The 115,343-nt window shown below is 30.0% G+C and carries 110 protein-coding genes, 1 tRNA gene and 3 pseudogenes (2 of these 114 only partly in view); 83 read left to right on the plus strand and 31 right to left on the minus strand.

The genetic code is table 11. The features are described from left to right. Positions 1–386: the final stretch of a bifunctional diaminohydroxyphosphoribosylaminopyrimidine deaminase/5-amino-6-(5-phosphoribosylamino)uracil reductase RibD gene (gene ribD, locus L8X30_RS00320; protein ID WP_263678422.1), read on the plus strand. 607 nt of this gene lie to the left of the window's left edge; 386 of the gene's 993 nt are visible here — the last part of the coding sequence; the start codon falls outside the window, past its left edge; its stop codon occupies positions 384–386. Here the strand turns inward: ribD and sppA are convergent. Together sppA and L8X30_RS00330 are read right to left on the minus strand one after the other, a co-directional pair. Beyond that, on the minus strand, positions 383–1,276 hold the full coding sequence (gene sppA / locus L8X30_RS00325; protein ID WP_263678424.1) for a signal peptide peptidase SppA: 894 nt from the start codon (positions 1,274–1,276) through the stop codon (positions 383–385). The genes ribD and sppA overlap by 4 nt on opposite strands. Next, positions 1,264–2,487, minus strand: coding sequence for a metal-dependent hydrolase (locus L8X30_RS00330; RefSeq protein WP_263678425.1), 1,224 nt, complete (start codon positions 2,485–2,487; stop codon positions 1,264–1,266). The genes sppA and L8X30_RS00330 overlap by 13 nt, the downstream gene beginning before the upstream one ends. A gap of 88 nt (positions 2,488–2,575) precedes the next feature. Between L8X30_RS00330 and aroQ the strand changes: the two genes are divergently transcribed. Genes aroQ through mnmA form a run of 11 tightly spaced genes read left to right on the plus strand, consistent with a single transcriptional unit; the run spans position 2,576 to position 11,377 of the window. Further along, positions 2,576–3,058, plus strand: a complete 483-nt coding sequence (gene aroQ, locus L8X30_RS00335) for a type II 3-dehydroquinate dehydratase (protein WP_039625266.1) — start codon at positions 2,576–2,578, stop codon at positions 3,056–3,058. Continuing rightward, entirely contained in the window at positions 3,055–4,080 is a 1,026-nt protein-coding gene (locus L8X30_RS00340) for a M24 family metallopeptidase (protein WP_263678426.1), read from the plus strand. The genes aroQ and L8X30_RS00340 overlap by 4 nt, the downstream gene beginning before the upstream one ends. Position 4,081: 1 nt before the next feature. Next, the gene (gene folK / locus L8X30_RS00345) at positions 4,082–4,555 is read left to right on the plus strand and encodes a 2-amino-4-hydroxy-6-hydroxymethyldihydropteridine diphosphokinase (protein WP_257941879.1); all 474 of its coding nucleotides are present in this window, start codon (positions 4,082–4,084) and stop codon (positions 4,553–4,555) included. 8 nt (positions 4,556–4,563) lie between these two features. Then, complete coding sequence (flhF, locus tag L8X30_RS00350) at positions 4,564–5,946, plus strand: flagellar biosynthesis protein FlhF (RefSeq protein ID WP_263678427.1); 1,383 nt, start codon at positions 4,564–4,566, stop codon at positions 5,944–5,946. Continuing rightward, positions 5,939–6,802, plus strand: coding sequence for a flagella biosynthesis ATPase FlhG (flhG, locus tag L8X30_RS00355; RefSeq protein ID WP_133319628.1), 864 nt, complete (start codon positions 5,939–5,941; stop codon positions 6,800–6,802). Before flhF ends, flhG begins: the two co-directional genes overlap by 8 nt. A gap of 14 nt (positions 6,803–6,816) precedes the next feature. Further along, the gene (locus tag L8X30_RS00360; protein WP_039617428.1) at positions 6,817–7,173 is read left to right on the plus strand and encodes a hypothetical protein; all 357 of its coding nucleotides are present in this window, start codon (positions 6,817–6,819) and stop codon (positions 7,171–7,173) included. Continuing rightward, complete coding sequence (locus L8X30_RS00365) at positions 7,160–7,846, plus strand: RNA polymerase sigma factor FliA (RefSeq protein WP_039627867.1); 687 nt, start codon at positions 7,160–7,162, stop codon at positions 7,844–7,846. The genes L8X30_RS00360 and L8X30_RS00365 overlap by 14 nt, the downstream gene beginning before the upstream one ends. Next, positions 7,846–8,937 (plus strand): flagellar motor switch protein FliM, encoded by a 1,092-nt coding sequence (gene fliM, locus L8X30_RS00370; RefSeq protein WP_263678428.1) that lies wholly within the window; start codon positions 7,846–7,848, stop codon positions 8,935–8,937. Before L8X30_RS00365 ends, fliM begins: the two co-directional genes overlap by 1 nt. Continuing rightward, entirely contained in the window at positions 8,927–9,766 is an 840-nt protein-coding gene (gene fliY, locus L8X30_RS00375) for a flagellar motor switch protein FliY (RefSeq protein ID WP_039617433.1), read from the plus strand. The genes fliM and fliY overlap by 11 nt, the downstream gene beginning before the upstream one ends. Then, positions 9,763–10,398 carry a TIGR00730 family Rossman fold protein gene (locus L8X30_RS00380; protein ID WP_263678429.1) on the plus strand — a complete coding sequence of 212 codons (636 nt, stop codon included), beginning with the start codon at positions 9,763–9,765 and terminating at the stop codon, positions 10,396–10,398. Before fliY ends, L8X30_RS00380 begins: the two co-directional genes overlap by 4 nt. Beyond that, on the plus strand, positions 10,361–11,377 hold the full coding sequence (mnmA, locus tag L8X30_RS00385) for a tRNA 2-thiouridine(34) synthase MnmA (RefSeq protein ID WP_263678430.1): 1,017 nt from the start codon (positions 10,361–10,363) through the stop codon (positions 11,375–11,377). Before L8X30_RS00380 ends, mnmA begins: the two co-directional genes overlap by 38 nt. A gap of 165 nt (positions 11,378–11,542) precedes the next feature. Here mnmA and L8X30_RS00390 read toward each other — a convergent pair whose 3' ends face one another. From L8X30_RS00390 to L8X30_RS00410, 5 genes are all read right to left on the minus strand, one after another. After that, a complete protein-coding gene (locus L8X30_RS00390; RefSeq protein WP_263678431.1) occupies positions 11,543–11,965 on the minus strand; it encodes a hypothetical protein in 423 nt (140 codons plus the stop codon). A gap of 66 nt (positions 11,966–12,031) precedes the next feature. Beyond that, positions 12,032–12,523 (minus strand): phosphatidylglycerophosphatase A, encoded by a 492-nt coding sequence (locus tag L8X30_RS00395; protein WP_133319620.1) that lies wholly within the window; start codon positions 12,521–12,523, stop codon positions 12,032–12,034. Positions 12,524–12,525: 2 nt separating this feature from the next. Continuing rightward, entirely contained in the window at positions 12,526–13,686 is a 1,161-nt protein-coding gene (locus L8X30_RS00400) for a sulfate adenylyltransferase (RefSeq protein ID WP_263678432.1), read from the minus strand. Then, on the minus strand, positions 13,664–14,539 hold the full coding sequence (locus L8X30_RS00405; protein ID WP_039667971.1) for a response regulator transcription factor: 876 nt from the start codon (positions 14,537–14,539) through the stop codon (positions 13,664–13,666). The genes L8X30_RS00400 and L8X30_RS00405 overlap by 23 nt, the downstream gene beginning before the upstream one ends. Further along, positions 14,536–15,651 carry a bifunctional 2-C-methyl-D-erythritol 4-phosphate cytidylyltransferase/2-C-methyl-D-erythritol 2,4-cyclodiphosphate synthase gene (locus L8X30_RS00410; protein WP_263678433.1) on the minus strand — a complete coding sequence of 372 codons (1,116 nt, stop codon included), beginning with the start codon at positions 15,649–15,651 and terminating at the stop codon, positions 14,536–14,538. Before L8X30_RS00410 ends, L8X30_RS00405 begins: the two co-directional genes overlap by 4 nt. Before the next feature lie 107 nt (positions 15,652–15,758). Here L8X30_RS00410 and L8X30_RS00415 point away from each other — a divergent pair, with 107 nt between their 5' ends. Beyond that, a complete protein-coding gene (locus tag L8X30_RS00415) occupies positions 15,759–16,862 on the plus strand; it encodes an Mrp/NBP35 family ATP-binding protein (protein ID WP_039627878.1) in 1,104 nt (367 codons plus the stop codon). Between the two features lie 9 nt (positions 16,863–16,871). Continuing rightward, on the plus strand, positions 16,872–18,035 hold the full coding sequence (locus L8X30_RS00420) for a 2,3,4,5-tetrahydropyridine-2,6-carboxylate N-succinyltransferase (RefSeq protein WP_257910393.1): 1,164 nt from the start codon (positions 16,872–16,874) through the stop codon (positions 18,033–18,035). A gap of 3 nt (positions 18,036–18,038) precedes the next feature. Here the strand turns inward: L8X30_RS00420 and L8X30_RS00425 are convergent, their stop codons facing one another. The 4 genes from L8X30_RS00425 to galU all read right to left on the minus strand — a co-directional run bounded on the left by L8X30_RS00425 (position 18,039) and on the right by galU (position 21,558). Further along, positions 18,039–18,926, minus strand: a complete 888-nt coding sequence (locus L8X30_RS00425) for an alpha/beta fold hydrolase (RefSeq protein WP_263678434.1) — start codon at positions 18,924–18,926, stop codon at positions 18,039–18,041. 9 nt (positions 18,927–18,935) lie between these two features. Then, positions 18,936–19,385, minus strand: a complete 450-nt coding sequence (locus L8X30_RS00430) for a Dps family protein (RefSeq protein ID WP_039667974.1) — start codon at positions 19,383–19,385, stop codon at positions 18,936–18,938. 129 nt (positions 19,386–19,514) lie between these two features. Beyond that, positions 19,515–20,738, minus strand: a complete 1,224-nt coding sequence (locus tag L8X30_RS00435; protein WP_263678435.1) for a glucose-6-phosphate isomerase — start codon at positions 20,736–20,738, stop codon at positions 19,515–19,517. Next, positions 20,728–21,558 carry a UTP--glucose-1-phosphate uridylyltransferase GalU gene (gene galU, locus L8X30_RS00440; protein ID WP_039667975.1) on the minus strand — a complete coding sequence of 277 codons (831 nt, stop codon included), beginning with the start codon at positions 21,556–21,558 and terminating at the stop codon, positions 20,728–20,730. The genes L8X30_RS00435 and galU overlap by 11 nt, the downstream gene beginning before the upstream one ends. Before the next feature lie 74 nt (positions 21,559–21,632). On the opposite strand from galU, the gene L8X30_RS00445 reads away from it, so the two are divergent. Further along, entirely contained in the window at positions 21,633–22,214 is a 582-nt protein-coding gene (locus tag L8X30_RS00445; protein ID WP_263678436.1) for an IMPACT family protein, read from the plus strand. A 19-nt stretch (positions 22,215–22,233) separates the two neighbouring features. On the opposite strand, the gene L8X30_RS00450 is transcribed toward L8X30_RS00445, so the two are convergent. The 3 genes from L8X30_RS00450 to L8X30_RS00460 are packed head-to-tail and all read right to left on the minus strand — an operon-like array spanning position 22,234 to position 24,520. Next, positions 22,234–22,566 carry a hypothetical protein gene (locus L8X30_RS00450; RefSeq protein WP_214099013.1) on the minus strand — a complete coding sequence of 111 codons (333 nt, stop codon included), beginning with the start codon at positions 22,564–22,566 and terminating at the stop codon, positions 22,234–22,236. Between the two features lie 50 nt (positions 22,567–22,616). Next, entirely contained in the window at positions 22,617–22,949 is a 333-nt protein-coding gene (locus tag L8X30_RS00455) for a hypothetical protein (RefSeq protein WP_257936421.1), read from the minus strand. After that, positions 22,946–24,520 carry an ABC-F family ATP-binding cassette domain-containing protein gene (locus L8X30_RS00460; RefSeq protein ID WP_047207957.1) on the minus strand — a complete coding sequence of 525 codons (1,575 nt, stop codon included), beginning with the start codon at positions 24,518–24,520 and terminating at the stop codon, positions 22,946–22,948. Before L8X30_RS00460 ends, L8X30_RS00455 begins: the two co-directional genes overlap by 4 nt. 53 nt (positions 24,521–24,573) lie before the next feature. Between L8X30_RS00460 and L8X30_RS00465 the strand changes: the two genes are divergently transcribed. After that, on the plus strand, positions 24,574–25,578 hold the full coding sequence (locus tag L8X30_RS00465; RefSeq protein WP_257904646.1) for a GGDEF domain-containing protein: 1,005 nt from the start codon (positions 24,574–24,576) through the stop codon (positions 25,576–25,578). A gap of 1 nt (position 25,579) precedes the next feature. Continuing rightward, complete coding sequence (locus L8X30_RS00470; RefSeq protein ID WP_263678437.1) at positions 25,580–26,947, plus strand: phosphomannomutase/phosphoglucomutase; 1,368 nt, start codon at positions 25,580–25,582, stop codon at positions 26,945–26,947. On the opposite strand, the gene tilS is transcribed toward L8X30_RS00470, so the two are convergent. Together tilS and rimO are read right to left on the minus strand one after the other, a co-directional pair. Beyond that, positions 26,928–27,890: a tRNA lysidine(34) synthetase TilS gene (gene tilS, locus L8X30_RS00475; protein WP_263678438.1), complete on the minus strand. Its 963-nt coding sequence runs from the start codon at positions 27,888–27,890 to the stop codon at positions 26,928–26,930. The genes L8X30_RS00470 and tilS overlap by 20 nt on opposite strands. After that, positions 27,880–29,196: a 30S ribosomal protein S12 methylthiotransferase RimO gene (gene rimO / locus L8X30_RS00480; protein WP_263678439.1), complete on the minus strand. Its 1,317-nt coding sequence runs from the start codon at positions 29,194–29,196 to the stop codon at positions 27,880–27,882. Before rimO ends, tilS begins: the two co-directional genes overlap by 11 nt. Positions 29,197–29,274: 78 nt before the next feature. On the opposite strand from rimO, the gene prfB reads away from it, so the two are divergent. From prfB to L8X30_RS00495, 3 genes are read left to right on the plus strand one after another with little or no spacing between them, the layout of a single operon-like run. Next, positions 29,275–30,375: a peptide chain release factor 2 gene (prfB, locus tag L8X30_RS00485; RefSeq protein WP_263678440.1), complete on the plus strand. Its 1,101-nt coding sequence runs from the start codon at positions 29,275–29,277 to the stop codon at positions 30,373–30,375. 19 nt (positions 30,376–30,394) lie between these two features. Further along, positions 30,395–31,231, plus strand: a complete 837-nt coding sequence (locus L8X30_RS00490; RefSeq protein WP_263678442.1) for a universal stress protein — start codon at positions 30,395–30,397, stop codon at positions 31,229–31,231. After that, entirely contained in the window at positions 31,231–31,920 is a 690-nt protein-coding gene (locus tag L8X30_RS00495) for an ion channel (protein ID WP_263678444.1), read from the plus strand. The genes L8X30_RS00490 and L8X30_RS00495 overlap by 1 nt, the downstream gene beginning before the upstream one ends. A 12-nt stretch (positions 31,921–31,932) precedes the next feature. Here the strand turns inward: L8X30_RS00495 and L8X30_RS00500 are convergent, their stop codons facing one another. Both L8X30_RS00500 and L8X30_RS00505 read right to left on the minus strand, forming a co-directional pair. Next, the gene (locus tag L8X30_RS00500) at positions 31,933–32,535 is read right to left on the minus strand and encodes a BspA family leucine-rich repeat surface protein (protein WP_263678446.1); all 603 of its coding nucleotides are present in this window, start codon (positions 32,533–32,535) and stop codon (positions 31,933–31,935) included. Positions 32,536–32,661: 126 nt separating this feature from the next. Then, positions 32,662–33,699 (minus strand): YeiH family protein, encoded by a 1,038-nt coding sequence (locus L8X30_RS00505; RefSeq protein ID WP_263663615.1) that lies wholly within the window; start codon positions 33,697–33,699, stop codon positions 32,662–32,664. A 106-nt stretch (positions 33,700–33,805) separates the two neighbouring features. Here L8X30_RS00505 and L8X30_RS00510 point away from each other — a divergent pair, with 106 nt between their 5' ends. Beyond that, complete coding sequence (locus tag L8X30_RS00510; RefSeq protein WP_263678447.1) at positions 33,806–34,669, plus strand: LysR family transcriptional regulator; 864 nt, start codon at positions 33,806–33,808, stop codon at positions 34,667–34,669. Here the strand turns inward: L8X30_RS00510 and murD are convergent. Further along, complete coding sequence (murD, locus tag L8X30_RS00515) at positions 34,661–35,860, minus strand: UDP-N-acetylmuramoyl-L-alanine--D-glutamate ligase (RefSeq protein ID WP_263678449.1); 1,200 nt, start codon at positions 35,858–35,860, stop codon at positions 34,661–34,663. The genes L8X30_RS00510 and murD overlap by 9 nt on opposite strands. Then, the gene (gene mraY / locus L8X30_RS00520; RefSeq protein ID WP_412175491.1) at positions 35,860–36,951 is read right to left on the minus strand and encodes a phospho-N-acetylmuramoyl-pentapeptide-transferase; all 1,092 of its coding nucleotides are present in this window, start codon (positions 36,949–36,951) and stop codon (positions 35,860–35,862) included. The genes murD and mraY overlap by 1 nt, the downstream gene beginning before the upstream one ends. A gap of 45 nt (positions 36,952–36,996) precedes the next feature. On the opposite strand from mraY, the gene gpmI reads away from it, so the two are divergent. Both gpmI and fabG read left to right on the plus strand, forming a co-directional pair. After that, on the plus strand, positions 36,997–38,475 hold the full coding sequence (gene gpmI, locus L8X30_RS00525; RefSeq protein WP_263678453.1) for a 2,3-bisphosphoglycerate-independent phosphoglycerate mutase: 1,479 nt from the start codon (positions 36,997–36,999) through the stop codon (positions 38,473–38,475). Positions 38,476–38,489: 14 nt separating this feature from the next. After that, positions 38,490–39,233, plus strand: a complete 744-nt coding sequence (gene fabG / locus L8X30_RS00530; RefSeq protein ID WP_263678455.1) for a 3-oxoacyl-ACP reductase FabG — start codon at positions 38,490–38,492, stop codon at positions 39,231–39,233. Positions 39,234–39,243: 10 nt separating this feature from the next. Here fabG and acpS read toward each other — a convergent pair whose 3' ends face one another. The 3 genes from acpS to L8X30_RS00545 form a co-directional block, all read right to left on the minus strand. Then, positions 39,244–39,600, minus strand: a complete 357-nt coding sequence (gene acpS, locus L8X30_RS00535) for a holo-ACP synthase (protein ID WP_214099858.1) — start codon at positions 39,598–39,600, stop codon at positions 39,244–39,246. Then, positions 39,600–40,145 (minus strand): flagellar basal body-associated protein FliL, encoded by a 546-nt coding sequence (gene fliL, locus L8X30_RS00540; protein WP_404842191.1) that lies wholly within the window; start codon positions 40,143–40,145, stop codon positions 39,600–39,602. The genes acpS and fliL overlap by 1 nt, the downstream gene beginning before the upstream one ends. A gap of 64 nt (positions 40,146–40,209) precedes the next feature. Then, entirely contained in the window at positions 40,210–40,848 is a 639-nt protein-coding gene (locus tag L8X30_RS00545; RefSeq protein ID WP_257403836.1) for a transcriptional regulator, read from the minus strand. Between the two features lie 244 nt (positions 40,849–41,092). On the opposite strand from L8X30_RS00545, the gene L8X30_RS00550 reads away from it, so the two are divergent. Genes L8X30_RS00550 through L8X30_RS00565 form a run of 4 tightly spaced genes read left to right on the plus strand, consistent with a single transcriptional unit; the run spans position 41,093 to position 45,835 of the window. Continuing rightward, the gene (locus L8X30_RS00550; protein ID WP_263678456.1) at positions 41,093–42,517 is read left to right on the plus strand and encodes a catalase; all 1,425 of its coding nucleotides are present in this window, start codon (positions 41,093–41,095) and stop codon (positions 42,515–42,517) included. A 52-nt stretch (positions 42,518–42,569) separates the two neighbouring features. Beyond that, positions 42,570–43,040: an ankyrin repeat domain-containing protein gene (locus L8X30_RS00555; RefSeq protein WP_263678457.1), complete on the plus strand. Its 471-nt coding sequence runs from the start codon at positions 42,570–42,572 to the stop codon at positions 43,038–43,040. A gap of 60 nt (positions 43,041–43,100) precedes the next feature. Continuing rightward, positions 43,101–44,504, plus strand: coding sequence for an argininosuccinate lyase (argH, locus tag L8X30_RS00560; RefSeq protein ID WP_263678458.1), 1,404 nt, complete (start codon positions 43,101–43,103; stop codon positions 44,502–44,504). Beyond that, on the plus strand, positions 44,504–45,835 hold the full coding sequence (locus tag L8X30_RS00565; RefSeq protein ID WP_263678460.1) for an anaerobic C4-dicarboxylate transporter family protein: 1,332 nt from the start codon (positions 44,504–44,506) through the stop codon (positions 45,833–45,835). The genes argH and L8X30_RS00565 overlap by 1 nt, the downstream gene beginning before the upstream one ends. 1 nt (position 45,836) lies before the next feature. Here L8X30_RS00565 and L8X30_RS00570 read toward each other — a convergent pair whose 3' ends face one another. Then, positions 45,837–46,511, minus strand: a complete 675-nt coding sequence (locus L8X30_RS00570; protein ID WP_263678461.1) for a transcriptional regulator — start codon at positions 46,509–46,511, stop codon at positions 45,837–45,839. 167 nt (positions 46,512–46,678) lie between these two features. On the opposite strand from L8X30_RS00570, the gene L8X30_RS00575 reads away from it, so the two are divergent. The 7 genes from L8X30_RS00575 to feoB all read left to right on the plus strand — a co-directional run bounded on the left by L8X30_RS00575 (position 46,679) and on the right by feoB (position 54,726). Beyond that, positions 46,679–47,041, plus strand: coding sequence for a Rid family detoxifying hydrolase (locus L8X30_RS00575; RefSeq protein ID WP_263678463.1), 363 nt, complete (start codon positions 46,679–46,681; stop codon positions 47,039–47,041). A 3-nt stretch (positions 47,042–47,044) separates the two neighbouring features. Further along, positions 47,045–48,484, plus strand: coding sequence for a C4-dicarboxylate transporter DcuC (gene dcuC, locus L8X30_RS00580; protein WP_263678464.1), 1,440 nt, complete (start codon positions 47,045–47,047; stop codon positions 48,482–48,484). A 13-nt stretch (positions 48,485–48,497) separates the two neighbouring features. Continuing rightward, entirely contained in the window at positions 48,498–49,667 is a 1,170-nt protein-coding gene (locus L8X30_RS00585; RefSeq protein ID WP_263678465.1) for a trans-sulfuration enzyme family protein, read from the plus strand. 3 nt (positions 49,668–49,670) lie between these two features. Then, positions 49,671–51,035, plus strand: coding sequence for an adenylosuccinate lyase (gene purB, locus L8X30_RS00590; RefSeq protein WP_263678466.1), 1,365 nt, complete (start codon positions 49,671–49,673; stop codon positions 51,033–51,035). A 6-nt stretch (positions 51,036–51,041) separates the two neighbouring features. Continuing rightward, positions 51,042–52,382, plus strand: coding sequence for an MmgE/PrpD family protein (locus tag L8X30_RS00595; protein WP_263678468.1), 1,341 nt, complete (start codon positions 51,042–51,044; stop codon positions 52,380–52,382). 92 nt (positions 52,383–52,474) lie between these two features. Next, positions 52,475–52,702 carry a FeoA family protein gene (locus tag L8X30_RS00600; protein ID WP_240379420.1) on the plus strand — a complete coding sequence of 76 codons (228 nt, stop codon included), beginning with the start codon at positions 52,475–52,477 and terminating at the stop codon, positions 52,700–52,702. Beyond that, positions 52,702–54,726, plus strand: coding sequence for a ferrous iron transport protein B (gene feoB / locus L8X30_RS00605; protein WP_263678470.1), 2,025 nt, complete (start codon positions 52,702–52,704; stop codon positions 54,724–54,726). The genes L8X30_RS00600 and feoB overlap by 1 nt, the downstream gene beginning before the upstream one ends. A gap of 15 nt (positions 54,727–54,741) precedes the next feature. Here feoB and tenA read toward each other — a convergent pair whose 3' ends face one another. Then, entirely contained in the window at positions 54,742–55,407 is a 666-nt protein-coding gene (gene tenA, locus L8X30_RS00610; RefSeq protein WP_263678471.1) for a thiaminase II, read from the minus strand. 146 nt (positions 55,408–55,553) lie between these two features. On the opposite strand from tenA, the gene acpP reads away from it, so the two are divergent. The 4 genes from acpP (at position 55,554) to L8X30_RS00630 (ending at position 58,109) form a co-directional block, all read left to right on the plus strand. Beyond that, a complete protein-coding gene (acpP, locus tag L8X30_RS00615; RefSeq protein WP_039617517.1) occupies positions 55,554–55,787 on the plus strand; it encodes an acyl carrier protein in 234 nt (77 codons plus the stop codon). Positions 55,788–55,813: 26 nt separating this feature from the next. Beyond that, on the plus strand, positions 55,814–57,028 hold the full coding sequence (locus L8X30_RS00620) for a beta-ketoacyl-ACP synthase II (protein WP_263678472.1): 1,215 nt from the start codon (positions 55,814–55,816) through the stop codon (positions 57,026–57,028). Position 57,029: 1 nt separating this feature from the next. Beyond that, positions 57,030–57,965, plus strand: a complete 936-nt coding sequence (locus L8X30_RS00625) for an acetyl-CoA carboxylase carboxyltransferase subunit alpha (RefSeq protein ID WP_039617520.1) — start codon at positions 57,030–57,032, stop codon at positions 57,963–57,965. A 68-nt stretch (positions 57,966–58,033) separates the two neighbouring features. Then, a tRNA-Phe gene (locus L8X30_RS00630) sits at positions 58,034–58,109 on the plus strand. A gap of 1 nt (position 58,110) precedes the next feature. Here L8X30_RS00630 and L8X30_RS00635 read toward each other — a convergent pair. After that, positions 58,111–58,908 carry a ferritin-like domain-containing protein gene (locus L8X30_RS00635; RefSeq protein WP_263678473.1) on the minus strand — a complete coding sequence of 266 codons (798 nt, stop codon included), beginning with the start codon at positions 58,906–58,908 and terminating at the stop codon, positions 58,111–58,113. Positions 58,909–58,989: 81 nt separating this feature from the next. Here L8X30_RS00635 and L8X30_RS00640 point away from each other — a divergent pair, with 81 nt between their 5' ends. From L8X30_RS00640 to L8X30_RS00755, 24 genes and pseudogenes are all read left to right on the plus strand, one after another. Then, complete coding sequence (locus L8X30_RS00640) at positions 58,990–59,766, plus strand: ABC transporter permease (protein ID WP_263678475.1); 777 nt, start codon at positions 58,990–58,992, stop codon at positions 59,764–59,766. Continuing rightward, on the plus strand, positions 59,763–60,434 hold the full coding sequence (locus tag L8X30_RS00645) for a capsular polysaccharide export system, ATP-binding protein (RefSeq protein WP_039617525.1): 672 nt from the start codon (positions 59,763–59,765) through the stop codon (positions 60,432–60,434). Before L8X30_RS00640 ends, L8X30_RS00645 begins: the two co-directional genes overlap by 4 nt. Beyond that, positions 60,424–61,539 carry a capsule biosynthesis protein gene (locus L8X30_RS00650; protein WP_263678477.1) on the plus strand — a complete coding sequence of 372 codons (1,116 nt, stop codon included), beginning with the start codon at positions 60,424–60,426 and terminating at the stop codon, positions 61,537–61,539. Before L8X30_RS00645 ends, L8X30_RS00650 begins: the two co-directional genes overlap by 11 nt. Then, positions 61,539–63,197, plus strand: a complete 1,659-nt coding sequence (locus L8X30_RS00655; protein WP_263678479.1) for a polysaccharide biosynthesis/export family protein — start codon at positions 61,539–61,541, stop codon at positions 63,195–63,197. Before L8X30_RS00650 ends, L8X30_RS00655 begins: the two co-directional genes overlap by 1 nt. 8 nt (positions 63,198–63,205) lie before the next feature. Beyond that, complete coding sequence (locus L8X30_RS00660; protein WP_412175492.1) at positions 63,206–64,162, plus strand: KpsF/GutQ family sugar-phosphate isomerase; 957 nt, start codon at positions 63,206–63,208, stop codon at positions 64,160–64,162. Then, positions 64,159–65,041, plus strand: a pseudogene (locus L8X30_RS00665) (galactosyltransferase-related protein); the annotation flags it as partial. The gene L8X30_RS00660 and the pseudogene L8X30_RS00665, both read left to right, overlap by 4 nt. A 177-nt stretch (positions 65,042–65,218) precedes the next feature. Beyond that, positions 65,219–66,247, plus strand: coding sequence for a glycosyltransferase family 2 protein (locus L8X30_RS00670; RefSeq protein ID WP_263678480.1), 1,029 nt, complete (start codon positions 65,219–65,221; stop codon positions 66,245–66,247). Next, a complete protein-coding gene (locus L8X30_RS00675) occupies positions 66,223–67,644 on the plus strand; it encodes a glycosyltransferase family 2 protein (protein ID WP_263678481.1) in 1,422 nt (473 codons plus the stop codon). The genes L8X30_RS00670 and L8X30_RS00675 overlap by 25 nt, the downstream gene beginning before the upstream one ends. Before the next feature lie 38 nt (positions 67,645–67,682). Then, complete coding sequence (locus L8X30_RS00680; protein ID WP_263678482.1) at positions 67,683–68,636, plus strand: UDP-glucuronic acid decarboxylase family protein; 954 nt, start codon at positions 67,683–67,685, stop codon at positions 68,634–68,636. A gap of 3 nt (positions 68,637–68,639) precedes the next feature. After that, positions 68,640–69,938, plus strand: a complete 1,299-nt coding sequence (locus L8X30_RS00685; RefSeq protein WP_263678483.1) for a UDP-glucose dehydrogenase family protein — start codon at positions 68,640–68,642, stop codon at positions 69,936–69,938. Continuing rightward, positions 69,935–70,903: a UDP-glucose 4-epimerase GalE gene (gene galE / locus L8X30_RS00690; RefSeq protein WP_263678485.1), complete on the plus strand. Its 969-nt coding sequence runs from the start codon at positions 69,935–69,937 to the stop codon at positions 70,901–70,903. Before L8X30_RS00685 ends, galE begins: the two co-directional genes overlap by 4 nt. Further along, positions 70,903–72,021: a UDP-galactopyranose mutase gene (gene glf / locus L8X30_RS00695; protein ID WP_263678486.1), complete on the plus strand. Its 1,119-nt coding sequence runs from the start codon at positions 70,903–70,905 to the stop codon at positions 72,019–72,021. The genes galE and glf overlap by 1 nt, the downstream gene beginning before the upstream one ends. Continuing rightward, complete coding sequence (locus L8X30_RS00700) at positions 72,018–73,256, plus strand: glycosyltransferase family 2 protein (protein ID WP_263678487.1); 1,239 nt, start codon at positions 72,018–72,020, stop codon at positions 73,254–73,256. Before glf ends, L8X30_RS00700 begins: the two co-directional genes overlap by 4 nt. Beyond that, entirely contained in the window at positions 73,253–74,542 is a 1,290-nt protein-coding gene (locus L8X30_RS00705) for a glycosyltransferase family 2 protein (RefSeq protein ID WP_263678488.1), read from the plus strand. Before L8X30_RS00700 ends, L8X30_RS00705 begins: the two co-directional genes overlap by 4 nt. A 2-nt stretch (positions 74,543–74,544) precedes the next feature. Beyond that, positions 74,545–76,458 carry a hypothetical protein gene (locus L8X30_RS00710; protein ID WP_263678490.1) on the plus strand — a complete coding sequence of 638 codons (1,914 nt, stop codon included), beginning with the start codon at positions 74,545–74,547 and terminating at the stop codon, positions 76,456–76,458. Next, a complete protein-coding gene (locus L8X30_RS00715) occupies positions 76,455–77,711 on the plus strand; it encodes a protoporphyrinogen/coproporphyrinogen oxidase (RefSeq protein ID WP_263678492.1) in 1,257 nt (418 codons plus the stop codon). The genes L8X30_RS00710 and L8X30_RS00715 overlap by 4 nt, the downstream gene beginning before the upstream one ends. After that, the gene (locus L8X30_RS00720) at positions 77,708–78,874 is read left to right on the plus strand and encodes a DegT/DnrJ/EryC1/StrS family aminotransferase (protein WP_263678494.1); all 1,167 of its coding nucleotides are present in this window, start codon (positions 77,708–77,710) and stop codon (positions 78,872–78,874) included. Before L8X30_RS00715 ends, L8X30_RS00720 begins: the two co-directional genes overlap by 4 nt. Next, on the plus strand, positions 78,871–79,902 hold the full coding sequence (locus L8X30_RS00725) for a GDP-mannose 4,6-dehydratase (RefSeq protein WP_263678496.1): 1,032 nt from the start codon (positions 78,871–78,873) through the stop codon (positions 79,900–79,902). Before L8X30_RS00720 ends, L8X30_RS00725 begins: the two co-directional genes overlap by 4 nt. 5 nt (positions 79,903–79,907) lie before the next feature. Then, a complete protein-coding gene (locus tag L8X30_RS00730) occupies positions 79,908–80,924 on the plus strand; it encodes a dehydrogenase (RefSeq protein ID WP_263678497.1) in 1,017 nt (338 codons plus the stop codon). Further along, positions 80,912–81,517 (plus strand): D-sedoheptulose 7-phosphate isomerase, encoded by a 606-nt coding sequence (locus L8X30_RS00735; protein WP_263678499.1) that lies wholly within the window; start codon positions 80,912–80,914, stop codon positions 81,515–81,517. The genes L8X30_RS00730 and L8X30_RS00735 overlap by 13 nt, the downstream gene beginning before the upstream one ends. Then, positions 81,505–82,215: a nucleotidyltransferase family protein gene (locus L8X30_RS00740; protein ID WP_263678500.1), complete on the plus strand. Its 711-nt coding sequence runs from the start codon at positions 81,505–81,507 to the stop codon at positions 82,213–82,215. The genes L8X30_RS00735 and L8X30_RS00740 overlap by 13 nt, the downstream gene beginning before the upstream one ends. 605 nt (positions 82,216–82,820) lie before the next feature. After that, on the plus strand, positions 82,821–85,295 hold the full coding sequence (locus L8X30_RS00745) for an SIR2 family protein (RefSeq protein ID WP_263678502.1): 2,475 nt from the start codon (positions 82,821–82,823) through the stop codon (positions 85,293–85,295). A 208-nt stretch (positions 85,296–85,503) separates the two neighbouring features. After that, entirely contained in the window at positions 85,504–87,489 is a 1,986-nt protein-coding gene (locus tag L8X30_RS00750) for a capsular polysaccharide biosynthesis protein (RefSeq protein WP_263678504.1), read from the plus strand. Next, positions 87,486–88,664: a capsule biosynthesis protein gene (locus tag L8X30_RS00755; protein WP_263678506.1), complete on the plus strand. Its 1,179-nt coding sequence runs from the start codon at positions 87,486–87,488 to the stop codon at positions 88,662–88,664. Before L8X30_RS00750 ends, L8X30_RS00755 begins: the two co-directional genes overlap by 4 nt. On the opposite strand, the gene L8X30_RS00760 is transcribed toward L8X30_RS00755, so the two are convergent. Then, positions 88,661–90,166, minus strand: coding sequence for an SGNH/GDSL hydrolase family protein (locus L8X30_RS00760; protein ID WP_263678508.1), 1,506 nt, complete (start codon positions 90,164–90,166; stop codon positions 88,661–88,663). The two genes, L8X30_RS00755 and L8X30_RS00760, sit on opposite strands and share 4 nt — an antisense overlap. A gap of 163 nt (positions 90,167–90,329) precedes the next feature. On the opposite strand from L8X30_RS00760, the gene L8X30_RS00765 reads away from it, so the two are divergent. Genes L8X30_RS00765 through L8X30_RS00775 form a run of 3 tightly spaced genes read left to right on the plus strand, consistent with a single transcriptional unit; the run spans position 90,330 to position 93,193 of the window. Further along, the gene (locus L8X30_RS00765; RefSeq protein ID WP_263678509.1) at positions 90,330–91,460 is read left to right on the plus strand and encodes a DUF829 domain-containing protein; all 1,131 of its coding nucleotides are present in this window, start codon (positions 90,330–90,332) and stop codon (positions 91,458–91,460) included. A 9-nt stretch (positions 91,461–91,469) separates the two neighbouring features. Then, the gene (locus L8X30_RS00770) at positions 91,470–92,843 is read left to right on the plus strand and encodes a cytochrome P450 (protein ID WP_263678510.1); all 1,374 of its coding nucleotides are present in this window, start codon (positions 91,470–91,472) and stop codon (positions 92,841–92,843) included. Further along, positions 92,840–93,193, plus strand: a complete 354-nt coding sequence (locus tag L8X30_RS00775) for a succinylglutamate desuccinylase (protein ID WP_147576140.1) — start codon at positions 92,840–92,842, stop codon at positions 93,191–93,193. The genes L8X30_RS00770 and L8X30_RS00775 overlap by 4 nt, the downstream gene beginning before the upstream one ends. Here L8X30_RS00775 and nusA read toward each other — a convergent pair. Continuing rightward, entirely contained in the window at positions 93,190–94,281 is a 1,092-nt protein-coding gene (gene nusA, locus L8X30_RS00780; protein ID WP_039617565.1) for a transcription termination factor NusA, read from the minus strand. The genes L8X30_RS00775 and nusA overlap by 4 nt on opposite strands. Before the next feature lie 123 nt (positions 94,282–94,404). Between nusA and L8X30_RS00785 the strand changes: the two genes are divergently transcribed. From L8X30_RS00785 to L8X30_RS00810, 6 genes are read left to right on the plus strand one after another with little or no spacing between them, the layout of a single operon-like run. Continuing rightward, the gene (locus tag L8X30_RS00785) at positions 94,405–94,647 is read left to right on the plus strand and encodes an HP0268 family nuclease (protein WP_039617566.1); all 243 of its coding nucleotides are present in this window, start codon (positions 94,405–94,407) and stop codon (positions 94,645–94,647) included. Next, entirely contained in the window at positions 94,644–95,942 is a 1,299-nt protein-coding gene (miaB, locus tag L8X30_RS00790) for a tRNA (N6-isopentenyl adenosine(37)-C2)-methylthiotransferase MiaB (RefSeq protein ID WP_263678511.1), read from the plus strand. The genes L8X30_RS00785 and miaB overlap by 4 nt, the downstream gene beginning before the upstream one ends. Further along, positions 95,926–96,549 carry a lysophospholipid acyltransferase family protein gene (locus L8X30_RS00795; protein ID WP_039617569.1) on the plus strand — a complete coding sequence of 208 codons (624 nt, stop codon included), beginning with the start codon at positions 95,926–95,928 and terminating at the stop codon, positions 96,547–96,549. Before miaB ends, L8X30_RS00795 begins: the two co-directional genes overlap by 17 nt. Positions 96,550–96,554: 5 nt before the next feature. Continuing rightward, the gene (locus L8X30_RS00800; RefSeq protein WP_263678512.1) at positions 96,555–97,520 is read left to right on the plus strand and encodes a hypothetical protein; all 966 of its coding nucleotides are present in this window, start codon (positions 96,555–96,557) and stop codon (positions 97,518–97,520) included. After that, complete coding sequence (locus L8X30_RS00805) at positions 97,517–98,071, plus strand: hypothetical protein (RefSeq protein ID WP_263678513.1); 555 nt, start codon at positions 97,517–97,519, stop codon at positions 98,069–98,071. The genes L8X30_RS00800 and L8X30_RS00805 overlap by 4 nt, the downstream gene beginning before the upstream one ends. Next, on the plus strand, positions 98,055–98,594 hold the full coding sequence (locus tag L8X30_RS00810; protein WP_263678514.1) for a hypothetical protein: 540 nt from the start codon (positions 98,055–98,057) through the stop codon (positions 98,592–98,594). Before L8X30_RS00805 ends, L8X30_RS00810 begins: the two co-directional genes overlap by 17 nt. Here L8X30_RS00810 and L8X30_RS00815 read toward each other — a convergent pair. After that, positions 98,581–99,378 carry a membrane lipoprotein lipid attachment site-containing protein gene (locus L8X30_RS00815; protein WP_263678515.1) on the minus strand — a complete coding sequence of 266 codons (798 nt, stop codon included), beginning with the start codon at positions 99,376–99,378 and terminating at the stop codon, positions 98,581–98,583. The genes L8X30_RS00810 and L8X30_RS00815 overlap by 14 nt on opposite strands. A 72-nt stretch (positions 99,379–99,450) precedes the next feature. On the opposite strand from L8X30_RS00815, the gene lgt reads away from it, so the two are divergent. The 6 genes from lgt (at position 99,451) to L8X30_RS00845 (ending at position 107,826) form a co-directional block, all read left to right on the plus strand. Next, positions 99,451–100,266 (plus strand): prolipoprotein diacylglyceryl transferase, encoded by an 816-nt coding sequence (lgt, locus tag L8X30_RS00820; RefSeq protein ID WP_263678516.1) that lies wholly within the window; start codon positions 99,451–99,453, stop codon positions 100,264–100,266. Between the two features lie 77 nt (positions 100,267–100,343). Next, positions 100,344–101,123: a fumarate reductase cytochrome b subunit gene (locus L8X30_RS00825; RefSeq protein WP_263678517.1), complete on the plus strand. Its 780-nt coding sequence runs from the start codon at positions 100,344–100,346 to the stop codon at positions 101,121–101,123. After that, positions 101,107–103,098, plus strand: coding sequence for a fumarate reductase flavoprotein subunit (locus L8X30_RS00830; protein ID WP_066007209.1), 1,992 nt, complete (start codon positions 101,107–101,109; stop codon positions 103,096–103,098). Before L8X30_RS00825 ends, L8X30_RS00830 begins: the two co-directional genes overlap by 17 nt. Further along, positions 103,091–103,816 carry a fumarate reductase iron-sulfur subunit gene (locus L8X30_RS00835; RefSeq protein WP_012661078.1) on the plus strand — a complete coding sequence of 242 codons (726 nt, stop codon included), beginning with the start codon at positions 103,091–103,093 and terminating at the stop codon, positions 103,814–103,816. Before L8X30_RS00830 ends, L8X30_RS00835 begins: the two co-directional genes overlap by 8 nt. Further along, positions 103,794–106,019, plus strand: a complete 2,226-nt coding sequence (locus L8X30_RS00840) for a dynamin family protein (protein WP_263678519.1) — start codon at positions 103,794–103,796, stop codon at positions 106,017–106,019. The genes L8X30_RS00835 and L8X30_RS00840 overlap by 23 nt, the downstream gene beginning before the upstream one ends. Further along, positions 106,009–107,826: a dynamin family protein gene (locus L8X30_RS00845; protein WP_263678521.1), complete on the plus strand. Its 1,818-nt coding sequence runs from the start codon at positions 106,009–106,011 to the stop codon at positions 107,824–107,826. Before L8X30_RS00840 ends, L8X30_RS00845 begins: the two co-directional genes overlap by 11 nt. Here L8X30_RS00845 and L8X30_RS00850 read toward each other — a convergent pair. Beyond that, complete coding sequence (locus tag L8X30_RS00850; RefSeq protein WP_263678523.1) at positions 107,816–108,400, minus strand: NAD(P)H-dependent oxidoreductase; 585 nt, start codon at positions 108,398–108,400, stop codon at positions 107,816–107,818. The genes L8X30_RS00845 and L8X30_RS00850 overlap by 11 nt on opposite strands. 418 nt (positions 108,401–108,818) lie before the next feature. Between L8X30_RS00850 and rrpA the strand changes: the two genes are divergently transcribed. Both rrpA and L8X30_RS00860 read left to right on the plus strand, forming a co-directional pair. Beyond that, positions 108,819–109,148: a MarR family transcription factor RrpA gene (gene rrpA / locus L8X30_RS00855; protein ID WP_263678524.1), complete on the plus strand. Its 330-nt coding sequence runs from the start codon at positions 108,819–108,821 to the stop codon at positions 109,146–109,148. Next, positions 109,145–109,597 (plus strand): lipocalin family protein, encoded by a 453-nt coding sequence (locus tag L8X30_RS00860; protein WP_263678526.1) that lies wholly within the window; start codon positions 109,145–109,147, stop codon positions 109,595–109,597. The genes rrpA and L8X30_RS00860 overlap by 4 nt, the downstream gene beginning before the upstream one ends. Here L8X30_RS00860 and L8X30_RS00865 read toward each other — a convergent pair. Next, positions 109,594–110,676, minus strand: coding sequence for an NAD(P)-dependent alcohol dehydrogenase (locus tag L8X30_RS00865; protein ID WP_263678527.1), 1,083 nt, complete (start codon positions 110,674–110,676; stop codon positions 109,594–109,596). The two genes, L8X30_RS00860 and L8X30_RS00865, sit on opposite strands and share 4 nt — an antisense overlap. Before the next feature lie 152 nt (positions 110,677–110,828). Here L8X30_RS00865 and hsdR point away from each other — a divergent pair. From hsdR to L8X30_RS07905, 4 genes and pseudogenes are all read left to right on the plus strand, one after another. Continuing rightward, positions 110,829–113,140, plus strand: a pseudogene (hsdR, locus tag L8X30_RS00870) (EcoAI/FtnUII family type I restriction enzme subunit R). Positions 113,141–113,150: 10 nt separating this feature from the next. Next, complete coding sequence (locus L8X30_RS00875) at positions 113,151–113,747, plus strand: hypothetical protein (RefSeq protein WP_263678528.1); 597 nt, start codon at positions 113,151–113,153, stop codon at positions 113,745–113,747. A 13-nt stretch (positions 113,748–113,760) separates the two neighbouring features. Further along, complete coding sequence (locus L8X30_RS00880; protein ID WP_214098601.1) at positions 113,761–114,405, plus strand: hypothetical protein; 645 nt, start codon at positions 113,761–113,763, stop codon at positions 114,403–114,405. Next, a pseudogene (locus L8X30_RS07905) lies at positions 114,402–115,343 on the plus strand (restriction endonuclease subunit S); it runs 217 nt beyond the window's last position. Before L8X30_RS00880 ends, L8X30_RS07905 begins: the two are co-directional and overlap by 4 nt.

Below are 115,343 nucleotides of genomic sequence, written 5' to 3' on the forward strand. Positions count from 1 at the left end.
CAAAGCTTGATTTGCTTGTAGTGGGCGGAGAAACTATAAGGCATGATAGGCCTATTTTAGATGCAAGATTAGTTCAAGCTAAAGCACCAAATTTATGCATACTAAGCCATCAAAATTTAGAAAGTTTTGATCCAAACATTCCTTTATTTAGCGTGCCCAAAAGAGAAATTTTTACAAGTATTCCTAGTGAAGCCAAGTTTATCATGTATGAGGGTGGGGAGAACTTTTTAAAAGCCTTTAAAGATGAGTTAGATATGCTTTTGATTTTTTCAAGCTCAAATTTAAATACCTTTGAAAATGTTAAGTTAGATTTAAAGCTAAAGCCTTTATACAAAGGCTTTTTAGAAAATGATACTTATGGATTTTATGAGATTATTAAATCTTAATAAATTTTTTGTGAGCTTACTTGTGTGAAAAATCGTGCTAAAGTGTTAGCAAAAAAGCCAGCACTTTGCTCTTCTAATCGTTTTAAAAACTTATCTATGGCATCTTCTTTTTGCCAGATAGGGTTTTGTACTTTAGCTAGTTTTTCTAGCTCTTTTTTGGCTTGCTCATAATTGCCTATTTTATCAATGAGTTTTAATTTTAAAGCCTCATTAGCTAAAAACACTTTTGCATCAGCCCATGAGTTTGTTTGATTTAAGTCTAATTTGCGATTTTTAGCGACAAATTGCGTGAAAAGTTCATAGCTTTGATTAGCTAAATTTTGTAAAAAGTCTTTTTCATCTTCACTCCATTTACGCATAAAAGTTCCTGCTTCTTTATAGCTTCCTGCTTTGATAGTTTGCTCATTTATACCAAGTTTTTGTGCAAGCTCACTTACTTCAAAGCCTTGCATGATTACCCCAATAGATCCTACAAAGCTAGCAGGATTAGCGATGATCATATCAGCTCCCACTGCACTTAAGTAGCTTCCACTTGCTATAGTTCCACCTGCATAGACTATCACAGGCTTTTTAGCTTTAAGATCTTGTATGGCTAAGGCTATTTCCATACTTGGCGCAAAAGCTCCACCAGGGCTATCTATAAAAAGCAAAACCCCTTTTATAGCTTTATCATCTTTGACTTTGTAAATTTGTTCTAAAAGATTGCTCGCATCGCTAATTTCACCTTTAAGATTAATTTGCGCTAAGTTTGCATTAGAAAGCTTGGCATTATCCCCGCTTGGAGTAAGGATCAAAAATACGATAAACAAAAACACAAAGGTTTTAAAATAAGTGTTGATATAAGAGATGATTTTTCCAATTCCTTTAAAAAATGATTTTATAATTTGCATTCTTTCCCTTCTATAAAAAGTTTTAACACTTCTTTGCTTTGTAAGATAAACTGCAAAGGAAGTTGCTTTAAATTTGTGCTATATGGCAAAGCAAAAAGACTAAAATCAGCTATTTTACCTTTTTGAATTTGGCCTAGGTTTAAATTTAAAGCTTTTGCGGCTTTGTTTGTTGCCATTAAAAGCAATATTTTAGCAAAATTTTCTAACTCTAAATCATCATGTATAAGTAAATTTGCTCTCATTTCATCAAGCATACTTAAAGAGGTATTTGAACTTAAACCATCAGTTCCTAGGTGGATATTAACACCATTTTTTAAAGCAGATTTTAATTTAAAAGTGTTTTTACTCAAAAGTCTGTTTGAAAAAGCACAATGCGTGATCGAGTGTAAATTTTTATCTAGTAAATTCCATTCTTTAAAATACACACAATGTGTAAATAAAGTTCTTTGGTCTTTAAAAAGCTCTAAAAAGCTTTGTGGGGTGTAAAATGGCATAGGATTTTTGCTAAATTTAGCCAAGCTCTTTTTAAATCCACCTTTTTTTAACCTTAGCCAGTTGTTTTCATGATTGCTTTCAAGAAAATGCGTACTTAGTAAATGATTATTTTCTCTAGCAAGTTTTATAGCAAATTTGGCAAGTTCTGGGTGGGTTGAGTAGGGCGCATGCACTGAAATAGCAGGGATAAATTTAGAAGTTTTAAAACGCATGCTTTTTTCATAACGAGTTAAAAATTCCTCTTTTTTAGCTTGGATAAAATTTGCATTTGAACCTAAAATTTCATTAAAAAATACCACTCTAGCTTGTGAATTGACACAAGGGCTTAAATCACTCCCAAAGCTTGAAATTTCTCCTATGGTAGCAGTGCCACTTTTTAGCATTTTATGGATATTTTGTGAGATTAATTTTTCTTTGGCTTTTTCGTTTAATTGCTCGCGGTTATTAAAAACGCTATCAAGCCATTTTAAAAAGTCTCCAAAGACTAAATTTCCATTATTTGCACTAAATTCTAAATGCGTGTGTGGATTGATAAAAGCAGGTAAAAGTAAGGTATCTTTTGGAGTTGGTATAAGCTTAGCTTGTGGATGGGATTTTTGTAAATTTTCTAAGCTATCAATTTCTAAAATATTATCATCAAAAAGAACTGCTTTGTCTTCTAAAATATTAAAATTATCATCGCAAGTTAAGATGATTTTAGGTGCTATTATAAACATTTTACCTCCTTTAAAAAGGGAAATTGTAGCTAAAATTTAGCTTTAAAATGCTATAATATAGTAAATTTTACTAAATAAAGGTTAGATTATGAAAGTTATGGTGATACAAGGACCAAACATCAATATGCTTGGTGTGAGAGAAACTCATATTTATGGCAATATGAAAATGGAAGATATCCATGAGCAAATGAAACAAGCTGCAAAACAAGCTAATGTAGAGATTGAATTTTTTCAAAGTAATTTTGAAGGTGAGTTAGTTGATAAAATTCAAGAATGCTTAGGTAGTGTAGATGGAGTGATTATTAACGCAGCTGCTTATGCACACACTTCTATAGCAATCCGCGATGCGATTGCAGCGATTAATATGCCTGTGATTGAAGTGCATATTAGCAATACTTATAGAAGAGAAGAATTCAGACAAAAAAGCATGATAGCACCAGTTTGTGCAGGTAGTGTGGTAGGTTTTGGTCCTTTTGGTTATCATATGGCTTTAATGGGACTTTTCCAAATTTTTGATCAAATCAATGCATATAAAGCAGCTCAAGCAAAAGCACAACAAGCAAATCAATGAATTTTATCTTAAAAAACGAAAATGCACTTTTTTATGAGTGTGGCTATTCTTGCGATAATGCTTTGTTTTTAAAACTTGAAGATGAAGCATTTTTCATCACTGATGCAAGATATAGCTTTGAAGCTAGCGAAATGATAAAAAATGCTAAGGTAGTTTTAGCACAAGATCTTTTTGCTAGTGCTAGAGAGCTTTTAGAAAAAGCAGAAATTGATAGGGTGAGTTTTGACCCAAAAGACTTTAGCTATTTTGAATTTAAAGAACTTAGTAAAAGTGCAAATATCGTTTTTGAAGAGAAATTAGACTTGAGTAAAAACAAACGCATTATAAAAAACGCTAAAGAATTGCAACTTTTGCAAAAGGCTGTAAATTTTGGTAAAGAATGTTTTGAAGAATTTGCTAATTTTATCAGCCAAGAAGGTTATGGAAAAAGTGAAAAAGAATTGCATTTTAAAGCATGTGAAATTTTTCAAAAAAAAGGTGCTTTAGGACTTTCTTTTTCACCTATTGTAGCTATTAATGAAAATGCGGCTAAAGCACACGCTTTACCTAGTGATAAATGTTTAGAATATGGAGATTTGTTATTAGTTGATGCGGGTGTAGTTTATCAAAGGTATTGTTCTGATCGCACAAGAACGGCTTGTTTTGATGAAAATGGCATAGTTTTTGATAAAAATAAGCCAAATTTTAAAGACAAAGAAATTATGCAAATTTATGAAGTGGTTAAACAAGCTCAGCTTCAAGCCATAGAAAAAGCACGCGTTGGTATGAGATCAAGTGAGCTTGATTTTATCGCAAGAGAAGTGATTAAAAACGCAGGTTTTGAAAAAGAATTTATTCATAGTTTAGGACATGGAGTGGGGCTTGATATACATGAGTTGCCAAATATTAGTCCAAGAAGTGATTATGAGCTAAAAGAAGGTATGGTATTTACCATTGAACCTGGAATTTATATCAAAGATAAACTTGGTATTAGAATAGAAGACATGGTCTATCTTGATAAAGAAAAGGCAGTGGTGTTATAATTTGCTGATTAAAGGAGCTAGAAGGTTAGAAAAAATTCGTTTTTTTCCTTTTTATTCAAAGGCAGTTAAAAAAGGAAAATACATAGCCATTATAGGACTTGGAAGCAATATAGAAGATGAAAAAAAACGCTTTCGGAGTTTATTTAGGCTTTTAATGCAAGATAAACGTTTGCAAGTATTGCAAACATCGCCATTTTTGATTAATAAAGCTTTTGGATTTGAAGAGCAAAAAGACTTTACTAATGCAGTGATGGTTGTAAGTACAAGTTTGCACGCAAGAGCACTTTTAAAAGTTTTGTTTTTTTATGAGTTTAAATTCAAAAGAAAAAGAACTTTTAAAAATGCTCCTAGAACGCTTGATTTGGATTTGTTGTATTTTTCAAAAAAAGCGCGTAAAGATGAGTATTGCACAGTGCCTCATGTGGGGGTAAATGATAGAATTAGCGTAACTTTGCCTTTGGGCTTGTTAAGATAAGGAAAAATATGGGACAATTGATTCATACTTTTACAGTTGAAAGCACAGATGAGATTATACCTAAGGTTAAGCAAGATTATGGCGATAAAGCTTTGATAGTAACTAATAAGCAAATTCGTCCAAAAACCATCAATCAAAAGCCTTTGTATGAGGTTATAGTAGCGATTGAAGAAGCTGATTATGAAGAGCATTTAAAACAAAATAATTTACCTATGCCACCAAAGAAAAAACCAAATACAGCAAGTTTTCCTGAGGCTAAAATTCAAGCTCCAAAACTTGAAGATGAAAAAAAAGAAGAAGATGTAGTGCTTGATTTTTCTTCAAAAGTTAAGCAAAAACCTATTAATCCTTATTTAAATACAAGCAAAAAAGATGATAATTTTTTAAATTTAAAAAATAAACTTTCTCAGGTTAGTTCAGAAATTAGCAAGGTTTCAAACTATCAAGATTTTTCTATGCCAAATCCAAATTATGATAAAAAAATTGAAGCCTTTGAAAAGCAAATGAATAAGCTTAATGATAAAATGAATTTGCTTGTGGATATGATGTGGGATGATAAGGCAGATTTACGCAAAGAATTAGCTATACCACCTGAGTTTGCAAGTATTTATAAGCAAGCTAAGGCAAGTGGCATGCAAGAAGCGCATTTAGAAGCGATTATGAAAGCGACTATTGAAAATATGCCAAGCACTATGAAAGCAAATCAAGAAGCAGTGCAAAGATATTTTTACTCACTTTTGCGTAATATGCTTCCATGTCGTTTAGAAAGTGAAATTAAAAAACAAAAAATCATGATGTTAGTAGGCCCAACAGGAGTGGGTAAAACTACTACTTTAGCTAAACTTGCTTTTCGCTATGCTTATGGAGATAGACGCTATAAAACCGGTATTATAACTCTTGATACTTATAGAATAGGCGCAGTAGAGCAACTTTTCCAATATGCTAAGATGATGAAACTTCCTATTATTGATAGTATAGAGCCAAATGACTTAGATGATGCGATTAGAAGTTTAAATACTTGTGAGGTTATTTTAGTAGATACAACCGGAAATTCACAGTATGATAAAGCAAAACTTGAAAAAACAAAAGAATTTTTATCGCATTCTAATGCGCAAATTGATGTAAATTTGGTACTTTCAGCAAATACAAAATATGAAGATTTATTAGAAACTTATAATAATTTTTCATTTTTAAATATAGACACTTTAATCATTACCAAATTTGATGAAACAAAAGTATTTGGAAATGTATTTTCTTTACTTTATGAAACTAGCACTCCGATGAGCTTTTTTTCCATAGGTCAAGAAGTGCCTGATGATATAGAAGTGGCTAATAGTGACTTTTTAGTGCGTTGTGTGTTAGAAGGTTTTAGAAGGGATAAAAATGAGTAATCAAGCAGAAAAATTAAAAGATCTAGTAAAAAATGAAAACTCAAATGTAAAACATACTCATTTTATCGCAGTTACTAGCGGTAAAGGTGGGGTTGGAAAAAGTACTTTTAGTGCAAATTTGGGCAACATCCTAGCTAAAAATGGTTATAAAGTAGGGCTTTTTGATGCAGATATTGGGCTTGCAAATTTAGATGTGATTTTAAATGTGCGTGTGGAAAAAAACCTTTTACATGTTTTAAAGGGTGAATGCTCGCTAGAAGATATTTTAATAGAAGTAAAACCAAATTTATGGCTTATCCCGGGTGAAAGTGGCGATGAAATTTTAAAATATAATGATAAAAATATTTACGAGAGATTTTTAAATCAAACAAGCATTTTAGATGATTTAGACTTTTTAATCATTGATACAGGAGCAGGTATAGGTGGCAATATAGGAAATTTCTTAGAAATGTCTGATGAGGTTATTGTCATCACTGTGCCTGATCCTGCTGCGATTACCGATGCTTATGCTACTATAAAAACCACTTCAAAAACTAAAGAAAATTTATTAATGGTATTTAATGTAGTTAGGAATGAAAATGAGGCTTTGAGAATTTTTGATAATATTAAAAAAGTAGCAGATATTAACATTAAGCATAATTTAAATTTAGAATTTTTAGGATTTTTAGGTCAAAGTAAAGATATTAGTTCTAGTATTAAAAAAAGAACTTTATTTAGTGATGATGACACTAATGCAAGTGATGAGCTCAAAGCCATAGCTTCTAAGCTTTTGTATAGGTTGGAACAAAAAGTGCTTAATAATGTGGGAGATAAAAGCATTATGAGTTTTTTCAAAAAGCTTTTGGATCGTTTTTAGATTGAGGGAAAAAGATGAGACCAGAGAATTTTGTTGCTTTTTTTACTGTTTGTGGTTTTTTTATAGGATTAATGTTTACCATAGTTAATATAGAAGATGCAGTAGAGATAGTTGTATATACTTGTTTGATTACTTTTGTATTTTATGTGTTAATCCATATAGTAATTATGATTTTTGTAGATGTTAATAAAATTAGCGGTAGAAGCTTTAATAAAGAAAAATACGAAAATGAAAATAATAGTTTTATAGCAGAATTAGCCGCAAGAGAAAAGAAAATGGATTACTTGCTTGAAAAACTTCAAGAAGAGCGTGAAGACCTTAAAAAGCTTGAAAGCTCTTCAAAAAGAAAAGTAAAACATGCAGCCGCATAATGCCTATGCTTCTACGCTAAAAAAAGAGCAAGATGACTTAGTTATCTCTTATATGCCAGCATTAAGAGCTATGGCTTTTAGACTTAAAGAGCGTTTGCCTGCTAGCATTGATGTAAATGATTTAATCAGTATCGGTGTAGAGGAAATGATCAAACTCTCACGCCGTTATGATAAAGAACAAAATGATAATTTCTGGGGCTTTGCAAGAAAAAGAGTGAATGGAGCTATGCTTGATTATCTAAGAAGCCTTGATGTAATGAGTAGAAGCAATAGAAAAATTATCAAAGATATTGATGCTATTATAGATGAGTTTTATCAAGAAAATGAAAAAGAACCCGATGATGAGTATTTAGCACAAAGACTAAATTTAGAAGTAGAAAAGGTAAAAGAAGCAAGAGCAGCTCATGCTATATCGCTTGTTATGCCTTTGGATGAACAGCTAAATTGCTTTAATGATAGCAATATCATAGAACAAATAGAAAAAGAAGAATTAATCGAAAAAATCAATGCAGTTTTGGAAGAATTTAAAGAAAGAGAAAAGCTTGTAATACAGCTTTATTATTATGAAGAATTAAATTTAAAAGAAATTGCAGAGATTTTAGAGATTAGCGAGTCAAGAATTTCACAAATTCATAAGCGTTTGCTTAAGAAGATTAGAGAAAGGCTAGTTTAATGGCTGAGATACTTTCCCAAGAAGAAATTGATGCTCTTTTAGAAGTTGTTGATGATGATAGCGATGAGAGTACAGCTTCTTCGAAATTAGAAGAGCTAGAAGATAAAAGAGATATAGTAGTATATGATTTTAAGCGTCCAAATAGGGTTTCTAAAGAACAACTTCGTTCTATTAAAGGGATTCATGATAAATTAGCAAGAAATCTTGCTTCACAAATTTCATCTATGATGAGAAGTATAGTTGAGATTAAATTACATTCAGTGGATCAAATGACTTATGGTGAGTTTTTGATGTCTTTGCCTTCGCCAACAAGCTTTAACGTTTTTTCGATTAAGCCTTTAGATGGAAACTGCGTTTTAGAGATTAATCCAAGCATTGCTTTTCCTATGATAGATAGACTTTTAGGTGGTCAAGGAGAGAGTTTTGACACCTTAAGAGAGCTTACAGAAATCGAGCTCAATTTGCTTGATTCTATTTTGCGTATTATTATGCAAAGACTAAAAGAAAGCTGGATGAATGTTACTGAAATTTATCCAAGTGTTGAAGCAAAAGAATCAAGTCCAAATGTTGTGCAAATAGTTTCTCAAAATGAAATTGTTATTATGGTGGTAATGGAGATTATCATCGGAAATTCAAGCGGTATGGTAAATATTTGCTATCCGGTTGTGCATTTGGAAAGTATTTTGAGTCGTTTGGCAAATCGTGATATTATGATGGGTGAAACTTCGGCTAAAAAATCAAGAAATAAAGAACTTAAAACCTTGATCGGTCGTGCTGAGGTAATTTATGAAGCTATGCTTGGTAAGACTTTTATCAATGTAAATGAATTTTTAGATTTAAAACAAGGAGATATTTTAAAGCTTGATAGAAGTGCAGATGATAAAGCTATAGTAGCTATTGATAAAAAAGAAGTATTTTTAGCTCAAGTGGGGCTTCATAGATTTAGAAAGTCAATTAAAATCTTAGAACTTATCAAAACTGATAAAGATGAGATTAAAGAAATGCTTGAAAAATATGAAGATGAAAGAAGAGCAAAAGCAAATTCGTATGATGATAATGAAGAACTAGAAGAGGAAGACGATGATCAATGATTTTTTAGGCATATTCGTCAATGAATGTGTAAGTACAATAGAAGGTTTAACAGGAAAAAGTGCTGAATTTAGTGAGTATTATGAGTATGATGTAAATTCTCAAGATTCTATGACTCCACCACTAGTTAGTGCTACTTTTAGCGTTAATAATGAAATGAAAATTAAAATCCTAGCCAGTGCAGTTTTAATGAGTGCAATTGGTGAGTGGATGATGGGAGAAGAAGAAATCTCCAAAAACAGTGAGCTTAATGAAGATGAAATGGATGCTGCTAAAGAAGCTATACAAAATATCATCTCAGCATTTTCTACAACCTTAGGCGCGCAAAAAGAAATTCCAAAAATGGAGTTTAGCCTAGAAAATTGTGAATTTGTTGCAGATAGTTTAGAACTTGGTGGTTTTCATAAACTATATTTATATAATGTAAAAATAGCTGATTTAGAAGAAAAAATTTCTTTGGTTTTTGATGAAAAAATTTATAAGATTTTAACCAAAACTGACTTAGAAGAAATTGTAGCAACAAATGAAGATCATACGCAAGATCATAAGGCCTTGGCTAATGTAGAAGAGCTAAGAAATATCGGTTTGATCATGGATGTGCGTTTACCTATAAGAGTGCGTATAGGTAGTAAAAAAATGCTTTTAAAAGATGTTTTAACTATGGATATAGGTTCGGTTATCGAGCTTGATCAATTAGCAAATGATCCTTTAGAAATTTTAATAGGTGATAAAAAAATCGCTTATGGGGAAGTGGTTATCGTAGATGGAAACTTTGGAGTGCAAATTACTGAGATAGGCTCTAAAAAAGAAAGATTAGAACAACTAAGATGAAAGAATGTATTATTGAGGACGTTGCTCATCTTAAAGAATTAGAAAAAATTCAAAAAGGCATAACTTTTTTTGGTTCTGCACGCTTAAAAGAAGATAATGAGTATTGTATTTTGGCTTCAAAATTAGCCCAAAAGTTAGCAGATCTTGGTTATAGTATCATCAGTGGTGGTGGCGGTGGTATTATGCAAGCTGCAAATTATGGGGCTATGCAAAGTCAAGCTTCACATTTAAAATCTTTTGGATTTAATATACATTTACCATTTGAGCAAAAAGCAAATGACTTTTTAGAGTATAATATCACTTTTAAGAGCTTAGCCATTCGCAAAATGGCTCTTATTCAAAAGAGTCTAGCTTTTGTGATTTTCCCAGGCGGCTTTGGAACATTAGATGAATTTTTTGAAATTCTTACTCTTAAACAACTTAGTTTTAAAAAGGATGTTCCTATTATTTTAGTTGGGCAAAAATTTTGGCAACCTCTTGATGAATTTATCAAAACTTCTTTGCTAGAACTTGGAACTATATCTAAAAATGATGAGTTAAAGTATAGTATAAGTGATGATTTGGATGAAATTATAAGAATGATAAAGGAAAAAGATGAAAATTCTTGTTGCGATGAGTGGGGGTGTAGATAGTACTGTAACTGCTTATAAATTAAAACAAGCAGGACATGAGATCATAGGTTGTTATATGAAGCTTCATGGAAAAGCTAATTATCATGAAGAAAATATACAAAAAGTTGAAAAAGTTGCTAAATTTTTAGACATTAAATATCATATTTTAGACTTACAAGAAGACTTTAAAAATCAAGTTTATATGCCTTTTGTTAATACTTACAAAGAAGGAAAGACGCCAAATCCTTGTGCTTTGTGTAATCGTTTTATCAAGCTTGGCAAGCTTTTAGAATTTGCTAAGAGTTTGGGTTGTGAAAAATTAGCCACAGGTCATTATGCAAGGATAGAAAATGGTTTGATTAAAACTGCAGTTGATGAGAGTAAGGATCAAAGCTATTTTTTAGCAAATGCAGAGAAAGAGGCTTTAGGGTATTTGATTTTTCCTCTTGGAGAGATGAAAAAAGAAGATGTGAAAAAATTTGCTTCTACAATCGATGTTTTAAAATCTTTTGCAACACAAAAGGAAAGTTCTGAGATTTGTTTTGTGGAAGATACTTATGTGCAAGTTTTAGATCAGTTTATGGATACTAAAATTCCAGGTATTGTAAGAGATAGTAGTGGAAAAGAAGTAGGAAAACACGAAGGTTATATGCACTATACCATAGGTAAAAGAAGAGGTTTTGAAGTGCGTGGGGCTCATGAGCCACATTTTGTATTAAAAATTGATCCTAAGAAAAATGAAATCATAGTGGGTAAAAAAGAAGAGCTTAAGATAAGTGAATTTAAACTTGATAATATTAATTTATTTATCGATGCTAAAGAGTTAGATTGTGAAGTAAAAATACGCTATAGATCAAGATCAACCCCATGTAAAGTTTTGATTAATGAAGATAAAAGTGCAAAAATCATCTTACAAGAGTCTGTTTATGGGCTTGCTAGCGGACAAATGGCAGTATTTTACGATAAAGATTTAGTGCTTGCAAGTGGATTTATAAATTAATGCTAAAGGTTTTTCCTTTGGCGTTCACCCTTTATACTAACTTTTTTTAAAAATTAAAATTATTTTATTGTAATAGAAGATAAGAAAATTGTAGTTGAGGTTTTTCTAAGATAGATTAAGTAAATCTTATCTTAGAAAAATTATATTGCATTTGATAGGTTGATTTTATTCAGTCATATCAACAATTGCTCCACGATCTTCACATCTTTCTTTATTCCATTTTCTTGTATCACACATGCCATAAACTATTTCATGTTTATTCAAATCGCCATTTTTATAGTTGATATAAACAACATCGCCATATTGTATTTGTCCATTTGCAACTTCTTTAGCTAATTCATCTTGAGTCGGTTTTATCTCTTCAAAATCTTCAGCTACTTCAGGGTGTTTTTCTTTTAAAGCATTTAAATCAACATCTTTAAGGCTTTTTATCACAACATTAGAGCCATAATCTTTTTTTAAAGTTTTAATGAATAAATCATAACCACCTTTAGAACCTCTACTTGAATCATATTTATAATCTACTCCATTAGCACATGCTATAAAAGAAATTAATGCTAAAGCGCCAAACATTGTTTTTTTAATCATTTTTTATCCTTTTTGTTTTAGTTTGTGAAGTTTATCATAAATGAAGTTAAATCAAAAAATTACGAATTAAAATATCTCCATAATACTTATATCAAACCATAAAAGATCAAATTTAAGTAAAATTCCATAAATCACAGCACTAAATAATCCTGCGAAAATTCCTGCTAAAACATCATCTAGCATTACACCTAAACCGCCTTTGGTTTTTTTGTCAATTTTACCTATGATAGAAGGTTTTGTAATATCAAAAAATCTAAACAAAACAAAAGAAAGCAAAAAAGTAAAAACACTTTGTCCACAAATTGCCAAAGCTAAAAACACTCCTACAACTTCATCTATTACAATATGCTTATCATCATGTATACCTGTTTGTTTTTCGTATTGATCGATGATTTTTATAGAGATTAAAAAAAGCAAAATTGCAAGTAAGATCAAGGTTCCTATACCCAAATACCTTAAAATAAAAAAAGCAGGAATTAACGCTGCTATTGTGCCAAAAGTTCCTGGGGCTTTATTGACACTACCTGAATAAAAAAAAGTTAAAAATAATTTTTGCATGATTACACCATATATGACATTTGATGGAGTTTTATAAGTTGCTCATAAAATTCTTTATCGCCTCTATATTCTAAAATACCATGCGTAGGGAAAAGATTGCTATAGATATTTTGTTTATTATGGAAACGATTTGGAAAAAGCTCTGATAAAATCAAAGCAGAAATTTCTCTTCTTATAAAAACTGCTGGTGGAATGATACCAAGTCTGAGTAAATTTTTTAAAGAATCGCCATGATATTTCATATGATGATGAGCTCCATGTGGGCATGATTTGGTACTTACTATCATTTTACACTCATCACAAAATACAAATTCAGGAAGTATAGTTACTTCTATATTGTAATCTTTTGCAAAATCATCAAGTACAGTAAAGGCTCTGTTTTGATTAAAATACATTCCAAGCCCTGCGTGATTTTGTCCTACAAAAAGTTTATTACAATCAAAACTTTTAGCCAAAGCACACTCAAGCACCGGATTTAAATGCGAGGCAAAAATTTTGATATTATGTAAAGGTATGAGTAAAACTCTAGAGGATGGTAAATAATTTTGCGCAAAAACATCAAAGCAACGCTTTTTAAGTTTTAGATTTAAACCATTACTTTCATAAGATTCTATAAGGAAAATAATTACTAGATCAGATTGCTCTATAGCCCATCTTAAAATTCTTTCATGCGCTCTATGAAAAGGATCAAAGCTTGAAACAATAGCAGTGATATTAGAAGGGTTTAATCTTTTTTTGATTTTTTCAAAATCTTCTTTTATAGCCTTGATACGATTGTGATAAATTTCAAATTCACCACTAATGCAAATTTCTCCAAAATCATCAATCAAGCATGTATTAGGTGTAAAAATATCATTAATATTTTTATCGTTTTTAAATTTACTTTCTAAGATGATGTGGCCTACTATTTGATCATTGCATACAAAATCTATTTTGTCTTTAACTTTGGCATTTTCTATGATTTTTTTGTTTTCATTGTGTGGAGCAAAAGTTAAGGCATAGGGAAATTTATATCCGTTTATTGCTTCATTTTTTAAAAATTCATCTCTTTCTTGTTCGTTCATCAATTTTGTAAAAGAACCAAAAATTCCTTCTTTAATGAAACATAAAACTTCGTATTCTTCTTCTGAGATTATAATGCTATTTTTTCTTTGTAATGCCATATTTTTTCCTTTTTTCCCATAAAGATTTTCTTGAAATTCCTAATTTTTTGGATAAATCCGTATCAGGAAAGATATTTTGATAACTAATGATAATATGCTTAACATAATCATCAATGGTTAAAATTCCATTACTTTCAAAACTTTTTTCATCTTCACCTAGCTCTAAAATTTGAAAATTGCTATGCTCAATATTCGTACTTGTATGTATAATAACAGCCTTTTTTAAAGCAAGGTTTAACACCTTTTCTTTTTCTAAAGGCTTTAGGGTCTGAAAATTAACCAAATAATACAAAGAATTGTCTTTGAAAATTTTATCTAAATTTTGCTGGTGTGAAAGATCTATATAAACATTTGCGATGTTGTGCTCATTAGTATAATTAAATACAAAATGATCAGCAAAAATTTGATTATTAGTTTTTAAAATCAAAGGTAATTTGAATTTTTTATAATCAAAAGTTGGTAGTTTTGCTGTTTCAAATTTATGTTTTAAATATGCTTGATAGGTGCTATTTAGCATAGTGATTTTTTTAAATTCTTGAAAATGCTTAATCTTGCGCATTAATTCTTCTATCATGAAAGGTTTTTGTATGTAATCACTAGCACCAGATTTTAAAGGAGCTAAAACAGTATCTGAACTTATGTAAGATATGAGTAAAATAATGATTTTATGCTTAAAAATTTCTATAATATGTTCAAAATTAGCCATACTAGTAGAAAGCAAAATGATTTCATAATCATGATGAGTCAGCTCATTAACATTTGCGATAATATCACAATCATAACCTATAGAATTAAGCTTTGATCCTATGCTTTGGGCTAAATAAAATTCATTTTCTACTATTAAAACTTTCATAATTTCATCCAATCAAAATATTTTAAATTTACACTTGCTAAAACAGCAATCCCTTCTTTCCTTCCTACAAAACCTAGATGTTCTGTAGTGGTAGCTTTGATATTGATTTTATTTGGTGTGGTTTTTAATGTTTTAGCGATATTAAAAGCAATAGCTTCTTTAAAATCTTTCATTTTAGGTGTTTGGGCTATGATGGTAATATCAGCATTTACAAGCTCAAAACCATAATTTTGCACTAAAATATAAGCACTTTGTAATAAAAGCATAGAATCAGCGTTTTTATACTGCATATCATTATCTGGGAAAAGTTCACCAATATCTCCAAGACCTGCTGCACCCAAAAGCGCATCAATTAGCGCATGAGCTAGCACATCTCCATCAGAATGAGCTTTTAAACCCATATTTTCATGCACTTTTACTCCACCTAAAAGTAAGGCTCTTTGCTCTCCAAATTCATGCACATCAAAGCCATTTCCATTAAAAATATCCCAAGATGGTTTTGGTAAATTTAAGCTTTTCAAATCTTCTTTAAAGGTGATTTTTTTAGCTAACTCATCACCTTGCACATACCAAATTTTACCACCAATAGCTTGTATAGCTGTGCTATCATCAGTGAAGTTTGAGCTTTGTTCTAAAGCTTTTTTTAACATACTTGTGCGCGAAAGTTGAGGGGTTTGTATGAGTTTGATTTTATCTCTATCAATAGCTTCTTGAGCATAAATTGTAGTATCGCTTACTTTTAAAACAGGTGTAATACAATCAGCTTTGTCATGATTTTCTATGATATTGTTAAAAAGATTTTTAGAAATCAAAACCCTTGCAACATCACTAACTAAAACATATTCACTCTCAATCATACTTAAAGCATTGAGTAAAGATTGTGCTCTAGTTACACCACCTTGGACAAATTTATATTCAGGGGCAAATTTTTTCATATAAGAAATATTACCAGAAGTAACAACTATTTGTTTAAAAGGATAAAAAGAACTTAAATTTTTAGTAGCATAAAGCCATAAAGGTTGTTCGCCTAGTCGTAAAAACTGCTTTTTTACCGGAGCATTAAATCTTGATGATTCTCCAGCAGATAGCATAATCAAGGAAATATCTAACATTTGTTACACCCTAATTTCTTATTAATGTTACGATATTATACACCATAAAAGCCAAAATTTATATTTATGTTAGTAGAATTAATCATTTTAAATAATAAGGAGAAAAATTGAAGGAAAAAATCGAAGAAAGACTAAAACAAGTTATATATCCAGGCTTTAAAAAAGATATAGTTAGTTTTGGTTTTGTAAAAAAAATTGAATCAAACGAAAATCAAGCTCATATAGTAGTTGAAATTGTTTCAGCTAATGCTCAAATCGCACAAGAGCTTAGACTAAACATCGCAAATGCTTTAAAAGATTTAAATTTAGAGCTTAATTTAGAAATCATTCAACCAAAAATTCCTGAAGAAAAAAGCAATTCAAGAAGTGGTAAAAATATCGCTCCACAAATTAAAAATTTCCTTATGATTTCAAGCGGTAAAGGTGGGGTAGGTAAAAGTACTACAACTTTAAATTTAGCGATTTCTTTAGCTAAAATGGGCAAAAGAGTAGGGCTTTTGGACGCAGATATTTATGGGCCAAATATACCAAGAATGCTAGGTGAGAGTAAAAGCAAGCCTGAAATTGTAGGTCAAAAAATTCGTCCTATTTTATCTCATGGGGTTTATATGATGAGTATGGGTGTGCTAATAGAAGAAGGTAAAGGTTTGATGTGGCGTGGTTCTATGATTATGAAAGCAATTGAGCAACTTTTAGCTGATGTGCTTTGGCCTGAACTTGATGTATTATTGCTTGATATGCCTCCAGGAACTGGTGATGCACAAATTACCCTAGCTCAAAGTGTGCCAGTGAGTGCAGGTGTGTGTGTAAGTACTCCTCAAGTAGTGTCTTTAGATGATAGCAAAAGAGCGCTAGATATGTTTGAAAAATTACACATTCCTGTTGCGGGTATTATAGAAAATATGAGTGGCTTTTTATGTCCTGATAATGGCAAAGAATATGATATCTTTGGTAAAGGCACCACAGAAGAAATGGCAAAAGCTTATAAATGTGAAGTTTTGGCTCAAATTCCTATCGAAATGAGTGTAAGAGAAGGTGGAGATAGTGGTAAGCCTGTAAGTTTTTATATGCCTGAGAGTGTAAGTTCAAAAAGATATTTGCAAGCTGCTGAAAAAATTTGGGAATTTATAGAAAAAGTTAATCAAGAAGGTAAAGTAGATAATTCAGCTATTCAACCTGTAATGAATGGCAAAAGTGCGTGCTCGCAATAAGGAGAAAATATGCCAATAGAAAGTAAAGAAGAATTTTTAAATTTAATCAAGCAAATCGAACAAAGGATTAATTATAAAAAGCCTAAAGCTTTTGCTATAGCAAGGCTTGATCTAAGTCAAGTTGATCCTAGTAAAAAACTTCAAGCCAATTTTGGTGTGATTAATTTTGAGCAAAATTATGCTGCTGCAGCTGTTATGTTCGAAGCTTTTTTTAGAAGAGGGGTTGATGTTGACTTTAACGAAAGTGAGTTTGTGGCTACTTTGATTAAAGAAGATTTGGATTTTGCACTTGAATGTTTTGCGCCATTTTTGCAAGAGCAAGGCCATAAAAATATAGAAGCAATCAAAGCAGCAAAGGAAAATTTTAGAGAAAATGCTTTTTCTTTTGTTTGTATTTTTGAAGATGAGGCACCAAAAAGTTTAGAAAGTGTGTATTTAAAACTTTATTTGCTTTCCAATAAAAAAGTACCTTTAAGAAGTTTAAATTTAACAGGCGCTTTTGGGATTTTACCAAATGTTGCATGGAGCGATAATAAGCCTATTGATTTAGACTTTTTAAGAGAAAATGAGATTGATTTAAAAATGAGTGGAAGGTATCCAAGGATTGATTATGTAGATAAATTTCCAAGATTTTTAGCTCATGTTATTCCTGAGGATAATACTAGAATTTTAGAAAGCTCTAAAGTAAGAATGGGTGCGGTTTTAGCTGCAGGCACTACTATAATGCCAGGGGCTGCTTATGTGAATTTTAATGCAGGTACAACTGGAGCTTGTATGGTAGAAGGACGTATTAGTTCTTCAGCTGTTGTTGGCGAAGGTAGTGATGTAGGAGGCGGTGCTTCTATACTTGGTGTTTTAAGTGGTACAAGTGGTAATGCTATTAGCATCGGTAAAGCTTGTCTTTTGGGTGCAAATTCGGTTACTGGAATTCCTTTAGGGGATAATTGTATCGTTGATGCGGGTATTGCTGTTTTAGAAGGGACTAAATTTGCTTTAAAAAATAAAGAAGAACTTCAAAAAATCAATCCTGATTTTAAATTTGATAAAGATATATACAAAGGTTTAGAATTAGCAGGATTAAATGGTTTACATTTTAGACAAGATTCTCAAAGTGGAGTGATGATAGTAGCTTTTAATAAAAAGGCTGTAAAACTTAATGAAGATTTGCATTAATTCTTAGCCCTTGTGGGTTAAGAATTTTAATAATTCATGTAGTTTATAAATACACATGCTGGGATGATGTTTAATGCTTCCTGTGTGTAGTAAAATCTCCTTGCTATCTTTTTTATAAAGCTTTTGCACAAAATTAAAATTCCACCATTTGTAAGTTTTGAAATTTAAATTATGGGTGGTATTTATATGAAAATTTATATAAGAAAGATTTTGAAAGTTTTGGTTTAAACCAGGTGCTTGAAAGGCATAGACTTCTTTTACCACGCTAGGAAAGGTTCTTGCAAAAGCTTGAGCTAGATATCCTCCTAAAGAATGTCCTATAATGATGAGATTTTTATCAATGGTATATTTTTGTTTGAGTTGATTATAAAAATACTGCATGGATTGAATTTGGCCTTTTGGAGTTTTGTTAAGTAAAATCAAAAAATCACTATAAAGATCTTTAAAATCAAAACACAAAGGATTTAAATCACTCCCTGCAAAGGCTAAAATATAGTTTTTTCTTTTTTTATCATAAATAAAACTAGCCCTAAAACCTATTTTAGATTGAGGGTGTGTTTCGTTGATGTGTTCAAGTATTTCATAATTTTTTACAAATTTTAAAGCTAAAAATGCATTGTTTAAACCACCTACGGGGATTTTTTCTTTTTTATAAAAAGGATTAGTTAAAGCTTTTATAATGGCTTTGTGTTTTTGCAAGCCTTCTTTTTTTAAGCTTTGATTTAAATATGCATTAGCACAATAAGCTACCAAACTATAATCATATAATTTTTGCAATAAATCGATATTTTTTTCAAAATGAGTACGAAGTTTTAATAAGAGTAGTTTTTCTTGGGAAGTTAAATTTGTTTTTTGACTTAAAGCAATAAAGCTTTGCAAGTCAAAAAACATTATAAATTCTTACATAGAGCAAGTATTTTGGATAGTTGAGTTAAGCATCCAAAGAACTTTTTCATATTTTGCAATATTCTCTTGAGCAAATGCTGCTGTTGTAGTATCACTTGCTTTTTCAGCTTCTTCATTTAGCTTTTTAAATTCAGCCAAAAGATACTTATAATCTTCTCTAATAAGTTCTAAAACTTCTACTGGAGTAAAGCAATCTTTTTGAGCCTTAGGTGCTTTTGCATTTTCTAGTAATGTTTTTGAGCAAACGATAGCTTTTTCTCCTAGTTGTAAAGCTCTCTCAGCGCAATCATCAAAAAGCTCTGCCATTTCTTCATAAGCTTTTTCTGTATATTCGTGAATTGAGAAAAATTGTAAACCTTTTACATTCCAGTGATAATTATGAAATTTAATCCATAAACTATGAGCATCCGCTTGTAATTGTAATAATTGTTTTGTTACTGACATGTTATCTCCTTTTTTTATTTTTAAAATTATAACATAAAATTCTTAAATAATAATAATTATTATCTAATAAATTTTAATGTTAGTAATTATTATATTTTCATTATACTCTTTTTTTACAATAAAGCAAATTTATTTACTTAACATATTTTTGAGTATTAATTTTCCTACCTCTACACCAGGTTGATCATAAGTATTAATTCCAAGCATAATGCCACATGCAGAAGTAAATAACTCATAATAATACATCAAATACCCACAATGATAAGCATCTAATTTTTCAAGTTCTATGATATCAACGCTTAAATTTTCAGCAATTAATGCATGCATGGTTGCATCACATTGCGCGTTTAAAAGATCATGCAAATTAACCTCATTAGTAAAATCACAATTTTGCAAATGATTAAAGCTTATGTTTGGGATACTAGGAGATTTTTGACTATCTTTGATTTTTAAAAAAGTAACAGTTTTATCTTTAGGTCCATCCATGATAAGTTGTAAAAAGCTATGCTGATCTCTAGCGCCAATTAAAGCAATAGGAGTTAAACCTATGCGTTTAAAGCCTTGTTTTTTACCTAGACTTTCAGCAATTAGTTGAATATACCATTCATTAAAACCTTTAAAAGCATCTCCATAAGAAAAAAGCACATTAATATGCGCACTTTTATGCGTGCAATAATGATAAGCCTTTTGCAAAATTTGATCACATTTTTTTTCAAAAAAATCCACATAACAAGCTTTTGCACCTTCTAATAAGGCTTTAGTATCATACCCACAAAAGCTCAAGGGAACAATACCAATAGCAGATAAAACACTAAATCTACCACCGACATTTTTAGGTATAAAAAAGCATTTTATGTTTAATTCTTCACCTAGTTTATGAAGTTTTGATTCAAAATCAGTAATAAACACAAAGTTTTCGTGTAAATTTTCATTTTTAAAATCAAAATGAGCAATGATGAGTTTAAATAAAGAAATCACCTCTATGGTTGTACCTGATTTGCTTGCTATAATGAAAAGTGTTTTTTGGGGATTTATTTTTTGCATAGTTTGGGTAAAAGTATGCGAGGAAGTATTGTCAATAATAAAAAGTTTTTTTTCTTCTATTTGATCAAATAAAAGCTCTTTTAAAGCTTTAACTCCACAACTTGATCCACCCATACCTACTAAAACGATATTTTCTATATGTGTTTTAGTAGCGATAAATTCTTTACTTTCTTTGATTAAATCAAAGCTCGTATCTACTAAGTGATAATACCCTATATCGCCACTTTCTAACTCATCATTCATTCTATTTGCATAAGCGGTGATTTTTTTAAAATCTTGGGTTTTAAAAAATAAAGTATTATTTAGCATTTTTACTTTTCTCATAAAAATAATTTGTCGCTTCCACAAAGCCTTCTACGCTTCCACAATCAAATCTTTTTCCTTTAAATTTATAAGCTAAAACCATATTATTAGTTGCTTGTGAAAGTAAGGCATCAGTTAGTTGAATTTCTCCATTTTTACCTGCTTTGGTATTTTCTAAAATGCCAAAAATATCAGGCGTTAAAATGTATCTTCCTATGATAGCTAAGTTACTTGGAGCATCTTTTGGATCGGGTTTTTCTACCATAGAATTTACCATGATTAAATCCTCCTCCACAGCATTTCCTGCTATAACCCCATAGTTTGAAACTTGATCAGCTTCAACTTCCATCACAGCTATAACAGAGCAGCGGTATTTTTCATAAATTTTTACCATTTGAGCTAGGACATTTACCCCATCTTCATTTACGCATAAATCATCTGCTAAAATTACCCCAAAAGCTTCATCTTGCACTAAAGGCTTTGCTTTTAAAACCGCATCTCCTAAGCCTTTCATTTCATTTTGTCTTGTAAAAGTAAAGGTACAACGATCTATGAGTGTTCTTATTTCACTTAAAAGATATTCTTTTTTAGTGCCTGCAATTTGGTGTTCAAGTTCATAAGAAATATCAAAATAATCTTCCAAAGCTCTTTTTCCACGCCCTGTAACAAAACCCATAGTTTCCATACCAGCTTCTAAAGCTTCATCCACACCATAGTGAATTAAAGGTTTTGTCAAAATTGGTAGCATTTCTTTAGGTAGGGTTTTTGTAGCAGGTAAAAATCTAGTACCATAACCTGCTGCAGGAAAAATACAAGTTTGAAGCATAGTTTATCCTTAAATTTTTATAAGTTGTTTTGATTATAATTTTATTTAAATATTATAACTAATTTAAGGAAAAAATGAAAACCATTGATCAAATTTATCAAGCAAAAATAGAAATCAAAAAATCAACTTTTTTGTCTTTTTTATGTCCTTTTGAAGATTTTCAAACTTTAATGCAAAAGCTAAGAAATGAGCATTTAAAAGCCGTGCATTTTGTATATGCTTATCGGTATTTAAATGAATTTGATCAAATCATAGAAGATAAAAGCGATGATGGTGAGCCAAAAGGAACTTCTGCAATGCCTTGTTTGAATGTCTTAAGAGGGGCTTTGCTTGTTAATTGCGCGGTGATTGTGGTGCGTTATTTTGGAGGGATTAAACTTGGTACAGGTGGTCTTGTAAGAGCTTATAGTGAAGCTACAAATGAAGCTATTTTAAATGCAACGCTTTTAGAATTTGAAGCTAAAAATATTTTAAATTTAAACATTCCTTTTCATCTTTATGCAAGATTTGAGCATTTTTTAAATAAAAATAACATTTCTTATGAAAAAAAATTTCAAGAAAATGTTGAACTGGTTTTAAGCGTTAATGCAAAAGAAGAGGAGGAATTTAAAAAATTTGCAAAAGAGTTTGAATTTAGCGGACTTGTTTGGAAGTAAGCGTTTGCTTACTTCATTTTTATAAAGAACTTAAAAGATCTTTTACCATATCTTTTTGTGGTTCTTGTTTGTCTTCTATATTAGCTTGCATAGGAGTTTCGTTTTGTCCTCTAAAACGATAATTATAAATATTTGACATATTTGAGCTAAAAATTCCTGTGCTAAATTGATCTTGACTCATAGCTTTTGAAAAAAGCTCATCAAGTTTTATACTTTGCTCGTTTAAATTTTCACTATTGTTTTGACTAAGTAAAGACATAAAGTCTTCATTAGCTCCTTGAGTGCTTTTATAAGCACTACTTTGACCATATCCATACTCTTTAACCGATAAATTATCATGGTTAACTTGCATGCTTTCTCCTTTCAAAATATTACAAGGAAAAAACAAGCAAAAATCATTCCTTAATCGCCATGAGTTGGGTAGTATTCAGCTTCTATTTCATTGTTTTTAATAAACTCTTCTCTAGCTTTATTACAGCGTTCATCTCTTAGTTTTCTATAAGCATTTCTACTTTCTAATTCTTTAGAAGTTAAAGGGCGATCTTCTAAAAATGAAATGTGAAAATAAGTATCATCTTCTTTGCTGAATTTTTCATAAAATTCAACATAGTCAAAATAATCTTTTTCACTTTGAAAATCAATACTTTCTTCTACATAAATAGTTGGACCAAAACCTCTGTGATTTTGAGTAAAATGTCCAAAACCAGCTGCATATTTTATCTTAAACGAATTCATTCTAAACCTCCTAAAAATTCGTCATAACTTCCTTTAAAGTCTGTTAGTTTTCCATCTTCTAAAAACCATATACGATTAGCAAAAGCACTAATTAGTTCTCTATCGTGGCTTATGCATATCACACAACCTTTGAAATTATACAAGGCTTCGCCTAATGCAATGATACTTTCAAGATCTAAATGATTATCCGGTTCATCTAAAAGCAAGAAATTTCCGCGTTCTAACATTAATTTTGAAAGCATTAAGCGGTGTTTTTCACCCCCGCTTAAACTAGAAGCCATTTTTTCTTGATCGCTTCCGCTAAAGAGCATTCTACCAAGACATTTGCGAATTTCATCCAAATCTTTGAATTTTTCACTCATTAGCCATTCATAAAGTTTCAAATCTTCATTAATTAAATTCGTTGTATCTTGTGAAAAATATCCCATTTCTATGGTGGCACCAAGGTGAATATGACCACTATCAGGTTCTAATTTTGATGCGATGATTTTAGCTAAAGTGCTTTTTCCAACACCATTTGCGCCAATTAAGGCTATTTTATCACCTTTTTCTAATTTTAATTCTAAATTTTCAAATAAAGTTTTATCATAAGCCTTGCTAATACCTTTTAATTCTAAAACTTCATTTCCTATTTCTCTATTTGTTCTAAAAACTATACTAGGATCACGTCTACTTGAAGTTTTAATCTCTTCAAGTTCAAGTTTTTCTAAAGCTTTAGCTCTGCTTGTAGCTTGTTTGGCTTTTGAAGCATTAGCGCTAAAACGGCGTATGAAATTTTCTAATTCTTCTCTTTCTTTTAAAGTTTTATCGCGTTTGAGTTCAGCTTGTTTAGCAAGTAAGGTTGAAGCCATATACCAATCATCATAATTTCCAGCAAAATCACGTATTTGTTTAAAATCTACATCTAAAATTCTTGTACAAACTTTATTTAAAAAATGTCTATCATGGCTAATTACTACTAAAGTTCCCTCATGTCTTAAAAGCTCATTTTCAAGCCAAGAAATAGCTTCTAAATCAAGGTTGTTTGTAGGCTCATCTAAAAATAATACATCAGCACCTAAAAATAATACTTGAGCTAATAAAACTTTAAATTTATCCGCACTTTGTAAAGTACTCATGAGAGCATTAAAATCTTTTATATTTAAAGAACTAAGAATTTTTTCACATCTAAGCTCGCAATCATAGTTTGGATCTTCTTCTGCTGTTATGATTTCAAGCTCGCTTAATCTATCATTGATTTCATCGGTAAATTCTTCACTCATATAAAGTTTTTCTTTTTCTTTTAGTGCATCGTATAATCTTTTATTTGCACACATTACCGCATCTTTGATAGTGTAATTTTCAAAAGCAAATTGATCTTGTCCTAACACTGCGATTTTTAAATTTGGATCTATACAAATTTCTCCACTGCTTGATTCTATTTCACCTGAGAGAATTTTTAAAAAGGTTGATTTTCCTGCGCCATTTGCGCCTATAAGTCCATATCTTTCACCACGGTTTAATTTTAAATTTACATCTTCAAATAAAAGCTGGTTCGCAAAACGCATAGTGAGATTTTTTACTTCTACCATTAATATCCTTAAAATATTTTTGCTATAATTTTAACAAAAAAAGGTTTATTATTTTGGATTTTTCGTATTTATTGTTAAAAACATTGCCTAGTATGACTTTGGTTTTTAATATCTTAGCTTTATTTTTAGCTTATTTTTTTAAGCAAAATAAGATTTTTTTCTTACTTTTGTTGATTTTATGTGCTAGAGCTTTATCTTTAGTAGCAAGTGAGTATCAAGCGCATTTGTTTATCTCGGTATTTTTGCCTTTTTCTTTTGTACTTTTTGTATTTTTACAAGATAGCAAACTTGTTTTTGAAAGAATTAATCTCATTAAATTTGCATATTTAGCCTTTATGGGTTTTGTAGCGTTAATACTTAGTACAAGTACTAATTTTAATGCAAGCATTACAAGCGAAATTTTTGGTCTTTCGACACAATTTTTTAAGCCTATTAGTGAGTTAAGTTTTTGTGTGTTTTGGGCGGGAATGATATTTTTATTATTTTCGTATTTTAAAAACAATGATTTTCATTTCTTACTTGCTTATATGGGCTTGAGTGTGCAGTTTTTATTTTACAATAGTGTTGATTTGGGTTATTATGAATTTGCTTCTTTAGTGTTGATAGGATTTTTAGCATATAAAGCTTATAAAATAGCCTTTTTTGACACTTTAACCAATTTGCCAAATTTAAAAGCCTTAAGAAGATATGCCCAAGGGCTTGAAAATTTTCATTTAGCCTTGATTGAAGTAAAAAATATCAATGAAATTTATCATCAAAAAGGCTCAAAAATGGGCGAGTTTGTAATGTATGAGTTTGCTAGGATTTTAAAAAAAGCTTTACACGCTAGGGTTTTTAAAGATGATAAGGATTATTTTATCATTGTATTTGAAAATGAAAATATAGCTTTTGTTCAAAGTAAGCTTCAAATGCTTGAAAATTTTATGCAAAAATATAGTTTTGAATTGAAAGAGCAAAATGCAAAATTAGAAATTAAACTTTGTTTATCAAGCAAAAATGAAAACATAGAAGAAAGTTTAAAACAAGCAAAATTAGAACTTAGAAGGCAAAAGGATTAAAATGTTAGATTTGATTTTTAGAGAGTATGATATAAGAGGGCTTTACCCAAGTGAGTTGAATGAAAAAAGTGTAAAAGCTATAGGTTATGCCTTGGGTTTAGAAATGAAAGCAAGAGGTTGTGAGAAAGTAAGCGTAGGTTATGATGCAAGATATAGTGCAAATGAACTTTTTAACTATTTAATCAGTGGTTTAAATAAAGCTAATATGCAAGTTTTCAATATAGGCTTAGCACCAACTCCTATGGGTTATTTTAGCTTGTTTTTCGATGAAATTTTTGATGCAAACATCATGATAACAGGCTCGCACAACCCAAAAGAATACAATGGCTTTAAAATCACGATTAACAAAGAAAGTTTTTTTGGTGCTGATTTGAAAAAACTTTCTTTAAAAGTGCAAGAGTATTTAGAACTTGAAATCAATGATGATTTAAGATATGAAAATTATGATGTTAAAAGCTTATATATAGACTTTTTAGCTAAGCATTTTTCACATCTTAAGGGCTATAAAGAAAAAATCATTATTGATTGTGCAAATGGAGCCACTGGAGTGATTATAAAGCCTTTGGTGGAAAAATTAAATCTTAATGCACAAATTTTATTTGAAAATCCTGATGGAAATTTCCCAAATCATGCACCTGATCCAACAGAGCTTGAAAATTTACACGCATTGCAAGTTGCGCTAAAAGAAAATGAAAATGCAAAAATGGGCTTTGCTTTTGACGGAGATGGAGATCGTTTAGTAGTAGCAAGTAAAGACTATGTGTTTAAGGGCGATGAACTTTGTTATTTATTTGCTAAAAATATAAAAAATCCTAGAGTTTTAGGTGAAGTAAAATGTTCTAAAAACCTTTTTGATGAGGTAGCTAAATTTGGTTTTATCATGATGGGTAAGACCGGGCATTCTAACATTAAAAAAATGATGAAAGAGCAAAATATCGACATAGCAGCAGAGCTTAGTGGGCATATTTTCTTTAAAGATAGATATTTTGGTTATGATGATGGAATTTATGCATTTTTAAGAACCTTAGAGCTTTTAGTAAATGGTTTTGATATAGAAAAATTGGTTAAAGAATTACCAAAACTTTATGCAAGTGAAGAGATTAAGCTTAAAGTTAGTGAGGAAAATAAATTTCAAATCATAGAAAAATTTAAAGAAAAAGTAAAAGCAAACGCTTTTGAAAATGTGCTTGATTGTAATGAAATTGACGGAGTTAGAATCACCTTTAAAGAAGGGTGGGCGCTTTTGCGTGCTTCTAATACAAGCCCGTATCTTATCATGCGCACTGAAGCTACAAGTGCTGAATTTAAAGACTTTTTAGAAGCAAGAGTAAAAGAACTTTTCGAAGAAATCATAAAAGAGCTTGCATAAGTTCTTTTACATCAATATTTTTTGTATATAAATATGCTCTTAAGAGTTTAGGAATTTTTGCTTTTCTATAAATTTCTTTAAATTCTTTTGGTATTTTCTCACAACTTACAAAAGGAAAAATCAAAACTTTTTCTTGTATATAAACAATGCCTATTTTATGTGAAATCACTCCATCGCCTTTTAGTGCTTCTTGTCTTTGTTTGGCGCTTAAAAGCACTCCAAGCTTTTTAAAACATTTTGCGATTAAACTTTCATCTTTATGAGTGATGTAAATATTTTTAAATTCATAAATATTTTCTTCTTTTAAATCTTTTTCTAAGTATTTAAAGCTCTTTTTTACTCCATTTGGATAAAGCTTTAAAAACTCATTGGCAAAATTCTTGCGTATAAAATTTCTAAAATATTTTTCATCATCATTACTCTCATCATGAAAATAAGTGATATTGTTTTCTTTTAGATAGTTTGAAATTTCTTCTTTTGGAATTTCAAGCAAGGGTCTTATGATGGTAAAATATTTTCTTTTTTCAATATCTTTAAAACCAAGTAATTCTCTAAGCCCTGCACCTTTGGAAAATTGCATTAAAAACCATTCTAGTTTATCATTTAAATGATGAGCTAGTAAAAGATTATCATAAGAGTGATTTTTGCAAAGCTCTTCAAAAAACTCATAACGCAAAGCTCTTGCATGGGCTTCGAAATTTTTTGTTATCTTGGGTGCAGTTTTGATGTAAATTTTTTTATGAAAACGCTTGGCTAATTCTTTGGCACTTTGTTCTTCTTTATCACTATTTTTACGAGTTTTATAGTTTATAAAAGCAAGATCAAAATCTATATTTTTTTCGAAAAGCATGAAAAATAAAGCACTAGAATCACTCCCATGAGAAAATGCTAAAAGATTTTTCCCTTGCTTTAAATGATTTAAATATTTGCTATCAATCATCAAACTTTCTTAAAGCTTTTGCAATGAGTTTTTTATCTAAGCTCTGCGTGATTTCACACTCATAAAGTTTGCCCATTTCTAAATCTCCACAATCACTTTCATTGATGAGAATTTCTCCATCTATATTTCTATCCCAACGCAAATCTTTTGCACCGATGAAAAATTCTCCTTCAGAGCTTTGACCTTCACAAAATGCTAAAGTTTTTTTACTAACTTGTTGATTAAAACTTTTTTCTATACATTCATCGACGATTTTTTCTATCACTTTTAATCTTGCATTAATGATTTTACTAGGAATTTGTTCCATGTCAAAAGCTGCGGTATCTTCTTCTTTAGAATAAGCAAAAACACTAATTCTATCAAAACCAAATTCTTTTATAAAAGTACATAATTCTTCAAAGTCCTCATCACTCTCTCCAGGGTGACCTACTATAAAACCTGTGCGTAAAAACGAATTTGGAGCTTGTTTCATTAAATTTAAAAGCTCGATTAATTTAGCTTTATTAGCTCCGCGTTTCATGATTTTAAGCATATTATCACTGATGTGTTGCAAAGGCATATCAAAATAATTTACAAAAACTTTTGATTGAATAATTTTTTTTATCACTTCTTTACTAATGCTTGTTGGATATAGATATAAAATTCTAGCAGCCTTTACACCTTGGATATTTTCTATAGCCTCAATAAGCTTTAAAAGTCCATCTTTTTGACCTTGATCAAACAAATACGAACTTGTATCTTGAGCGATAAAAGAAAAGTCTTTATAGCCTTTTTTAACAAGTTCTTTTACTTCATTTACAATGCTTTCTAAGCTTCTTGATTTGAGTTTGCCTTTAAAACTTGGTATAGCGCAAAATGAACATTTTTGATTACATCCTTCAGCTATTTTGATAAAAGCATGATAGTTTGATCCTGTGATTACGCGATTGGTGTTTTTATCTTGCAAGTAAGTAGAATTGGAAAAAAGATTAGTTTTTTTAAGTATCATTTCATCAATTTTTTCATAATCTCCCACACCGGTAAAAAGATCAACTTCAGGTAGTTCTTTCATTAATTCCTCGCGGTAGCGTTGCATTAAACATCCTGTTACAACTAACAATGAATCTTTTTTTCTTTGCTCGTGTAAGTCTAAAATCGCATTTATGCTTTCTTTTTTAGCACTATCTATAAAGCCACAGGTATTTACAATCAAAACATCAGCTATGCTTGGCTCATCGCAAATTTCATAATCACTTAATCTTCCAAGCATGATTTCACTATCAACTAAATTTTTATTACAACCTAAAGACATTAAAAAAAGTTTTGGCATATTTCTCACTTTAAATGTTTTATTTTTTTGCTAAAATTATAAGATTAAATTATATCAAAAATTAGAAAGAAAATTTTTATGGATAATTACGAATACAGCGAACTTTTAAAAAAATTAAAAAACAAAGTTGGAAATATCGCTTCTATCATTAAGCCTGAAGAGATAAAAGCAAGATTAAAAGAAATAGAAAATTTAGAAAATTCTCCTTCTTTTTGGAGTGATGTAAAACAAGCAGGAGTGATAGGTAAAGAAAAAACTAAAATTTCAAATTTACTTAAAAATTATGAAAATGCAAATAATGCTTTAAATGATGCAAGTGAGCTTTTTGATCTTGCTAATAGTGAAAATGACTTAGATACTATAGAAGCTTTATTTGAAGATGCAAACAAGCTAGAAGATCTTATTGTAAATCTTGAAATTTCTATGCTTTTAAGTGGGGAAAATGATGGTAAAAACGCCATAGTTTCCATTCATCCAGGAGCGGGAGGAACGGAGAGTAATGACTGGGCTAGTATGCTTTATAGGATGTATTTGAGATTTTGTGAAAGAGAAGGTTTTAAAGTGGAAACACTTGACTTTCAAGAAGGCGAAGAAGCAGGGCTTAAAGATGTTAGCTTTTTAGTAAAAGGTGAAAATGCTTATGGGTATTTAAAAGCTGAAAATGGCATTCATCGTTTAGTAAGAACTTCTCCATTTGATAGTGCAGGACGCCGTCATACGAGTTTTTCTAGTGTGATGGTTTCGCCTGAACTTGATGATGATATAGAAATAGAAATTGAAGAAAAAGATATAAGGATTGATTATTATAGAGCAAGCGGAGCAGGTGGACAGCATGTTAATAAAACTGAATCAGCAGTGCGCATAACTCATATGCCAAGTGGTATAGTAGTGCAATGTCAAAACGATAGAAGCCAACACAAAAACAAAGCAACTGCTTTTAAAATGCTAAAATCACGCCTTTATGAGCTTGAGCTTATGAAACAACAAGATGAAGCAAATTCAAGCGAAAAAAGTGAGATAGGCTGGGGGTATCAAATCCGCTCTTATGTGCTTTTTCCTTATCAACAAGTCAAAGACACACGCTCAAATGAAGCTTTTTCGCAGGTTGATAATATCTTAGATGGGGATATTAAAAAAATCATAGAAGGTGTTTTAATAGCGCAAAAAGCACAAGATTAATACTACAAAAGGATATTAAATGGAAAAAATTCTAGTTTGTGTGGATGTTTTAGAGCCTTGTAGGGAAAGTTTGCATTATGGAGTGTATTTAGCTAAAAAGCTAGATCTACCTTTAATGTTTTTATATACCATAGAACCAAATTTTACTAATGCTGAATTAGCTTGTAGTTTTGGCATAGGTGCTAGTGGGTGTGTGATTGAAGATTTAGTAGAAGAGCAAAGCCAAAAAAATGAAAATCTTTGCAAAAAAGGGCAAAGAATTTTAGAAGAATTTTGTGCTTATGCAAAAGAACAAGGCGTAAAAGAATGTTTTAGCGTGCAAAGAGATGGAGACTTAGAAGAAGTTTTAAAAGAATATAATGATCAAATAAGATTAGCTATAGCAGGTTTAAAAGGCGGTGGTAAGAAAAATAAAATAGGCATTCATACAGAAGAATTAGTAAGAGCTTTAAATGTGCCTATTTTGCTTGTAAATTCTGCTTTTAAAGAGATTAAAAGTGTGATGATGGCTTATGATGGGAGTAATTTGGCTAAAAAAGCCATAGAGCAAGCCATTAAAAGACCTATTTTCAAAGAAGCAAAACGTTATGTAGTAAATGTATCTAAAGATGAAAAAGCTTCTTATGAGTTATTAACTCAAGTAAGTCAAATTTTTAAAGAAGCAAATTTAAATGTGCAAACTCAGCATTTAAATGGAGAGATTACTCAGGCTTTATTTGATTTTGGTGAGCAAAATGATATAGATTTATTGATTATGGGAGCTTATTCACATCACTGGTTAAAAAGTATTTTATTTGGTAGTTTGACAAATGATATTTTAACTAAGGCTAAAAAACCTTTATTGCTGATTCGCTAATGTTGCACCATAGACTTTTAAATCATTATATTAGCATTTATCACAAAAGTACCAAACAATTTCTTTTTGTTTGGACTTTGCTTGCTATGGTGCCTTTGTTTTGTAGTTTTTTATTTGATGAACTTGCTATTTATGCAACAGGTAAAATTACTTCTGAAATTTTATTTTTAATTTTAAATATTATTCCTATTATGGTGGCTGTGGCATTGATGGTTTTTTTGCTTATTAGTATTTGGGCTGCTTTTAGTGGAAAGATTAATATTAAAGAAAAATTTTTTATTATTTTATATGCATATGTTTTGATATGGTTTGCGTATGGAAATTTGTATTATTTTTCTTGTGATGTAGATAATTACAATAGAATGTTAATTGCTACTCAAAAAAATGAAAATCTAGATATTGTAGATTTACAAGAAAAAGTTATAGAAGTGCAGTTTCAAACACCTATAAGAGGAATTCATAATTTTTGGTCTTTAAATGATGAGTTAAAACCTCAAATTCAAAATAGAATAAAAGGTTTGGTTGATTGTTATTATTTTAGTGGAGTTACTATGCTAACGATAGGCTTTGGTGATGTAACGCCGGTTAGTTCTTTGCTAAGATTATTTAGCGTATTTCAAGGATTTTTAGGGCAGGTTATTGTTGTGATTGCTATGGGGCTTTGGATTAACCAAGTAGGTAAGCAATAGTTTACCTTATAATTAATATTTTATAGCGTATTGATTTTGTATTTCTTCATGTCCTAGTATTTTTTGGATATTGCAATTTTTATTAATATCTAATTTTTTAACATCATAGTGAAAATTAGTACAATTATGCAATAAAAATGCCATTGTTTTAGCATTATGTACATCCCATCTTGACAAATCTTGATCAAATTGTTTGCAATTTTCAAACATATGTGCCATTGTAATGGCATTATGCACATCCCAATTTTCTACTTTATGGTTGAATTTAAGACAATTACAAAACATATATTTAGTATCTTTTACATTTGACATATTCCAAGAAGATAAGTCTTGATCAAAAGATTCACAATCAAAAAACATTCCTTCCATGTTTTCAACATTTTTAACATTCCATTTAGAAATATCATGATTAAAGCTTTTGCAGCAATAAAACATATAAGACATATCTTTAACATTTGACACATCCCATTTTTCTATACCATCAAAGTTGGTTCTGGTAGAATAGTAGAATAAATAAGACATATCCGTAATTAAGCTTACATCGATTTCATCTAAGGCAATAAGCTCTTCTCTAACAAGAGCAACTAATTCACATTTAGTTTTAGGCGTAAACATGTTAGCTCCTTTTTGGATGTTTATTACAATATAATTATAATATTATTTAAATATAAAGTAGAAAAAATAAATATTAAATTAATAAAAAAGTATAAAATACTATAATATGTTTCATTATGAAACATATTATAAATTTAATAGGAAAATTAAGCTAATTGATATAAAGATTAACCATATAAAAAGCAACAATGCCATTAAAAATGGTTTAAAACCTGCATTTTTTAAAACATTTTTATGGATATTAACTCCCAAAGCTACCATGGCCATAGAAAGTAAAAGCGTGTCTATAGTTTGTATGCTTGGTTTTATATAATTAAGCGCAAAATCTGTATTTAATATTTCAAGTGAGCTAATACCACAAGCAAGTAAAAACCACAAAGCAAAATAAGGAATATTTGCTTTAATGGAAATTTTTTCATTATTTTTGTTTAGAAATTTCAATGAAAAAAGACCTAAGAAAATCAAAAAAGGCACTAGCATTAAAACACGCATCATTTTTTCTATGACAGCACCATCTCCTGCTTGCACAGCTTCACCTGCTGCAACAGCATGTGCAACTTCATGCAAGCTTGCTCCCATGAAATACCCCATTTGCTTTAAACTAAAAAAATCAAACCAGCCTAAATTCCAAGCCAAAGGATATAAAAACATCCCCAAAGTTCCAAACACAACCACAGTGCAAACTGCCACGCCAACTTTAGCAGAGCCACCTTTAACAATGCTTTCACTAGCCATCACAGCAGCTGCTCCACAAATGCTTGAGCCACTACTTATAAGTATGCTTTCTTTAAGATCAAGTTTAAATAATTTTCCCAGTAAAAGTCCCATAAAAAAGGTAGAAAACACTACTAAAAATGCTAATAAAATTCCATTTAATCCAACTTTTTCTAAATCATTAAAAGTAATTCTAAAGCCATAAAGTATAATCCCAAGTCTTAAAATTTCTTTTGTTGCTATGCCTAAAACTCCTGATTTTTTGAGTAAATTTGCATTTTGATGTGCTAAATTTCCTATTAAAGCTCCCAAAATCACAGCTACGATTAAAGCTGAAATTCCAAGATTTTTAAAAAAATTAAGCTCAGAAATAGCAAAAGCACAAAAAGCAAGAGTAAAAAGCAGTAAAAAAGCTTCAAATTTTCTATGTTTATATATATTTTTATGCATGAGTTTTCCTTTTTTTGTTTTTTTGTAATCTTAATGATTTTTTTGTGATAAGTAAAATTAATTTTATTTGATATAATGATTAAAAATATTTATCAAAAGAGTACTTATGACTTTTAAACAAATAAAATATTTTCAAGCCTTGTGTAGAAATTTAAACTTAAGAGCTTGTGCTAAAGAATTAAATATAACCCAATCTGCTTTGTCTTTAGCTATATTTGAACTTGAAAAAAGTTTAAAAACCAAGCTTTTTGATAGAAATGCTAAATTTTTAAGCTTAAATGAAAAAGGAAAGGTTTTTTTAAAACAAATCACTCCTTTAATTTTAGAATTTGAGCGCATAGAAAAAGCAATGCAAGATGATCAAAGCTATGAAATAAGTATGAAAGTGAGTCAAAATGTAGGCACTTATTTACTAGGATCTTTTTTAGATCAAAAGGCAGAAAATATCAAGTTAAATTTGTCCTTGGATAATAGCCAAAATATCATCAAAGATATTTTAGATAAAGAAATCGATATAGGTTTGATTGAAGGGATTTGCAAAGATAAGGATATAAAAAAGATTAAAATTTGTGATGATGAGCTTATTGTGGTGAGTAAAAATGACTTTAAAAAAGAATTTTTCATAGATGAATTAAAGGATTTTAAATGGCTAAGTCGTGAGCAAGGTTCAGGTGCAAAAGAAGTATTTTTAAGTGCTTTACCTAAAGATGTAAAGCTTAATTTAGTTTATGAGCTAAACTCAACTGCTATGATAAAAGAGTTAGTTAAAAAAGGTGATTTTTTAGCAGTTTTACCTAAATTTAGCGTTAAAGAAGAGCTTGAAGCTAAAAGCTTATTTGAAGTGAGATTAAAAAATTTTAAAATTTCAAGAGAGCTTTGTTTGATTTATCATAAAAATAAAGAGCCAAGCAAGAAATTTATAAATTTATGTGAGTTTTTAAAACTTTGCATTCAAAAAGATTTAGTTTAGTTCTTGAATGCATTTTTTAAAAAGCTCCCCTCTTTCTTCATAAGACTTAAACTGATCTAAGCTTGCACAAGCAGGGCTTAGCAGGGCTACTTCATCATTAGTTAAGTTTTGATTGATTTTTTCTATTGCTTTAGGTAAAAACTCACAAAAATGTGCTTTTAAATTAGCATTTTTAGCGTATTCAAGCATTTTATTAGTGCTTTTTCCTATGGCATAAAGCTCTATATTAAGCTCTTTCATAAAAGTAAATAAAGCACTTAAATCCACTCCCTTATCATCCCCACCTATGATAAGATGAATTTTTTTATCCTTATAGCGTTTAAGAGCAGCTAAACTAGCATCCAGATTAGTCGCTTTAGTATCATTTACCCAAAGTCTATTTTTATGATCAAATATTTCTTCAAGTTTATTTTTTTCTATTTTAAACTCGTTTAAAAGCTCATAAGAACAACGATCTAGTATGATTTTTTCTATACTTAAGGCAATAAGTGCATCAAGTAAAAATGGAGTTTTAAAATGAATTTTTTCTAAGTCAATTTGCATTTTTTTAGCTAAATCTTGCTCATCTTCATAGCTTATAACATAAGCATGGGTTGGATAAGCCTCATATTTTTTAGGTAAAATTACCACATCATTTTCATTCATTCTTTCAAGCACGCTAAGCTTTGCTCGCTCATAATTTTCAAAGCTTTTATGCCAAGAAAGATGATCAGGTGTGATAGGTAAAAGCGCATAAATTTCAGGTTTAGCTATTTTGGTGTAAAAAAGTGAAAAAGATGAGCTTTCTAAAATCCATAATTTAGCACTAATATCCATTTGCGCTAAAGGAGTTCCTATGTTTGCTCCCATTTGTGCATTGATGTGTTTTAAAAGATGGTGTGTCATTTGAGTGGTGGTGGTTTTGCCATTTGTTCCACTTATCCAAACGCTTTTTGGCATGCCATCATAAAAAAAATCATACTCGCTACTTAAATTTTTTGCTTGCTGTATGAGATGATGATCGCTTGGAAAACCAGGGCTTGGAATTTCTAAGTCACTTTTTAAAGGATCAAATTCACAAGGTGGTAAAAGTGTATTGTTAAATTCATCCTTACTTATACTTGTAAAATGATCATCATAAATATCGCAATTTCCAAAACGCTGTGCAAAAGCTTTAGTTGTTTTTCCGTATCCAAAAAGTGAAATTTTCATTATCTTAACTTTATACTAATTAATGCAATGATATTTGCAAGTAAGGCTATCATCCAAAAACGCACGATGATTTTATTTTCCACCCAACCTATTTTTTCAAAATGATGATGAATGGGTGCCATTTTAAAAACTCTTTTATTAAAGATTTTAAAACTTCCTACTTGTAAAATCACTGAAATAGTTTCTAAAACAAATACAAAACCTATAAGCAAAAGTAAAATTTCATTTTTACTTACTATACCAAGATAACCTAAAAAAGCTCCTATACTTAAACTCCCACTATCTCCCATAAAAACTTGCGCAGGATAGCAGTTATACCACAAAAATCCCATAAGCGCACCAACTAAAGCCGCGCTTATTACCACAAGTTCTCCTAGGCCTTGAATTTTAGGTAAAAATAAATAAGAGCTATAAATAGCATTTCCGCTTAAATACAAAAAAGCACCAAGGCTTAAAAGAGAAAATATAGAAGGCACAGTTGCAAGCCCATCAAGTCCATCGGTTAAATTCACAGCATTAGAGCTTGATACAATGACTAAAATCCATAAAAACAACATAAACATACCACCATCAAAAATAGCATGCTTGTAAAAAGGTAAATAAAATTCAGTATTTATATCAAATAAAGATAATAATCCAATACAAATAAAAGCAGCACTAAATTGTCCTAGAAGTTTCATTTTTGGGCTTAGCCCTGCATGATTGTCTTTTTTTAAAATTTTCCCTAAATCATCCACTAAACCTATAGTGCAAAATAATACCAAACATAATAATCCAACAATTACAAAACTATTATTTAAATCAGCACTTAAAACACTTGCTATGATAGTAGCAAAGATAAAAACAAGCCCACCCATAGTAGGGGTGTGAGATTTAGCTTGGTGTGATTGTGGAGCGTATTCATAAATAGGTTGATTTGCTTTTTTATTTTGAGCCCATTTGATAAATTTTGGCATTAAATACAAACTCAAAAATAAAGCGATAAAAAATGCAAAACCAGCACGCACGCTAATATAAGAAAAAAACATATAATTTGTATATTCTGTAAGATAAAGCAAAATTTTAACCTTGTATTTGTTTTTTAAAAGCATAATTTTAGTAAAATCACATAAATAAATTATAAAAAAGAGTAAAAAATGAGTCAAAAATGTATTTTGATAATCACAGATGGTATAGGACATAATACAAATTTAAACTATAATGCTTTTTTTCATGCTAAAAAGCCAACTTATGATAAGCTTTTTGAAAATACCCCTAATGTTTTGATAAAAACAAGCGGTTTAGCAGTTGGCCTACCTGAAGGTCAAATGGGTAATAGCGAAGTAGGGCATATGTGTATAGGTAGTGGACGCATAATCTATCAAAATTTAGTTAAGATAAATAAAGCCATAGAAAATGATACTTTAAAAGATAATAAGGCTTTAAAAGAGTTATTACAAAAATGCAAAAGAGTGCATATTATAGGGCTTTATAGTGATGGTGGGGTGCATTCTATGCATACACATTTTAATGCGCTTTTAAAAATTTGTAAGCAAGAAAATAAAGAAGTTTTTGCGCATGCAATTAGTGATGGTAGGGATTGTCCTCCAAATTCAGGTTTAGAATTTATAAAATCTTTACAGGAATTTTGCGAAAAAGAAGGGATTAATTTTGCTTCTTTATCGGGAAGATTTTATGCTATGGATAGAGATAAGCGCTATGATAGGGTTAAGTCTTATTATGATGCTTTATTTGCTAAGGCACAAAAGTGTGATGATTTTGTGCAATTTATACAAAAAAGCTATGATGAAAATATTACAGATGAGTTTTTAACCCCAGTTATTAGTCAAAACTTTGATGGGATTAAGGCTGAAGATGGTGTGATTTTTATCAATTTTAGAAATGATAGAATGCGTCAATTAGTTGCTTCTTTAACCCAAGAAAGTTTTAATGAATTTCCAAAAGAAGTGCTTATAAAAAATGCTATTACTATGAGTTTGTATGATGAGAGTTTTAAACTGCCTGTGATGTTTGAAAAAGAAGAATTAAATAATACCTTAGCTTCTGTGATAGCTAATGCAAATTTAAGCCAACTTCACACAGCTGAGACAGAAAAATACGCTCATGTAACCTTTTTCTTTAATGGGGGAAAAGAAGAATTAGAGTGTAATGAAACAAGAGTTTTAATCCCAAGTCCTAAGGTAAAAACATACGATGAAAAACCTCAAATGAGTGCTAAAGAGGTCGCAGATGAGGTGATTAAGGGTATAGAAAATGGTATGGATTTTATCGTAGTAAATTTTGCAAATGGTGATATGGTAGGACATACGGGTGATTTTGAAGCTGCAGTTAGTGCGGTTGAATGTGTGGATGAGTGTTTGGGTAGGGTTATTGCTAAAGCAAGAGAGCATGATTATGCTTTCATTATTACTTCAGATCACGGAAATTGTGAAGCAATGAGGGATGAAAAAGAAAATATGCTCACTAATCACACGACCTTTGATGTTTTTGCTTTTGTGGAAGCTAAAGGAGTAGAAAAGCTTAAAGAAGGCATGGGGCTTAGTAATATAGCACCAAGCGTGCTTAAAATTTTAAACTTACCTATCCCAAAAGAAATGGATGAGGCTTTATTTTAATTTAAAGGAGAACAATGAAATTTAGTGGAAAAAATGTTTTAATAACAGGTGCAAGTAAAGGTATAGGTGCAGCAATAGCTAAAGAATTAGCAAGTCATGGTTTAAAAGTTTGGATTAATTATAGAAGTAAGCCTGAACTTGCTGATGCGTTAAAAGAAGAGATAGAAAAAAGTGGTGGCACTGCAGCTGTGATTAAATTTGATGCAAGTGTCGAAGAAGAATTTATCAGTGCTATTGCAACTATAGTAGAAAGTGATGGTGAGCTTAGTTACTTAGTTAATAATGCAGGTATTACTAATGATAAACTAGCGCTTAGAATGAGTATGGATGATTTTTCTTCAGTGATTAATGCTAATTTAAATTCAAGCTTTTTAGGTTGTAGAGAGGCATTAAAAACTATGAGTAAAAAGCGTTTTGGCGCGGTTGTAAATATCGCTTCTATAGTTGGAGAAATGGGAAATGCAGGCCAAACTAATTATAGTGCTAGTAAAGGCGGTATGATAGCACTAACAAAATCTTTTGCTAAAGAAGGTGCAGCAAGAAATATAAGATATAACTGCATTACCCCAGGTTTTATAAAAAGTGATATGACTGAAGTTTTAAGTGATGAAATAAAACAAAATTATATTAATAATATCCCTTTAAAGCGCTTTGCGGATGCAAGTGAGGTAGCTCAAGCCGTGGCGTTTTTATTAAGCGATCATTCTTCTTATATCACAGGAGAAATTTTAAAAGTCAATGGCGGGCTTTATATGTAAAAGCAAGGTTTTAACCTTGCTTAGTTTCTATAGCCACTACTGCTATAGCAAAACCCCCATCATGTGCTACGCTTACACTTGCTGATTTTATATTAAATTCTTGCATGACTTTTTGAGAAAAACTAATATGTGGAGCATTTTTATTATCTTTAGAGATGATGATGTCAAAAAAAGAACATTCTTTAGAAATTCCAACCCCCAAAGCCTTAGAAGCAGCTTCTTTAATAGCCCAAAATCCGGCTAGAGTGTTGGTATTTTTTATATAACTTTGCTCTTGCTTGGATAAAAATTTATCCAAGAAAAGCGTTTTATGTCTTTCATAAATTTTTTCTATGCGAGAGCATACGACTATGTCACAGCCTATCATTAAGATACTACAAAGTCAGTAAAATAAATATTTTTGATAAAACCATCAGTTAAAACCTCATTGATTTTACCGGTTAATTCATCTTTTAATCTTTCTTTACCCTTTGTGGTGCTTACTTCTTCAAAGGTTTTTGAAGTTAAAGTTCTAATGATAATATCTCTAATAATAGCAACTTTTTTATCAAGTTCTGGGGTTAGAGTTTCAACATTTTGTTCAAGTTGAATGGTGCATTTTACATATCTTGATCCACCATCACTTAACAAATTTAGTGTAAAAGGTGCTAAAGGATACATTACCCCAATATTTGCATAGTCACTCCCTCTAGCTGCTACTGCATTTGTTTTCTTAGGAGCTTGTGCAACTTGTGCGCTTTCTTCAGCTTGTGGAGCAGGATTTTCTTCAGAACCACCGCTAAACATTAAATAAGCAATCGCTCCTACAATCACAAGTAAAAATACAAATAAAAATACAACGATAATAATTACTAAAGTATTGCCACCTTTTTTCTTTGATTCGCCTTGTTCATCCATCATATCATCAGCCATATTTTTCCTTTTATTAAATTTAAAGTGTTATTGTATCAAAAATTACAATTTTTTTAAATTATGATTATTTAATCTTTTGTAAATGTCTATAAACACTAGGCTCAGAAATACCTAAAAGTTCAGCAACCTTAGGAATAACACCTTTTACATTAAACACACCTTTTTCATATAAACTAGCTATCATTTTTTGCTTTTCTTTTGGTTTTAAGCTTTTATTTTTAAAACTTTCTATATCCATACCCGAAATATCTTCGACAATTTCTTCTAAATCAAGTTTAATATATTCTTTGTTTTCTTGCTCAGGGTTTTCATAAGCATTATCATAAATATTTCCAAGATTTAAAATTTCATCAGATATTTTTTTAAACGCTGAGGTATCATGATTAATACAAAGCAAACCTTCGAGTTTTTCATCTTTTTTAATAAAAAAAGTAGAGCCTGACATTGCTTGTGAGCTTTTAGCTGAAGTTTTATAATGTGTTATGTAATCACGCTCTAAATAGATTTTATTTTTAATCATTTCAATGGCAAAACCAGTTAGAGGTGAGTTTATAGTTCTTTTGCTAATATGGTTATTAGCAATTTCTGCTATATTAGCTCCATCTTCGCTTACATCGTGCAAGACTATTTCATAATTTCTACCCAAGGCTTCTGCAAGAAATTTAACTAATTTAATATAATAAGTTCTTGTTTCTTTATCCATAAGCTCTCCTTTTTTTATTAATTTTGTAGTAAAAATATTTAAAATAAGAATGCTTATTCTTATTTTTTAACAATTTTATTACAAAATAAAAATATTTATGCTTAAAAAAAGATTATTTTTTTAAAAATAAGAATTTTATAATCATTTTTTAAATAATGATAATTTTTATCGTTTAATTTTATTTTAATAATATAGGAATATAATTTATCAAATAATAAAAATTATTATTTAAAAAGGAGACACAATGAAAAAACTAACAAATGATTTTGGAAATATCATAGCTGATAATCAAAATTCACTAAGTGCAGGTGCTAAAGGTCCACTTTTAATGCAAGATTATATTTTGCTTGAAAAACTTGCTCATCAAAATAGAGAAAGAATTCCAGAAAGAACAGTACATGCAAAAGGAAGTGGTGCTTATGGAGAACTTAAAATTACTAAAGATATTTCTCAATATACCAAAGCAAAAGTTTTACAGCTTGGAGAAAATACGCCTTTATTTATAAGATTTTCAACCGTTGCAGGTGAAGCAGGTGCAGCTGATGCAGAAAGAGATGTAAGGGGTTTTGCGATTAAATTTTATACCAAAGAAGGAAATTGGGATTTAGTAGGTAATAATACTCCGACATTTTTTATAAGAGATGCGTATAAATTTCCTGATTTTATCCATACTCAAAAAAGAGATCCAAGAACTCATTTAAGAAGTAATAATGCTGCATGGGATTTTTGGAGCCTTTGTCCTGAAAGCTTACACCAGGTTACTATTTTAATGAGCGATAGAGGAATTCCTGCAAGTTATCGTCATATGCATGGTTTTGGAAGTCACACTTATAGTTTGATTAATGATAAAAATGAAAGATTTTGGGTGAAATTTCATTTTAAAACCAAGCAAGGTATTAAAAATTTAACCAACGAAGAAGCGGCGAATTTAATAGCAAATGATAGAGAAAGTCATCAAAGAGATTTATATGAGGCTATTGAAAAAGGAGATTTTCCAAAATGGACTTTCCAAATTCAAGTTTTAAAAGAAGATGAGGTAGAAAAACTAGGTTTTAATCCTTTTGATTTAACTAAAGTTTGGCCACATAGCATTGTGCCTTTAATAGAAGTAGGTGAATTAGTACTTAATAAAAATGTACAAAATTACTTTAACGAAGTAGAACAAGCTGCATTTAGTCCAAGTAATATCGTTCCTGGTATTGGTTTTAGTCCTGATAAAATGTTGCAAGCTAGAATCTTTTCTTATCCTGATGCACACAGATATCGCATAGGAACAAATTATCATTTATTGCCAGTTAATCGTGCAAAAAGTGAAGTAAATACTTATAATGTAGCAGGAGCTATGAATTTTGACACTTATAAAAATGGCGCAGCTTACTATGAGCCAAATAGTTATGATGATAGTCCAAAAGAAGATAAAAGCTATCTTGAGCCTGACTTATCACTTGAAGGTAGTGCGCAAAGATATGCTCCACTTGATGATGATTTTTATACTCAACCAAGAGCTTTGTTTGATATAATGAACCAAGATCAAAAAGAGCAGTTATTTAAAAATATCGCTACTTCTATGAGTGGGGTTGATAAAAAAATTATTGCTAGAGCATTAAGTCATTTTGAAAAAATTTCAAGTGAATATGCAAATGGTGTTAAAAAAACTTTGAAAATGTAATTTTTACTTGCCACTTTAAAAGTGGCAAACTAAAGATTATAAAAGGAAAAATATGTTTAGCAACGAAGAAGAAAAAAGAATTCAAGAACTTTGTACTATGGCTTTTGATTATGCAAGAAAAAATGATTTGCAAAATTTAAAGATTATGATAGAAGCAGGTTTGAGTGTGAATTTAAAAAATCATAAAGGCGATAGTCTTTTAATGCTTGCAAGTTATCATAATGCTTATGAATGTGCTAAGTTTTTACTAGAAAATAATGCTAGGGTAGATGAGAAAAATGACAGAGGACAAACTCCATTAGCAGGGGTGTGTTTTAAAGGATATTTGCCTATGTGTAAGCTTTTGGTAGAACATGGAGCAAATATTGATGAAAACAACGGTCTTGGTATGACACCTTTTACTTTTGCACTAATGTTTGGGCATAGAGATATAGTAGAATTTTTAACAAAGCATTCTAAAAAAAGCTTTCTTAAAAAAATAGCTTTTGGTATGTTAAAAATTTTTAAAAGAAAGAAAAGTTAAACTCTTTGAAAAAATAAAAATTATAAAATTATCCTTTTATTTGTAAATAGAAGGATAAATATGTCACAAAAAGCAGAGAAATTATGGGGTGGACGTTTTGATTTACCTACAAATAAATTAGTTGAAGAATACACTGCTTCATTATTAGTTGAGCCAAGACTTGCTCCTTTTGATATACAAGGAAGTATAATTCATTGCACTATGCTTGCAAAACAAGGCATTATAAAAGAAGATGAAGCAAAAACTATCACCAAGGGTTTAGAACAAGTTAGAGAAGAAATTCAAAATGGAACCTTTGTTTTTGATATAGCTGATGAGGATATTCATATGGCTGTAGAAAAAAGAATGACGCAAATTGTAGGCCCAGTAGGTGGAAAGCTTCACACTGCAAGAAGTAGAAATGATCAAACTACGCTTGATTCAAAAATGCATATGAGAGCCGTTATAAAAGAAATTTTAAATCAAATTATTGCTTTGCAAGAAGAAATCATCAATCAAGCTCAAAAAAATATCAAAGCTATTATGCCAGGTTATACACATTTACAAACCGGTCAACCGGTGCTTTTTTCACATTGGATCATGGCGTATTTTTGGATGTTAAGTAGGGATTATTCTCGTTTTGAAGATTTATATAAAAGAATGGATGAGTGTCCTTTAGGAGCAGCTGCGCTTGGTGGAACCACATTTAATATAGACAGACATTTTTGTGCCAAAGAACTAGGTTTTGCAAAACCAACAGAAAATAGCATTGATAGCGTTAGTGATAGAGATCATATGGTTGAATTTACTTCTGTGGCTGCAATGTGCTTTATGCACCTTAGTCGTTTTTGTGAAGAGCTTATACTTTTTTCAAGTCAAGATTTTAAATTTATAGAATTAAGTGATGATTTTTGTACCGGCTCAAGCATAATGCCTCAAAAGAAAAATCCTGATGTGGCTGAAAAAATGCGTGGTAAGACAGGTAGAATGTATGGTAATGTTATGGCAATGCTAACTATTATGAAAGGTATTCCACTAGCTTATAATACTGACATGAGTGAAGATAAGGCTCAAGTTTATGATTCTATGGATACTCTAATGGCAAGTTTGAAAATCATAACTCCTATGATAGAAAAAATGCAAGTAAATGCTAATAATACAAGAGCAGCAGCTGCAAAAGGCTTTTCAAATGCCACAGATATGGCTGATTATTTAGTAAGAAAAAATATACCATTTAGAGAAGCTCATAGTATAGTTGGTGGGGCTGTGAATTATTGTATTAAACATGGAAAAATGCTTGAAGAACTTAGCATGGAGGAATTTCATCAATTTAATGAAAATATCCAAGAAGATATTTATGAGGCAATTGCTTTAGAAACTTGTATAGACGCAAGAGTATCTTATGGTGGTACAGGAACTAAAGTGGTATTAGAGCAAATTAAACATGCAAAAGAGCTTTTGGAACAATATAAGGCACAAGATTAATGGATATTATTTTTATATTAGAATTTTTCATCATTTTTTCTATGATAGCCATAGGTGGTAGATATGGTGGTATAGGACTTGGTGTTGCAGGTGGGCTTGGTATGTGTATTTTGGTTTTGGTTTTTGGTATGCAACCAGCTTCACTTCCTGTGAGTGTTGTGTTTATTATACTTGCTGTGATTACTTGTGTGAGTGTTTTACAAAGCGCAGGTGGGCTTGATTTACTAGTAAAAATAGCAGAAAAAATTTTAAAGAAAAAACCTCAAGCTATTGTTTTTATGGGACCTTTGATTAGCTCTGCTTTTACGATTTTTTGCGGTACTACCTATGTGGCTTTTTCTATTTATCCAGTGATTGCTGAAGTGGCAGCTGATGCTAAAATTCGTCCCGAAAGAGCGCTTTCGGTTTCAGTTGTAGCAGCAGGTATTGGTGTTATAGCTTCACCTATGAGTGCAGCTACTGCTGCTATGGTGGCTGTTTTAGCTTTTAGTGGTACAACAATAGTGCAAATTTTAATGGTAAGTTTGCCAGCCTTTTTTATAGGTGTGTTTCTTGCTTGTTTGAGTGTTTTAAAAAGAGGAAAAGAGCTTGAGCAAGATGAGGAATTTCAAAAAAGAGTAAGAGCGGGAGAATATCATTTTTTAAGTGAAGATTTGCAAAACAAAGATAGCGAACATGATCCTATGGCTAGAAGGTCTTTGTATATTTTTGCTTTAGGGATTTTAACTATTATTTTCTTTGGTACTTTTACAAATTTATTGCCTCATTATGAGCTTGCAGATGGTAAAATAGAAAGACTTTCTACTCCAAATTTAATCCAAATGATCATGCTTGCAACGGCTTGTTTGATTATGCTTTTTGCTAAAGTTCCTGCTAATAAGCTTGGTGAAGCTTCGGTATTTAGATCAGGACTTATAGGAGTTGTAGGGGTTTTTGGTATAGCTTGGATGACAGGAACATTTTTTGAAGCTTATAAGCCTTTATTTAGTGATTCTTTATCGCATATTGTAGAGGATTATCCGTATTTATTTGGGGTGGCTTTATTTGCCTTTTCTATGGTGATTTTTTCTCCTTCAGCAACAGTAGCTGCTTTGATGCCTTTGGGTGTGAGTTTGGGAATTCCTCCTCAAATTCTTATTGTGCTTTATCCTTGTGTGAGCGGAGATTTTATAGTCCCAGGAGCTAATCAAATAGCATGTGTGGCTTTTGATAGAACAGGCACAACAAAAATAGGTAAATTTGTGATCAATCACTCTTATTTAAGACCAGGTTTTGTTTTGATTATTAGTGCGACTATTGCAGGTTATTTTATCTCTAAGCTTGTATTTTAGCTTAGAGATTGTTTTTAAGTTTTTGTAAATACCTATAGACACTAGGTTCTGATATATTAAGCGACTTAGCAACTATAGGTATGCTTCCTTTGATGTTAAAAATTCCTTTCGAATGAAGCTTTTTAATAATCTCATCTTTTTGCTCAGTGCTTAAGCTATATCCTGAATTTAAATATTTTAAGTCTATATTTTCAGCTAAAATATCTTCTATAGAGTGACTAAGTGTTTCTATATTACTCACATTGTGCAAATTTATATTGTTTTGATTATGAATATCTAATAAATCACTAAAATCATTGATTTTTTCAAGTTCTATGATTTTACTAATAGCATTTCTAAGCTCTGTGGTATCGTGATTTATACATAAAATTCCCACGATTTTCTTTTGATTTTTTATAAAAAAAGTTGATCCAGTAACAATCTTAGACTTTCCAACCTTTGCTTTATAATCACATAAAAAATCTTTGTTTAAATACTCTTTTTCTTGTACAAGTTCACTTGCAAAAGAAGTTAATGGAGAATTAATGGTTCTTCCACTAATGTGATTATTTGCAATGGCTGCAATATATGAACCCTCAGGTGCAATCACATGAAAAACTATTTCATATTGATCTCCAAGTACTTGCCCTAAAAACTGGGTAAGTTTGATAAATAATTCTTTTTGTTGCTCATCCATGATCTAGACCTTTTTGTTGTTTTTTGTTATTTTACATAATATTTTCATCAAAGTTGTTAATAATTATAATAATAAAAAAAATTATTATTATGATAAAAAAATATTGACAATTTATTATTATGATGATAATATTATATTATGATTTCATTTAAACACAAGGAGTATACATGGCAAATTATCCAAAGGCTATAGGACCATATTCAGCTTATAGAGAAGCTAATGGTTTGTTATTTATTTCAGGACAACTTCCTATTAATCCAGAAAGTGGAAATATAGAAAGTGAAGATGTAAAAGAACAAACAAGACAATCATTGTTAAATATTAAGGCTATATTAGAAGAAAATAATCTTTATTTTAACAATGTGGTTAAAACGACTTGCTTTTTAGCAAATATTGATGATTTTGTGGTTTTCAATGAGGTTTATTCTGAATTTTTCGCAGCTCCATATCCTGCAAGAAGTGCTTTTGCGGTAAAAGATCTTCCTAAGGGTGCTAAAGTGGAGATAGAGGTTATTGCTTATAAAGGATAGAGCATGTTGGGTTTATTTTTTGCAGGATGTTCTGTATTTTTACTTGTATTTATGCTCTATAAAAAAATCAACGCCCATATGGCGTTGCTTTTAAGTGGTTTATTCTTGCTATCTCTAGCAGGAATTTTTGGACTTTCTCCTATCATTAGTGAAAAGCAATCTTTGCATTTAGGACTTTTTGATATTTTCCAAGTTGTTAATACAAATATGTCAAGCACTCTAGCAGGGCTTGGACTTACTTTGATGTGTATAGCGGGATTTTCTGCTTATATGGATCATGTGGGCGCAAGTTATGCTTTATTTAAAGTGTTTGAAAGACCTTTAAAGGCAGTAAAATCGCCTTATGTTCTATTGTTAGTTTCATATTTTGTAATCCAGTTTTTAGTGCTTTTTATACCTTCACATGCAGGTTTGGCGCTTTTACTTATGGTTACAATGTATCCTATTTTAGTGCGCTCAGGCGTTTCTAAGCTTTCTGCGCTTTCAATTATCGCTATTTGTCAATACATTGACCATGGTCCAGGTAGTGGTAATGTGATTTTAGCTGCAAAAACAGCTGAAATTGATCCTGCGGTGTATTTTGTGCATTATCAGCTTCCTACAACTGTACCTATTATTATTGCTGTGGGTATTGCGATTTATTTTTGCTCAAAATATTTTGATAAAAAAGAAAATTTTGTTTTTAATCGTGATGAGATAGAAAAAGAGTTATCAGAAAATGATAGCAAAAAAGAAGAGGTGAAAAAACCACCTAGAATCTATGCGATTTTACCTGTTATACCTTTAGTGTTAATTTTGGGTTTTAGCAGTGTTTTAGATAGCATTATGGTATTAATGGGATTTGCTACCATGGAAGAAGTTAAAGCCGCTTCATCTACTGCTATTAAAATGAATGTGCCAGTTGCAATGATGATTTCAACCTTTATTGCAATTATTTTTGAAATCATTCGTTATAGAAGTTTGATTGATACTTTAAATTCTATTATGGTATTTTTCAAAGGTATGGGGCATTTGTTTGTAATCACAGTTTCTTTGATCGTTTGTGGTCAAGTTTTTGCAAACGGACTTTTATCAGTTGGCTTTGTAGATACTTTAATAGGTTTTGCAAAAGATGCAGGTTTTGGAGTGCTTGCTATTATTATAGCAGTTTCTATTTTGCTTGCTGTATGTGCATTTTTAATGGGTTCAGGAAATGCAGCATTTTTTTCTTTTGCGCCACTTATTCCAAATATAGCAAAATCTTTTGGGGTTGAAACCATAGCTATGATAGCACCTATTCAAATCATGACAGGTTTTGGTAGATGTGTTTCACCTATTGCACCTGCTATTTTGGCAATTTCGGCTATAGCTAAAGTAAATCCACTACAAGTTGTGAAAAGAACGGCTATTCCTATGCTTGTAGCTGCTATTGTTAATGTGATTATGACTTATATTTATCTATAAAAAGGAGTACAAAATGAACAACAAAACTAAATTAATCCACCTAGGAAGAGGCGATCAAAATGCTGAAGTAAGATCAGTTAATCCAACCTTAATGCGTGCATCAACTATACTTTTTAAAGATCATGCAACTTGGCAAAAATACCGTGAGTTAAGAAAAACAGATCGTGTTTTAAGTTATGGTGCTAGAGGAACAGCAACTAATTTTGAACTTGAAAAACTAATTTGTGCGCTTGAGGGAGGCCATAGAGCGCAACTTTTCCCAACAGGACTTGCAGCGCTAGCTATGGTGCTTTTAAATTATGCTAGCAAAGATGCTCATTTTTTAATCACTGATGCTATTTATGGACCTGTTAGAACAATTTGTGATTTATTTTTAACTAAAATGGGTGTAGAAATTGACTTTTTAAAAGCCGATGCTTCTGATGTAGAAGAAAAGATCAAACCAAACACAAAATTAATCCTTTGTGAAAGCCCAGGTTCTATACTTTATGAAATCATAGATTTGCCAAAACTTTGTGAAATTGCACACAAACATAACATACCAGTAGCGATTGATAATACTTATTCAAGTGGGTATTTTTTAAATCCGCTTGAGCTTGGTGTGGATATTTCAGTGATTGCCGCAACTAAATATCTAAGTGGGCATTCAGATGTAACCATGGGTATAGTAGTGATTAATGAAAAAGAATGGAAAAATTTTGACAAATTACCAGAAGCTTTAGGATTTACTACAAGTCCTGATGATGCTTATTTAGTGCTTCGTGGTATGAGAACTTTAGATGTAAGAATGAAAGCACATGAAAAAAGTGCAGATGAGGTAGTAGAGTTTTTACAAAGCAGAAAAGAAGTTAAAACAATCTTTTATCCAAAATTAAAAACTCATCCAAACCATGAAGTTTTTATGCGTGATCATAAAGGCGCTAATGGTATGGTAACGATTGAATTTGCAGATGGTATTTCAAAAGAACAAGCCATTGGGTTTGTAGATAATTTAGAGTATTTTTCAATTGGTGCAAGCTGGGGTGGATATGAGAGTTTAGCTACTGTTACTACTCCACCAAGAACTGCAACAGATTGGAGTGCTAGAGGGCCTTTTGTGAGATTTCATATAGGTCTTGAAGATAGTAAGGATTTGATTGCTGATTTAAAACAAGCATTTGAAAAAATAAATTTTAAAGGATAAAACATGGGTGTGAGTGTATTTGATATGAGGTTGCTTCAAGATTCTTGGAGCACTCCTGCAATGAGAGCTATTTTTAGTGAAGAAAATAGAATTCAAAAATGGCTTGATGTAGAAGCTGCCTTGGCAAAAGCTCAAGCAAAACTTGGCATTATCCCTAATGAAGCAGCTATAGAAATAGCTAAAAAAGCGCATTATAAATTTATGGATATGGATTTTATTTTTGCTGAGTTTAAAAAGACCAAACACCCTTTAGTGCCTACTGTGCGTGGTTTAGAAAAAGCTTGTGAAAATGGTCTTGGTGAATATGTACATTTTGGTGTAACAACGCAAGATATCATTGATACAGGCATAGTTTTACAATTTAAAGAAGCTATGGCTTTAATCAAGCAAGATTTAAAAGATATAGCTAAAAATTTAGCAAAAATAGCAAAAGAGCATAAAAACACTGCAATGATGGGAAGAACCTTAGCTTTACAAGCTTTACCTATAACTTTTGGACACAAAGTTGCAATTTGGCTTAGTGAGCTTAATCGCCACTATGAAAGAATTATTGAACTTGAAAAAAGATTATATGTAGGATTAATCGTAGGTGCAGTAGGAACTAAAGCAAGTTTAAGTGACAAGGCTAATGAAGTAGAAAAACTTACTTTAGAAAGCTTAGGTTTAGAAGTTCCTGATATCTCATGGCAACCAGCAAGAGATCGTTTTATAGAGCTTGGTTATGTTTTAGGTAATATCAATGCAACCTTTAACAAAATCGCACATCAGCTTTTAATCTTAGCTCATAACGAAATCGATGAAATTGCTGAGCCTTTTGGAAAAGGTCAAGTGGGAAGCTCTACTATGCCTCATAAAAGAAATCCTGCAGTAAGTGAAAATGCAGTGACTGTAAGTAATGCTCTAAGAGCTAATATTGCAATTTTAAGCGATATAGAAAGACATGAACATGAAAGAGATGGTCAAGTTTGGAAAATGGAATGGAAGCTTTTGCCAGAAGCGTTTTTAATGCTTTCAGTGGTATTGGCAAATATGAAATTTGTCTTTGATGATTTAGAAGTTAAAAAAGACAAAATGCTAAAAAATCTTGATACGCTTAATGGCTTTGTATTAGCAGAACGTGTAATGTTTGCTTTAAGCGATCACTATGGTAAGCAACATGCACATGAAATTGTTTATGAAAATGCTATGAGAGGTATAGAAAATCATAAAACTTTCAAAGAAGTTTTACTTGAAGATGAGCGCGTGAGTAAGGTTTTAAGTGAAAAAGATATTGATGTTTTAATGGATGCTACAACTTATGTAGGTTATGCACCAAAATTAGTTGATGAGTTCTTAGAAAAAATCGCTAATGCACCAATTCTAAAGTAGGAAAAAATGTATTTAAGTGAAAAACTAGCCGAATTTATCGTAAATTTAGACTATGAAGCTATCCCTAGTGAAGTAAAACAAAGAGCAAAAGAGCTTATGCTTGATGCACTAGGAACAGCCCTAGCTGCTAAAAATGAAGCTTGTGTTTTAAATGCAACTAAGGCTTTTGAAGCTTTAAGCGTAAATCCTAGTGAAAAAATTTGGAGTGAAGATAAAAAGCTTGATGTAATTTATGCTGCGATGGTAAATGCTATTGCAGCGCATGCCCTTGATTTTGATGATACTCATACTGAAGCTATTTTGCATGCTAGTGCTATTTTAACTCCGCTTTGTTTAACTTATGGATTTAGCGTAAGTAAAGATGGAAAAAAAGTTTTAAAAGCTTTTATAGTTGGTTGGGAAATTGCTGCTAGAGTGGGTATAGCAAGCAAAGGAAGTTTCCATAAACGCGGCTTTCATACTACAGCTATAGCAGGAATTTTTGGTAGTGTGGCTGCAAGTTGTGTTTTACTTGGTTTAAACAAAGAACAAATCATCAATGCGCTAGGTTTAGCAGGAAGTTTTGCAAGTGGGGTAAATGAGTTTTTATCTAATGGTTCTAATTCTAAAGTTTTACACATAGCTAATGCTTTGAAAAATGGAATTTTAGTAGCAAATTGCGCAAAAGCTAATATGAGCGGTCCTTTGAGTATATTTGAAGGAAGGGATAATATCTTTAGAACTTTTGGCTTAGAAGATGAGTGTGATAAAAATGAACTTTGTAAGGGCTTGAATGAAATTTGGCAAGTAATGCAAGTTTCGTTAAAACCTTATCCAAGTTGTCATTTTGCACATGGGCTTATTGATTGTGCTATGAGTTTAAGAAATGATGGCTTAAAAGCACAAGATATCAAAAGTATACATTGTTTTGTAGATGAGGTGCCAATTTCATTTATCTGTGATCCAATAGAAGCAAAATACACTCCACAAAGTGCTTATGCTGCTAAATTTTCCATGCCTTTTTTAATGGCTTTGGCATTTTTTGATGGCAAAATTACTTTAAAATCTTATGAAGATTTAAATAGAGCTGAACTAATAGAATTTGCTAAAAAAATTAGCTATGAAAAGAAAAAATCTAGCGGTTTCCCTAAATACTTTCCAGGACATTTAGAAGCTGTTTTAAATGATGGAAGAGTAATTAAAAAAGATGTACTGATTAATAAAGGAAATTTTGATAATCCTTTAAGTTTTGACGAATTAAAAGATAAATTTCTTTCCAATGCTAGCATAGCACTTTCTTTAGAAAAGGCTGAGGAATTAGTCAAAAAGCTTCAAAATTTAGAAAATATAAATGATTTTGATTTCTAGCAATCTCATTTTTTGAGATTGCTTATTATTTTAAAAAAGAAATAATTTAATTTTTTATATAATGTTTTATCTTAGTTTTTGTAAGGAAAAACATGACTTTAGATGCATTAAAAGATAATGAAGAAGCTATTATAGTAGGCTTTGAAGCAGATAAACAACTCCAAGCAAGACTTTTTAGTTTTGGTTTTGCAAAAAACAAAAAAGTTAAAAAAATTCGCTCTTCTATTGCAAATTCTACTATTATGGTAGAACTTGATACAACTTGCGTGATTTTACGCTCAAGTGAAGCAAAAATAATACAAATTTCAAAAGAGTTTTAATGAAAGAAATCATCGTTGCTTTAGTGGGTCAGCCAAATGTCGGTAAAAGTTTATTAATTAACGCACTTTGTAAAGCTAATATGAAAGTTGGTAATTTTAGCGGTGTTACGGTTGAAAAGGCTGAGGCTAGATTAGTTTATAAAAATTATGAGTTTAAATTTATAGATTTACCAGGAACTTATGCATTGGATGGTTATAGCGAAGAAGAAAAAATTACAAAAGATTTTTTAAAAAAAGGTAAATTTGATCTTGTAGTAAATGTGCTTGATTCTACAAATTTAGAGCGTAATTTGATTTTGAGTGCATCTTTAATAGAAGCTAAAATCAAAATGATTATGGCTTTAAATATGCAAGATGAAGCTAAAAATGAAGGTTTTAGTATAGATTTTAAAATTTTATCCCAACTTCTAAATACACCTTGTCTTGGCGTGTGTGCTAAAACTAAAGAAAATCTAAATGCGCTTTTGGATTTAATCATTTCAACCCATGAAGCTAAATTTGAAGCCAAAGAGCGTGTTTATAGTGATATTATAGAAGAAGAACTTGCAAAAATAAGTGATTTTTTAAATCAAAATGAAATTACTTATTTAGATTTTTCTACAAAAGATTTGGCACTTGCTTTACTTAAAAATGAAGCCAATATAGTCATTTCACACGCTTTGAGAAAAATACTTGATGAAGCTTTAGAAAAAATTTATATGGCATATCATAGCAAAGATATAGAAAGTATTTTTAAAGAAGAGCTAATTGCTTTTGCAAATGGTATATGTGCTAAGGTTTTAAGTAAGGGTGTTAAGTATAAAAATCATACCAAAGAAATAGATTCTATTTTAATCAATAAATTTTTAGGAATTCCTATATTTTTGTTTTTTATGTGGGCTTTATTTCAACTAACCTTTACTTTAGGTCAAATTCCTATGGATTATATAGAAATGTTTTTTGCTAATTTAGGTAATATGGTAAAAAATAATATTAGCAATGAATTTATCGCTTCAGCCTTAGCTGATGGTGTTTTAGGTGGGGTTGGTGCGGTTATAACTTTTTTACCAAATATTATGATTTTATTTTTTGGTATAGCCTTGCTTGAAACAACTGGATATATGGCTAGGGTTGCATTTTTACTAGATGGAATTTTATATAAATTTGGCTTACATGGTAAAAGTTTTATCCCTTTAATCACGGGTTTTGGTTGCTCAGTACCTGCATTTATGGCTACAAGAACTTTAAAAAATAAAAAAGATAGATTATTAACTCTTTTTATTATTAATTTTATGAGTTGTGGTGCAAGACTTCCTGTATATGTGCTTTTTGTTGGAGTGTTTTTTCCTGCTGATGTAGCGGGAAATTATCTTTTTGGGATTTATCTTTTGGGTGCGTTTTTGGGTTTGATTGCAGCTAAAATTTTAAGAATGAGTGCTTTTAAAGGACAAGATGAACCCTTTGTAATGGAAATGCCAAAATATAGAATGCCAAATTGGAATTTGGTATGGTTTATGGTGTTTAACAAAGCCAAAATGTATTTAAAAAAAGCAGGAACATTTATTTTGATAGCTTCTTTGCTTATTTGGTTTGCGAGTAATTTTCCTGCACAAGAAAATAATACTCAAGATGCTTTAACTCAAGAGCTTCAGATAGAAAATAGTTATCTTGGACAATTTGGTAAAGCAATAGAGCCTATTTTTGCACCACTTGGCTTTGATTGGAAACTTAGTGTATCTTTGGTAAGTGGTTTAGCTGCTAAAGAAGTGATGATTTCTACCATGGGTGTGCTTTATTCTTTAGGTGATGAAGTTGATGAGACAAGTTTAAATTTACAAGAAGCCATAAAAGAAAACATCCCTTTTAGCACAGCAGTAGCTTTTATACTTTTTGTTATGATTTATAATCCTTGTTTTGCAGCAACTATAGTTTTTGCTAAAGAAGCAGGAAATAAAAAATATGCATGGTATCTTTTTATATTTACATCTTTATGTGCGTATTTGGTTGCTTTTGTAGGGATTAATATTGCTAAATTGATAATTTAATCATCTTTATGATGATTAAATTTCCATTTTTTGCTCTAAAGAGTGTTGCCAAAAGGCTGTTTCAAGTCTTACGGTAGTATAAAAAATTTCGTTTAACTTTTTAAATTTTTCTTCGCTAATGCTATTTGCATAAGAATTAAAAAAGTCTTTAAATTCTTTGATTTCATCTTGAAATTCTTTACCCGCATAGGTTAAAATCCATTCTTTGTAAGGATGATTTTCTAAGCTTTGTTTATTAAGCCCTTTATAAATTTCTTCTCCTATATATGCATAGCCTATAGCACAAGCACTCAAAGCACACAGCATATCCAAATAATCTCCATTTTGTCCCACGCTTAGTAAGTATCTTGTATAGGCAATATTAGTTAAACTTTCATCTTTATGGTTAAGTTTTTCTACATCAATACCTAGCTTTAAAATACTTCTATGAAGCTCTAATTCTCCTTCTAAAGTGTAGTTTTGATTTTTAATAGCAAATTGAATTTCTTTAGCATTATTTGCATTTAAAGCAAGCAGAGCATAACATTTTGCATAATTATTTAAAAAGATATAATCTTGTTTAAGATAAAACAAAAATACATCTTTTTCTAAAGTGCCATTTTGAAGTTTTTTTACAAATTCATGATAGATATATTGCTCCCAAGTTTTTTTATTTTCTTTTATAAGTTTATCTAAAAGCATTAATTTCCTTTGTTAAAAATTAAGCTTTTATTTAAACACAGATAATTAAATTTTTTCGTAATAATCTTTAATTTTTAACTTTTTAAACAAGAAATTTATTTTTTTATTGTAAAATGTGGTTTAATTTTTTAAACTAGGAGATAAAAATGGCAATTTTTGATGATGTAAAAAAAGTAGTTGTTGAGCAACTTAGTGTTGATGAAGATGCAGTTAAAATGGAATCTAAAATCATTGAAGATTTAGGTGCAGATTCTTTAGATGTTGTTGAATTAGTTATGGCTTTAGAAGAAAAATTTGATGTAGAAATTCCAGACAGTGATGCTGAAAAACTAGTAAAAATCGAAGATGTTGTTAATTATATAGAAAATCTTCAAAAATAAATTTAATTTTTAATAAGGAGTGCGGTTTGAAACGCGTTGTAGTAACAGGTATAGGAATGATCAATGCTCTTGGCTTAGACAAAGATAGCTCATTTAAAGCAATTTGTGATGGTAAAAGTGGCGTTGATAAAATCACTCTTTTTGATACCACTGATTTTCCAGTGCAAATTGCTGCTGAAGTAAAAAATTTTGACCCTTTAAGTGTTTGTGATGCTAAAGAGGTTAAAAAAATAGATCGTTTTATACAACTTGGTATTAAAGCAGCAAGAGAAGCTATGGAAGATGCTAAATTTGATGAAACTTTAAATAAAGAAGAATTTGGTGTAGTTTCAGCAGCTGGTATAGGTGGTTTACCAAATATAGAAAAAAATTCCGTTACTTGCGCACAGCGTGGACCACGTAAAATTACTCCTTTTTTCATACCTTCAGCTTTGGTTAATATGCTTGGCGGGATTATTTCAATCGAGCATGGATTACAAGGACCAAATATCTCATGCGTAACTGCTTGTGCAGCGGGGACTCATGCTATAGGCGAAGCTTATAAAAGCATAGCTTTAGGCAATGCAGATAAAATGCTTGTAGTAGGTGCTGAAGCAGCCATTTGTGCTGTGGGTATAGGTGGCTTTGCTGCTATGAAAGCTCTTTCTACTAGAAATGATGATCCAGCCAAAGCTTCAAGACCATTTGATAAAGAAAGAGATGGTTTTGTGATGGGTGAGGGTGCCGGTGCTTTAGTGTTTGAAGAGTATGAGGTTGCTAAAAAGCGTGGAGCTAAAATTTATGCTGAGTTAGTAGGTTTTGGCGAAAGTGCGGACGCACATCATATCACTTCGCCTACTTTAGAAGGGCCATTGCATGCTATGAAAAAAGCTTTAAAAATGGCAGGAAACCCAAAAGTAGATTATATTAATGCGCACGGAACTTCTACTCCGGTAAATGATAAAAATGAAACGGCAGCTATTAAAGAACTTTTCAAAGATCAAATTCCTTTAGTTAGTTCTACAAAAGGTCAAACAGGACATTGCTTAGGTGCTGCTGGAGCTATTGAAGCTGTTATTTCTTTAATGGCACTTGATCAAGGTATATTACCGCCAACTATCAATCAAATCGTAGCAGATGAAAATTGCGATCTTGATTATATACCAAATACTGCAAGAAAAAGCGAAGTTAATGTTGTAATGAGCAATTCTTTTGGTTTTGGTGGAACAAATGGTTGTGTGATTTTCAAAAAAGTAGATTAATATGGCTTCATATTTAGATTTTGAAAAAAATATTCAGCAAATTGATGAAGATTTGGCAAATGCTAAAATCAAAGGCGATGATGAAGCAGTAAAAATTTTAGAAAAAAACCTTGAAAAAGAAACTCAAAAAGTTTATAAAAATTTAAGCGACTACCAACGCTTACAGCTTGCAAGACATCCTGATCGTCCTTATGCGCTTGATTATATTCAAGCTATATTAAGTGATGCTTATGAAATTCATGGTGATCGTGCTTTTAGAGATGATCCTGCTATTGTGTGTTATGCGGGCTATATAGGTGGTAAAAAAGTTATTGTTATAGGTGAGCAAAAAGGTAGAGGTACTAAAGATAAACTTCATAGAAATTTTGGTATGCCTCATCCTGAAGGTTATAGAAAAGCTCTAAGAGTAGCAAAAATGGCTGAAAAATTTGACATACCGGTGTTATTTTTAGTGGATACTCCGGGTGCTTATCCAGGAGTGGGTGCTGAAGAACGTGGTCAAAGTGAGGCTATAGCTAGAAATTTATATGAATTAAGCGCTCTTAAAACAATCACTATAGCAGTAGTTATAGGCGAAGGTGGAAGTGGTGGTGCTTTAGCCATAGGAGTAGCTGATAAACTTGCTATGATGAAAAATTCAGTTTTTTCTGTGATTTCACCTGAGGGTTGTGCTGCTATTTTATGGAATGATCCATCAAAAAGTGAAGCTGCTACTAAGGCGATGAAAGTAACTGCTGATGATTTAAAAACTCAAGGTTTAATTGATGATGTTATCGAAGAACCAATGAGTGGAGCTCATAGAGATAAAGAAAATGCGATTAAAAATTTAAGTGATTATGTCTTAAAAGCTATAGAAGAATTAGAACAATACGATAAACGTGAATTAGCAGCATTAAGAATGCAAAAAATCTTTAAATTTGGAGCTTTTTCTGAATAATTTGCATTTTTATGCAAATTTCAACTTTTTTTAAAAAAACTATTGTATAATTACAACTTCAATTCAGTGGTTGGATAGCTCAGTCGGTAGAGCAGCAGACTGAAAATCTGCGTGTCGGCAGTTCGATTCTGCCTCTAACCACCATTCATTTTCTATTATAAAAATCGTCTAATTCTCGAAGTTCATTTTCACTAAATCCTGCTTGTATTCTAGCTGTTTTGTTATATACTTTTCCTAAAAGATTAAATTCTTTATATTTGGCACAAAGATCAATATAATCATCATTTTCATTTTTTGCATAATTCCACCAAAAATCTCCTTTATTTACATGTTTAATCTCATCATTTAATATAATGGTAAAAATTTCACCAAATAAATTTTTTATAGGATGATTGGTGGTGTTTAATTTTTCTAAGACAAAAGGATTAGCATCAAGTCCTTTTGCTTCAAGCCCTCTATGGACTATGCCCATTCTATGAGCAAGATTATCTTTGGTTAAAAATAAGGCTTTTTCAAGATTATCATGGGCATGGAAATCTCCATATTTAAAACCAAGTTCATTTAAAGTTTTTTCTAAAAGTAAAAAATGCTTAATTTCCTCATCAGCTACTTCAAGCCAATCTTGATAAAATTTCAATGGTAAGTTTTTAAATCTATAACTAGCATCTAAGGCTAAATTTATAGCACTATATTCTATATGTGCGACTGAATGTAATATTTTTGCTAAAGATAAAGTGCTATTTGCTTCTTTTGGACGCCTTATTTTCATGGGATGAAGGATTTTAACTTTTGAGTTTTCACAAATGATCGCTTCATGGGAATGATTAAAATCATACAAATTAGCTTTAAAATTTTCATAAAATTCATTAAATAATTCAATCTTTTTAAAAATATCATTGTGATATAAAATTTTTTCTAATTCTTCAAAGAAATTTCTTTTCATTTTTAAACCTTGTTAAATATTATATAAGATAAAAAAGTATAATATAAAAATTTTGAAAATTTAAAAAGGTTTGCTAAAAATATGTTTAATGTCATACATGCTCTTTTTTTTAGAGAGCTAAAGACAAGATTTGGTATTAATAAATATTTGGGCTATTTTTGGGTGATTGGAGAACCTATGATGGTGGTTTTGGCAATCACTTCTATTATAGCAGCTATTAGAGAATTTCATCATCAAATCATGCCTGAAGGTGTTTCTATCTTTTTATTTTTAGCAGTAGGAATTATACCTTTTTTTATGTTTAGAAGTATTATTAATCAGCTTTTGCACGGTATTGGGGCTAATTTAGCTCTTTTTTCTTATAAGCCTATTCGTCCTATTCATGTTTTTATTGCAAGAGCATTGCTTGAGTTTTGTATTTATTTTACTATTTTTATTTGTGTGATGTTTTTAGCAGGTTGGTTTTTACATATGCAAGTCATACCTAAGCATTTTTTAGAAGTGATGTTTTCGATTTTTTTGCTTGTGGTGTTTGGCTTTGCTATGGGGATGTGTTTTGCTATAGCAGGGCATTTTGCAGAACCTTTAAAAATGGCTTTAAATTATTTAAATATAGTTTTATACTGGACAGCCTTGGTGGTATTTCCTATATGGATAGTTCCAAAACCTATTTTAGATATTTTATATTATAATCCACTTTTGCATATTATGGAGCTTTTAAAATATAATTTTTTTCAAAATTATCCATTACTTGATGATTATAATTATTATTACCCTATTGCATGCTTGAGTGTTATTTTGTTTTTGGGGTTGTTTTTTTATTATTTTACTAGAGAAAAGTTGATAGCAGTGCGATGATAAAATTAGTTAATTTAACCAAATCTTTTCCTTTGCGCAATGGTGGAAGGCATTATGTTTTTAAAAACTTAAGTTTTGAATTCCCTGAAAATTGCAGTATAGGTTTAATGGGACGCAATGGCGCTGGAAAATCAACCTTAATGAAACTTTTAAGTGGCTCCTTGCTTCCTGATAGAGGTAAGATTATCACTAATAAAAAATTATCTTGGCCTCTAGGCTTAGCGGGTGCGTTTCAACACAGACTCTCAGCAAGGGACAATGCGCGCTTTGTAGCTAGAGTATATGGTTATAAAGGAAAGGCTTTAGAAGAAAAGATTAAATTTGTTGAAGATTTTGCTGAGCTGGGTAAATTTTTTGATGAGCCTATGAATACCTACTCAGCAGGTATGAGTGCTAGGATATCTTTTGGCTTAAGTATGGCATTTGATTTTGATTATTATTTGATTGATGAAGCAGGTGCTGTGGGAGATCCTAAATTTAGAGAAAAAAGCTCTAAAATCTATAAAGAAAAATTAAGTCAGTCAAAAGTTATTATGGTTTCACATAATGTAGCTGAAATTAAACAATGGTGTGATAAAATTATATTTATGCAAGATGGACAAGCTACTATATATGATGATGTAGATGAGGGCATAGCGGTGTATCAAGGAAAAATAAATGCAAAATGATTTATTAAAAAAGTTTAAAAATTTAAAGATACTTAATTCTTTTAAAATAGTATTGATTTTAACAGCATTTGTTGTATTTTATTATGTTTTCATAGCAGCAAATCGTTATGTGAGTGAAAGTGTTTTAAGTGTGAAATCAACCACAGGAGATAGCGGAGCTATCACTGGAATTGCCGCACTTTTAACTAATAATTCTTTTTCAAGTGAGGATATAACCTTCTTAAAATCATATATTCATTCTTTAGATATGCTAAATATCTTAGAAGAAAAAATCCAAATTCGTGAGTTATATCAAAAACAAAAACTTGATTTTTTTTATAGTATTTCTTCATCAGCTGACCAAGAGGATTTTTTAAAGTATTATCAAAACCGTGTTAAGATTACTCAAGAAAACTCGGCTAATGGGCTTTTGCGTGTAGAAGTTGAAGGTTTTGACCCACAAAGTGTACATTTAATAGCTTCAACTATAGTTAAAGAGAGTGAAAAATTTATCAATGAAATTTCACACAAAGCTGCAAGAGATCAAATGCAATTTGCTGAAGAAGAGCTTTTGCAGTTTAAAAAAAGATATCAAAAAGCTAAAGATGAACTTTTAGCTTTTCAAAATAAATATGGAGTATTTGATCCACTCAAACAAGCAGAAGGTACTCTAAAACTCATAGCCGAACTTGAATCAAAAATAGCAGCTAAAGAAGCTGAGTTTTTAATGATGCAAAGCTATATAAACGATAATGCACCACAAATTGTCACTATAAAAAGTGAAATCACAGCTTTGAAAAAACAACTTCAAAAGGAAAAATCCAAAGTTTCATCGCCAAAATCCTCTCAAAAGCTTAACGATCTTGCAGCTAAATTTCAAGATCTAACCATAGAAGCAGGTTTTGCAGAAAGTGCTTATACAGCTGCTTTAAAAGCATATGAGAGTGCTAGGATAGAAGCTTTAAGAAAGATAAAACAAGTGGTTATAGTGCAAAGTCCAAGTTTACCTCAAAGTGCTAAATACCCAGAAGCTTTGTATAATATACTCACGGCTTTTATGATTTTATCTTTGATTTATGGAATTGTTAAATTTATTAAAATGATTATAGAGGAGCATAGATACTAATGAAAAAGATATTTTTATTTTTACTTTTACCTTTGTTTTTATTTTCAGCAGTAGATGTTTCTCAAATTGCAAAAATTCAAAATCAGCCATTAGCTCCATCTTTAGAGCCACAAATTATAAATTATGATAACAATCAAAGTGATTTTAATCAAACTCAAGCTCCGATAACTAAAGTTTTTGGTGCGCATTTATTTAATGGTAATTTTACTAAATTTACTCAACATGTTTACAATCCTGATTATAAATTAGCAGTAGGTGATAGGATTAATGTAAAAATTTGGGGTGCAGTAGAATTTATACAAACTTTAACAGTAGATTCTCAAGGAAATATTTTTATACCAAAAGTAGGGGCAATTAATCTTTTGGGTGTGAAAAATAGTGCTTTGGTGCAAGTTATTACAAAAGCTATTAATAAAATTTATAAAAGCAATGTCTATGTATATGCGGATATGGACATTTATCAAAATGTATCGGTATTTGTTACAGGAAATGTAAATCAACCAGGCCTTTATCAAGGACTAAGTTCAGATTCTATTATACAGTATTTGGATAAAGCAAGTGGAATTAATTTAGAATATGGTAGTTTTAGAGATATTCAAATTTTAAGAGATAATAAAGTCATTAAAAAAGTAGATTTATATGACTTTTTACTTAAAGGTCAACTTGATCTTTTTCCTTTTAGAATGGGCGATGTGATCTTAGTGGGTAGTGTGCAAAAGTATGTTTTTGTAGAAGGGGATGTGCAAAAGCCTTTTAGATTTGAGCTCAGTAATGATATTTTAAATTTAGAAGATATAGCCAAAGTCGCAGGAGCTAAGCCTATAGTAACTAATGCTGTGGTAAAAAGCTATAGAGATGATCATAAATTACATGTGGATGCTTACAGCAAAAAGCAGTTTTTAGGTGTGAAATTATACAATGGTGATGAGATAGAGTTTAGACCTGATTATACAGCGCAAAATATTAGCATTAGTATAGAAGGTGAGCATAGTGGTTTGCACTCAGTGGTGATAAAAAAAGGCACAACTTTAGCTGAACTTGCTAAAATGATTACAGTTAATGAACAATCAAACATTAATGCCTTGCAAGTTTTTAGAAAAAGTGTAGCAGCTACCCAAAAACAACTTATTGAGGCTCAACTTAAAGAGCTTGAAACACTAGCTCTAACAAGTTCTTCAGTAAATGCTGAGCAAGCTAGCATTAGAGCTACTCAGGCTAAGACAATTTTAGAATTTATTGCGCGTGCAAAACAAGCCCAACCAAAAGGACAAATCGTTATAGACAATGTCAAAGCGTATAATTCTATAGTATTAGAAGAAGGCGATGTAGTAAATGTACCTAGTAAAAATAATCTTGTTTTAGTTCAAGGTGAGGTTTCTATACCAGGTGCATTTGTATATATGGATAAAGAAAAACTAAGATATTATATCAACCTAGCAGGTGGCTTTAGTGATAGGGCAGATATATCAAGAGTTTTGGTAATCAATGCTAATGGTAAAGCAACTAAATACAGTGGTAGAAGCTCAGCAGATATCAAAGCGGGAGATTCTATTTTAGTTTTACCAAAAGTAGATAGTCAAAATTTACAAATCTTTAGCATGCTAACACAAATTTTATATCAAATAGCTATTGCAACTAATGTAGTGTTAAATATATAGGAATTTAGATGAGTCAAATCGATGCGATTAAAATAGCCAAAGAAGTTTTTGAGATAGAATCAAAAACGATTTTAGATTTATGTGATAACTTAGATGAAGATTTTAATAAAGCCATTGGGCTGATTTTATCTATCAAAGGCAGATGTGTAGTAAGTGGTATGGGTAAGTCAGGCCATATAGGAGCTAAGATAGCTGCGACCTTAGCTAGCACAGGTACTCCAAGCTTTTTTATGCACCCAGGTGAAGCTTTGCATGGAGATCTTGGTATGCTTACAAGCGAGGATGTGCTTTTGGCTATTTCAAATTCAGGAGAAACTGAAGAGGTTTTAAAACTCATACCAGTGATTAAAAAAAGAAAAATTCCTTTAATTGTTATGGCGGGCAATCAAAACTCTACCCTAGCCAAACAAGCAGATATTTTTATAAACATAGCAGTAAAAAAAGAAGCTTGCCCGCTTCAACTTGCTCCAACTTCTTCTACCACGGCTACTTTAGCCATGGGTGATGCTATAGCAGTAGCTTTAATGAGGGCAAAGAATTTTAGACCTGATGATTTTGCTTTATTTCATCCAGGGGGAAGCTTGGGTAGGAAGCTTTTAACTAGAGTAGGTGATTTGATGGTGTCAAATAATCTACCTATAGTAAGCCCTGAGAGTGAGTTTAATGAGTTAGTTGATGTGATGACTAGTGGTAAATTAGGACTTTGTATAGTACTTGAAAATGAAAAGCTAGTTGGGATCATCACAGATGGTGATTTAAGAAGAGCTTTAAGGGCAAATGATAAGCCAAGATTTGATTTTAAAGCTAAAGAAATCATGAGCGAGAGTCCAAAAACCATAGAAGCAAGTGCTATGGCAAGTGAGGCAGAAGAGCTTATGCTAAAACACAAAATCAAAGAAATAGTTGTCACTCAAAATGAAAAAATAGCGGGTATCATACAACTTTATGCGATAGGAAATGTGTGAAGCTTTCTATTATTATACCTTTTGGTTTAAGTAAAGAAAGAATTTATATAAAAGACCGTGTTATTCAAAAAGCATGCGAGTTTAAAAGTGATGATAGAGTTGAATATATTTTTGTTGAAGGATATTCTTCTTTAGAAAATGATTTAAAGCGTGTTATCGAAGAAAATGGACATATTTACCTTAAAGATGAAAGCCAAAAAGATTTTTTCTCCCAAGGAAAATGTCGCAATCTGGGTGCATCTTTTGCAAATTCAGATGCGGTGATGTTTTTAGATGTAGATTGTTATTTTTCTACAAGAACTCTTGAGTTAATTTTACAGCTTATAGATATAAAAAATATCTCACAAAATATTAATGAGTTTTTAGTACTTCCTGTTGTTTATCTTAGTAAAGAAGGTAGTGAGTTTATTTACACACAAGAAAAAGATTTATGGGATGGTTTGATTAAAAATGATTTAATCAGTGGAAAAAGAGAGTGGATTAAATTTTATTCTTTAGTTTCAAGTAGTGTGATTTTAAATAAATATAAATTTTTAAGTCTTGGCGGATATAGTGAGGCTTTTATAGGGCATAGTTATGAGGATTTTGATTTTTTAGTAAGACTTATTTATAGCGGGGTAGAATTTCAAAAAATTCCAAAAGCACTACCTTATGATGAGGCAAATTGGGAGTTGAGTTCATTTAAAGGTTTTAGAGCTTGGTTTTCTTTGCTTGGTGAAGAAATGAGTTTTCATGGAGTTTATATGTATCATTTTTATCATGAAGAGCCAAATCAAAACGATTATATGAGTAACCGCCGAAAAAATCATAAACTTTTTTATAAAAACCTATTTAATGTAAAAAGCTATCATTTAAAGTCTTTGCTTGATAAAGATGTTACAGAATATGGTAGATTTAATTTCACAAAAAAATACATTCCTTTGAAATCTTTAGTTTATACTAGATATTTATATGAAATCAAGCATTTTAATGTATTAAATATTTTTAATTTTTTATTGGTAAACATATCTCACACTAAAATTTATAGACTTTATAAAAAATTTATCTCAAAAAAATATGAAATATAAAATTAGCATTGTAGTTCCTTGTTATAATAGTATCAATTTTATTGAAGAATGTATAGAGTCAATACTATCTCAGACATTTACTGATTTTGAAATTCTGTGCGTAGATGCTAATTCTAGCGACGGAACATTAGAATTCTTAAAAAGAAAAGCGTTAGAAGATGATCGAATTAAAATTATTCTTTCAGACAAAAAAAGTTTAGGTTATCAAATTAATTTAGGCATAACTTACGCTAATAGTAAATATTTATGTATAGTAGAGAGTGATGATTATATAGCAAAAAATATGTGTAAAGAATTATTTTTAGCAATAGAACAATATAAAGTAGATATAGTAAAAGCAGATATTATAGCTTTTTATGACGGAAAAATTAGAAGAAAATTTATTTATAAAAATATATCCTATGATAAAAATTTATATGATAGAGTTTTAGATAAAACATACAGAAAATACATCTTAAAAAATACTTGGAATATGAACCAAAGTTCCATATATAACCTAAATTTTATAAAAACAAATCAAATTCATGCAAATGAAACTTTAGGGGCTTCGTACCAGGATTTAGGATTGTGGTTTTGGTTATGTGTAAGCTCCAGTAAGACTTTATTTTTAAATAAAGCATATTATTATTATAGGCAAGATAACTTAAACTCATCATCAAATAGTAAAGAAAAAATATATTGCGTATGTGATGAGTGTGATTTTATCGAACAAAAAATATTAAATGATAATTTAAAAGATATTTTTTATTATATAAAATACCGAATTTATATGTGGAATTTATATAGAATTAAAAAAGATTTTAGAATTTTATTTTTAGAAAAGATAGTGCAAGATTTTAAAAATATAAAAAAAGACTATTTGGCATTTTTTTCTGAAAATGAGAAAAAAAATTTAGAGTTAATTTTAAAAGATTATAAAGAATATTATAAAAAAAATCATAGTTTGATTGGTAAAATAAAAAAAACAATAATGCGATATAAGAGAAAAATTTTATGCAAATTAAAACCGTCGGCGTAGTAATCCCCATATACAATGTAGAAAAATATCTAAAAGAATGTTTAGACAGTGTAATCAATCAAACTTATACTAACTTAGAAATCATACTAGTAAATGATGGTAGCACAGATGAGAACTCACTCAATATAGCAAAAGAATATACTCTAAAAGATAAAAGAATAACTCTTTTTGATAAAAAAAATGGTGGACATAGTAGTGCTAAAAATGTAGGTATAGAATATTTTAGTGGAGAATATAAACTCAAAAATAAAACTCAAACTATAAAAGAAAATTCTTTAATAGAATTTAATATAGAAGGTAATAATCCTTATGAAATATATACTGTATATAAAAGCTACAAAGCTTTTAATAATGAACAAGATTTAATAAACTTTACTTATCCTATTATAGATTATATTATCTTTTTAGATTCTGATGATTATTGGGAATTAAACTGCATAGAAGAATGTGTGTCTAGAATGGATGGGGTTGATGTAGTTTGGTTTGATTTTAAGCCCTTAATTGAAAATAATTTTAAAAAAAATTTTTCTACCGAGATGGAGATATACGGCTATACTCAAGAGAAGATTATAACCCCTAAAGAATGGCTACAAAGAACTAAAGAATTAGATAATTATTTATTTTGGTTTGCATGGCAAGGTATGATTAATTTTTATTTTTTAAGATCTATAAAATTATATTTTATTAATATGCTAATACATGAGGATCATCATTTTGGTATAGCTTTATTTGCATCATCAAGGCTAATTTATGTTTATCCTCAAAAAAAATATATATATACTGTTAGAAAAAACAGTATAAGCAATCAGAAAAAATATAACATACAAAAATCCTCGTATTTATATCCAATGTATATAGATTTTGATAAAAACTTTTTAAAGTTAAAAAAATATCAAATGTATATGAATTGGGTTTTAACTTCTATTTGTCTGATGAATTTTTTCAAACAAGATGAAAAAAATACTATTTACAAGGAAAGCGAAGAAATTTTTTTTCCAAATTTATTGGATAAATCGATAGCTATACTATATACAAATAAAGATCCATTAAATCTTTTAGATAAGTTATTATTGTTGAAAGATTATTTTATAAAATATAAACTAAGTGGAGCAGAATCTATAAAAAATTCTTTAGAATATAGACTTGGGCAAGTGTGTTTATATAATTATAAAAATATTTTTCATTTGGTAAAAAATATATTTAGTGTGATTAAAGAATATAAATTAGAACAATCCTTATATGAAGAAAGAATACAAAAAATAAATTTTATCAACTTTATCCAAGATGATGAAAGGATAAATTGTAAGGATATAAAAAAGATAAAAAATCATTATTCATATAAAATAGGTTCTATTTTATTAAAATTTATTCAGTTTATAAATTGTAAAGTAAAATAATGCAATAATAACAAATTATTTTTTACTCTAGAGGTTAAATGAAAACAATACTAATTACTGGTGGCAGTGGTTTTTTAGGTTCAAATTTATGTCAAAGATTGGTAGATGATAATCATATAATTTGCGTAGATAACAACTATACAGGTAGAATGGAAAATATCAACCATTTATTATCACATCCAAATTTTACTTTTATACATCATGATATTTGTAATCCGCTTAAAATCGAAACAAAACTAGATCAAATATATAATTTTGCTTGTCCAGCTTCCCCTCCAGCTTATCAAGGAAGTCATGCTATAAAGACAACTAAAACTAGTGTATATGGTGCTATTAACATGTTAGAATTAGCAAAAGAGCATAAAGCAACCATCATGCAAGCTTCTACTTCAGAAGTTTATGGAGATCCTCTTATTCATCCACAAAGTGAAGATTATAGAGGTAATGTTAATCCTATAGGTATTAGAGCTTGTTATGATGAGGGTAAAAGATGTGCTGAGAGCTTGTTTTTTGATTATCATAGACATGAAAATGTCGATATAAAAGTGATAAGAATTTTTAACACTTATGGCCCAAATATGGATCCAAATGATGGCAGAGTTGTGAGTAACTTTATATGCCAAGCTTTAAGTGGGAAAGATATAACTATATATGGAGATGGTTCTCAAACAAGATCTTTTTGTTATGTAGATGATTTAATTGATATTATTATCAAAGTGATGAATTCGCCAAAAGATTTTCAAGGACCTATAAATACAGGAAATCCAGGTGAATTTACAATCAAAGACTTAGCACAAAAAGTTATAGAAAAAACAAATTCTAAATCACAAATTATTTATAAAGATCTTCCGCTAGATGATCCTACTCAAAGACGTCCAGACATAACTTTAGCAAAATCTAAATTTGATTGGGAACCAAAGGTAAATTTAGATGAAGGCTTAGATAAAACTATAGAATATTTTAAAAAAAATATAAATTATTTTAAAGGTTAATGTATGAATATAGCTATTATAGGAACAGGATATGTAGGTTTACCAACAGGAGTTGGACTAGCAGAATTAGGTAATAAAGTTATTTGTATTGATAGAGAAATATCAAAAATAGAAGCATTAAAAAATAATAAATTAACTATATACGAAGATGGCTTAGAAGAATTGTTTTTAAAAAACACCAAAAATGGAAATTTGCAATTTAGTACTTCTATGAAAGAAGGTGTTGAGAATGCTGATGTGGTTATTATAGCTGTTGGTACTCCACCACACCCTGTAACAAAAGAAGCTGATATGAAGTATATTCATGCTGCTGCAACTGAATTAGCTGATTATTTAAAAGATTATACAGTAGTAGCTACTAAATCAACTGTTCCGGTGGGTACAGGAGATGATATAGAAAGTTTAATTAGCAAAAAAAATCCAAATGCAAAATTTGACGTTGTATCTTTGCCTGAGTTTTTAAGAGAAGGTTTTGCTGTATATGACTTTTTCAATCCTGATCGTATTGTAGTTGGGACTAACTCAGATCAAGCAAAAAAAGTTATCGAAAAACTTTATGAGCCTTTTAAATATAAAAGCAAATTGCTTTTTGTAAGTAGAAGATCTTCAGAGACGATCAAATATGCCTCTAATGCTTTTTTAGCTATTAAAATTCATTATATTAATGAAATGGCTAATTTTTGCGAAAAAGCAGGAGCGGATATTTTAGAAGTAGCCAAAGGAATGGGGCTTGATGAAAGAATTGGCAATAGATTTTTAAATCCTGGACCAGGTTATGGAGGTTCTTGTTTTCCAAAAGATACCCAAGCTATGGCTTTTATGGGTAAACAAAATGATGTGGATTTAAGTCTAATAAATGCAGCTATAAATGGAAATGAAAAAAGAAAAGAAACAATAGCTCATAGAATTTTAAATATGGTAGAAGATGTTAAAAATTCTAAAATTGCTATTTTAGGTTTAGCCTTTAAAGATGGCACAGATGATTGCAGAGAATCTCCTGCTATAGATATAATATTTAAGTTATTAGAACAACACGCTTGTATACAAGCTTATGATCCCAAATCTATGGATCTTGCAAAAAGTATTTTACAAGACAAAATTAAGTATTGCTCAAACGTATACGAAGCTTGTAAGGATGCAGATTTACTTGTGATATTAACTGAGTGGAGTGAATTTAAAGATATTGATTTAGAAAAACTAGCTAATATTATGAAAGATAAAAAGATTTTTGATTGTAGAAATTTACTAGATAAACAAAAAGCTTTAAGTCTTGGTTATAAATATGAAGGTATAGGAAGATGAGAAATGTTTTAGTGGTTGGTGGTGCTGGTTATATAGGGTCTTGCACAACCAAGCATCTTTTAGATTACGGATATAATTGTATAGTTATTGATAATCTCATATACGGTCATAAAGAAGCTATTGATAAAAGAGCAAAATTCATACATGCTGATTTATTAGATTTATATTCTCTAAAAAATGTTTTTTCAAGTGAACAAATAGACTCTGTAATTCATTTTGCTGCTTTTGCTTATGTAGGTGAGAGTGTCATTAAGCCTCAAAAATACTATCAAAATAATGTCATAGGAACTTTAAATTTATTAAATGTCATGTTAGAGCATGATGTGAAAGATATAGTTTTTTCAAGTACTTGTGCTACATATGGTGAACCACAATACACTCCTATAGATGAAAAACACCCACAAAATCCTATCAATGCTTATGGTAGAACTAAACTTATGGTAGAGCAGATTTTTAAAGATTATGAAATAGCCTATGGCTTAAGACACATATCTTTAAGATATTTTAATGCAGCTGGAGCTATGGAAGATATAGGTGAGAGCCATGAGCCTGAAACCCATTTAATACCTTTAGTTTTAAAAGCTATAAAAGGAGAGGTGGAATATATAAATGTTTTTGGAGATGATTATGATACCAAAGATGGAACTTGTATAAGAGATTATATACATATAGAAGACTTAGCAAGTGCTCATAGACTAGCTTTAGAAAATTTAGAGAAATATCATGGTTGTATTAATCTAGGAACAGGCATTGGTACCAGCGTAAAAGAAATCATCAAAGCAGCTGAAGATGTAAGTGGTAAAAAATGTCCTATAAAATCCGCCCCAAGAAGAGCAGGAGATCCTGCAAAGCTATTTGCTGATAACAAAAAAGCAAAAGAAATTTTAGGCTGGGAAATTAAGTATAAAGATATAAAAGATATTATAAAATCTGCTTGGAATTGGGAGCTAAATAGGAAATTTTAATGGAAAAAATTCAAAATTTGATAGTCGGCTGTGGGCTAAGTGGTGCAATCTTAGCTAGAAAAATAGCTGAGGAAAAAAATGAAAAAGTTGTGATTATAGATCGAAGGGATCATATAGGTGGAAATGTATATGATTATAAAGACAAAGATACGAATATAACTATACATAAGTATGGTCCTCATGTTTTTCATACAAGCATAAAAGAAGTGTGGGATTTTTTAAGTCGTTTTACCAAGTGGCATATATTTTTTTATAAAGTAAAAGCTTATATAGATGGAAAAGAAGTTAATATACCATTTAATCTAGATAGTTTATATAAAGTTTTTCCAAAAGAAATGGCTTTGATTTTGGAGAGAAAACTTATAGAAAAATATAGATTTGATACTAAAATCACTATTTTAGAATTAAGAAATTCAAATGATAAAGATTTGCAATTTTTAGCTGATTATATATACAAAAAAGTATTTTTAGGATATACTGTTAAACAATGGGGTGTAAAACCAGAGGATATTGACTCTAGTGTAAGTGCTAGAGTGCCTATATATATAAGTAAAGATGATAGATATTTTCAAGATACTTATCAAGCCTTACCAAGAGATGGCTATACAAAAATGGTGCAAAACATCTTAGATCATCCTTTGATAGAGGTAAGATTAAAAACTGATTTTAACGATATAAAAGAAAATATTTTTTATGATAAGCTTTTTTATACAGGAGCTATAGACGAGTTTTTTGACTATAAATTTGGTAAATTACCTTATAGAAGTTTGGATATAGTATTTGAAACTTATGATAAAGAATATATACAATCATGTGCTCAAATGAACTATCCAAATAATTTTGATTTTACAAGAAGTGTAGAGTATAAATACTATCTTGATGAAAAATCAGATAAGACTATACTTTCTTATGAGTATCCTTGTGATTTTAAAGATGGCGAAAATGAAAGATACTACCCTATACCAAATGATGAAAATCAAAAATTATACGAGAGATATTTACAAGAAGTCAGTATGCTAGAAAATGTATATTTTTTAGGAAGATTAGGTGATTACAAGTATTATGATATGGATAAAACTGTAGAGAGGGTTTTAAAATTTTATAAGGAAAAGTTATGAGTAATAATATGCCTTTGGTTTCTATTGTAGTGCCTATATATAATGTAGAAAAATATTTAAGACAATGTTTAGATAGTATTTCAATACAGAGTTATTCGAATTTAGAAATTATTTTAGTCAATGATGGGTCAACGGATTCTAGTTTAGATATTGCAAATGAGTATGCTTGTAAAGATTCAAGAGTAAAGATTATAAATCAGAAAAATAAAGGCGCTGGATATTCTAGAAATGTTGGGTTGAAATGCTCCAGCGGAACTTATATTATGTTTTTTGACTCGGATGATTATATGGAGGAATATGCAATAAATTTAATGATCAAAAAAGCAACTGAAATGGAAGCTGAAATTGTTATTGCGAAAAGCAATGATTACTATAATGATACAAAAGAAACAAAAAAAATAAAATCTATAGATGATAATTTTATTACTAAGCCTGTGTTTAGTGCAGAAGATAATTGTAAATATATTTTTAATTTTTGCACTGCTTGGGCATGGGATAAATTATACAAAAAAAGTTTTTTAACACAAAATAATATATTTTTTCAAAATCTGTCTGTGAGTAATGATATGTTTTTTACTTTATATAGCTTATCGCTAGCTAAAAACATATGTATTATAGATGATTATGTGTTTTATCATAGAAGAAATGTATATAGTTCTCTATCTAATTCTCGAGATAAGACTCCTTTGGAATGTTTTAAAGCTATATATAAACTGAGAGATGTATTGATGGAAAAAAAAGAATATGATAAATTTGAACAAAGTTTTATTAACTATATAATTAAATATTTGATTTGGCATAGCAATAGTTTAAAAAACGAATCTAAAATTCTTGTTTTGCTATATACAAAAATATATATATTTAAAATGTTTCATATTTTAGAAAAAAATGAAAACTATTTTTACGATAGGAGTTATTATACATGGATTCACTTTGTTAACAACTGGACCGTGAGCGATAAAGTAAATAATATTTGTGAAAATTATGAAGATTTATTAATATATGCTGTCGGACATGAGTTTATTGGTATTAAAAAAAATAAAAGTATAAAAAGCTTGTTCAGGTTTATATATTTGTATTTGTTTTGTAAAATAACCAATATTAATAATTTTTTCAAAAATATTCGAGCAGCTTTTTCTAAAAACCATCTTTCTTATGAGTTTGGTAAGAATATTCTTCAAAATAATTTTTTATCCTTAATAACATTATATAAAAATAGAGAGAAAAAAAAATGAAGTACAAGGTATCAGTTATAATACCATCTTATAATTCAATTGATTATATTGATGAATGTATTAATAGTGTAATTGGGCAAAAATTATATGACATTGAAATTTTATGTGTTGATGCTTATTCTATAGATGGCACACTAGATGTTTTAAAAAAATACCACGAGAATGATGATAGAGTTAAAATTATTATGTCGGATAAAAAAAGCTATGGCTATCAAATTAATTTGGGAATAAAATATGCACAAGGGGAATATTTAGGTATAGTTGAAAGCGATGACTATATTAAAGAAGACATGTATTACATGTTATACAATAAAGCCAAAGAGCATGATTTTGATGTTGTGAAAACAGATTTTTATATTTTAAAAGATAATGTGTTTACTATAAAAAAAATATTTGATGATAATTATCAACATCTTTACGGAATGTATTTTAAGCAATTAGAAAAACTAGATATTTTACGTAATTATACTATAAATCAAAGTGGTATATATAAATTAGAGTTTATAAAAAAAAATAATATATTATTACATGAAAGTCCGGGTGCTTCTTATCAAGATAATGGTTTTTGGTTTCAATTGTTTACAACGGCAAATAGTATTTATTTTTTTAGTGATGCTTTTTATGTTTTAAGAAGAGATAATCCAAATTCATCAGTTTATAGTAAGGAAAAAGTTTACTGCATGTGTGATGAATATGCTTTTATTTTTGATATAATCAACAAAAATGCGAGATTTAGAGAAATCCTACCTTATTTTATTTTAAAATGTTTTCATAACTATATGTTTACACTAAATAGAATTGATTTGAAATATAAACGCGATTTTGTTTTAAGATTTAGCAAAGACTTTGCTAGTTTTAAACAAAAAGGATTTCTTGATTGTTCTTTGCTAGGTAAGACCGGTGTTCAAATTTTGGATTTTATTATTAAAGAGCCTGACGAATTTTATGATAGTAGATACGGTAATATAGGTGCTGTATTTATAACAAAGAATCATTTGTCTTATAAAATTGGCAAAGAAATTATTTGCTCAAAAGAAAAAAAAATAAGTATTGTATCCTTGTATTTAAGGATAGCTGGTATTTACTTTAAGCATAAAATCAATTTGTTTATATATAACTCGATATGTAAAGTAAATCCTAGGTTGAAACTAAAAAGAACTTATGAATATCCAGATTATGAAGAATCTTTGAGAGTCAAGAATGGTTTATATTATAAAACAGGTGGTACTTTTTTAAAAAGTCCTCTTGTTTTTTTATTTAAATTTAAAGCAAATAATGGAAAATAAGAATGAGTGAAATATCAATAAATGCTGATTGTTGTTTTATAAAGATATCAAGAAATAAAATATTGGATTGTTTAATTTTAAAAAATTTAGAATATAATATATCTGATTTTAAGTTTTTTATCTCTGAAGATAATAAGCAGTATAGTGAGTTGCACAATATAATTTTTAAAAATAACGAAATTAATGTAAAAATGCCAAATTGCTTCGTTTATTATATAAAAATACCTATTAGTAAAAATGCAAAGTTATGTAAAAATAATATTTATTTGGAATTTAAAAGAATAGTATTTGCTTTAAGAGATGATGGGTTTGCAAATAGAATGAAAAATATTTTAGATATTTTATATTTAAGTGATTATAAAAAATATAATTTCGGTTTTATATGGCCTAATTTTAAATATAAATCAGATAAATATATATCTCATGACAAGGCGGATGATATATTTGATAATGAATTTTTAGATAGTTATTTGTATAAATTGCAAGAAAAAAATTATAATTTGTTTTTTAAGAATAATGCAAATTATATAAATGGTGTAAATTCTAATTTTTTAGATTTTAATTATTCGGATACCTTGCATGTTAATGGGGTAAATTATAAAGAAGAATGGAGGAGGATAAAATTTTCCAAAAGATATACGGATATTATAGAATATATAAATAATTTTTGTAAAAATAATTTCGATAATGATTTTATAATCTTACATTTAAGAGGTGAGCAAGTTATTGAAGATGAAAAAAAATTTTTATTATTTGATAGCTACAGAGTTTATCTTTATCCTGTGGAGTTAGCTATAAATCTTATCGAAAAAGTCAGTGTTTATAAAAAAATAGTAGTAATTTCTCCTGGTAATGAAACCATAAACTGCATAAAGGCTCATATTAATAATAATAATATTTATTTTGCAAATGATATAAGATATAAGCAAAATTTAAAAAATAATGCAGAAAAGGATTTTTTTGATTTTATATTAATGTCCAAAGCTAATTTTATATATGGAGCATCTGAATCACTATATAGAACTTTGGCTAAACTTATTTCAGAAAATAATAAAGGTGACGAAAAGATAAATCAAACATATAGTTTTGATGAACAATATAACATTCTTATAAATAATATTGATAAAATGGATATCAAAAATAATTTCAAATCTTCCAGTTATGCTTATTTGTATGATATTGCTATAAGCTTAAATAAGTCAATAGAAGAAAAAATATTTATATTGAAAAAAGGTTTTTTATATGATAATGAAAATTTGTCTTTCAAAATAAAATTAATAGATTTGTTTATAAATAGTAAAATGTATAAAGAAGCTGAATTGGAAATTAAATCTATATTTGATAAGAGAAGTGATTTTTTTAAAATTATGAGATCTTATTGGAGTGGTAATTTAGTATTTAAAAAGGAAGTTGAAACTTATTTAAATTTTTCAGAATATGGCTATCCATATGTATTATTTTTTGCATCTAATATATGTAAAGATAATGGATTTATAACAAAAAGCATCGAGTTATGTATTTTATCTATTAAGAGTGGTTATAAGCAAGAATTTTTTGATTATTTTTTAGATATTATTAAAAATAATCTAAATGATAATGAAAAAAAGAATTTGTATAATTTTCTATATTTAGATCAACAAAATATTAAAAATAGTTTATCTTATAAGCTGGGCAAATCAATGGTTATAAATTCAAAATCTTTAATAGGATTTATAAGAATACCATTCGTGTTATCTTACATAAGAGATAAATATTTTTATAAAAAAAATAATTTAGATATAAATGATATATTATTCTATAACTTAGGTCAAGAAATAATCAAAGCTCATAAAAACTGGTATAAAGGTGGTTATCTTTTTTTAATTTTTAAAATTATAAAAAATGGATTTTATAAGGACAAAGGAACTAAAGAATGAAAATATGTGTTATAGGTGCTGGTATATCTGGAATGTCTGTTGCTAGGCTTTTAAAAGATGATTTTGAAGTTGAAGTTTTAGAAAAAGAATCCGTTGTTGGTGGAATTGCAAGAACTAAAGATATAAATGGCATAGCTTATCACGTTAATGGTGGCCATTGTTTTACTACAAGATATAACGAGGTTAAAGAATTTGTTTTCAAAAATGTTTTAGCAGAGGATCAATGGAATCGCTATGTTAAGGATGCAAAAATTTTATTTAAAAATCATTGGATTAATAATCCGATAGAAAATTCAGTTCTAGAGATTAATAAATTCGATCCTAGCTTAGCTTTTCAAATTACTAAAGAGATGTTTAGTGCATCATATGAAAAAGGAAAAAATCTTGAGGAATGGTTTATAAATCATTTCGGTCCAACATTAGCAAAAGAGTATTTTATACCATATAATACTAAAATTTGGGGTATTGAGCCAAAGAATATGGATAGCGTGTGGACGGTAGATGATAAACAAATGAAACTACCTATTCCTACAAAAGAAAATTTTTACAACTCTTTGGTAAATGGTAAAGGCGTGGATGGTATGGTAGAAGCTAGCGGATATTACTATCCAAAAACTAATAATCAAAATACTTTTATAGAGGCTATAGGAAAAGGTGTAAATATACTTTTAGAATATCCCGTGAAAAGTATTGAGAAAAAAGATTTAAAGTGGATTATAAATGGCGAGAAAGAATATGACTTGATTATCAACACATCTCCTTTGGATATGCTAGTGAATGTATTAAGTGATGTGCCAAATGATATACAAAAACACTTTAGAAATTTAAAATTTAATAGAGTATCGAATGTTTTATGCGAAACTGATGGAAGTGTGGATTTTACATGGGCTTATATACCGGATAAAGATATTGGAATTCATAGAACAATAAATATAGGTACATTTTTTACCCCTAATAAAAATTATTGTCTTGCTGAGATAATGGGGAGTTATTCTATCGAGTATTTTGAAAAAGAAATCAAAAAACTTCCATATTTAAAAAATATAGTAGGACATAATATTACTGAGCATGCTTATATATTGTTTGATTTAAACTATAAACAGTCAAAAGAAGAGATTATAAAATACTTAAATTCATTAAATATAATCTCTCACGGTAGATTTGGTGAGTGGGAATATTATAATATGGATATATGCATGAAGCGTTCATTGGATCTAGCAACTAAGTTAAAAAATACAAAAGGAGTAAAATGAAAAAGTATACGTTAGCCTCATCAACTTGGGATGAAAAGGAATTGCAAGCAATACAAGATGTTATCAAAAGCGATATGTTTACTATGGGTAAAAAGGTGACTGAATTTGAAAAAGATTTTGCTAAATTTGCAGGTTCTAAGTATGCGGTTATGACAAGTTCAGGTTCAACTGCAAATTTGATAGCAACGGCAGCCTTATTTTATACAAAAAATCCTAAATTAAAAAGAGGGGATGAGGTTATAGTTCCTGCAGTATCATGGAGTACTACTTATTACCCGCTTTATCAGTATGGCTTGAAATTAAAATTTGTAGATATAGATTTAGAAACACTAAATTACGACTTAGATGCTTTAAGTAGTGCCATTAGCGATAAAACAAAAATGATCATGATTGTAAATTTATTGGGAAATCCTAATGATTTTGATGCGATTAATAATCTTATTAAGGGAAAAGATATTATCTTACTAGAAGATAACTGTGAATCAATGGGTGCAGAATATAAGGGAAAGCAAGCTGGAACTTTTGGTATTATGGGAACTTTTTCAACATTCTTTTCTCATCATATGGCTACAATGGAAGGTGGTTTTGTAGTTACAGATGATGAGGAGCTGTATCATATTTTGTTATGTTTAAGAGCGCATGGTTGGACTAGAAACCTTCCAAAAGAAAATTTAGTAGCCAATAAAAGTGATGATTGGTTTAGTGAGTCATTCCGTTTTGTATTGCCAGGGTATAATGTGCGTCCGGTGGAAATGAGTGGAGCTATTGGTATAGAACAGCTTAAAAAATTACCTATGTTTTTAAAACACCGTAGAGAAAATGCTAAATTATTTTGTGAGTATTTTAAAAACCATCCTGAATTTATTATGCAAAAAGAAATTGGAAGTAGTTCGTGGTTTGGATTTTCTTTGGTAATTAGATCAAATTCAAAATTACAAAGAAAAGATATCATTAAAAAATTAGAAGAAAATGATATAGAATATCGTCCTATAGCTACTGGAGATTTTACACAAAATGAGGTGATTAAATATTTTGACTATGAAATTCATCAAGAATTAAAAAATGCAAAATATATCCACGAAAAAGGATTTTTTGTGGGTAATCACCAGTTTAGCATTAGCGAACAAATTAGTTTATTTAAAAAAGTATTGGATAGTCTATGAAAAAAACAGCGTTAATTACAGGTTTTACAGGCCAAGTTGGGTCGCAAATGGCGGACTTTTTACTAGAAAATACTGACTATGAAGTTATAGGCATGATGCGTTGGCAAGAACCTATGGATAATATCTATCATCTAAGCGACAGGATCAATAAAAAAGATAGAATTGGCATTTTTTATGCTGATTTGAATGATTATTCAAGCATTCAAAAGCTTTTTGAAAGCAAAAGACCGGATGTGATCTTTCATTTGGCTGCACAGTCTTATCCAAAAACCTCTTTTGATATACCTATAGAAACCTTACAAACTAATATCATAGGCACAGCAAATATTTTAGAAAATATTAGATTGTTAAAAGCTAAAGATGGCTATGATCCTGTAGTGCATGTGTGTTCTTCTAGTGAGGTTTATGGTAGAGCAAAAGTAGGTGTTAAGTTAAATGAGGATACAACCTTTCATGGCGCAAGTCCTTATAGTATAAGTAAAATCGGTACAGATTATTTGGGAAGATTTTACGGTGAGGCTTATGATATAAAAACTTATGTCACTAGGATGGGAACTCATAGTGGTCCAAGACGTTCTGATGTGTTTTTTGAAAGTACAGTTGCAAAGCAAATCGCATTGATTGAAGCGGGTTATCAAGAGCCAGTTATTAAAGTAGGGAATTTATCAAGCGTGAGAACTTTTCAAGATGCCAGAGATGCTATAAGGGCTTATTATTTACTCTCATTAGAAAGTGAAAAAGGAAAAGTTCCTTATGGTGAAGCTTTTAATATAGCAGGTGAAGAGGCTTTTAAACTTCCTGAGGTTATCGATATACTTTTGAGTCTTTCTACAAGAAAAGATATCAAAGTGGAACAAGATGAAGAAAGATTGCGTCCTATTGATGCAGATTATCAAATGTTTGATAATACTAAAATCAAAAGTTATATCAATTGGAGGCCAGAAATTCCAGCTAGGCAGATGTTTGAAGACTTGCTAAATCATTGGAGAAAAGAAATTTCTATGGGTAGAATCCCACTTAATAGGTAGTAGTTATGATAATTCGCTCCCAAACCCCATTGCGCTTAGGTTTAGCCGGCGGGGGTACTGATATAAATTTATATTGTGATCAATACACAGGTTATGTTTTAAATGCGACTATATCTTTATATGTGCATTGTACTTTGATAGAAAGAAATGACGGAAAAATCATTTTTGATTCATCAGATACGAATTTAAAAGCAGAGTATAAAAGCAAAGATTTTTTAGAAAATGATAGTAAGTTAGATCTTTATAAAGCAATTTACAATCGTTTGGTAAAAGAATATATTAAAAAACCTTTAAGTTTTTCTTTGCATACTTATTCAGATGTGCCAAGTGGTAGCGGGCTTGGTGGTAGCTCTACTTTGGTTGTGGGTATTATCAAAGCATTTGCTGAGTGGCTGAATTTGCCTTTGGGTGAGTATGAGATCGCACGTTTAGCGTATGAGATTGAACGAGAGGATATGGCCATCGTAGGCGGTGCACAAGATCAATACGCTGCAACTTTTGGTGGGTTTAACTTTATGGAATTTTATGATCAAAAAAGAGTTATAGTTAATCCTTTACGCATTAAAAATTGGATAGCAAGTGAGCTTGAGGCTAGAGTTTTGCTTTATTTTACAAATATTACTAGAGAGGCTAAAGATATAGAAGAACATAAAAAAGGAAAACTAGGAGATGAAAACTCTCTTAATGCTATGCATGCGATAAAGCAAGATGCACTAGATATGAAAGAAGCGTTATTTAGAGCTGATTTTGATAAAATAGCTCAAATTTTAGGCAAGTCATGGCAGTCAAAAAAGATCATTTCTGATATAGTAAGCAATGATGAGCTTGAAAGAATCTATCACTTAGCCATGGAAAATGGCGCCTATAGTGGTAAAACAAGTGGAGCAGGCGCTGGAGGGTTTATGTTTTTTATGGTTGATCCTATAAAAAAATATAAACTTAAAAAAATTCTAAATGAACAGCAAGGATATGTGCAAGAGTTCTACTTCACTAAAGAAGGGGCAAAATCGTGGAAAATTTAAATTTATATATAAAATCTCATTTTAGTGATTCAATTGATATTAAAACTAAGATTTTAAATGATAATGATATGATCAGCTTAATTAAAGAGGTATCTTTAAAAGTGATCAACGCTTATAAAAATGGCAATAAAACTTTACTAGCAGGCAATGGAGGAAGTGCAGCCGATGCACAGCATATAGCTGGGGAGTTTGTGAGTAGATTTTACTTTGACAGACCTGGTATTGCAAGTATTGCCTTAAGTACTGATACAAGTATTTTGACAGCTATTGGCAATGACTATGGTTATGAAAATTTATTCGCAAGACAAGTGCAAGCTCAAGGTGTGAATGGGGATGTATTTATAGGAATTTCTACAAGTGGAAATAGTAAAAATATCTTAAAAGCTTTAGAAATTTGTAAAGAAAAAGGAATTTTAAGTATAGGTTTAACCGGAGCTAGCGGTGGTTCTATGAATGAACTTTGCGATTATTGTATTAAAGTGCCATCAACTTGCACACCAAGGATTCAAGAGGCGCATATTTTGATAGGACATATCATCTGTGCTATAGTAGAAGAAGAGCTTTTTGGTAAGGGATTTGATTGCAAGCTATAGTTTTAGCAGGAGGTCTTGGCACAAGGTTAAAAAGTGTAGTGCAAGATCTCCCAAAGCCTATGGCACCGATTAATGGAAAGCCATTTTTAACTTTTGTCTTAGAGTATTTAAAAAAACAAGGAATTACTGAAGTTGTTTTAAGTGTTTCATATAAATATGAACTTATCCAAGAGTGCTTTAAAGATGAATTTGAAGGTATGAAAATACGCTATAATATTGAAAAAGAGCTTTTAGGTACAGGTGGAGCTATAAAAGATGCTTTGAAATTGATACAAAATCAAGCTTATGTTTTAAATGGTGACACTATATTTGATATTGATCTAAAAAAACTTGTTTTAAAAGATAGTAAAATTTGCATCGCGCTAAAGCAAATGCAAAATTTCGATCGATATGGTACTGTAAAAGTTGATGATCAAGGTATTGTAACATCTTTTGAAGAAAAGGTATTTAAAAAGCAAGGTCTAATCAATGGTGGTATATATTTACTGAAAAAAGATATTTTTGATGAATTTAATTTGGAGAAAAAATTTTCTTTTGAGGAATTTTTGCAAAAAAATCATAAAGTATTGAAAATACAAACTAAAATTTTTGATGATTATTTTATCGATATTGGGATTCCGCAAGATTATCAAAATTTTTTAAGTGCTTGTGCTTGGGTAGATCCAATAGCACTGTATATAAATCAACGTATAGATTAAATTTGTTATTTTAATATTTTAAATAAACTTTTATTTTCTGTATCAAATAAATTTTTTATATTCTAGTATATCTTAATATTTTTTAATATATTTTAAAGCATTAAATTGCAAAGTGGTGTAAAATATATGTAGTTGCATGTGATGAATTAAAAATGATACGATGTTTTTTCTTTTAAATTGTTTAATAAACAATTCATATATGGTGTTGGTTATACAGATTATTTTTGATAATTTGGTTTCATATTCTCATTATAGTAAGTAATAAGCTTATAATCTTTTGTTTTAATCCATACTTACCTTTTTTGCAGGTATGTCTTTAAGCTTTTCAGTTGCTTCTTGCATTCTTATGTTAATCCTTTTATTTTAATTTAAAAGAATTTAATAAAAATTTCAAAAGCAATAAAAATATTTTATTTTGAAAGATCAAATATGGGTATAAATTTCATGTTAAAAATCAAAGTAAAATAAATGGAATTTTGTTTGCAAAGCAATTTTTATTACTAACATTCCGTATTTTTAAGTTTTGACTGATTTTGCTATGTGATGTTGTTAATATTTTGGTATATTTGTTTTTTTATATATAATATAAAAAACAAAGGATTGATATGACTACAGAGAATAATCTTAAAGATATAATTAAAAAAATACAAAATGGTAGAGCTGTTTTATTTGTTGGAGCTGGTTTTTCTCATGGTGCTATTGGTTTTAATGGAAAGTTACCTGTTGGTAGTAAATTAAGAGAGATGATATGTAAATTGATGAATAGACCTGACGATAATGAGCGAAAATTATCTGAAATAGCTGATTTTTTTATAGAAGGATATTGTAAAGATAATCCAGAGAAATTAAAAGAATTCATAAGACAAATGAAAGATACTTTTACGGTGAAAGAGGTAAGCTCGTATCATATATCTATTGCTTCTTTACCGTGGAGAAGAATTTATACTACTAATTATGATAATGTTATAGAGGAGGCAGCTAAGAAGAGTGGTATTCGTATTGAAAGTAAAGATTTAGAAGATGACTTTATTGACGAAGGAAATATTTGCCTTCATATTAATGGGAAAATTGAAAAACTTAACAAAAGTACTCTGGAAAATAGTTTTAAACTTACTTCATCATCGTATATTTCATATGATGCTTTTAATAATACAGAATGGAAAAAATACTTTATAAATGATTTGGAACTTGCTTCGGTAGTGATCTTTATAGGATATTCGTTGTATGATATAGATATAGAAAAAATATTGTATCATAATAACTTACAAATAAAAGATAAGGTGGTGTTTATTCATCGTGAAGGTATTAATGAAATAGATAAATTTAAATATGAGAAATATGGAAAAGTATATTCAATTGGTGTGAAAAAATTTGCACAATTAATCGAGCAGAATACTTTTGTTTGTACAAAAGAAGATATATTTTTTGAACGTTTTCGGAAAATTGAGTATATTGGGCAATCTCAAAGTGCAATTGCCGAAAAAGACGCATTAAATTTTCTTATATATGGAAAAATAAAAGATAAGATGATAGAAGATGAGATAATTCGGCAACACAATAAACCTCCATTTTTAATTTCTAGAGACAAAATAGATAGTGCATTGGAAAATATAAAAAATGGAAAAAAATTATTAGTAGTTATTGGAGATGTTGGTAATGGTAAGACAATTTTCTTAAAGCAATTAGCTACACATTTGGCTAGTAGTAGACAGGTTTTTATGCTTAGTACTACTGGCGATGAAGTTGCTGCCAAAAGAGATATTGATAAGATTGCTAAGAATAATAAAGAACCTATAGTTATAATAGATTCTTATGTTAGACATACTTATCTTCTGGAATATATTAAATTGCATTATGAACATTTAACAATCATTCTTGCTGCAAGAACACACGAGCATTATAGATATTTGAAAGAAAATGAATATCTCAATAAAGCGTGTATATTAGAAATAGATACTCTGAGTGATTCGGAATTGGAATGCTTTTATCGTATTATTGAATATCATGGAATTTGGTATCCGTCTTCAGAGAAAAACAAGCAACGATATACAGAAAATTACAAAAAAATAATATTAAGCGATAAATGCAAAAAAGAAATTGCATTAATCTTAATTGAGGTTTTAAATTCAGAACAAATGAAAGAAAAAATTGTGAAGATTTTGAATAATCTCTTTAGTAAGCAAATAAGTAAAAAACAGGTTTTTGCTATATGCTTACTAAATCTCATGGATATTCCAATATCAATAGGATTATTAGAAGAGATTGTTGGTGAGCATGATTTATCTATCTATCAAGATGAAAATCTTGAAAATATCATTGGTTTGAATTTGATAAATAGGGGTAATGAGGTTTTTGTTAAGTCGCCAATTTTTTCATTGCTAATATTGAAAATATATTTTGCAAATGAAACTATTGAATATTTTTTAGATATTTTGCGTCTTATTGGTAAAAAATCAAATAGAGATGGACAGCTTAATCTTATAAGAAAAAATTTATTCAGATTTAGATTTATAGAGAGATTATTATTAGATAATGGTAAAATTGATAAGCTAAAAAATTATTATGAAAGCTTAAAACGGGAGTTCGAATGGCTAATACAAGATCCTCAATACTGGTTACAATATGCAATGTGCTTTATGATGTATAATGAATTAGATCAGGCGCAGCAAAAACTATCTACTGCTTATGAAAAAGCAGAAAAGACTAACTATGATAAGACTAAAATTGATAATCAACAAGCTAGATTATATCTTAAAAAATCCGTAAGCCACAATATAGATATTAAAGAAGCCATGAGGGTTTTTTTAGAAGCAGATAGGCTTTTAATGAGACAAAAAAATAATGACATGTATAAATACAAAATTATGATGGATTATAGAGATTTTATTGATGAACGATCTAGTTTATTTGATTTGGAGCAATGGAATCAAGTTATTGGTTGTTGTGAAAAGCAATTGAAATATTTAGATGGAAATATAACCAAAGAACGCTTTAGGGAGCAGAGGGTCTATGAGGAATGTAAGGAAATGCTTGAAGCAATTATTTATAAAGGAAAGCAGAATAAAACAGGGCAAGTTTAAAAATATTATTTTTTGATTGTATGTACGAGTAAAAATAAATTAGGGAAGTAATAATATATGATTGGCTTATAGAATAATAAAATTACATTTTTTGTTCGCATATAATTGATAAATTAAGCTATAATACTTGTAACATAATTAAAGTTTTTTTAATTAAACAATATGGTGTTATATGTATATACCAATGAAAAAGATTTTTTGAGTTAATGTGTTGAGTGGTTATTATTTTTATATAAATAATTTTGTTCAAATATTCCATAGGAAAAAGTTTATAGGATGGGGGAGAAAACGTACTGGTAAATGTGCTTTTTATCTTCATAAAAAATTTAGTGGTTCTTTAGTGCTTTTAGAAGATGGTTTTTTACGCTCATTAAATTTAGGTGTAGAAAATAGCCCGAGTTTTTCTATCGTCAAAGATGATGTGGGAATTTACTATGATGCTATGACTCCATCTAAACTTGAAAATATTTTAAACACTTATGAGTTTAGCGCCGAAGAATTAGAGCAAGCAAAAAAGGCTATAGAGCTTATAAAAAAAGAAAAACTTAGCAAGTATAATAATAATCTTTGCGTGCCAAGAGAGCTTTTTGGATCTAATGAAGAACGCGTATTAATCATCACTCAAGTAGCAAATGATACTTCATTAAAATTTGGCCTAGCTGATAATTTCTCAACTCAAGATATCATAAATGATGCTATTAAAGAAAATCCAAATGCTAAAGTTTACATTAAAATTCATCCTGATGTATTAAGCGGTAAAAAGCAAAGTGATTTTAACGCACAAGATTTACCAAGTAAATGTGTTGTTATAAAAGAAAATTATAATCCCATCGAATTACTAAGTCATTTTAAAAAAGTCTATACTAAAACTTCTGGTATGGGTTTTGAAGCTTTGATGTTAGGAAGCGAATGTGTGTGTTATGGTGTGCCATTTTATGCAGGCTGGGGTTTAACTCAAGATAAGCAAGCGTGCAAAAGAAGACTTAAAAAAAGAAGTTTAGAAGAGGTTTTTTATGCTGCTTATATTTTATATAGTGAGTATTTTAATCCTTACTTAAATCAAAAAAGTGATATTTTTGATACTATTTATACTTTAACAAAATATAAAAAGGTAGAGCAAGCTAATTCAAATACTTTGTATTTTTTAGGTTTTACTTTATGGAAGCGTTGGTTTATGAAGCCATTTTTTAAAGCCAAGAATAATAAAATCATTTTTTTAAACTCACTTGACGAACTCTATAAAGCGAATTTAAATCCTAAAGATAAAATTTTCATCTGGGGCAAAAAGTATGATAAAGCTTTGCTAGCTAAAGATTTTAATAATGAAATTTTCTTAGTAGAAGATGGCTTTTTACGCTCGGTTTTTTTGGGCTCAGATCTTACACGCCCTTTTTCTTTGATAGTAGATAGCAAAGGCTTGTATGTTGATCCAAGTAAACCAAGTGATTTAGAAGATATTTTGCAAAATCATGAATTTGATGAAAGTTTAAAACAAAGAGCTAAAAAGCTCATCTCTACCATTACACACAATAAATTTTCAAAGTATAATGGTTTAAAACATGAAACATTAAATTTTAATACAAATAAAAAAATCATTTTAATCCCCGCTCAAGTAGAAGATGATGCTTCTATGATCTTAGGTGGATCAGGTTATGATACCTTAAAGCTTTTACAAAATGTAAGAAAGGCCAACGAAAACGCCTTTATAGTTTTTAAACCTCATCCTGATGTATTAAGTGGTAACCGCAAAGGTTTAAAAGATAAAAGCATTATTTTAAAATACTGTGATGAGATTATAGAAAATGTCAGCATAGATAGTGCTATAAATGCTTGTGATGAAGTGCATACTATAACTTCTACAAGTGGTTTTGACGCTCTTTTGCGTGGCAAAAAAGTAGTAGTATATGGCAAGCCTTTTTATGCAGGCTGGGGTTTGACAAGTGATTTGTATGAAATTCCAAGACGCACAAGAGTGCTTAGTTTAGAAGAGCTTGTTGCTGGTGTTTTGATCCTTTATCCAAGATACATCCATCCAAAAAGTAAAAATTTATGTGAAGTTGAGCTTGCATTAGATATAATGTTAAAAATGCAAAAAGATTATTTTTCTAAATTTTATTTGCGTTGGTTTATGGATATAAGAATTTATATATTAAGAAAAATAAGAAGATTAATAGAATTTATTTTGATTAGATGAATTTAAGTAAGAAGTTAAAAAAATTTTCTGGTAAAAATGTTTTATTACTCCAAGGACCTGTGGGTGGATTTTTTCGTAAAATTGCTACAAAAATTCCGCAAGCTAAGGTTTATAAAGTAAATTTTAATGGTGGAGATTTTTTCTTTTATCCTTTTAAAAGTATTAATTACACTAAAAGTTTAGCCGAGCTTGAAGACTTTTATAAAAAGCTTTTTGAAGAAAAACAAATTCAAGTTGTTATTATGTACAATGATTGTAGAAAAGTGCATGAAATCGCCATTAGCGTTGCTAAGCAAATGGGTATTGAAGTATGGATTTTTGAAGAAGGTTATATAAGACCAAACTTCATTACTTTTGAAAAAGATGGAGTGAATGCAAACTCGACCTTACCAAGAGAAAAAGAATTTTATCTAAGTCAGAAAAAATTTGATAAAGATTTTAAATTTAAAACTTTCTCAAGCACTTTTAGAAATATGGCCTTTGCTTCGTTTTTATACTGGCTTTTTGCTTTTTTATTTTCTTGGTATTTTAATAATTCTTTACATCATAGAAGTTTAAAATTATTTGATTTTTTACCTTGGCTTTGCTCAGTATATAGAAAAAACAAATACAAAATCACAGAAAAAAGTTTAAATGAAAAAATTCTTTCCCTAAAACAAAAGTATTTTTTAGCTATTTTGCAAGTGCACAATGATACTCAACTATCTCATCACTATAAAAAAACTACAGAAAAATTTATAGAAGAAGTGATCATCTCTTTTGCTAATCATGCTAAAGCAAAGTCTTATCTAGTTTTTAAGCACCATCCTATGGATCGTGGCTACAGAGACTATACTAAGCTTATAGAAGATTTGAGTTTAAAATACAATGTCGAGGGTAGAATTTTATATGTACATGATTTGCACTTACCTACGCTCTTAATCAATGCAAGAGGTACTATAGTCATAAATAGCACAGTAGGACTTTCTGCTTTATATCACAATAGCCCTTTAAAAGTTATGGGAAAAGCCTTTTATGATGTAGAAGGTTTGACTTATCAAAAAAGTTTGCATACTTTTTGGAAAGAATGCAGAGCATATAAACCCGATGTTGTTTTGCACGCTAAATTTAGAAATTATGTGATATATAAAACCCAAGTTAATGGGAATTTTTTCAAAAATACTAGTTTGGATTAAATTTTCTTTTTATAGTTTTTTGCAATCTTTTTTAGTTTAAAAGGTAAGCTTAAATACCCTATTTTAAAAGGAGTTCTTGAAGCTCGCAAAAGTGCATTACCTAAAAGATAAGGCAAGTGTGTTTTGGCTATTTGAGCGTGTTTGTAGTCTGCATAGGCTTTTAGTGGTGGTAGATTTTTTTGATCTTTTTGATTTTTAAAATGCTCTTTTTTGACTTTTCTTAGTTCAAAGGGTATTTTAAAGCAATTCAAATAACTTTTGCTATTTTTCATGATAGCTTCCCCAAGTTTATAGCTTAGTCTTTCTTTTATCCTTAAGCTAGCTCCATAAAGTTTATTATTTTGGTGGATAAAGATTTCATATTCATTTTTTAAGCCTTTGTGATTTAAGAAACGCAAAAGATTATGATTTTGACTTTGTAAAAATGTTTGCATATCAAGTTTTTTTAGTTCATGATATTCTAGTACTAGTTCTTTATAAAATGCTATGGGTGGTATTAAAGAATCATGAGCATTTGTAGGATGATTTTTATATTCAATTCTTGTATTATCATTTTCTAAAAGTAAAATTCCTATTAAATCCACATAATCAAGCCTCGGTGTTTTTTCATTTGCTATGCTTAAGCCCGAACTTTCTTCACTTTGCTTGATAATTTGTGTATTAACATACAAAAAGGTTTGCTCATCACAAATTGCTTTTTCATTTTGTATATCTTGAAAAGTATTGATAAGTCCAAAATTTTTTACTAATTTAAAAGATGAGTTTTCAATATTTATAGATGATATAGCATGGGTTGATGAACTAGTGTGATTCCAAGTGTGTATACCTAAGATTTGATAGTTTTTTAACTCTTTTGGAAAAATGATTTTTTCACCAGCTTTAATCTTTGTAGTTTTTTCACAAAAAAATGAGTTTTTATGCTCTATTTTAGCTAAATTTGATGGCGCAAAGATGTGAAATTTTCTTTTTGAGCAAATGATATTTTCTTTGGATTTTTTAAAGCTATGTAAATTTTTAATGATGTTTTTACCAAGCTCTTGCATAGCTAGTGGCATAGGGTGGAATTTATAGTTTTGATCAAAATCATAAAGATTATTTTTTTGGTAGTAAAGATCTACATCGATTAGATTAAAACCATAATAAGCACAATTTTTCCTATGAGCTTCATTGATGGCTTTTGATTTATCATTACAAGCTGGTATGGGGAGTATAAGCACTATGGTAATTTTGTTTGCTTTGTAAAGTTCTTCGTAAAAATAATCAATATTTCTAAGTATAATATTTAAACTCATAGGACTTAAATAATCATTGATATTTGATTCACTGATGAGAAAATCACTTTTGTTTATAGTTTTTTCATGACGTATTAACTCATAAAGATTTTGTAAAGAAGTGCTAAGTCCCAAAGCGTAATTATGTAGTGTAATGTCTTTATTTTCAAGACCTATTCTAAGACCATTTTTAACTACACTATTACTACCACCTAGTAAGATTATATCCATAAGTTCTTTCTTGATTTTATAATTTTTTATTTATTTTATAAAATATTTTTTAATGAATAATTTCAGAGTAAAAACCCCTCATTTAGCCTTTAAATAAGCATTTGACAAAGATAATAACTTTAGCTATATTTTTAAATTCATTTTGAGTTTATTTGGGATTTTAATGGATAAATTGTGTCAAAAAAGAGATGTTTTTTATATAGCTGGTTATGATCCTAGAGGATATAGGCATTATTATGCTATGTTTAAAAAAAATTTAGTCGAGCAAAATGCACTTTTAAATTATGATTATACTTTATCAAAAGCTCAAGCTAATGCATATGCTTTTTGGCAAATTCAAACACCACATACAAGCACCACTTACACCTTTTTAAGCTGGAATGATATAGTCAAAAAAAACTGGTCAGAAGGTATAAAAGATGCTTTGAGTGATTGCTATAGTTTTTTTAGAATTTATACCATCACAGGACTTTTTTTAAAATTTGGTAAAGAATCCCCGCACCAACTTATCACAGGATATTATCCATTTTTTTATGTACTTTTGAGTTTGATTTTTACTTTATTTTGTGCTTTTGGAAGTTTGTTGTATTTGCAAAATTTTCATATTGTTTTGGGAATTTTGGTTTTTATTTTATCATTAGTATTTTTGCCAAAAATATTTTATAAATTAGGCAAGAAATTAGCTGTTTTTTGGATAGCTAGAATTTGTTCTTTTTGTGCAAACTGGGAGAAAAATTCCCAAGGCGAACTTGAATTAAGAATGAATGATTTTGCTAGGATTATTTTTGAAAAACTAAAAGAAAATGTAAATGATAAAAATTATGAACTCATCTTAAGTGCGCACAGTGTAGGAACAGTACTTTGTATAAATGTTTTAGCAAAAGTGCTTAGAAAATGTGAAAAAGAAAATATTTCTTTTGAAAATTTAAAGGTTTTAACTTTAGGTGAGTGCATACCTTTGGTAAGCTATCAAAAAAGATCTTTTGAGTTTAGAAAAGATTTAGAGTATTTAGGAGGTAAAAATTTAATTTGGTATGATTTTACTTCTATTATTGATGGAGCTTGTTTTGCACAAGTTGATTTCATACGCACAAGCGGGGTAAAGGCGCAATTTAGTCCAAAATACCTTTCGGCTAAATTTCATACCTTATATAAAAGCAAAGATTATAAAAAAATCAAAAAAGACAAATATAAAGCACATTTTTTATATTTATTTGCCACACAAATTCAAGGAGTATATAACTTTTTTGAATTTATCATAGGTAAAAATAAACTAGAAGAAAAAATTAAATAGGAGAAAAATATGGGTCAGTGTCCTTTTCATCCAAAGCCTTATAAAAATAAAGCTTCCACATTAACTACTTTTTTGCTAAAAAGAAGATCATGGCTTGATGGACTTTATGAGCGAAGCTATAAGATGATGATGGGTAGAGTAAAAATGCCCGGATTTGATCTATATGTAGTAAATGATCCAAAAGAAGTTAGACGAATTATGGTAGATGAGGTTAGAGAATACCCAAAAAGCCAACTTTTACATGAGCTTTTAGAGCCACTTTTAGGTATAAGCATTTTTACAACTAATGATAGAGTATGGGAAAAGCAAAGAGAGCTTTTAAGACCTTCTTTTGAAATGACAAGAATTTCTAAAGTTTTTAATTTGATGAGTGAAGCAGCTTCTGATATGATGGCAAGATTTGCAAAATATGAAGATAAAGCAGTTATAGAAGTAGATGAAGCTATGACTTTTGTAACTGCAGATGTGATTTTTAGAACCATCATGTCATCAAAATTTGATGAGCAAAAAGGCAAACTTGTTTTAGATGCTTTTGTAACTGTGCAAGAAGAAACAGTTAAAACAGCTATGCGAAGAATGTTTCGCTTCCCAACTTGGCTTTCAAATCTTTTGGGTGAGAGAAAAAGACTTAAAGCAGGCACTACTATACGCAAAGTTTTATCAGATATTATAAAACCAAGATATGACAATGCTCTAAATGATCAAGGAAAATATGAAGATATTTTATCATCATTACTTATGGTGGTGGATGCAGACACAAATGAGAGATTTTCTTTTAATGAAATTTTAGACCAAGTTGCTATGCTTTTCTTAGCAGGCCATGAAACTACTGCAAGCTCGCTAACTTGGACACTATATATTTTAAGTATTTCTCCAAATGAGCAACAAAAAGCCTATGAAGAAATCATGCAAGTTGCGGGTGATGAGGAGTTTAAGATAGAACATATTAGAGCGATGAAATATCTTACAAATGTGTTTAAAGAAAGTTTAAGACTTTATCCACCAGTTGGCTTTTTTGCTAGAGAAGCAAGAAATGATAACAAAATGAGAGATAAGCTTATCAAAAAAGGTTCAGGCGTAGTAGTAGCTCCATGGCTCATCCATAGACATGATAGTTTTTGGGAAAATCCGCATGAGTTTGATCCAAGTCGCCATGAAGATAAAAGCAAGATTAAAAAAGATACTTATATGCCTTTTGGCATGGGAGAGCGTGTGTGTATAGGGCAGGGCTTTGCTATGCAAGAGGCTGTTTTGATTTTAGCTAATATTTTAAGGACTTATAAGTTAGAATTAGAAGAAAATTTCGTGCCTGATATAGTAGGAAGACTGACTATAAGATCAGCAAATGGTATGAATATAAGATTTATAAAAAGGCAAAAATGAAAGAAAAATTAGCAGGAACCATACTACTTTGCGCTATTGTTCCTTTGGCGGTGATTAGTTATCTTTTTATTGTTATAGTGGGAACTTTCGGTAATCCTGCTAGGGTTAGACAAGGTGTGAGAGCGCTTGATCATTTTGTCAATGCTACTTTGTTTAATGGTTATGCTTGGGAGTCTTTATCATCTCATGCTTGGAGGGAACGCGATAAAAGATGGGCTAAAATAGTCATTAAAATTACAGATTTTTTTGATAAAAATCATTGCCAAAAGGCAAACAAAAGAGAGCAAGAGATTGTAGATTTGGTTTTGAAAAAAAAACTTACCGAACAAACTGTCGGTAAGCAGCTTTAATTTTCTCCAAATAAAGCTTTTAAGTTTTTAAATGCTTCTTCTTGGTTATTAGTTTTATCTTCATTATTTACTTCATTAAGCTCTATCTCATATCCAAGAAGCATACTAGCTAAGCGTATATTAATACCACTTTTTCCTATGGCTTTACTTTTTTGCTCACTATTTAGCGTTACAATAGCCTTTTTATCTTCAATGCTAACTGAGTTTATAATTGCTGGGGCTAAGCTTCTAGTGATTAAGATTGCCATTTCATTAGAATACTCAATGCAGTCGATATTTTCATTTTTTAATTCTTTGCTTACAGCATTGATTCTAACTCCTTTTATGCCTACAGTTGCTCCTACTGCATCAACGCTTGGACTATTAGCTTGTAAGATGATTTTTGCTCTCTCGCCTGGAATTCTTGCACTTGCATAAATATTTATAAGACCATCTTTGATTTCAGGAACTTCAGCTTTTAATAAAGCTTCTAAAAATTTAGGGCTAGTTCTACTAAGCTCCATTCTCATACCTGATTTATCAATATATACATGCCTAATAACAGCTTTAATCACATCGCCTACTTTAAATTTTTCACCTTTGATACGATTTTTTCTAGGTAAATATGCACGAAACTCATCAATTTCTACATAAGTATTTTCTTCACTATCTACTCTTACCACGCTACCAAAAACCATGTGTCCTACCATTTTTTGGTATTTTTCATAGATTTTTTCTTCTAAGAGTTTTTGTATATTGTATTCTAATTCTTTATGTAAGATATTTACAGCAGTGCGGCCTAAATTTTCTAAAGAACATTCATAAGTTAGCTCATCGCCAATTTCTACGTCTTTAGCTTCAGCCCTTGCTTTACTTAAGGCGATAAAATGCTCATTTTCATTTTCTAATCTTTCATCATTATCAGCTACCACGATGATTTTTTGATAAAGTTGTAAATTTTTACCTGAATCAACAAAAAATTCATACTTATCACCATAAATTTTCTTAGCAGTATTAATAAGTGCTTTTTTAACTCTTTCTCTTACATCTTCTATTTGTAAATTTTTCTCATTAGCAATGGATTCAATTATATCTGTGATTTTTTCCATAATGACAATACAACCTTAATTTTGGATTTTAAAAGTTTGAAGAATAAAATTATATCTTTAATAAGTTTAATTAAAAGTAAAATTTGCTATAATTTCAGATTAAAAAAACTTGAGGATGATGATATGGATTTAAAAATAGCAAGAACCTCTGTTGATGAAAAGCCAAAAAGTATAAGTTTAGAAAGTATTGAAAAGGCTGTGGATAAAGAAGGTCAAAAATTTTTCTATTTTGATAAAGACAATGCACATAAGCAATTAATCGCTTTGGTAGAGCATTTTGAAAAAAAAGGAAAATGTGTTTATCATAGAACGATCAAATATGGTTTAGATGATACAGATTTTATGTATGAGGTACACATTCTTTGAGTAAAAAACTTTTTATACAAACTTTAGGTTGTGCTATGAATGTGCGTGATTCAGAGCATATGATAGCCGAACTTAAAGAAAAAGAAAATTACGAATTAACTCAAGACGCAAAAGAAGCAGATTTGATTTTAATCAATACTTGCTCGGTACGTGAAAAGCCTGTGCATAAGCTTTTTTCAGAAGTTGGAAGTTTTGAAAAAATCAAAAAAAATGGCGCTAAAATAGGAGTTTGTGGTTGCACTGCTTCACATTTAGGAGATGAGATTTTTAAGCGTGCTCCAAATGTGGATTTTGTTTTGGGTGCTAGAAATGTTTCTAAGATCACAAAGGCTGTAAATACGCCAAAATTTTTAGGTAATGATATAGATTTTGATGAGAGTAATTATGCTTTTGCAGATTTTAGAAATAGCCTTTATAAAACTTATATTAATATCTCTATAGGTTGTGATAAACATTGTACTTATTGTATAGTGCCTCACACAAGAGGAGATGAAATTTCTATACCTTTTGAGATTATTAAAAATGAAGCATTGAAAGCTGTTTCTAAAGGTGCTAAAGAGATTTTTTTACTAGGGCAAAATGTTAATAATTATGGTAAAAGATTTTCTAATGCACATGAAAAGATTAATTTTTCAGATCTTTTGGAAAGGTTAAGTGAAATCGAAGGTTTAGAGCGTATTCGCTTTACAAGCCCACACCCATTACATATGGATGATAGATTTTTAGAGGTTTTTTCTAAAAATCCTAAAGTATGTAAGTCTATGCATATGCCTTTGCAAAGTGGTTCAAGTGAAATTTTAAAGGCTATGAAACGTGGTTATACTAAAGAGTGGTATTTAGATAGAGCATTGAAATTGCGTTCTATGTGTAAAGATGTGAGTATTTCTACTGATGTGATTGTAGCTTTTCCAGGTGAGAGCGATAAAGACTTTGAAGATACTATGGATGTGCTTGAAAAAGTGCGATTTGAGCAAATGTTTTCTTTTAAATACTCTAAAAGACCACTAACTAAAGCTGCAACTATGCCAAATCAAATTCCTGATGATATAGCTTCAAAACGCTTGAGTATTTTACAGGCAAGACATACAGAAATTTTAGATGAAATTATTGCAAAACAAAAAGATAAAGAATTTGAAGTTTTATTTGAAGAATTAAGAAGTGAAGGTTTTGTGGCAGGTAGAAGTGATAATAACTTTTTGATTCAAGTTAGAGGTAGTGAAGAGTTATTAGGACAAATGAAAAAAGTAAAAATCACCAATCCTAGGCGTATGGTGTTAAATGGCGAAATCCTTTAAGATTAATCTTTTAGCTTTTGGAATTTTTTTATTACAATGGCTGATTTTTTTAACTTGTAGAAAGGTTTATTTAGGGCAAAAGCTTCCAAAAAGATCATGTGTGATACTTTTTTGGCATGGGCGTCTTGCTCTAATGCCTTTTGCCTATCGTAAAATGGGTATTAAAGGAAAAAAGGCTTATGTGATGATTTCACACCATAAAGATGGAGAAATCATTGCTAGAAATATTGCCTTTTTTGGTTTGGATACTTTAAGAGGTAGCACAAGCAAAGGTGCTTTGGCTTTATTAAAACAATCTTTTAAAATTTTAGATCAAGGCGATGATGTGATTATCACTCCAGATGGACCAAGAGGGCCTTATCATAGTGTTTCAGATGGTTCTGTGATGATAGCTTTGAAAAAAAATGCTCCACTTTTTTTGCTAAATTACGAAGCAAGCTCTTTTTGGGAATTTAAAAGTTGGGATAAAATGATCTTACCTAAACCTTTTTCTAAGATTACCTATAGACTAAGTGAAGAAATCAAAATACAAAATTTAAATTTAGAAGAAGCTAAAGTATTGATAAAAGAAAAATTTGATATGATAAGTCAAATAGACAAAGGATAAACACTATGTTATCTTTTTTTAGAAAGTATATTTTACAACTTTTAGTTTGTATTTGCTATGATGAAAAACAATACATTATAAGATGTCATACTTGGAAAAAATCCCAAGCTGTGGATACTTTTGAAAAAAGCTTTGAAGATAAAGAAAAAGCTATAGAATATGTAAAAAATTTAACTAAAGATTTTCAAATTTATTATATATGTACTTTTTTTACTCCTATTGCCCAAGGCGTTGTGCCAAGCTTAAATTTTAAAGATCTTTCTAATTTTGGTGTTGATGCAAGTAGTGTCAAATGTATTTCTTTTAATAATGGCTTATTGTATGCATCTAATCATTCTTTAAGCTCATATGAGCAAGATTATGAGGCTTTTGGTGGTTTAGATTTACTTTATTCGCCTTTTTCTTTGCTTTATCATTGTATGACAAATAGAGGTTTTGAAGAAAAAATTGGCCTTTATGTATATAGATACCATGATTTTGTTGCGATGCTAATTTGTAAAAATGAAGCTATATTGTTTGGAAGTTATTTTAGTATAGCTAGTCAAAATTATGATGAAGATGATTTTTTTGATGATATTAAAGAAGAATTTGATTTACAAATTGATGATGAAAATCAAGAAGAAGAAAATGAGCAAAATTATGACTTAAAAAGTTTAGAAGAAATGAGTCAAGAGCTTGATAAACTTGAGGAATTAGATGAAGAAAAAGAAGAGCTTCCTATGGAATCTTTAGAAAATTTTAGCTCAGATATGAAAATGATAGAATACATCATCTCAAGTGTAAAAGAGTTTTATCAAAATCCTTTGTATGATAATAGCTTTTTGGAAGAAATTGTGATTTTTGATGAGGAAAGTTTTAGTTCGACCTCGCTTGATTATTTAGAAAATGAGCTTTTTATAAAACCTAAAGTAGAACTTGTAGATACTTTAAATTTGATGAATGAACTTATGGTGAAGGACTTAAAACTATGAGATATAGTCTAATCAAACCTAAGATAAAACCTGTTTTTAATCTTTTTACTAGAATTTGGATTTATTTTACTAGTATTAGTATTGCTTTGATTTTTGTAGTATTTATTGTGGTAGTTTTTAAAAGCTATTATGCGTCTGTACAACTTGATAATAAAAAAGAAGAATTAGCTCAAATTATCGCACAAATTAATGCTAATAAGCTTAAATATCAAGAATTAGTAAGACAAAATGATAAAGCAGAGTTGATTTTGGGAGATTTAGAGCAAGAACAAGAAAACGGTAAAAATAAAGTTTTATTAAAAAGTATTCAAAATCTTTTTACCTTGGTGCCTAAAAACATATCTTTAGATGAAGTTTTAATGGAAGATAGATCGCTTATTTTAAGAGGCATTACACCTACTAAAGAAATGTTTGCATTGCTATTAGAGGCTCCATTAAGAAGTATTTTTTCCAATTCTCAAACAAGTTATTATCAATTAGAAAATGGGTGGTATCGCTTTGTAAGTGTAAATATCACTATACCAGAGGAAATGTATGAGCAAAAACGATAAGAGCTTAGAAGAAGCTGATGTATTAAAAATCTTGATTTATTCTTTTTCATTTGTAGCACTTTGTGCGATTTTGATTTTATTTTTAATCGTGCCTTTTTTGAAAGATTATAAAATCGAACATTCAAGATTAGCAACCCAGCAAATTCAAAACACTAAAGCAATAAATGAGTTGCAAGCTTTAGAAAAAGTTATTGATGAGTTTCAAAAGGTGAATGCACAAAATTTAGCTCAAATCAATACAGAATTTTCACAAAAAGAATTATTGGAATTTATGAAAAATTACTTTGATGATGTTAAAATCAATCTCATTCCTATTAAAAAAGAGCAAGAGTATCTAAAATATCAGTTTGGAGCTAATGTAAAGATGAAAAATCCTCAAGCTTTTTATTCTTTTTTAAATGATTTGCAAAGATATAAAAATTTAATAGAAGTTAGCACTCCTGTAGAGTTTAAATCTGAAGAAAAACACATTAATCTTAAATTTAAGATCAAAGTGTTTTACGCACAAGCTATTCAAAAATGATTACTTCATTATTTTGATAAGGAGTAGCTTTTTCTTCTTTTTTATCATCTTGTTTTACATCTTGAACTTCTGAGTTTTCTTGTGTATTTGGTTCTTCTTTGATTTCTTTTATGCTAGTTTTTAAACTAGATGTGATTTCTTTATAAAAAGCAACAAAAACTTTATCAATTTCTAAAGCACTTGCTGCAAGACTTTCATTAAGTTGAGTAGGAACAGCACTGTATACCTCTCTAAAGCTTTCTATGCTTGCTTGTCCTTTTATAGGATAATTTAAAACAATAGGATCATTTAATTTTGCTGAGCTTGTTGTACTTTGGAAAGTATCTTCTTGGTGTAAATTATTTAAATGACTTTGAGCTTCTAAAATAATCATAAAAGAAGATTCCACGCTATCGCCTCCAAGACTTGAATTTCTTGTAACCCTATCTTCATATAAACTAGCATTGATAACTATATTAAAAGCATAATCAGGATTTTCATTATCTATAATATATCCTTTACTTTGAAGCAATGCTTTGCTATCTTCTAAAAGTTGTTTTTTGAGTAATTCCAAGCTTTTGTTGATTCTTTGATTTAGAGTAGATTGCTCAAAATATGAACTATAAAAAGTACTTTTTATAATTTCTACATCATTGATTTTGACTTTAGGGCTATTAGCATTTGTGTGGTTATGTTCTTCAAAAGTGCTTTTAAAATTTGGCATAGAAATATAATAAGTTTTTTGGTTGCCAGTGCAAGCACTTAAAAATAAAATTATACTAAAAAATAATAATATTTTTTTCATTTTCTCTCCTTGTGATTTTTATAATTATAACAATTTTTTGCTATATTATATGTTTTATAATAAGGGCTTTTTATGGAATTTTGGCAAAATATTTATGCAAATTTTGATGTAGTGGCTTTTGAAATTTTTGGTTTAAAATTGCATTGGTATGGCATTATGTATGTGCTAGCCTTGCTTGTTGCTTTAATGGCTGCAAAATACTATGCGATTAAAGACAATATGGGAATTTCTAAAGCTATGCTTGATAGCTATTTTATATGGGTAGAAATAGGGGTGATTTTAGGTGCAAGAATAGGCTATATTTTAATTTATGATGCGCATACTTTATGGTATCTTACACATCCTTGGCAAATTTTTAATCCCTTTTATAATGGAGAATTTGTAGGGATTAGGGGTATGAGTTATCATGGAGCTGTTGTTGGATTTTTAATAGCAACTTATGCTTTTTGTAAAAAAAATAAGCAAAATTTATGGAAATATTTAGATTTAGTTGCTATTAGTGTACCATGTGGATATATTTTTGGTCGTATTGGAAATTTTTTAAATCAAGAATTATTTGGTAGAGCTACGGAAGTACCTTGGGGTATTTATGTAGATGGGATATTGCGTCACCCATCGCAGCTTTATGAAGCATTTTTAGAAGGTTTTGTGGTTTTTGCTATTTTATTACTAATAAAAAAATATAAAAAATACAATGGAGAACTGATTGCTTACTATACGATTTTATATGCCCTAGCGCGCTTTGTATGCGAGTTTTTTAGAGAGCCTGATTTTGGTATAGGCTTTGTTGCTTTTGGTATGAGTATGGGTCAGATATTGAGCTTATTAATGTTTTTATTAGGACTTTTTTTATCTTTTTATTTAAGAAATATTAAAAAAAATTTATAAATTTTTATTTATTTTAAGAATAAAAGTTCTATAATTGCTCCGATATTAAAACTTATCAACTTTTAAAAGGAGTAAATATGAGCCAACTCATTGAAGGTTTTTTAGGCAAGAGTATTGATGGCAAAAAAAGCAAAATGCCAGCAAAACTTGACTATATTCAAAGTGCAACAGGCTTGGTTTTAGGCTTGTTTATGTGGGCACATATGTTTTTCGTTTCTACCATTTTGGTTAGTGATGATTTTTTTGATTCAGTGGTTCACTTTTTAGAACTAAAATTTATCATTAATAGCCCTATGATGAGCTACATCACTTCTTTCTTAGCTGCCTGTGTTTTGGTTATTTTCTTTGTTCATGCAGGTCTTGCAATGAGAAAATTCCCTATTAATTTCAGACAATACCAACTTTGTAGAACACACTTAAAATATATGAATCATGGTGATTCATCTTTATGGTGGGTTCAAGCTGCAACCGGTTTTGTAATGTTTTTCTTGGGTTCTGCACACTTAATTTTTATCATTACTAATGCAGATAAAATCAGTGCTGATATGTCAGGTGATAGAGTAGTGAGCCATTTTATGTGGTTATTTTACATTGCCTTATTAATCTGTGTTGAGTTGCATGGTAGTATTGGTCTTTATAGATTATGTGTAAAATGGGGTTGGTTTGAAGGTAAAGATGCAAAAGAAAGTCGTAAAAAACTTAAAAAAGCAAAATGGTTTATTAGTATTTTCTTCTTAGTTTTAGGTGTATTAAGCTTAGCTGCTTTTGCAAAAATAGGCTTTAATAATTACCAAAACAACTCTGTAGCGCAAATAGTAAAAACTTATGATGGAGCTAAATATGAACATACAATATAGTGATGCTTTAGTTATCGGTGGTGGTCTTGCAGGTTTAAGAGCTGCTATTGAAGTTGCAAAAAGTGGTCAAAGTGTAACTTTATTAAGTATTTGTCCGGTTAAAAGATCTCACTCGGCTGCTGTACAAGGTGGTATGCAAGCGAGTTTAGGAAATAGCGTTAAAGGCGAGGGAGATAATGAAGATGTGCATTTTGCTGATACAGTAAAAGGTTCTGACTGGGGCTGTGATCAAGAAGTTGCAAGAATGTTTGCGCAAACTGCTCCAAAAGCTGTGCGTGAGCTTGCTGCTTGGGGTGTGCCTTGGACTAGGGTTACAAAAGGACCTAGAACTGTAGTTATCAATGCTCAAAAAACCACCATTGAAGAAAAAGAAGAAGCACATGGTCTTATAAATGCAAGGGACTTTGGTGGTACTAAAAAATGGAGAACATGTTATATCGCTGATGCAACAGGGCATTGTATGTTATATGGTGTGGCAAATGAAGCGATTAAACATCAAGTTAAAATCATTGATAGAATGGAAGCAGTAAGAATTATCCATGATGGTAAAAAATGTTTAGGAGCTATTGCTAGAGATTTAACCAATGGAGAATTAATTGCTTATGTTGCTAGAGGAACTATGATTGCAACAGGTGGTTATGGTAGAATTTATAAACAAACTACAAATGCTGTTATTTGTGAAGGTACAGGAGCTGCTATTGCACTTGAAACTGGACTTTGCAGACTTTCAAATATGGAAGCAGTGCAATTTCACCCAACTCCAATCGTACCAAGTGGTATCTTACTAACTGAAGGTTGTAGAGGCGATGGTGGTATCTTAAGAGATGTTGATGGTTACCGCTTTATGCCTGATTATGAGCCTGAGAAAAAAGAACTTGCAAGTAGGGACGTTGTAAGTCGTAGAATGATGGAGCACATTAGAAAAGGAAAAGGTGTAAAAAGCCCTTATGGAGATCATTTATGGCTTGATATTTCTATCCTCGGTCGTGCTCATGTTGAAAAAAATCTTCGCGATGTTCAAGATATTTGTAAAACATTTAATGGTATTGATCCTGCTGATGAGGGTCCAAAAGGCTGGGCACCAGTTTTACCTATGCAACATTACTCAATGGGTGGTATTAGAACTAAACCAACCGGAGAAAGCCAATGGCTAAATGGTCTTTTTGCATGTGGTGAAGCAGCTTGTTGGGATATGCACGGATTTAACCGCTTGGGTGGAAATTCATGTTCAGAAACTGTTGTTGCAGGTATGATCGTGGGGGATTATTTTGCACAATATTGTAAAGAAAATGGTAATGATATTGATACAAATATTGTTAAATCTTTCCTTTCTAAAGAGTATGATTACTTAAAATCTCTTGTTAGCAAAGAAGGAAAACATGATGTATTTGAAATCAAAAATAGAATGAAAGACATTATGTGGGAAAAAGTAGCTATCTTTAGAACAGGCCAAGGTCTTGAAGAAGCGGTTAAAGAGCTTGAAGAATTATATCAAAAATCACTTGATCTAAAAGTACATGATAAAGAATTAAAATGTGCAAATCCAGAGCTTGAAGAAGCTTATAGAGTTCCAAGAATGCTAAAAATTGCTTTATGTGTTGCTTATGGTGCGCTTTTAAGAACAGAAAGCCGCGGGGCTCATTATAGAGAAGATTATCCAAAAAGAGATGATTTAAATTGGATGAAAAGAACAAATACTTACTGGGTAGAAGGTGAAAGTATGCCTAGAGTTGAGTATGAAGATCTTGACATTATGAAAATGGAAATTCCACCTGCATTTAGAGGTTATGGTGCTAAAGGAAATATCATTGAAAACCCATTAAGTGAAAAACGCCAAGCTGAAGTTGATGCGATCCGTGAAAAAATGGAAGCAGAAGGCAAAGGTAGATATGAAATTCAACATGCTTTAATGCCTTATGAATTACAAGCTAAATTTAAAGCACCAAATCAAAGAATAGGAGTTGATTATGAGTAGAAAATTAACAATAAGAGCATTTAAATATAATCCATTAAGTAAAATTTCTAAGCCTCATTTTGTTACTTATGAGCTTGAAGAAACTCCATTTATGACGATTTTTGTGTGCTTAACTCAAATCAGAGAAAAAATGGATGCGGATTTGAGTTTTGACTTTGTATGTAGAGCAGGGATTTGCGGAAGCTGTGCTATGATGATCAATGGTAAGCCAAAACTTGCTTGTAAAACATTGACAAAAGACTATCCAGATGGCGTTATAGAACTTATGCCTTTACCTGCATTTAGACATATTAAAGATTTGAGTGTTAATACAGGTGAGTGGTTTGATGGTATGTGTAAACGCGTTGAAAGCTGGGTACATAATGAAAAAGAAACAGATATTTCTAAACTTGAAGAGCGTATTGAGCCAGAAGTTGCTGATGAGACTTTTGAACTTGATCGTTGTATAGAGTGTGGAATTTGTGTTGCTTCTTGTGCGACTAAGCTAATGAGACCCGACTTTATCGCAGCTACTGGGCTTTTGAGAACAGCTAGATATTTACAAGATCCACATGATCACAGAACCATAGAAGATTTTTATGAATTAGTGGGCGATGATGATGGTGTATTTGGATGTATGTCTTTACTTGCATGTGAAGATAATTGTCCAAAAGAACTACCTTTACAAAGTAAAATCGCTTATATGAGAAGACAGCTTGTCGCTCAAAGAAACAAATAATCCTAGCCCCCAAGAAAAGGGGGTTCTTAAAACCTTACTAAAACAAATTTGGCAAAATCATAGTGTTTATCTTGATACAAATACACTTTTTGATGAAAGTTTAATTGATGCTCAAAAAGCAGCAATTCTTCTAAGTACTAATCTTGATAATTATGAAAGATTTAGTGCTTTAAATGAATTTAAAAGTTTGATGAAAAGTTTAAATTTACGCTTAGATCTTTATGGTATTCAGTATGCACAGGTTTGTTTTATTAATGCTTTAAATTTAGGAATTTTAGATAAAAACGAGCTTTTAAAATCCTTGGAAAAACTTCAAAAAATCACTGATAATACTTTAATATATGCTTTTGTATCTAGACAAAAAGTCATTCAAAAAGATTACAAGCAAGAAGTTAAAAACTCACATCAAACACTAGATCTCATTAATCAAAACTTACAAGAGCTTTGCGAGGATGAAAAAGCTCAAAAACTCTTACAAGAAGCTTTGGTTAAATTTAGTAATATTGATTTTTCTATCGCAGTAACGGGCGTGGTAAATGCAGGTAAATCAAGTATGCTAAATGCACTTTTAAAAAAAGATTTTTTAGGTGTATCTAATGTGCCTGAAACTGCAAATTTGAGTGTTTTAAAATACGGCAAAGAGCAAAAAACTAAGATATATTTTTGGAGTAAAGAAGAATGGCAAGATATTTTAAAAAGCTCTAAAGATAATCAAGATATGCAAGAGCTTATAAAACAATTAGAACAAAATTTTAATCTAAATGAATATATCAAAAAAGAAAATAAAAATATAGAAATAAAAATTGAAGAATTAAAAAATTACACTAGTGCAAAAAACAAAATTTCAGCACTCATTAAAAAAATAGAGCTTTTTTCATCGCTTGATTTTTTAAAAGATAATGTTTGTATAGTTGATACTCCAGGACTTGATGATGTTATTATCCAAAGAGAACTTTTAACAAAAGATTATATAAGTAAAGCTGACTTTTTAATCCACCTTATGAATGCTTCTCAAAGTCTTAGCCAAAAAGATTGTGATTTTATTATAGAATGTTTGTTAGCTTCAAGGGTAAGTAAGCTTTTGATTGTGCTTACTAAGGCTGATTTGCTTAGTCAAAAAGACTTGCAAGAAGTAATTAACTATACTAAAAATAAACTCAAAGAAAATTTAGTACAAAAGCAGCTTAGCCAAGAATTATTAGATAATGTGGATTTTGTGTGTATTTCTTCAAAACTAGCTAATGATTTTTATCAAAAAAAAGGTGGAAATTTAGAGCAAAGCAATATTTTAACACTAGAAGAACTTATAGCTAAAAGCTTATATGATAAAAACAAAATTGCTCTAAGTGCTTATAAAAAAGAATTATTATTACATTTAGAAAAAATAGAAGAAAAAATTAAATTTTCTAATAAAATGCTAAATTATGAAAACTTTGAGCTTGATAAGCAAAATCAAACTATTATCAATGATTTTAAAGCAAAAAAAGAAAAATTAATGCAAGTAAAAGCAGAGCTAAGTGCTATTTTCAATAAAAAAGATAAAAATACTCAAGAAATTTTAACACTTTTGCATTTACTAGCTAAGAAATTAAAAGAAAAACTTATAGATGAGCTAAAATATAATCAAAATAATAAAATTAAAAACAACACTCAAAGACTAAATACTATCATCGATACGACTTTAAAAGATGGAATTTTTGATCTTTTAAGAGAGTTAAAACAGCAAAGTGAGTATAAGATTAATGAGTTTAAGACCACACTAAGTGTGAAATATGATTTTTTAAAAGCTATTTTAGAGCAAAATTGTGATGATTTTAAAAGCAAGGTTGAAGCAAAAATAGAAAGTATTTTAACTAATGATCTTTTTATGACATTAAAAGCAGAGCTTTTAAAAAATTTAGAATCTACACAAGATATTTATAAACTAGAAAGCTCTTTAGAAAATCAAATTTTAGAAAAATTACAAACGTTTAATATAGAAAAAATCGCCCTAGATTTAAAAAATAATCAAGAATTTTTTACTAATTTAGAGCTTAGTTTAAATTTATACGAAAAAGAACAAGAAGAACAAATCAAAGACTTAAAAGACTTGATTTTACAAATAGAACAAAATGAGCAAAACTCCAAAGAGCTCTTAGAAAAAAATAATGCAAAATTACAAAGTTTAAAGACTTTAAAAACGGAGCTTTTAAATGCAAAATGATTTGATTAATGATTTTTTAAAAGCTTATGAAGATGCTTATTGTAAAAGCTTTGATGATAGTTTTGAAGGAAAAATTTTAGCGATTAAAAATGCATTTTTAGAGCCAAGTTTGCATTTAAATGATGTCTTTTTAAAAGATCTTGAGATGATTATAGCTAGCTATAAAAGAGCCATTAATGTGGCCATTATAGGGCAATTTTCTAGCGGTAAATCCACGCTTTTAAATTTAATTTTACAAAAAGAATGCCTGCCAACAGGTGTGGTGCCAGTGACTTTTAAGCCTACTTTTTTACGTTATGCTAAGGAGTATTTTTTAAGAGTTGAATATGAAGATGGTAGTGATGAGATTGTAGATATAGACGAGCTTTCTAAATTTAGCGATCAAAGAAATGAGCTAAAGGAAACTAAAAGTTTGCACCTTTTTGCGCCTATTGAGCTTTTAAAAGATATCACGCTTATAGATACCCCAGGTTTAAATGCAAACACCACCGACACGCTAACTACTTTTAAAGAGCTTTCTTTTATGCATAGTGCTATTTGGCTTAGTTTGATTGATAATGCAGGTAAAAAAAGTGAAGAAGATGCTATAAAAGCAAATACTAAGCTTTTAGAGCGTGGTGGGATTTGCGTGCTAAATCAAAAAGATAAGCTAAGTCAAGATGAGCTAGAAAATGTTTTAAATTATGCGCATTTGGTTTTTGATAAGTATTTTGAAAAAATCATCGCAATTTCATGCAAAGAAGCAAAATTTGATTTACAAAAGTCAAATTTACCTTTACTTTATGAGTATTTAAAAGAACTTGATTATGAGCGTATTAAAAAAGATTTTATTAAAGAAAAACTTGGTAATTTATGCGAGCTTTTGTCAAATCAATATGATTTGTTTCAAAATGCACTAGAGCAATTAGAGCTTAAATTTAATGCTATTTTGCAAACTTTCAAAGTAAGTAAACTAGAGCAAAAAATCAAAATTTTAAATCATAATTGTTTAGATAAATTAAAACTTGTTGGAGAAAAAATCGCCCAAGAAATTTTAAAATTTATTAAAGAAAAAGATAGTAGTTATTACAGGGAAGCCAAGGGTTTATTTAAGAAAAATCTTTATGAAAAAGTTGCTTATAAAGCACCGTATCTTTCAAGTGATGATGCGTTTTTGGCTATGTTTTATAATTCTGAAGCAATGAATAAGGAATTTAAAAGATTAAAAAATGAAATCGCCTTAGAATTTAGTCAAATCAAAGATGATTTTTCTTTATTTTTTACTCATTTAGAAGAGCAAATTTTGCTTTTTAAGGCTCAATTTTCAAATTTACAAAAAGAAAATGCCTTAGAAAGTGAAAAAGAATTTGCTAGTTTTAGAAGCTTTGCTAGTGCTAGCGAGGAGCTTTTTTTAAAAGATTTTAAGCAATTATTGTTTAAAAGCCAACTTGAACTTGATTTATTTTTAGAAAAGCTTAATCTAAAAGCTTTAGCAAATTATGAAAGCGCTACTAAACTTACTTTGGGATTTTTTAGCGCTAAAATGAATGCGAGTAAAGAATTTTACGAGCTTGATAGCACTGAGTTTAGCTTGTATCATCCAAAAGCAAGTGAAGTACATCAAAGAGTATTAACTGAGCTTAATGTGTATGAATTTGAAGATTTACTTTTAAATAAGCCTGTAGTTTTAAAAATTTATAAAAATTATATGCAAAGCTTTGTCGATTTTGCAGAAGCTAAAAGGCAGATTATTTTGAATTTAAAAAGTGAATTTGAGGCTAAAAAATCAATGATTTCTAGCATCAAATCTCAAATTTCTAAGCTTTAAAAATTGTTTCTAAGTGTGCTTTATAGTTTGTGAAATATTCTTGTACTTGAGGATTTTTGATTACATCATTAGCTATAAAAGTAGGTAAAGCACTCATACCTAAGAACTCATGCGCTTTATGAAAGTGTAAATACATTCCATCAACCCCAACTCCATTAAAAAATTCATTCTTATCATCAAAGACTTGCATTGGAGCATTCCAAGTTAGTGAAAGCATGTATTTTTTATTTTTTAAAAGCCCGCCTGTGCCATAATTTTTAGTAGGTTCGTTATGACTTCTACCATCGTTTTTATAAAATACTCCATGTCCAGCTGTAAAAACATCATCAATGTATTTTTTCACTATCCAAGGTTCTCCCATCCACCAACCAGGCATTTGCCAAATCAAAACATCAGCATTTAGAATTTTTTCTACTTCATCGTTTGTATCATAGCCTTGATCTATATGTGTTTGCTGGATTTGTAAACCAAGATCTTTTAAGGTTTTAAGTGCAAGCTCATGTAAGCTTGTGTTTAGTCTTCCTTTAGAGTGTCCAAAGTCTTTTGAACCGTTTAATAATAATACCTTTTGCATATTTTATCCTTTTGCATTTTTTTGAAATTATAATTTAACTATAATTTTATTTCAATACTGAAATTTATGTAAGATACTATACTATAAGAAAGTGTAATTATATTTTTATACTCTTAAGGCAGAATGTATAGAATAAGTATTTTTACTTTTTGATCTTGAAGTTAGAATATGCTGAAATATATTATAAATTAAATCAATGTGAAGCATTTTGCTTCACGTATTATTTTTCGCTACTGTCTTTTTCTTTTTTCTTTTTCCATAAATGAAGCACAACTCCACATGCACCACCAACAATAGCAGCAATGATAAGATTTGTGATGAAATCCATCGAAATCCTTTTTAATGTGTTTTCATTTTGATAAAAAATGATTTTGGATTATAATATAAAAAAACATAATACTATATTAAAGGAAAGTATATGGAAGAAAAGTGCGATTTTACAGAATGTGGATTTAATTATACTTTATCTTTGATTTCGGGAAAGTATAAGATGAGTGTTTTGTATTGTTTGTTTCGTTATGAAGTTGTAAGATATAATGAACTTAAAAGATATCTTGGCAATATTTCTTTTAAGACTTTAACACATACTTTAAGAGAGCTTGAAAATGATGATTTAATCACGCGTAAAGAATACCCACAAATCCCTCCAAAAGTAGAATACCGTCTTGCTAAAAAAGGCAAAAGTTTAATTCCTATTTTACAGGCAATGTGTGATTGGGGTGAGGCAAATCAAAAGGAAGAAAAATGATAGAATTATTAGATGGTATAAATTTAGAAAAATACATGGGTACATGGTTAGAAATGGTTAGAAAACCTGCATTTTTTCAAAAAACTTGCAAAAGTGCTAAGGCAGAATATGAGCTAGAGTATGAAGGCTCTACGCCTATAATTAAAGTCAAAAATATATGCACAAAAGAAAATGGAGAAATCTCTCAAGCAAATGGCAAAGCTAGGGTAAAATCTCCAAGATCTTTAGCGGTTAAATTTAGTATATTTATGAATATTTTTAACAAGCCAAATTATGAGATTATTTACATTGATACAAATTATCAAGTTTCTATTGTAGGTAGTCCTGATAAAAAATATCTTTGGATTTTATCAAGAGAGATTTTAGCAAAAGAGCAAATAAACTCTTTGCTTGAAATAGCCAAGCAAAGAGGTTTTGATACTAGCGATGTGATTTTTGATGAGCATTAATCTTCTGCACTCATATCAATTACATAGCGGAATTTGGCTTTTCCTGAAGTGAGATTTTCATAAGCTTTGTCAATCTCGCTTGGTTTGATGAGTTCAATTTCAGGATAAATTCCATGTTCTAAAGAAAAATCAAGCATTTCTTGAGTTTCTTTAATGCCCCCAATAAGCGAGCCATATACTTTTTTACCTGCTTTATGTACAAAGTGAATGATGTTAATGCTAGGACTTACTTCATGTGGAGGTAATCCTACTATAGCCATCTCACCACCAAATTTTAATAAATCCATATAAGCTAGCGGATCATAAGGGGTTGGTATGGTAGAGATGATGAGGTCAAATCTTTCTTTTACCACGCTTTTGTCTGTACTAGTATAAAAATTACTCACACCCATAGCTAAAGCTTCTGTTTTTTTGTTCTCATTTCTTGCAAAAACACTTACTTTTGCACCCATTTTTACAGCATATTTAACTGCCATCATACCAAGTCCACCAAAACCTGCTATGGCTACGCTTGAGCCTTCTTTGATGTTTGAAAATTTAAGCGGTGAGTAGGTAGTAATGCCTGCACAAAGTAAAGGCGCTACTTTGTCAAGCGGAGCATTTTTTGGTACATTGATAGCAAATTTTTCACTTACTACGATGTTGTTTGAGTAGCCTCCATAGGTGTTTTCATTATCATGAAATACATCTTTGCAGTTATAAGTGTAGATGGTTTTACCATTTTCGCAAAATTGCTCTTGAGATTTTTTGCATGCTTCGCATTCTCCGCATGAGTTTACCATGCACCCAACTCCAGCAAAATCACCTACTTTAAATTTACTCACATTTTCACCCACTGCGATAACTTCTCCTGCTATCTCATGGCCAGGTACGCAAGGGTAGGTTGCTTCGCCCCATTCGCTTCTTGCAGTGTGTATGTCGCTATGACAAATTCCTGCGTATTTGATAGCGATTAAGATGTCGTTTTTGCCTACTTTATGGCGTGTAAATTCAAAAGGGGTGAATTTAGAATCCTTGCTAAGCATAGCATAACCTTTGCTTTTAACACGACCATTTTCTAAAAAGATTTTTGAGTCCATTTTCTCTCCTTTGTGATTTTTGAAATTATAATAAAGCTAGGTTTTTATTGCAATAGGGAAAATGAAGTAAGATACTATACTTAAGGTGCGTTTGTGGGTTTTGGTTTGATTTTTATGGTATAATTATTTAAATTTTTATCCATAAGGAAGCCATGGAACTTAAGCATTTTTCAGAAGATGATACTAGAGTTAAACTCATAGATGTAAAACTTCACGCTAGCTCTTGGAGTGAAGAAAATATCATAAGAAATTATTATTTTACTGATGGGCGTAAGCTTATAGGAAATAAAAGAGGCGAAAGAAAATTTGCAGATTATTTGTTGAAATTTCAAAACAATAATCTTGCTATCATAGAAGCTAAAAAACAAAGCAAAGATCCTTTAGATGGCTTATCTCAAGGCATAGAATATGCCAGAATTTTAAACGTAGCATTTGTATATAGCACTAATGGCGATAAAATTTATGAATACAACTTAAAAACTTCAAGCGGTGAGTATATAGAAAAATTTCCAACCCCAAGTGAGCTTTTTGCTAGGATTTACGGAAATTTAAAAGAATGGCAACACAAGCTTTTATCGCAGCGAGAATTATACATACCCCAAAAAGAATTAAGATATTATCAAAAGATCGCAGTTGATAAAGTCATAGAAGCTTTGATCAATGGTAAAAATAGAATTTTACTCACTCTTGCTACGGGTACAGGTAAAACCACCATAGCTTTTGCTTTGTGTTATCGTTTGCTTGAAGCTAGGTGGAATAAAACAAATCAAGATAAAAAACCTAAGATATTATTTTTATGTGATAGGGTAAGTTTAAGAGATCAAGCTTTAGGAGAGTTTAATCCCATAGAGGGTGATTGTGTGGCAGTGAGTGCGCAAGAGTTGAGAAAAAACAATGGCAGAGTGCCTACAAGTGCAAATGTGTTTTTTGGAATTTATCAAAGTCTAGCTTCAAATTCAAAAGAACAAGAAAATGTTAATGAAGAACAAGAAAGCAAATTCTACTTACAATACCCCAAAGACTTTTTTGATCTTATCATCATCGATGAATGTCGCAGAGGTGGAGCGAATGAAGAAGGTAGCTGGGCAGGGGTGCTAGAGTATTTTTCATCGGCTACGCATTTAGGGCTTACTGCTACGCCTAAAAAAGCGATAATGTAGATACTTATAGGTATTTTGGTGAGAGTATATATGAGTATAGTCTTAAAGATGGCATAGAAGATGGCTTTTTAACTCCTTATAAAGTTAAGCGTGTTACGACTACGCTTAGTGAAGGCTATGTGTATAACCCTGATGATATCATAGAAGGTGAGTTAGAAAAAGGCTTTTATAAGATCAATGAATTTGAAAGAAATATTCACTTACCTCAATACAACGATTTTCTAGCTAAAGAAATTTTAAAGCTCATCAACCCTATGGATAAAACCATCATCTTTTGTGTTAACCAAGCCCACGCAAGCGAAGTAAAAAGAGCCATTGATAAATTTAAAAGTGTAAAAAGAGATGATTACTGCGTGAGGGTTACAAGTGATGAGGGTAAAATAGGGCTTGAGTACTTAAAGCAGTTTCAAGATAATGACAAAAGCTATCCTGTGATACTCACTAGTTCTAAAATGCTAACCACAGGAGTAGATGCTAGAAATGTCCGCAACATAGTGCTTTTGGCAAATATAGGTTCTATCATAGAATTTAAGCAAATCATCGGAAGAGGCACTAGGGTGTATGAGGGAAAAGACTTTTTTACTATACTAGATTTTACCGGAGTAACAAGACTTTTTTATGATCCTAAATGGGATGGCGAGCAGATCAAAGATGAAGAAAAAACCGAAGTAAAAACCATACAAAACAAAAGAGAGCAAAGCAAGCCTAAAGAAACAACCAAGCAAAAAGAAGTCACCGTGCATTTAAAAGGCACCAAACTAAAAGTGCTTGATATAACGACAAGCTACATAGGAGATAGCGACAAGCCACTTAGCACAAAAGAATTTTTGGAATTTTTAGTAGGAAAATTAGCAGAATTTTATAACGATGAGACAAGGTTACGCGAGATTTGGAGTAACCAAGCAAGTAGGAAATAATTTTTACAAAAACTTGAAAAAGACCGCATAAGCGAGCAGGTTTTGGAAGAATTGACAGTGATTTTTGAGCAAAAAGACTGCGATGTGTATGATGTGCTAGCACACTTAAGCTTTAACAGCGAGATAAAAACACGCCATGAACGCGTGCTAAATGTAAAAAATAGTGCATTTTTAAAACGCTTCCAAAAAGAAAAAGCCTTAAAGCTTGTGGAGTTTTTACTAGATAGGTATCAAGAGTATGGCATAAAAGACTTTGATAGCGGGTTAAAAACACTTATAGATCTTAGCTCTTTAGGTAGCGTAAAAGAGCTAGTGAGTGAATTTGAAGGTATGGAAAATTTAAAACAATGCATTGATGATTTACAAAGGGAGATTTATTTAAATTAAGGGAGAGAAAATGGAACACAAAGAAATTTATTCAAGAATTTTAGATATTCATAAGCATATCTTTGAACAACTAAAATTTGCAGAAACCAAAAATAATATTTTATTAGTCTTTATTGTGGCTTTTATAGTTATGGGTGTTAGATTTTTGCAATCATCAAATAGCTATGCAGATATCAGAGTGCTTGTAAATTTTATGCTAATAATATTGTTATGGGCTGCTTTTGAGTTGTTATTATCTTTTAAGCCTGTTTTAAATAATAAAGAGAAAAAATATAATTTTCTAGTTCGTATATACATGTATTTTACAAAATCAAAAAACAATTCTAATCCGTGTAATATATATTTCTTTAAAGATTTGGCAAGAATTAACAGCAAAGAATTAATGGAGGTTATTATTAGAGACTTAAATGATAATACAGAAAAAGAAAAAATTCAAAATGATAAATTTATCAATGATTTACTAAATCAAATTTGTGTATTATCGTTAATTACCTTAAATAAACATAAATGCTTTTTAAATTCATTTTTTTACATAGCGCTGTTATTTATATGTTTTTTTATTATTATAATTATAGAATTTTTTTCCATCATAATAAAAATATTTTAAAAAAGGAGCAAGAATGGATTATATAGAAAAAATAAATGAGTTATATAACAAAATAACAACTTCTAAAAATATTGAATTTGAAAAATACAACACCATAAATACAAATAATATCCAATTAGAAACCAATAAAGTTGCTGTTATAGATGATGTTACATGTGTATTTGTGGATATGGAAAATTCGACAAAAATGGCTATAGGACAAATTGATAAAGCATTAAATATTCAAATACCATATATAAGAGCTTTAGTGGAAATTTTCCAATTACATAATGCTAAATATATTGATATACAAGGTGATGGCGGATTTGCATTATTTGATGGAAATAATTCAAAAAGCAATGGAATATATGTAGCTGCAATTATAAATACATTATTTAATAAAAAATTAAATATGAATATTAGGATAGGTATAGATTGCGAAACGGTATATGTGAAAAAAGCAGGAAAAAGAGGTGAAAATAAAGAAATTTGGTTAGGAAGACCTGTTTGTTTGGCATCAAAATTATGTAATATAGGTCTTAATACTATATCTGAGCATGTTAGATTTAGTAAAAATATTTCTTTTTCTAATGTTTTAACAGATATTAATCCAACAATATACAAGCAAATAAATAATCTTAGTTGTGTATACGCTTCAGATTTGGTTATTAAACAGTGAAAACTAAAACTTGGAAAATAAATAAATTAGAAAAAATATGTGAAATTTTAGACAATAAAAGAGTTCCGATTTCACAAAAAGATAGAATAAGAGGAATTTATCCTTATTATGGTGCTTCGGGTATAGTTGATTATATTGATAAATATATATTTGATGAAGAATTAGTATTAATTGGGGAAGATGGAGCAAAGTGGGGTGCTTTTGAAAATTCAGCTTTTATTGCGAGTGGAAAATATTGGGTTAATAATCACGCGCATATTTTAAAGCCAAATAATGAGACGTTGATAAATAAATTTTTTAAATTATTCTAATTTAGAAAAGTATATTACAGGAGCGACTGTTAGAAAGCTTAATCAGCAAAAATTAAAGCAAATTGAAATTCCACTTCCACCACTCAAAGAGCAAGAAAGGATAGTGGGGATTTTAGATGAGAGTTTTGCAAAGATAGATGAGAGTATTAAAATTTTAGAGCAAGATTTGCTAAATTTAGATGAGTTAATGCAAAGTGCCTTGCAAAAAGCTTTTAACCCTTTAAAGGATAATACTAAGGAAAACTACAAACTCCCACAAGGTTGGGAATGGAAAAGCTTAGGGGAAATTGGAGAAATAATTACCGGAACAACACCTAGTAAAAATAATCCGAATTTTTATGGAAATGAGTATCTGCTATTTAAGCCTAGCGATTTAAATGGAGATATGATAATAAAATTTGCAAGTGATAATTTATCAAAAGTAGGTTTTGATAATGCAAGAAATTTGCCGAAAAATACTATTTTGATAGTTTGTATAGGTGCTTCTATCGGGAAAGTAGGATTAAGTGGAGTTAATGGGAGTTGTAATCAACAGATTAATGCCATTATTCCAAATTCTACTTTTGTTTCAAAGTATTTATTTTTTGTATGCTTAAGTAACTATTTTCAAGAAATTCTTAAAAAAAA

This window comes from Campylobacter sp. CNRCH_2015_0338h (assembly GCF_025772785.1).
In the GTDB taxonomy this organism is placed as follows: Bacteria; Campylobacterota; Campylobacteria; order Campylobacterales; family Campylobacteraceae; genus Campylobacter_D.

Bases quoted from the DNA above. Each gene is read 5' to 3' on its own strand.
- sppA (WP_263678424.1), bottom strand. From the start codon at position 1,276: ATGCAAATTATAAAATCATTTTTTAAAGGAATTGGAAAAATCATCTCT.
- L8X30_RS00330 (WP_263678425.1), bottom strand. From the start codon at position 2,487: ATGTTTATAATAGCACCTAAAATCATCTTAACTTGCGATGATAATTTT.
- aroQ (WP_039625266.1), top strand. From the start codon at position 2,576: ATGAAAGTTATGGTGATACAAGGACCAAACATCAATATGCTTGGTGTG.
- L8X30_RS00340 (WP_263678426.1), top strand. From the start codon at position 3,055: ATGAATTTTATCTTAAAAAACGAAAATGCACTTTTTTATGAGTGTGGC.
- flhF (WP_263678427.1), top strand. From the start codon at position 4,564: ATGGGACAATTGATTCATACTTTTACAGTTGAAAGCACAGATGAGATT.
- flhG (WP_133319628.1), top strand. From the start codon at position 5,939: ATGAGTAATCAAGCAGAAAAATTAAAAGATCTAGTAAAAAATGAAAAC.
- L8X30_RS00360 (WP_039617428.1), top strand. From the start codon at position 6,817: ATGAGACCAGAGAATTTTGTTGCTTTTTTTACTGTTTGTGGTTTTTTT.
- L8X30_RS00365 (WP_039627867.1), top strand. From the start codon at position 7,160: ATGCAGCCGCATAATGCCTATGCTTCTACGCTAAAAAAAGAGCAAGAT.
- fliM (WP_263678428.1), top strand. From the start codon at position 7,846: ATGGCTGAGATACTTTCCCAAGAAGAAATTGATGCTCTTTTAGAAGTT.
- fliY (WP_039617433.1), top strand. From the start codon at position 8,927: ATGATCAATGATTTTTTAGGCATATTCGTCAATGAATGTGTAAGTACA.
- L8X30_RS00380 (WP_263678429.1), top strand. From the start codon at position 9,763: ATGAAAGAATGTATTATTGAGGACGTTGCTCATCTTAAAGAATTAGAA.
- mnmA (WP_263678430.1), top strand. From the start codon at position 10,361: ATGAAAATTCTTGTTGCGATGAGTGGGGGTGTAGATAGTACTGTAACT.
- L8X30_RS00390 (WP_263678431.1), bottom strand. From the start codon at position 11,965: ATGATTAAAAAAACAATGTTTGGCGCTTTAGCATTAATTTCTTTTATA.
- L8X30_RS00395 (WP_133319620.1), bottom strand. From the start codon at position 12,523: ATGCAAAAATTATTTTTAACTTTTTTTTATTCAGGTAGTGTCAATAAA.
- L8X30_RS00400 (WP_263678432.1), bottom strand. From the start codon at position 13,686: ATGGCATTACAAAGAAAAAATAGCATTATAATCTCAGAAGAAGAATAC.
- L8X30_RS00405 (WP_039667971.1), bottom strand. From the start codon at position 14,539: ATGAAAGTTTTAATAGTAGAAAATGAATTTTATTTAGCCCAAAGCATA.
- L8X30_RS00410 (WP_263678433.1), bottom strand. From the start codon at position 15,651: ATGTTAGATATTTCCTTGATTATGCTATCTGCTGGAGAATCATCAAGA.
- L8X30_RS00420 (WP_257910393.1), top strand. From the start codon at position 16,872: ATGCCAATAGAAAGTAAAGAAGAATTTTTAAATTTAATCAAGCAAATC.
- L8X30_RS00425 (WP_263678434.1), bottom strand. From the start codon at position 18,926: ATGTTTTTTGACTTGCAAAGCTTTATTGCTTTAAGTCAAAAAACAAAT.
- L8X30_RS00430 (WP_039667974.1), bottom strand. From the start codon at position 19,385: ATGTCAGTAACAAAACAATTATTACAATTACAAGCGGATGCTCATAGT.
- L8X30_RS00435 (WP_263678435.1), bottom strand. From the start codon at position 20,738: ATGCTAAATAATACTTTATTTTTTAAAACCCAAGATTTTAAAAAAATC.
- galU (WP_039667975.1), bottom strand. From the start codon at position 21,558: ATGCTTCAAACTTGTATTTTTCCTGCAGCAGGTTATGGTACTAGATTT.
- L8X30_RS00445 (WP_263678436.1), top strand. From the start codon at position 21,633: ATGAAAACCATTGATCAAATTTATCAAGCAAAAATAGAAATCAAAAAA.
- L8X30_RS00450 (WP_214099013.1), bottom strand. From the start codon at position 22,566: ATGCAAGTTAACCATGATAATTTATCGGTTAAAGAGTATGGATATGGT.
- L8X30_RS00455 (WP_257936421.1), bottom strand. From the start codon at position 22,949: ATGAATTCGTTTAAGATAAAATATGCAGCTGGTTTTGGACATTTTACT.
- L8X30_RS00460 (WP_047207957.1), bottom strand. From the start codon at position 24,520: ATGGTAGAAGTAAAAAATCTCACTATGCGTTTTGCGAACCAGCTTTTA.
- L8X30_RS00470 (WP_263678437.1), top strand. From the start codon at position 25,580: ATGTTAGATTTGATTTTTAGAGAGTATGATATAAGAGGGCTTTACCCA.
- rimO (WP_263678439.1), bottom strand. From the start codon at position 29,196: ATGCCAAAACTTTTTTTAATGTCTTTAGGTTGTAATAAAAATTTAGTT.
- prfB (WP_263678440.1), top strand. From the start codon at position 29,275: ATGGATAATTACGAATACAGCGAACTTTTAAAAAAATTAAAAAACAAA.
- L8X30_RS00490 (WP_263678442.1), top strand. From the start codon at position 30,395: ATGGAAAAAATTCTAGTTTGTGTGGATGTTTTAGAGCCTTGTAGGGAA.
- L8X30_RS00495 (WP_263678444.1), top strand. From the start codon at position 31,231: ATGTTGCACCATAGACTTTTAAATCATTATATTAGCATTTATCACAAA.
- L8X30_RS00500 (WP_263678446.1), bottom strand. From the start codon at position 32,535: ATGTTTACGCCTAAAACTAAATGTGAATTAGTTGCTCTTGTTAGAGAA.
- L8X30_RS00505 (WP_263663615.1), bottom strand. From the start codon at position 33,699: ATGCATAAAAATATATATAAACATAGAAAATTTGAAGCTTTTTTACTG.
- L8X30_RS00510 (WP_263678447.1), top strand. From the start codon at position 33,806: ATGACTTTTAAACAAATAAAATATTTTCAAGCCTTGTGTAGAAATTTA.
- murD (WP_263678449.1), bottom strand. From the start codon at position 35,860: ATGAAAATTTCACTTTTTGGATACGGAAAAACAACTAAAGCTTTTGCA.
- mraY (WP_412175491.1), bottom strand. From the start codon at position 36,951: ATGCTTTTAAAAAACAAATACAAGGTTAAAATTTTGCTTTATCTTACA.
- gpmI (WP_263678453.1), top strand. From the start codon at position 36,997: ATGAGTCAAAAATGTATTTTGATAATCACAGATGGTATAGGACATAAT.
- fabG (WP_263678455.1), top strand. From the start codon at position 38,490: ATGAAATTTAGTGGAAAAAATGTTTTAATAACAGGTGCAAGTAAAGGT.
- acpS (WP_214099858.1), bottom strand. From the start codon at position 39,600: ATGATAGGCTGTGACATAGTCGTATGCTCTCGCATAGAAAAAATTTAT.
- fliL (WP_404842191.1), bottom strand. From the start codon at position 40,145: ATGGCTGATGATATGATGGATGAACAAGGCGAATCAAAGAAAAAAGGT.
- L8X30_RS00545 (WP_257403836.1), bottom strand. From the start codon at position 40,848: ATGGATAAAGAAACAAGAACTTATTATATTAAATTAGTTAAATTTCTT.
- L8X30_RS00550 (WP_263678456.1), top strand. From the start codon at position 41,093: ATGAAAAAACTAACAAATGATTTTGGAAATATCATAGCTGATAATCAA.
- L8X30_RS00555 (WP_263678457.1), top strand. From the start codon at position 42,570: ATGTTTAGCAACGAAGAAGAAAAAAGAATTCAAGAACTTTGTACTATG.
- argH (WP_263678458.1), top strand. From the start codon at position 43,101: ATGTCACAAAAAGCAGAGAAATTATGGGGTGGACGTTTTGATTTACCT.
- L8X30_RS00565 (WP_263678460.1), top strand. From the start codon at position 44,504: ATGGATATTATTTTTATATTAGAATTTTTCATCATTTTTTCTATGATA.
- L8X30_RS00570 (WP_263678461.1), bottom strand. From the start codon at position 46,511: ATGGATGAGCAACAAAAAGAATTATTTATCAAACTTACCCAGTTTTTA.
- L8X30_RS00575 (WP_263678463.1), top strand. From the start codon at position 46,679: ATGGCAAATTATCCAAAGGCTATAGGACCATATTCAGCTTATAGAGAA.
- dcuC (WP_263678464.1), top strand. From the start codon at position 47,045: ATGTTGGGTTTATTTTTTGCAGGATGTTCTGTATTTTTACTTGTATTT.
- L8X30_RS00585 (WP_263678465.1), top strand. From the start codon at position 48,498: ATGAACAACAAAACTAAATTAATCCACCTAGGAAGAGGCGATCAAAAT.
- purB (WP_263678466.1), top strand. From the start codon at position 49,671: ATGGGTGTGAGTGTATTTGATATGAGGTTGCTTCAAGATTCTTGGAGC.
- L8X30_RS00595 (WP_263678468.1), top strand. From the start codon at position 51,042: ATGTATTTAAGTGAAAAACTAGCCGAATTTATCGTAAATTTAGACTAT.
- L8X30_RS00600 (WP_240379420.1), top strand. From the start codon at position 52,475: ATGACTTTAGATGCATTAAAAGATAATGAAGAAGCTATTATAGTAGGC.
- feoB (WP_263678470.1), top strand. From the start codon at position 52,702: ATGAAAGAAATCATCGTTGCTTTAGTGGGTCAGCCAAATGTCGGTAAA.
- tenA (WP_263678471.1), bottom strand. From the start codon at position 55,407: ATGCTTTTAGATAAACTTATAAAAGAAAATAAAAAAACTTGGGAGCAA.
- acpP (WP_039617517.1), top strand. From the start codon at position 55,554: ATGGCAATTTTTGATGATGTAAAAAAAGTAGTTGTTGAGCAACTTAGT.
- L8X30_RS00625 (WP_039617520.1), top strand. From the start codon at position 57,030: ATGGCTTCATATTTAGATTTTGAAAAAAATATTCAGCAAATTGATGAA.
- L8X30_RS00635 (WP_263678473.1), bottom strand. From the start codon at position 58,908: ATGAAAAGAAATTTCTTTGAAGAATTAGAAAAAATTTTATATCACAAT.
- L8X30_RS00640 (WP_263678475.1), top strand. From the start codon at position 58,990: ATGTTTAATGTCATACATGCTCTTTTTTTTAGAGAGCTAAAGACAAGA.
- L8X30_RS00645 (WP_039617525.1), top strand. From the start codon at position 59,763: ATGATAAAATTAGTTAATTTAACCAAATCTTTTCCTTTGCGCAATGGT.
- L8X30_RS00650 (WP_263678477.1), top strand. From the start codon at position 60,424: ATGCAAAATGATTTATTAAAAAAGTTTAAAAATTTAAAGATACTTAAT.
- L8X30_RS00655 (WP_263678479.1), top strand. From the start codon at position 61,539: ATGAAAAAGATATTTTTATTTTTACTTTTACCTTTGTTTTTATTTTCA.
- L8X30_RS00660 (WP_412175492.1), top strand. From the start codon at position 63,206: ATGAGTCAAATCGATGCGATTAAAATAGCCAAAGAAGTTTTTGAGATA.
- L8X30_RS00670 (WP_263678480.1), top strand. From the start codon at position 65,219: ATGAAATATAAAATTAGCATTGTAGTTCCTTGTTATAATAGTATCAAT.
- L8X30_RS00675 (WP_263678481.1), top strand. From the start codon at position 66,223: ATGCAAATTAAAACCGTCGGCGTAGTAATCCCCATATACAATGTAGAA.
- L8X30_RS00680 (WP_263678482.1), top strand. From the start codon at position 67,683: ATGAAAACAATACTAATTACTGGTGGCAGTGGTTTTTTAGGTTCAAAT.
- L8X30_RS00685 (WP_263678483.1), top strand. From the start codon at position 68,640: ATGAATATAGCTATTATAGGAACAGGATATGTAGGTTTACCAACAGGA.
- galE (WP_263678485.1), top strand. From the start codon at position 69,935: ATGAGAAATGTTTTAGTGGTTGGTGGTGCTGGTTATATAGGGTCTTGC.
- glf (WP_263678486.1), top strand. From the start codon at position 70,903: ATGGAAAAAATTCAAAATTTGATAGTCGGCTGTGGGCTAAGTGGTGCA.
- L8X30_RS00700 (WP_263678487.1), top strand. From the start codon at position 72,018: ATGAGTAATAATATGCCTTTGGTTTCTATTGTAGTGCCTATATATAAT.
- L8X30_RS00705 (WP_263678488.1), top strand. From the start codon at position 73,253: ATGAAGTACAAGGTATCAGTTATAATACCATCTTATAATTCAATTGAT.
- L8X30_RS00710 (WP_263678490.1), top strand. From the start codon at position 74,545: ATGAGTGAAATATCAATAAATGCTGATTGTTGTTTTATAAAGATATCA.
- L8X30_RS00715 (WP_263678492.1), top strand. From the start codon at position 76,455: ATGAAAATATGTGTTATAGGTGCTGGTATATCTGGAATGTCTGTTGCT.
- L8X30_RS00720 (WP_263678494.1), top strand. From the start codon at position 77,708: ATGAAAAAGTATACGTTAGCCTCATCAACTTGGGATGAAAAGGAATTG.
- L8X30_RS00725 (WP_263678496.1), top strand. From the start codon at position 78,871: ATGAAAAAAACAGCGTTAATTACAGGTTTTACAGGCCAAGTTGGGTCG.
- L8X30_RS00730 (WP_263678497.1), top strand. From the start codon at position 79,908: ATGATAATTCGCTCCCAAACCCCATTGCGCTTAGGTTTAGCCGGCGGG.
- L8X30_RS00745 (WP_263678502.1), top strand. From the start codon at position 82,821: ATGACTACAGAGAATAATCTTAAAGATATAATTAAAAAAATACAAAAT.
- L8X30_RS00755 (WP_263678506.1), top strand. From the start codon at position 87,486: ATGAATTTAAGTAAGAAGTTAAAAAAATTTTCTGGTAAAAATGTTTTA.
- L8X30_RS00760 (WP_263678508.1), bottom strand. From the start codon at position 90,166: ATGGATATAATCTTACTAGGTGGTAGTAATAGTGTAGTTAAAAATGGT.
- L8X30_RS00765 (WP_263678509.1), top strand. From the start codon at position 90,330: ATGGATAAATTGTGTCAAAAAAGAGATGTTTTTTATATAGCTGGTTAT.
- L8X30_RS00770 (WP_263678510.1), top strand. From the start codon at position 91,470: ATGGGTCAGTGTCCTTTTCATCCAAAGCCTTATAAAAATAAAGCTTCC.
- L8X30_RS00775 (WP_147576140.1), top strand. From the start codon at position 92,840: ATGAAAGAAAAATTAGCAGGAACCATACTACTTTGCGCTATTGTTCCT.
- nusA (WP_039617565.1), bottom strand. From the start codon at position 94,281: ATGGAAAAAATCACAGATATAATTGAATCCATTGCTAATGAGAAAAAT.
- L8X30_RS00785 (WP_039617566.1), top strand. From the start codon at position 94,405: ATGGATTTAAAAATAGCAAGAACCTCTGTTGATGAAAAGCCAAAAAGT.
- L8X30_RS00795 (WP_039617569.1), top strand. From the start codon at position 95,926: ATGGCGAAATCCTTTAAGATTAATCTTTTAGCTTTTGGAATTTTTTTA.
- L8X30_RS00800 (WP_263678512.1), top strand. From the start codon at position 96,555: ATGTTATCTTTTTTTAGAAAGTATATTTTACAACTTTTAGTTTGTATT.
- L8X30_RS00805 (WP_263678513.1), top strand. From the start codon at position 97,517: ATGAGATATAGTCTAATCAAACCTAAGATAAAACCTGTTTTTAATCTT.
- L8X30_RS00810 (WP_263678514.1), top strand. From the start codon at position 98,055: ATGAGCAAAAACGATAAGAGCTTAGAAGAAGCTGATGTATTAAAAATC.
- L8X30_RS00815 (WP_263678515.1), bottom strand. From the start codon at position 99,378: ATGAAAAAAATATTATTATTTTTTAGTATAATTTTATTTTTAAGTGCT.
- lgt (WP_263678516.1), top strand. From the start codon at position 99,451: ATGGAATTTTGGCAAAATATTTATGCAAATTTTGATGTAGTGGCTTTT.
- L8X30_RS00825 (WP_263678517.1), top strand. From the start codon at position 100,344: ATGAGCCAACTCATTGAAGGTTTTTTAGGCAAGAGTATTGATGGCAAA.
- L8X30_RS00830 (WP_066007209.1), top strand. From the start codon at position 101,107: ATGAACATACAATATAGTGATGCTTTAGTTATCGGTGGTGGTCTTGCA.
- L8X30_RS00835 (WP_012661078.1), top strand. From the start codon at position 103,091: ATGAGTAGAAAATTAACAATAAGAGCATTTAAATATAATCCATTAAGT.
- L8X30_RS00845 (WP_263678521.1), top strand. From the start codon at position 106,009: ATGCAAAATGATTTGATTAATGATTTTTTAAAAGCTTATGAAGATGCT.
- L8X30_RS00850 (WP_263678523.1), bottom strand. From the start codon at position 108,400: ATGCAAAAGGTATTATTATTAAACGGTTCAAAAGACTTTGGACACTCT.
- rrpA (WP_263678524.1), top strand. From the start codon at position 108,819: ATGGAAGAAAAGTGCGATTTTACAGAATGTGGATTTAATTATACTTTA.
- L8X30_RS00860 (WP_263678526.1), top strand. From the start codon at position 109,145: ATGATAGAATTATTAGATGGTATAAATTTAGAAAAATACATGGGTACA.
- L8X30_RS00865 (WP_263678527.1), bottom strand. From the start codon at position 110,676: ATGGACTCAAAAATCTTTTTAGAAAATGGTCGTGTTAAAAGCAAAGGT.
- L8X30_RS00875 (WP_263678528.1), top strand. From the start codon at position 113,151: ATGGAACACAAAGAAATTTATTCAAGAATTTTAGATATTCATAAGCAT.
- L8X30_RS00880 (WP_214098601.1), top strand. From the start codon at position 113,761: ATGGATTATATAGAAAAAATAAATGAGTTATATAACAAAATAACAACT.